The sequence below is a fragment of the Bradyrhizobium sp. Ses1 genome, from assembly GCF_059512365.1.
Window position 1 is genome coordinate 1 of record NZ_JCAMOQ010000022.1, and the last position, 112,751, is coordinate 112,751.

Below are 112,751 nucleotides of genomic sequence, written 5' to 3' on the forward strand. Positions count from 1 at the left end.
GCACGAAATTACTTCGCTGTCGTCGCTATCGCCGCAACTCTGCTCTGGCTAAGATAACTGTCCACGCGACCTAGAGCTCGGCCTCGGGACGTCCTGCTTGCGGTCTGCCGCGCGTGGTTGCGCCCGCCGATCTGGCGGCCGCCGGGCTCCTGGCCGCAAGCCTTGTGCTTCACAGTCAGCGGCGCGGTAAGCGAGTCACGTGCGCTTTGGGGTAACAGGGCAAGTCGAGCAGGGTTTGCGAAAAGGATTCGGCTGCTTGAACTCTATCCCGGAGCGGACACATTGCTGTGCCGCCTCAGATGGATCGTTGGGCTATTGCTCAACTGATGAGCATATGATCCTATTGTGGGATGGAACCGAGCCTCCTGCAGCCTGATCTGGTCATCTTCGACTGCGACGGCGTCCTCGTGGACAGCGAGATATTGAGCTGTCAGTGCCTGTCAGAGGTCCTTGGCGAATTCGGCATCGAGCTCAGCAGGGACGATGCCCTCGAACTGTTTCTTGGCCGCAGCACGACGGCGATCTTGCAGCACTACCAGGGGGACCAACGCCTCGTTCCCGAGAACTTTCTGGTCGCGTTGAAGGCGCGGGTGCTGCAACGGTTCAGGCATTCGCTGCGACCTGTCCTTGGAGTGGGGTCATTGATCTCCAGCCTGCAAATGCCGTTTTGTGTTGCATCGTCCAGCGATCTCGACCGGGTATCGCTTTCGCTGGCATTGACCGGTCTGGCGCCGCATTTCGGCGACAGGGTGTACACGGCGCAGATGGTGGCGCGCGGCAAGCCGGCCCCCGACCTTTTTCTCTATGCAGCTACGCAGATGCGCGCCGCGCCGCAGCACACGCTTGTCATCGAAGACAGTGTCAGCGGCGTGACCGCAGCAAAGGCCGCCGGCATGACCGTATGGGGCTTTATCGGTGGCAGTCACTACCAGTCTGGCGATCGGCATAGCAAGCTGCGCGATGCCGGCGCAGATCGTGTCTTTGACCGGATGGCGGACTTCTGGGACGAAAGATAGCGGGCTTTCATGGCAGCACTGGAGAACGAGAAATCCCGTCTTGACGACGCCGCGCGCGCCGGCTGGCTCTATTTCATCGCCGGCCATACGCAGGATGAGATCGCCAAGATGCTGCAGGTCTCGCGCGCGTCCGCGCAGCGTCTGGTATCGCTTTGCCTCGCAGAACGCCTGATCACCTTCCGCCTCGAACATCCTATTGCCGCATGCATGGAACTGGCGTCGAAGCTCAAGGATCGCTTCGATCTCGTTCACTGCGAGGTGGTGCCGTCGGACCCGGCATCGCCGCATTCCACTGCCGGCATCGCGGAACGTTGCGCCAACCTGCTGGACTCAACCCTGCGCCTGGAAACCCCGGTCATTGTCGCATTGGGCACCGGGCGCGCGGTGCGCGCTGCAGTGGAGCGAGTCACGCCGATCGAGCGGCCGAATCACCAGATTGTCTCGCTGGTCGGAAACATCTCGGCCGACGGCTCGGCGAGCTTCTTCGATACGGTGGGACGCCTTGCCGATCGCACCGGTGCCCGCCACTATCCGATGCCTCTGCCATTCCTGATGTCGACGGAAGACGAGCGCAACCGCATGAACCGGATCGAGCCAATCGCCAAGATCCAGGCGATTGCCGCGAGAGCCGACCTGCGTCTCATCGGCATCGGTCAGATGGACCAGAAGGCCCAGGTGCATGTTGACGGCTTCGTCAGCCGCGAAGAGCTGTTCGAGATGATGCGGCTTGGCGCCATCGGCGAAGTCACGGGTTGGGCCTATGACGCCAAGGGCCGGCTCATCAAGGGGGGCACGAACAAGCGGTTGACCAGTATCCCCCCGCAAGTGCCGGCGCGGACCACTACGATCGCCGCGGCGATCGGGCAGGCCAAGGTTCCGGCGATTAGCGCCGCGCTGATTGGGCGCCTCGTCAACGGTCTCATCACCGACGAAGCAACGGCCCGGGCTATCCTCGATCGATAGCGCAGGCACGATCGTCGTGCCTTCCTGAACAAGGCGGATTTTCTCTCCGGCGCTGCGGGCAGCCGGATCGCGTGCGTCAGCTTGACAAGCTGAAACGTTGATGTGAACATACGCCCAACGCGTGGGCATATGCTCAAACGCGATGATGGGAGGTTACCGTGAAAAACGTCCATGTCGCCCTTCTGGGCGCGGCTGCGCTCTTGCTCTCAACTCCCTCACTCGCCCAGACCGCCCTGACGATTGCCACCGTCAACAACGGCGACATGATCCGCATGCAGGGATTGACGAGCGACTTCACCAGCAAAAATCCGGACATCACGGTCAAATGGGTGACGCTCGAGGAGAACGTGCTGCGCCAGCGCGTCACCACCGATATCGCGACCAAGGGCGGCCAGTTCGACGTCCTGACCATCGGCACCTATGAGGTGCCGATCTGGGCCAAGAAGAACTGGCTGGTGCCGCTCGACAAGCTCGGCGCCGACTACGACGTCGCCGATCTCTTGCCGAGGATCAAGGACGCGGTGTCCGTCTCCGGCAAGCTTTATGCGGCGCCGTTCTATGGCGAAAGCTCGATGACCATGTATCGCACCGACCTGTTCCAGAAGGCCGGGCTTACCATGCCCGAAAATCCGAGCTGGGATTTTGTGATCAGTGCGGCCAAGAAGCTGACCGATAAGGAGGCCGGCGTTTACGGCATCTGCCTGCGTGGCAAGGCCGGCTGGGGTGAGAACATGGCGTTTCTCACCGCCATGGCCAATTCCTACGGTGCACGCTGGTTCGACGAGAAGTGGGTGCCGCAGTTCGACAAGCCCGAATGGAAGAAGACACTGGCAACCTATGTCGATCTGATGAAGGAGGCGGGGCCTCCCGGCGCCAGTTCGAACGGCTTCAACGAAAACCTGGCGCTGTTCAATGCCGGCAAATGCGCGATGTGGATCGATGCAACGGTTGCGGCGTCGTTTGTGACCGATCCAAAGGACTCCACGGTCGCCGACAAGGTCGGTTTTGCGCTCGCGCCGAACGCCGGGCTTGGCAAGAACGCGAACTGGCTGTGGGCCTGGAACCTCGCGATTCCCGCCGGCTCCAAGAAGGTCGAGGCCGCAGAAAAGTTCATCGCCTGGGCGACCGGCAAGGACTACGCAAAACTGGTTGCGTCGAAGGAGGGCTGGGCCAACGTGCCGCCGGGTACGCGAACGTCGCTGTACCAGAACCCTGACTACCTGAAAGTCGCGCCGTTCGCCAAATTGACGCTGGCGTCGATCGATGCCGCCGATCCGAACAAGCCGACGGTGCAACCGGCGCCTTACGTTGGCGTGCAGTATGCGGCGATCCCGGAATTCCAGGGTATCGGCACCTCGGTCGGCCAGCAGTTCTCCGCGGCGCTGTCGGGCTCGACCAGCGTGGACGCGGCGTTGTCGGCGGCGCAGGCGTCGACGGAGCGGGAAATGAAGCGCGCCGGCTACATCAAATAGGTGGCTCCCTTGGCTCAGACTCCCGAGCTAAGCCCCTCGCAGCCATCCGGCAGCTTGCACCGGATGGCTGCGCCGGCTTTGCAGTCGACGGAAATGGGAACCGGGACCCGACAAACGCAACTGCTCGCACGGATGCTGCTGACGCCAGCGGTCGCGCTGCTGTTCATCTGGATGATCGTCCCCTTGGCGCTGACGATCTATTTCTCGCTGCTGCATTACAATCTGCTCGACTCCGAATCCGCTCAGTTCGTCGGCTTTGAGAATTTTCGCTATTTCCTGACCGATCCGGCTTTCCTCGCTTCGCTGCAGAACACACTGGTTCTGGTCGGGTCCGTGCTTGGACTGACCATCCTGCTTGGAATTCCGCTCGCGCTGTTGCTCGACCAGCCGGTCATCGGCCGCAACATCGTGCGGCTGATGGTGATCGCGCCATTCTTCGTGATGCCGACGGTCAGCGCCCTGATCTGGAAGAACCTTCTGATGCATCCGGTTTCTGGCCTGTTCGCCTGGATCGCAAAGTTGTTCGGCGCGCCACCGATCGACTGGTTCAACGACGTGCCGCTATTCGCAATCATCCTGATCGTCTCCTGGCAATGGCTGCCGTTTGCAACGCTGATCCTTCTGACAGCGCTGCAATCTCTCGATGAGGAGCAGAAGGAGGCGGCTGAGATGGACGGCGCCGGCGCGCTGTCGACCTTCATCTACATCACGCTGCCGCATCTGGCCCGACCGATCACTGTCGTGATCCTGATCGAGACGATTTTCCTTCTGACCGTGTTCGCCGAGATCTTCGTCACCACCGGCGGAGGGCCGGGATTGCAGACCACCAACATCGCCTTCCTGATCTATTCGCAGGCGCTGATCCAGTATGATGTCGGCGGTGCCTCCGCGGGCGGGTTGGTGGCAGTGGTAATCGCCAACATCGTGGCTTTCTTCCTGGTCAGGATCGTCGGCCGGAATTTGGAGGCCTAACGCATGGCGCGGATGGCAACAAGCAGGCATGTGGCGGTCTCGACCCTTGCGGCGTGGCTGGTCGGCTTCCTGATCTTCTTCCCGATCCTGTGGATGGTGTTGGCGAGCTTCAAGACCGAACTCGACGCCTTCGCCATACCGCCAAAATTCCTGTTCTTTCACTGGACCACGGAAAATTATGCCGCCGTGCAGGAGCGCAGCGACTATGTCCATCATGCGCTCAACTCCATCATTGTGGCAGGCGGCTCGACGCTGATCGCGCTGCTGATTGCGATTCCCGCCGCGTGGTCGATGGCGTTCTCGCCGACCAAGCGCACCAAGGATGTGCTGCTCTGGATGCTGTCGACAAAGATGATGCCGCCCGTCGGCGTGCTGGTGCCGATCTACCTGATCTACCGCGATTTCGGCTTGCTCGATACTTTGACTGGTCTCGTCTTCATCCTCTGCCTCGGCAATCTGCCGATCGTGATCTGGATGCTGTTTACCTATTTCAAGGAAATCCCGAAGGACATCCTCGAAGCCGCACGCATGGACGGAGCAACGATCAGCCGCGAACTCGTCTATGTGCTGACGCCGATGGCCGTACCGGGGCTCGCATCAACATTGCTCTTGAATTTAATCCTCGCCTGGAACGAGGCGTTCTGGACGTTGAACCTCTCGACGCTGCAGGCCGCGCCGCTGACCGTGTTCATCGCGTCCTATTCGAGTCCCGAGGGGCTGTTCTGGGCCAAGCTCTCGGCCGCTTCCACGCTTGCGATCGCGCCGATCCTGGTGCTCGGCTGGTTCAGCCAGCGCCAGCTCGTCCGCGGCCTGACTTTTGGCGCGGTCAAATAGAACGGAAAGGCTGAGCCATGGGTCAGATCACGCTTCAGAATGTCCAGAAATCGTTCGGGCCCGTTCACATCATCAAGGGCGCCGATCTGGATATCTCGGATGGTTCCTTTGTCGTTTTCGTCGGCCCCTCCGGCTGCGGCAAGACCACTCTTCTCCGCCTGATCGCCGGGCTCGAGGACGTCAGCGGCGGCAATATCCTGATCGACGGCAAAAACGTCGTTGACGTTCCGCCTGCCAAGCGCGGCTTGTCGATGGTTTTCCAATCCTATGCGCTCTATCCGCATATGAGCGTGCGCGGCAACATCGCCTTCGGCCTGAAGATGGCGGGTCTGCCGAAAGCCGAGATCAACCGGAAGGTGGAGGCCGCGGCAGCGACCCTTAATCTGACGCCGTATCTCGATAGAAAGCCGCGCGAATTGTCGGGCGGCCAGCGCCAGCGCGTCGCGATCGGGCGCGCCATCGTCCGTGAGCCGAAGGCGTTTCTGTTCGACGAACCGCTGTCCAACCTCGACGCCGCGCTGCGCGTGCAGATGCGCCTGGAGGTCACGCGGCTGCAGAAGCAGCTTGGCACGACGGCCATCTATGTCACGCACGACCAGGTGGAGGCGATGACAATGGCGGACAAGATTGTGGTGCTCAATGGCGGCAAGATCGAGCAATACGGGACGCCGCTCGAACTCTACGAAAAGCCGGCCAATCTGTTCGTCGCCGGCTTCATCGGCTCGCCGAAAATGAACTTCATCTCCGGCGAGGTCGCAGGCCGCCATGACGCGGCCACCATTGGCGTTCGCCCCGAGCACCTGAAAATCGCGCGCGACGGCGAGGGATGGCCGGGAAGCATCATGGTCGCCGAGCATCTCGGCAGCGACACCTTTCTCTATGTCGACGCTGGCGCAATCGGAACACTCACCGCGCGCCACGTCGGCGAGCTCGATTTGAGCGCCGGCGACCGTGTCCTGCTGTCGCCGGATCCCGGCCGCCTGCATCGGTTCGATGAACGCGGCAAATCGCTGCGGGCTTAACAGGAAGACCAAGATGTATCTGGAAAAATTCAAACTACCCGGCAAGACCGCAGTCGTAACCGGGGGCGGGCAGGGGATCGGCCTCGCCTGTGCCGAGGCGCTGGCCGAGGCCGGCGCGAGGGTTGTGATTGCCGATCGCGATGCGGCGGTAGCCGGCGAAGCGGGTGCCTATCTGAGCGGGAAAGGCTATCAGGCCGAGGTCGCGGTCGTGGACGTGACGGATTCACGGCGCGTTACCGAGATTGCCGACGAACTCGTCGCTCGCTACGGCCGGGTCGATGTCCTCGTCAACAATGCCGGCATCGCGCGCAGCGAGACTCCGGCCGAAACCGTGACCGACGAGCACTGGCTGAATGTCATCGACGTCAATCTCAACGGCACCTTCTGGTGCTGCCGCGCCTTCGGCAAGCACATGCTTCAGGCGCGGACGGGCAATATCGTCAATATCGGCTCGATGTCCGGTTTCATCGTCAATAAGCCGCAGGAGCAGTGCTACTACAACGCCTCCAAGGCTGCGGTGCACCATCTGACCAAATCGCTCGCAGCCGAATGGGGCGCGCGCGGCGTGCGCGTCAACGCGGTGGCGCCGACCTACATCGAGACGCCCCTGAACGCATTCGTGAAGGACAACCCCCGCATGTACGACGCCTGGATCGGCGGCACCCCGATGGCGCGGATGGGGCAGGTCGAGGAGATCGCCTCGGTGGTCCTGTTCCTGTCATCGGAAGCGGCCAGCCTCATGACGGGAAGCATCGTTCTTGTCGATGGTGGCTATACTTGCTGGTAAGCTTGCGTCAAAACTGACGGGAGCGAACATGCGGCAAGCCTTCATCGGCATCGACGTCGGAACCTCCAGCACGCGCGCGGGCATCTTCGACGAAAACGGAGTCCTGCTCGCAACTGCAAAACACCCGATCGCGGTCTGGCACGAGGCAGGCGACATTGTCGAGCAGTCGTCGTCAGATATCTGGGCGGCCAGCGTCTCGGCCGTCCGCAGCGCGATGGCGGAAGCTGCGATATCGCCGGAGCTCGTGAAGGGCATTGGCTTCGACGCGACCTGCTCGCTGGTCGTGCTCGATCGGCATGGCGGACCGCTGACGGTGAGTACATCCGGCGACAAGCAGCGCAATGTCATCGTCTGGATGGATCATCGCGCGATCGAGGAAGCGCGGCTGATCAACGATACGCAGGATGAGGTGCTGCGCTATGTTGGCGGCTCCATCTCGCCCGAGATGGAGATGCCGAAGCTGCTCTGGCTGAAGCGGCACCTGCGCGACAGTTTTGATCGCGCCGGGCATTTCTTCGACCTGGCCGACTTCCTCTCGTGGCGCGCGACGGGGTCGCTCGCGCGCTCGACCTGCACGGTGACCTGCAAGTGGAACTACCTCGCGCATGAGGGGCGCTGGAGCGCGCCATATTTTCAGCGGGTGGGCTTGAAGGAATTCGTCGAGGACGAATATCGCAGGATCGGCACCGAGATCGTCGCTCCGGGAACGCCGCTGGGGCTGGGCCTGACGGAACAGGCGGCACGAGATTTCGGGCTGAGACCGGGGACGCCGGTCGGCGCCTCGCTGATCGATGCGCACGCCGGCGGGCTCGGCGCGATCGGCGGCCGGGACGCATCGCGTGCTGAAGTCGATGTCTGCGATCGCCTCGCCTACATCATGGGGACCTCCGCCTGTATCATGGCGACAACGGTCGATCCCTGTTTTGTCCCCGGCGTGTGGGGACCGTATTACTCGGGCATGGTGCCCGGCTTCTGGCTCAACGAAGGCGGACAATCGGCGGCGGGTGCTGCGATCGATTATTTGATCCGCTCCCATCCCGCCTACGCCGAGGCAAGCGACGCGGCAAGGCGGAACGGCGTGGAGATCATCCAGATCCTCGAGGAGCGGATCATGGCCCGTGCTGGGCAGGCGAGCAGGGCGGCGCTGCTGGCGCGCGACCTTCATGTGCTGCCGGAATTCCTCGGCAACCGCTCGCCTTATGCCGATCCCGATACGCGCGCCGTCATTGCCGGCCTCGATCTCGATACGGATATCTGCGCGATGGAACGTCTGTTCGTGGCGGGATTGTGCGGGCTTGCCTATGGCCTCGCCGACGTCATCGATGCCTTCAGGGCGCAGGGGGTCAACAGCAAGCTGATCGTCATGGGCGGCGGCGCAGGAAGGAGCCCGCTGGTGCGGCAGATCATGGCCGATACGACCGGCCTCACGGTGGCGCTGCCGCAAACGGCGGAGCCGGTCCTGCTCGGCGCGGCCATGCTCGGCGCCGTCGCTGCCGGCGCCTATGCCTCGCTCGGCGAGACCATGGCCGCGATGTCGGCGCTCGGTCGCCTGACTGAGCCGGCCGCGCCGGGCATGGAAGAATTCCACCGCCGAAAGCGCGAGGTCTACAGGTTGTTGCGCGAGCTTGATCGCGGAAGCCGTGAGGCGATGCGCGGTTTTGAGATCATCTCGAAAGGTCGCGAACGATGCTGCTGAGCTGTGGCGATGCGCTGATCGATTTTGTGCCGGTTACGACCGCAGACGGTCACGAAGCGGTACGACCGGCGGTCGGCGGGTCTTGCCTCAACGTCGCGGTCGGACTGGCGCGGCTTGGTGCGCCGACCGGCTTTGTCGGTGGCGTCTCGACCGACCTGTTCGGCCGCATGATCGCCGACCACGCCGCCGCATCCGGCGTCGACCTTCGCTATGCCACCCGCAGCGATCGCCAGACCACGCTTGCTTTCGTCCGAATGGTCGCAGGCGAGTCGCAATATGCGTTTTATGACGCGGAGACGGCCACCCGGGAATGGACCTATTCGCACGGCAAAATTCCGTTCGAGACGATCGAGGCCGTCCACATCGGCTCAACGACGCTGGTCAACGAGAGGGGAGCCGCGGAAACCGCCGCGATGGTCGCCGATGCCAAATCATCGGCGACGATTTCGTTCGACCCGAACTGCAGGCCCAATCTGGTCAAGGACAAGACAGCCTATCTCGCGCGCATGGACGAGTTTGTCGACAGCGCGGACATCGTTCGCATGTCGGACGTTGACTTCGACTATCTCTACGGGAAAGAGGCTTACGCGGCGAAGGCGGAAGAGTTCCTGGCTGGAGGCGGCAGCCTGTTTGTCGTCACGCGCGGAACGAAGGGAGCCCAGGCCTGGCATTCGGCGGCCGGTGCCATCGAAGTCGGGTCACCCGCGATCACCGTCGTGGACACGATCGGCGCAGGCGACAGCTTTCAGGCCGCGCTGCTGTTTGCGCTGCATAAGCAGGGCAGACTCGGCAGGAGCGGACTGAGGGACACCAACGCGAACGAGCTTCGCTCCGCGCTATCATTTGCCTGCAGTTGCGCTGCGCTGACCTGCACGCGGGTTGGGGCAGATCCGCCCCGCAGCAACGAAGTTGCTTGGACGTATTAGAGGCGTTGGGCGCCTTTAGGTGCAAGGCGGCTTAGGCGACTGCAACAAACATCGCGACGCTCGAAAGATACGCGCGGCCAATAATCGACGTTACGCCACCGGTGAGCCAACCCTCATGGTTTTGTTAAATCGTTTCATTGACAGGGCGTCCATAACGGCACATAGTCTCTAACCAAGTGCTGAAAGAACAATCAGAGGGAAAGGGACGCCGACGCTCGGGCTGAGTGCAGACTTCGCTCAAGCGGCTAGGCTGGAATAATTACAAAGCAAAATCAATATATTGCTTGAATGTTGCGTCCGTCCTCTGGTGGGGTGACGCGACAGCGCGAAGCTAAGTGTCGCGCGCCTCGCAACGCGCGCTGGCAGAAAAACAAGCAAAATAAATGAAACGATCCATAACGGGAGGGAGGAAATGAAGATAACGCGTCGTGACTTGCTGTTGGCCGGCGCCGCAATCAGCGCTTCGAGTGTCGTGTCCGGGCCGTCCGCGCTCGCCGCCGGACCCGAGCTCAAACTCGGCGTCATCGGCGTGCTTTCCGGGCCGGCTGCGCAGTGGGGGCTCGCCCTCAAGGGCGCGGCGGAGTTCGCCGCTGCAGAGGCCAATCGCGACGGCCTGGTCAAGATCGACGGCGCGCCCTGTCAAGTCAGTGTCGTTGCGATCGATAGCAAATACACCGCAGAGGGCGCTGCCGCGGCAGGAAATACGCTCGCGGGGCAGGGCGTGAAATTCATCATCGGTCCCATCGGTTCACCCGAACTCACCGGGCTGAAGCCCATCGCCAAACGCAATTCGATGCTGGTGATGGGCAATGGCTACGCCAAGGATGCGCTGGGTCCGCAATGGCCGTTGGTGTTCCATGTCGGCCCTGGTCCGTCGGGATGGGCCGATCCGATCATCAAGATCGCCAAGCAGAAATTCGGCATCAAGAGCGTTGTCCTCGTTGCTCCGAACGACCAGGGGGGCACGGATATCGCAAGCGTCGATGCGGACGCCTACAAGAAGAACGGTATCGCTGCGACTGAGGAGTACTACCAGCGCGGCACCACCAATTTTGCGCCGATCGTGACGCGCATCATGAACGCAAAACCGGAGGCCGTGGATCTCGCGTCCTCGCCGCCCGGCGACGCCGGCATCATGGTCAAGCAATTGCGCCAAGCCGGGTTCGAAGGACCGATCGGGCGCCTCGGTGGCCCAGGCTATGGCGAGATCTCGCGGGTTGCCGGCGGCGACGCCGTGCTGAAGGACTTCTATTGGTACGAGCCGGTTCTGGTCGACGAGAAGGTCCAACTGATCGCCGACGAATACAAGAAGCTGTTCGGCACCGAGCGGCCTGAGAACAATTTGTTTTTCCAGTGGGTGTCCGGCACTCGCATGGTCTTAAAGGCGATCGCGAAAGCGGGCACGATCACCGACACCGAAAAGGTGGCTCAGGCTCTCCGTGCATTGCCCGTGGACGATCCAAATGTCGGTTCAGGACATTGGATCGGCAAGGAATTCTTCGGCATCAACCAGGAGCTATCGTTCCCCTTCGGCGTGGGATTGGTCACTGACGGAAAATTGCAGCCGATCGTTCCGGTCGAAGCGGCCACGGGCAAGTAGCGGAGTTCCTGTGGAAGGCATCGTCGCCACCGGCCTCATCGGCATCAGCCTGGGCGCGCAGTATGCGCTGCTCGCCCTCGGCTTCACCCTGATCTTCGGCATTCTCGGCGTGGTCAATTTCGCCCATGGCGGATTCTACGTGCTCGGAGGCTATCTCGCTTATTCGGCGGTGACCTATCTTGGTCTGCCCTATGCGCTGGCAGTGATCGCCGCCGCGCTCGGCACGACGGCGCTGGGTTATCTCTTCGAGCGTTTCGTCCTCGATCACGTGATCGACGATCACTTGGCGACACTGATGCTGACGCTCGGTCTCTATTTGATGATGTCGAGCGGCCTTCTGGTGATCTTTGGACCGCAGTCGCCTGCATTCAGCTTTCCCCTGACGGGCGTCCTGCGCGGGCACGGCTTTTACGTCCCGAGCGAGAATCTCGTGGTCCTTGTCGTCTGCCTGGTGGGTATCCTGTCGATCTATGCCCTGATTTACTACACCGACTTCGGCCGCGCCCTGCGCGCGCTCGCTGACGACCGTGCGGTCGCCACGGCGCAGGGATTACGTCCAAAGCTTCTGTTTCCGACAGCGTTTGCGCTGGCCACCGGGCTTGCGGGTCTCACTGGCGCGCTGGTCACGCCGATCCTGTCGCTTGCACCGCATGTCGGCGATCCCGTGCTGGCGACATCCTTCCTCATTGTCATTCTTGGTGGTCTCGGAAGCATTGGCGGCGCAACCGTTGCGGCCTTTCTCGTCGGCATGGTGGAAGCGTTCTCGGCGGTCTATCTGGGCGGATCGAAAGGCGCTCTCGCATTGTTCGTGCTCGTCCTGATCATGTTGGTGGTCAGGCCGTCCGGCCTGTTCGGCCATCGCGTGCGTGGAGCCTGAGCCATGGCAAGCATTGATCTTGGCGCCGTGCGCAGGGGCTCCATTGCCGAGACGGCAAGCGTTGTCATCATCGCCGCTGCCTTCGTCATCCCCTGGATCAGCCAGAACCCCGCAGTCTACTCGCTGGCCAATCAGATCCTGATTGGGGTCACCGCTGCGCTCAGCGTCTACATCATGCTGCGCATGAACCTGATGACCTTTGCAGTGCCCACGTTCATGGCGATCGGAGGCTATACCGCGGCGATCCTCGGTCTCCGCCATGGCGTCACGGATGTTCTGCTGCTCGGCATCGCCAGTTTCGTGGTGCCGGCGGTGTTTGCTTTGCCGCTGGGTGCGCTGGTGCTCCGTCTCACCGGCGTCTACTTCGTGCTGGTCACCTTCGTCCTCACCGAGATCACACAGCTCGTGCTGTTCGAGATGCCGGGCTGGACTGGAGGCGCCAACGGTCTGGTCGGCATGCCCGCCGTGACCTTCTTCGGGATCGAACTCGGCGATAATCGTGCGGTGCTCCTGGTCACGACCGGCCTGGCGCTCGCCGGCGCGCTGATCACGGCCGCGGTCACTCGCCGCTTGCGTCAGCATTTTGCGGCGATCGAAGAGAACGAGTTGCTGGCGCAATCTCTCGGGCTCGTGGTCTGGCACTACAAGGCATTCGGCTTTGCGATCGCGGGCGGTGTCTCCGGGCTCGCCGGCTTTGCGTTGGTCAACATGCTGCTCACCGCGCATCCGACCTCGTTCAGTCCACTCTCATCGGTGAACTACATCGCCTACACGATCATCGGTGGCAAGAGTACCATGCTCGGGCCGCTCGTCGGCGGAGCCTTGCTGATCTGGGCGGGAGAAATCTTTGCATTGCGGGGTGAATTTTCCCAGCTCCTGTTCGGATTCCTCATCGTGGTCGTGGTGCTGGCAGCGCGAGAGGGCATCGTTGGCACCGTGTCTCGGTTTCTCCTGTTCTTAAGTTCGCGCGTTCTCCGCCGATCCACCATCAACCCTGGCTCCGGCGCCCTGGGGGCCCCGGCCGCCACGGAGTCGCAGCCATGACGAGGAGCAGAGAGCCGCTTCCCAGAGAAGCGGCACGAACCGAGAGCAGTTTCGGCGAAGGGTTCGTAATGCCCCCGGGCGATGTCCTTGGTGTCATGGGACCGCGGCTCGACCGACGCGAATCTGTCGTCGGCATCGCGAACTCATCGATGCGTCTCGAGGTCACCAGCATCTGCAAGCGTTTCGGCGGACTGCACGTCTTCAACGACGTGAGCTTCTCGATCTCGCCCGGAGAGGTGCTCGGCGTGATCGGCCCCAACGGTGCCGGCAAGACCACCTTGATCAACGTGATCTGCGGCATGCTTCCGCCAACCAGCGGCCGCGTCCTGCTCGGCGGCCGCGACATGACGGGAAAGCCGCTCCATGCCGTGAGCCGCGCGGGGATCGTGCGCAGCTTTCAGCAGACCAATACGTTCCGCACGGCCACGGTGCGCGAGAATATCTCGCGCGCGGTGCGCTTCAGCGATGGCGGAGAGGACGCGTGGCAGGCCATCACGCCGCTGATCGATGAATTCGAGCTTGTCGCGCACCTCGACGAACAAAGCGACAAGCTGCCTTACGGTTTGCAGAAGATGCTCGGCCTCGTGCTCGCCTGCGCGGTGCGACCGAAAGTGCTGCTGCTGGATGAACCGGCCGCCGGCCTTGAACGGCGCGAGCGCCTGCGTATCGACGCCTTCGTTCGCCACGCCGTGACGGAATTGGGATGCGGCGTTCTGATCGTCGAGCACGACATGGAGCTCGTGCGCAGGCTCTGCCCGAAGATCCTGGTGCTGGATTCCGGCCGCGTGCTGGCCGAAGGCTCGCCAACCGACGTGCTGTCGCGCAAGGACGTCATCGACGCTTATCTCGGGACGACGGACGAGGCAGAAGCATGATGCTCGCGGTGCAAAATCTCGAAGTGCGCTATGGCGGCATCACGGCCCTGCGGGGGGTCTCGATCGAAGTTGCGGAGGGCGAAACAGTCCTGCTGGTGGGTGCCAACGGAGCAGGCAAATCAAGCCTGATCAATGCCGTCATCGGTCTTGCCGGCGCTGCGCGCGGCACGGTGCGTTTTGCAGGCCGGGATATCAACGCGCTCGCATGCGATGGCAGGGCGCGGGCCGGCATGGGTTATTCGCCGGAAGGCCGCCGCGTATTTCCGACCATGTCGGTCGCCGACAACGTTCTGAGCGGTGCCTGCGGGCGAGGCCGTGCCGCACAACGCGAAGCCTGGGACTGGCTCTGCGGTCTCTTTCCGATGCTGCGGGAACGCGCGGCCCAGCCGGCGGGACAGTTGTCCGGCGGTCAGCAGCAGATCGTGGCTCTGGCCCGGGCGATGAGTTCGTTTCCCAAGCTGCTGCTGCTGGATGAGCCTTTCCTCGGGCTTGCGCCGGTGTGGATCGCGCGGATCAGCGAGGCGATCCGCCACATGCAGGCGCGTGGCACCACGATCCTCATGACCGAGCAAATGGCCCGGCCGGCGCTCAAGCTTGCCACCCGCGGCTATGTGATGCGCGGCGGCGAGATCAGGCGAAGTGGCTCGGTGGCCGAAATACGCGATGTCGCGTTGGCCGAGGAGTATCTGTGATGGATTCGATCAACGCAACCGCGCGTCTCGGCGCCTTTGTTGCCGCAGCGGCTGAGACCGAACTCCCGCGCGAAGTTGCCGTGAAGGCCGCGATCTGCCTGCTCGATTCGCTTGGGCTTGCATTGGCGTCACGGGACGAACCGACGGCCATGGCGGCGCGCGCGATGACGACGGATGTCGCACCTAGCTCGCGAAGTGCGAGGATCTGGGCCAGCGGCAAACACGTACCACTGTCCGAAGCGGTGCTTGCCAATGGCATTGCCGTCCATGCGCATTTCCAGGACGATACCGACCACGATTCATGGACCCATCCCGGATCGTTGATCTCGCCGGTCGTAGTGTGCTTGGGCGAGGCGCGCGACGCGCCGTTGCGGGTCGTCCTCAATGCGCTCACGGCCGGATATGCCACGCTGAAATGGCTCGGCGCCGGCGAGAGCGTTGCGCGCGGTCTGATCGGGCGAGGCGTGCGCACAAGTCCAACATTCGGCACTATAGCCGCGGCCGCGGCCGGTGCCGCGGCGCTTGCTCTCGATCCGCTGAAGGCTACGAGCGCGGTCGCGATTGCGGCTTCCACGACAGGAGGTACGCTTGAGCCAGTGCGCTGCGGATCCGACGAATGGCGTGTGCAGAATGGGCGCGCCGCTCACGGCGGGTTCATCGCCGCTGAGCTCGCCGCGCGCGGCGTGCAGGGTGCACCCGATGCGCTGGAAGGGCCGAAGGGTTTTCTGCGCTCACTTGGTGGCCTCGACCGCACGCCCGAGACCTGGCTGAAAAATCCCGATCCCGCGACGATGATCGGCGTCATGGCCAAACCGTTCGCCACGCTCGGCGATAACATGTCCGCTGTGATTGCAGCCAGCCTGCTCAACCGCGACGGCGTCGACCTTGCGCGCACCAGGCGGATCACGGTGACGATCTGGCGTCCCTACACCGAGTATCCCGGAACATCGTTCAAGGGACCATTTACGAGCATCGTTCAGACGCAGGCCAGCACCGCCTTCGCGGTCGCCGCCATGCTCCGCTATGGCCGGCTCGACTACGAGATGGGCGCCGAACACCAGCGGGATCCGGAGATCCTGGCACTGGTCGAGAAGACGACAGTGCTGCCTGACGATGTCGGGACACATCTTGATGCAACCGTCGAGGTCGAGACGGATGACGGCGGCCGCTATCGCCGCATCGCGCGCGAAGCGCCCAGGACATTGATCTTCCAGGACGAGGCGCGCGCCACCGGAGTATTCGAAGCCCGGATGGCGCGATTGGGATTCCCATCCGGCGCCGCAAGCCGGCTGGCCGCGGAGGTCTTCGCCTCTGCGCGCAATGGCGGAGCGATGCCGATCCGCGCGCTGCTCGATCGTGTCACCTCGTTTCAGGGAGAAAACAGATGAAACTCGGATTGGAAGGCAAGACAGCCATCGTCACCGGCGGCAGCAAGGGTATCGGACTAGAGACGTGCCGGCTGCTGGCCGAAGAGGGCGTCAAGGTGCTCATCTGCGCACGGCGCGGGGATGCGCTCGCCGAGGCGCGCGCCGACATTGAGAAGACCACGGGCGCGAAGGTCGAGACCTTGTCGCTCGACGTGACTGATTTGAAGCAGATCGAGCAACTGCCGATGGTCGCCCGCGACCGTCTCGGTCGCATCGATATCCTCGTCAACAATGCCGGCACCGGCACCTACAAGCCCTTCCTCGAAGTGACCGACGAGGAATTGCAGTACGGCATGGCGATCAACTTCTTCGCCCAGTTTCGCATCTGCCAGCGCATCATTCCCGTCATGATCCAGCAGAAAGGCGGCAGCATCGTCAACGTCTCGGGCGAGACCGGCATCATGGTGACGATGCCGCCTTTCCTGTCGTCCTGTACCGGGCCGGCCAAATCGGCTGAGATCAGGTTCTCCAAGATTCTGGCCAATGAATTCGGGCCGCACAATATCCGCATCAACTGCGTGGTTCCGGGCTTCGTCAACACGCCGGAACGGTTCGCGAAATGGGAACGCGAGCTCGCCAAGCGCAATCTCAGCGCCGAGGAAGGGGAGGCCGAACGGCGGCGCTGGTCGGAGAACAATTCGATGCGCAACACGCGCTGGGGCACGCCACAAGAGCTCGCCAATCTGATCGTGTTCGCGCTGTCGGACCGGGCGAGCTTCGTCAACGGCGCGGTGCTCGTGGCGGACAACGCGATGGACAAGTCCTGACGCGTGGGGCGGAAAGCTTGGACGGAATGATGATGGCGAAACGGGGATGCTGCATCCCATCGAGGAGAACGTAATGGCCGAGATCGACAAGCCGCTGAAAGGCATCACCGTCGTGGAGCTCGGTCACAGCGTGGCCGCGCCTTACGCCGGGCTGATCCTGGCCGATCTCGGCGCGCGCGTGATCAAAGTCGAGAACCCGAAGAGCGGCGACTATGCGCGCGGCTGGGGGCCTCCGTTCTGGAACGAGACCGCCAGCGCCTTCCATTGCCTCAACCGCGGCAAGGAGGACGTCACGATCGACTTCAGCGATGCGCGTGAATGCCGCGAGTTGAAGTCACTCATTCTGTCGCAGGCCGACGCCGTGATCCAGAATCTGCGGCCCGGCATTCTCAGCAAGTTCGGGCTCACGGCCGAGGCGTTGCGTGCCGAGAAGCCTGCGCTGATCTGGTGTGACATTGGGGCGTTCGGCAGCAAGGGGCCGCTCGCGAGCAAGCCGGGTTACGATCCGCTCGCGCAGGCCAGCACGGGGATCATGAGTGTCACGGGCGAGGGCGGTCGGCCACCGGTGCGGGTCGGCGTTTCCCTGATCGACATGGGCTCGGGCATGTGGGCCGTGATCGGCTTGCTCGCCTCGCTGGTTGCGCGCAAGAGCGGCGCCGAAGGACGGATCGTCTCGACGTCGCTGTACGAGACCGGCCTTGCCTGGATGACCGTGCCGCTCGCCGGTTACGCGGCATCCGGCGAAGTGCGCAAGCCCTACGGCTCGGGCACGGCGGAGATCGTGCCCTATCAGGCTTTCGAGGCATCCGATGGCTGGCTGATGATTGCCGCCGGCAATGACAATCTGTTCCGCAAACTGTGCGGCGCATTGCGGCTCGATGCGCTTGCGTCCGATCCGGCCTTCGCCACCAATGCAGCGCGCGTCGTCAACCGCGAGCGGCTGTTGCCGCAGATTGGAGCCGCGGTTCAGCGATATTCGGGTGAGGCGCTCGGCAAGCTGCTTGATGAGGCCGGGGTGCCCAATGCGCCGCTGCTTGGCATTGATGAAGTCGCCAAGCATCCGCAGACCCGCGCGCTCGACATGACGGTGCGTTGCGATGACGACGATATCGACCTGGTCGGCATTCCCCTCGCGTTCAACGGGGCCCGCCCTCGGGCGCGCACGCCGGCTCCGACACTCGGTCAGCACAACGCTATCCTTCGGACATCCGCCAGCAGGGAGACCCCCAATGCGAAGTGATTTCGAAACCATCACGTTGGAACGGCGGGACAATCACATCCTGCTGGTTACCTTGAACCGGCCCGACGCCGCCAATGCCATGGACACCCAGATGGGCCTCGACCTGATGGAGCTGTTCGAAGGGCTGACCGTCGATCTCGAAGGACTCCGCGTTGCGGTTCTGACCGGCAGCGGCGCGAAGGCGTTTTGCGCCGGCGGTGATCTCAAGCAGCGTAACGGCATGACGGATGATGCATGGCAGGCCCAGCATCTCGTGTTCGAGCGCATGCTGCGCGCGATCCTGGCTTGCCCGATTCCGGTCATTGCAGCGGTGAACGGCGCCGCATATGGCGGGGGTTGCGAGATCGCGGCGGCGGCCGATTTCGTCTACGCCGCCACCAACGCACGCTTTGCGCTGACGGAGGTGACGCTCGGCATCATGCCCGGGGCGGGCGGGACGCAGAACCTGCCGCGCGCTGTCGGCGAACGTCGCGCCAAGGAAGTCATCCTCTCCGGCCTGCCGTTCTCGGCCGAGGAGGCGGAGCGCTGGGGACTGGTCAATCGCGTGCTGCCGCCCGACGAATTGCTGACGGCAACGCTGACCATCGCCGAGCGGATCGCCGGCAATGGTCCGATATCGGTGCGCCAGGCCAAGCAGGCGATCCACCGCGGCCTGCAGATGTCGCTTGCGGACGGTCTTGCTTTCGAAATCGAGGCCTACAACCGGCTGGTTCCGACGTCGGACCGTCGCGAAGGCGTTCTCGCATTCAACGAGCGTCGCAAGCCGAACTTTCAGGGCAAGTAATGGAGGCGCGGGATGCGTGAGAGAGCTCATGTTCGCGAGGTTGGGCCGAGGGATGGATTGCAGCTCGTGAAGGCGATCCTGCCAAGTGCGCGCAAGCTTGCCTGGTGTCGAGGTATGGTCGAGGCGGGCATCAACGACATCGAGGTGACGTCCTTCGTGCCGCCAAAGGTGATCCCTCAGTTTGCCGATGCGGAGGAGGTGGCGCGCGGCGCGACCGCGATCACCGGCTGCCGGCCTTCGGTGCTGGTGCCGAACCTGCGCGGTGCGGAGCGCGCATTGGCGCTGGATCTGGCGCAGGTCAACTATGTGCTGTCGGCGAGCGAGGAGCACAACCTCGCCAATGTCCGTCGCAGCACCGAAGAGTCGCTGCAAGATTTCGCGCGCATCGTCGCAGCGCGTGATCAACACGCCGGCGCGCGGATTGCGCTCGGCGCCGGGATTGCCACGGCCTTCGGTTGCACCATTTCCGGATCGGTGTCGGAGGCGCGGGTCGTCGAGATCGCGGTGCGGCTTGCCGAAACGGGAGCCGATGAGATCATCGTCGCCGACACCGTCGGCTACGGTGATCCGGGCCAGGTCCGCCGGTTGATGAAGGCGGTGATCGCCGCTATCGGCCGCGTTCCGGTTGCCTGTCATTTCCACGATACCCGGGGCCTCGGCCTCGCCAACGTCACCGCCGCGCTCGAAGCCGGCGTTCGTGCCTTCGATGCGTCGCTCGCGGGACTTGGCGGCTGTCCCTTCGCACCCGGAGCGACCGGCAACATCGATACCGAAGACACCGTGTTCCTACTGGAGCAACTCGGCTTCGATACCGGCGCCGATGTCGAAGCGCTGATTGCATTGCGCGGGGAAGTCGAAAGCTGGCTGCCGGGCGAGCGGTTCTCTGGCGCCATCGCTCGCGCTGGATTGCCGAAGACCTATCGCACGCCTGCCAGGGTTGCCGGCTGAAAGGATACTGCATGAACTATCACGACACTTCCCATCAGCCTGAGGCCGAAGTCACCGTTGTCGTGGGCGAGGATTTTCCGGAGCTGCGCAGCACGGTTCGAAAAATCTGCGAAAGATTCCCCGGCGAATACTGGCGCGCGCTCGATGAGCGCAGCGGCTATCCGGCCGAATTCGTCGCCGCTCTGACCGAGGCCGGCTTTCTCGGCGCCCTCATTCCGGAGGAATACGGCGGCTCGGGCCTGCCGCTGCGCGCGGCTGCTGTGATCCTCGAAGAGATCAATGCCAATGGCTGCACGGCGAGCCCAGCGCATGCGCAGATGTACATCATGGGCACGCTGTTGCGTCACGGCAGCGAGAAGCAAAAGCGCAGCTATCTTCCGGATATTGCCGCCGGAAAGTTGCGGCTGCAGGCCTTTGGCGTGACCGAGCCCAACACCGGCTCCGACACCACCCAGCTCAAGACACGGGCGGAGCGCCAGGGCGACGTCTACGTCATCAATGGCCAGAAGATCTGGACCTCGCGCGCGCTCTATTCCGACCTCATGCTGCTGCTTGCACGCACCACGCCGCTCGATCAGGCGAAGCGTCGTACCGAGGGACTTTCGGTGTTCCTCGTTGATTTGCGTGAGGCCAAGGGCAATGGCGTCGAGATCCGCCCGATCAAGGCGATGATCAACCACAACACCACCGAAGTCTTTATCGAGAACCTACGGGTTCCGGCCGAGAATTTGATCGGCGAGGAGGGGCAGGGCTTTCGCTACATCCTCGACGGCATGAATGCCGAGCGCATCCTGGTTGCTTCCGAATGCGTCGGCGATGGACGCTGGCTGCTCAACAAGGGTGTCGCCTACGCCAATCAGCGCAGCGTGTTCGGCCGTCCGATCGGACAGAACCAGGGTGTTCAGTTTCCGCTGGCGCGGGCCTACGCCGAGCTTGAGGCGGCCGACATGATGTGCCGCCGCGCCGCGGCGCTCTTCCAGGCCGGGCGCCCCTGCGGTGCCGATGCCAATATCGCCAAGCTGCTTGCCTCCGAAGCGACGTGGAAGGCGGCCGATACGACGTTCCAGACCCATGGCGGCTTCGCCTTTGCGCAGGAATACGACGTCGAGCGCAAGTGGCGCGAGGTCAGACTTTACCAGACGGCCCCGATCTCGACCAACATGGTGCTCGCCTATGTGGCGCAGCACGTGCTCGGTCTTCCCCGATCCTATTGAGGAGGCGACCATGCTTGATATCACACGCGAGACAGCAAATTTCGTCGCGGGCCTGAGGCCGGCAGACTTGCCCGATCGGTGCAAGGAGGCCGCTCGTACCGGCATCATCGATTGTGTCGGCGTTATGATTGCAGGCGCAGCCGAGCAACCGGTGCGCATCGTCTCGGCCATGCTCTCACCGTCCACACAGAACGACGGTGCGCCTGAACTTCCCTCGGGCCGCAACCTCGCGGCGTCAGATGCCGCGCTCGTCAACGGTGTCGCGGCGCACGTGCTCGACTATGACGACGTGGCGCTTGCTGGTCATCCGAGCGCGGTGCTCGTTCCAGCCATACTTGGCGAAGGCTGGTCGCTTGATTCGAGTGGTGCCGATGCGGTCGCCGCCTATGTCGCGGGCTATGAGCTATGGGCGCAGCTCGCAGATCTCGAACCAGGACACCTGCACGAGCGTGGTTTCCATCCGACAGCGGTGATGGGGGCGCTCGCAACCGCAGCAGCATGCGCCCGCTTGCGTGGGCTCGGTCCCGAGAAAACGGCGCACGCCGTCGCCATCGCCGCCTCGCTGGCCTCAGGTCTTGTCGCCAATTTCGGCACGATGACGAAATCGCTGCACGCTGGCCGCACCGCGCAATCGGGCGTGCTCGCTGCACGGCTGGCGGACCAGGGATTCACCGCTTCGCTGGATGTGCTGGAACACCGAACCGGGTTCCTGCGCGCCCATTCTCCGTCCGGTACCCCAAGGATCGAGGACGGCACGCTCGACATCGGCAGGAACTGGCGCCTGGCCGAGCTTGGAATCAATGTGAAGCGCTATCCGACCTGCTATGCCACGCATCGCTCGATCGACGCGATGCTCGGCCTCGTCGACCTGCACAAGCTGAACCCATCCGAAGTCAGCGAGGTTCGGGTTCATACCGGCGTCACGCAAAAGCTGATGTTGCGCAACAGCAACCCGCAGACGGGGCTCGAAGCAAAGTTCAGCATGGAATTCGCGATGGCCGCCGCACTCATCGCGCGCCGGGTCGGTCTTGCCGAGTTGACCGATGAATTCGTTACACGGCCGGATGTCGGTGCCACCTTCGCAAAGGTGCGCTGCACGACGACCGATGAGATTATGCCCGGCGACCAGCCTTTTGCGCCGTCGGACCAGGTGAGCGTTGTGCTCACTTCAGGCGAGGTGTTGGAACACACGCCGGTCGTGCATGCCAAGGGCAGTTGGCAGATGCCGCTCACGCGCGAGGAGCTGAGGGAAAAGTTCCTGGATTGTACGACGCGCGTGTTCAGCCGCGCCCACGCGAGCGACTTGTTCGAGCAGCTCTGGCGCCTGGAAGAGATCGGCTCGTTGCGCTCGCTGCGCCTGACAAGCGACCGGACCGACGCATGACAAGAGCAGGATACGGCGGAGGCTCGAAGCCTCGCATCTGGCACCAGTCGGTCAACGAACTCGACCATTTGGCGGTTTACAAGCGCGCGCTGGAGGCGCACGCGGCCGACATCCTCGGTGACGATGCCGAGCTTGTCGTGCATGGCCTTCCCTCGGGGAGCTATCGTGGAGCGTCGGCCACGGCGGTGCTCGGCAATGCCTATGCCTATCACCGCATTCTCGGCCAAGTGATCGATAATGCGATCATGGCGGAGCGGGAGGGCTATGCGGCCTTCGTGATCGGTTCCTTCAGCGAGCCGTTCTTGCGTGAGATCCGTTCCGCCGTCGACATTCCTGTCGCCTCGCTCACGGAGAGCGGCCTTCTCGTCGGTTGCTCGCTCGGACGCTACGTGGCGCTGGTGTCAAATGCGCCGGCCGTGCAATGGATGACGAAGGTTGCGGTCGACAAGCATGGGCTTGCCGCACGTGTGCTCGATGTCGTCGCTCTTGATCCGCCGCTTGATGAGCCGGCGCTGGCCGCCGCTTATGCCGACCCTGCGCCTGTGATCGGCAATTTTGCTGCCGCAGCCGAACGCCTGGTCGCGCGCGGCGCCGATGTGATCATTCCGGCCGAAGGCGTGCTTGCCGAGCTTCTCGTTCGTCATGGCCTGCGCGAGATCGCTGGCGCACCGGTGATTGACGTGTTCGCGGTCACCTGGGCTTACGCGCTCATGGAAGTTCGACTTTGGTCGAAGGCCGGGCTTCGCGTCGGCCGAAGCTGGCATCACAGACGCGACGATCCTGCCGTGATCGCGCGACTTTGGGAGGAGAGTGTCCGATGAGCAGGTTTCCCGAGACGCAAGTCGCTGGCGTCTACCACCGCAGACTGGGAGACGTACTAGTCACGGGCTTAAGTGACGGTTACGTCGACATGGGGTACTCGATCTTCCGCAACATTCCGGAGCAGGAGACCAAGGCCATTCTCGCCCGCGATCACCGGATCTCGCCGCCGCGCATTTCAGTGAATGCTTTCGCGTTGCGGGTGAACGGCCGGACCTACCTGATCGATTGCGGCTCCGCCGATCTGATGGGACCGACCTGCGGTCGCCTGCCTGACAATCTCGCGGCTGCGGGCATCGAGCCGGCCTCCGTCGATGGCGTGCTGCTCACCCATGTTCATCCCGACCATTCCAACGGCCTGACCGATGCGGCGACTGGCACGAGACTGTTCCCCAATGCCGAGGTCATCGTGCATGAAAACGAGATCAATCACTGGTTCAACGACGAGGCGATGGCGAAAGCAGCGGAGCGTCCCCGCCGCCGCTATTTTGAGGCCGGCCGGACTCAGCTCAAGCCTTATATGGCTGCCGATCGCGTCCGCACTTTCCGCAATGGCGAGGTGCTGCCGGGCGTCACCGCAATTCCGATCCCCGGTCATACGCCCGGCCACACCGCTTACGTCGTCTCCTCCGGCGGCCGGTCGATGGTTGTGTGGGGCGACACCGTGCATGTGCCCGAAATCCAGGTGGCGCTTCCGCACGTCACCATGGAGTTCGACACCGACCCCGACTCCGCGGCCAGGGCGCGCCAGATGATTTTCGACATGGTGGTGACTGACGACATGCTGATCGGCGGAATGCATTTGCATTTTCCCGGCTTTGGCCATATGCGACGCGAGGGCGGACAATATACTTTGGCCGCGGAGCAGTGGGCCTTCGAGATCTGATCGGTGCGTCCGATGGTTGAGGCCGCGGAATTCACTTCAGCGCCGCATGCGCTAAAATGGGTTCCGACCTCAGGTGGACACGATGACAAATCGGCAGATGGTGGGCCGCGGAAGTAAGCTGACGATCCGCGATGTCGCGACCGCGGCCGGCGTTTCGACGGGCACTGTTTCGCGTGTCCTGAATGCCAATGCCACGGTTCGTCCCGATGTCCGCCGAAAGGTCCAGCGCGCGATCGACGAACTCGGCTATGCGCCGAATGCGGTGGCGCGCAGCATGCGGATACGCTCGACGCACACGATCGGCTGCATCCTGCGTGAGATCAATATCCCGCAGCTCGCCGGCTTCGTGAAGGCCGCGCACGACGTGCTCGACGACGAGGGGTTCTCCTTGGTGATCTCCAACTCGGAAGGCCGGGAGGAGCGCGAGCGCGAACTGCTCAGCCGCCTGTCAAGCCGACAGGCCGACGGCGTCATGATGGGCCCTTACACGCCGATCGAAGGCGAGTTTGAAGCATTCCTGCGCGGGCTCGATATCCCCATCGTGCTGATCGATCGTGCCCAACAGCCGTGGGCCGACGCGGTCATGGCGGATCACGCAGGCGGCATGCGTGCCGCTGTCGGTCATTTACTCGATCTGGGCCATCGCCGCGTGGCACTGATTACAGGTGAGCGCGGGCTGTATCCGGCAAGTGAACGCATCCGCGGTTATCAGGAGGCTTATGCGGCGCGCGGCCTGCAACCAGATCTGTCTCTGATCCAGGCAGGCAGTTTCTTGCCCGGTGCAGGATTCCGTATCACCTCGGCGCTGCTCGGCCAACGCAATCCGCCGACCGCGGTGATCTCCGGCGGCATCGACATGCTCTCGGGCGTGCTGCGCGCGGTGCGGGGAAGGGGCTTAAGGATTCCCGAGGATGTCTCCGTCATCGCGTCCGGCCATTCCGAACTCGCGGAGCTCGTCACGCCGCCGATTGCCGTCATCGGATGGGATCAAGGAGAAATCGGCCGGATTGCCGCCGGCATGCTTCTCGATCGAATCCGGAACCGCGACGTGCAGGAGGCCCATCAAGTGCTGGTGCCAAGCGAATTCATCCCCCGCGCATCGGTCGGTCCGCCGAGACGGGCGCCGTAGTGTCCTGAACCAGAAGTTCAAGGCATTTTGGCCTTGGCTGGCACATTGTAAGCGCAGAAGCGTTCGTCCTCCTCAAACAATAAGGACAGTCCGCCGTCTTCGAGTTGATTTGGAGGCCGTTGAACTTCAGATTCGGGACACGATAGCCCAGCCGTACGGCCGACCGAGCTTCATCGGCGGCGATCAAGTCACTGGGCTGGTGGCCTAACTCTTGCTTCTGACAGGTGACAACAAAGGCTATAGAGAGAGTTGGATTTGAAGAAAGTCCTGCTTCAGAATGTCAGCAATTGGTGCGCGAAGATCTGGCGCGGGATCAAGGATTCCGTCAAGCACGCCCCAATGCACTAGCCGAAAGCGAACCAAAGCTGGCAGCTCGAGGCTACGAGCGCCGTCAATTGGTCGTCTCGTGCTGCGCCGCGGCAGTATTGGTGTTTGGTGACGGCTTCGCCGTCAGCTGGTCGCTGCAAAGAAGATCAATCCTGGTGCCATACTGAAATCCGTCGAAGCGCATAGTTTCTTTTGATTTCTGCTGCGAGTAAAGGCTCTCTAAGCTTTTGCTCGCGCGCGGGGGCCGGCGTCATGTTTGTCCTGAGCGATACCGATTTCCCTGCGACAGATGAGAAAGCGCGGTTATGACCTCTGCCACCGTTTATTTCCTGAATGGTCCCAATGCGAATCTTTACGGGCTTGATAAGAATGGAACCTATGGCCGGGAGAGTTTCGTCTCCATCAAGAAGCGCTGTGAAGATCACGCGGCATCACTTGGCTTGACCGTCGATTTCCGTCAGTCAAATCACGAGGGCGTTTTGGTGGACTGGATCCAGGAGGCGAGGGAGAAGGCCGAGGGCATCGTCATCAATGCCGCCGGGCTGACTTATTCCTCCGTCCCGATCCTCGATGCCTTGCTCGCTTTCGAGGGCCCGATCATCGAGGCGCATATGAGCAATATCTGGAAGCGCGAGCCGTTTCGTCACCACTCCTACGTTTCGCGAGCGGCGACGGGCGTGATCGCGGGGCTCGGCGCGCTTGGCTATGAACTGGCATTGACGGCGGTGTCGCGCCTGATCGCCGAAAAGGCCGCCCAATGACATCCGAAGTCATGGCGTTCTACAGCGCCTTCGATGACTTCGAGACGTGGCGTGATGCGCTTGCCGCAGAGGGTATCGATCTGCGCCAGGCGGACGACATCGCAGATCCCCTCAAGGTCAGGCAGGCGCTGGTGTGGAAGCCGCCGCATGGCTTTTTCGCCCGCTACCCAAATCTCGGGCTCGTGGTCAATCTCGGCGCCGGCGTGGATGCGCTGGTCGGGCGCGATGATCTGCCGGATGTGCCGATCACCCGCCTGTCCGATCCGAAAATGGCGCGGATGATGGCCGGCTATGTGCTATTTGCCGTGACGCGTCATGCGCGCGATATCCCGGCCTTCGAGCGCGCTCAACGCGAGCATCGTTGGCGCTACATTCATCCACGCGATCCTGAGACCATCACGGTCGGCGTGCTTGGCCTCGGTGAGCTCGGGCTGACGGCGGCGTTGGAATGCGCGCGGCAGGGTTATCGGGTGCGCGGCTGGTCCAACACGCTGAAGTCGGTGGATGGCATCGAGACCTCTGCCGGCCTGGCCGCATTGCCGGACATTCTGGGCGATAGCGACATCCTGGTCTGCATGCTGCCCCAGACGCCGCAGACCCGCGGCCTTCTCGATGCCGAACGGCTGGCGCAGATGAAGCCGGGCGCCGTCTTCATCAATGTGTCGCGCGGCAGCATCGTCGATGAGCCGGCTTTGATCGACGCGCTTCGTTCGGCTCATATCGCGGAAGCGACGCTGGACGTCTTTGCTTCCGAACCATTGTCACCGGAGAGTCCTTTGTGGGCAATGGACAATGTTCTGGTGACGCCGCATCTTGCATCGGTGGCGCTGCCGCGGTCGGCTGCACGGCAGATCGGCGAGAATGTGCGCCGGCTTCGGGCCGGGCAGGAACTGCTAAGCCGTGTCGATCCCCGACGGGGCTATTGAGCCCGGCGCGAACTGGCCGCCAACGGCAAAGGCCTCGCGCGCGTACTCGGCAAATGTCTGCACCGCCGGCCGCAGCGCGTGACGCTTCAGGCGGAGCGCCATGACATGCGTCGGCGGCAGTTTCTCGGTGATTGGCACCACCGCGACGCGGCTGCCATCATAGCCGATAGTGGTGCGCGGAACGGCGTTATGGATCGAATATCCTTGGCCATGCCCGATCAGTCCGCGGATCAATTCGAATGACCGGGTCCGGAACGAGATGCGCGGTTCGATCCCCGATGCCGTGAACAGGCTGGAGAAGTAATCGCGGGAATGGGGCAGATCCAGCAGGATGAACGGTTCGTCGCACATCTCGGTCAGGCTGATCGAAGACCGGGTCGCCAAAGGATGACTGGCCGACAGGACGATATAAGGCGGCAATTCGCAGAACTTTTCGCCGATGATTTCATCGGGGACGGCAAAGGAATAGGACAGCGCCAATTCCGTCCGCCCAGAGATCAAACCGTCGATGATCTCCTGCTGGTCGCCTTCCTCTAGTTTCACCGAGATGCCTGGCTGGCGCGTGCGAAAGCCGGCCAGCAGCCCAGGCATGAAGCGCGTCGCAAGCGTCAGGAAGCTGCCGACCACGATCTCGCCATGCAGGGTACTGCCAAGCGATTGGGCACTTTTGGCAAAATCGCGAGCATGGTTGAGCAGCAGCCTCGCGTCATTCACCAGCCGCTGGCCGGCCGGTGAGAGCGTCACACCCTTCGCGAGGTGACGGATGAATATCTGGATACCGAGTTCCGCCTCCATCTGGCTCAGTGCAGCGGAGATCGAGGGCTGAGAGACGTTCAGGCGCTTGGCCGCCTCCGTCACGCTGCCCGCGTCGGCTGTCTCAACAACGTAACTCAGCGCCCGGAGCGAGAACCTCATCGCATTTTCCTATGTATCTCCAAACATAAAAATATTTTTCTTATGATAGGGCCTCCGGCACCTTGTCGTCCAGTCGAACAGGAGCCGATTAATGATCCGCACGGGTGAAGAGTACAAACAGGGCATTCGCGATGGTCGCGAGGTCTGGGTCGATGGCGAGCGCGTCGACGATGTGACCACTCATCCCGCGCTGAAGCCGATCATCGATATCAAAGCCCGCATGTACGACATGGCGCGGGAAGAGCGCTACAGCGGCGATCTGACCTATGTCGAAGGCAATGAGAAGTATTCGATCTTCTACCGGCCGCCGACGGAACAGAAGGACTGGCACGACAAGATCAAGGCTGTCGACCATGTGATGAAGGATATCGGTGGCGTCGTCACCCGCGTGGGCGACGAGACGATCGGCGAGATGTGGTCGCTCACCGACGGGCGCGACGTGCTGGCCGAGATTGATTCGCGCTTCGCCCCCAATATCGACCGGCATATCCGCGCCGTGATCGAGAAGGACATCTTCCACGTCTCGGCCAATACCGACCCGAAGGGCGATCGCTCGCTGCCGCCGCAGCAGCAGGATCCCGACCTGATGGTTCACGTGACCCGCGAGACCGATGCAGGCATCATCATTCGCGGCGCGAAATATGAAACCGCGGCCCCCTATGCCGATCAGGCCTATCTGAAGCCGACCGTCGGCGCCTGGGCGAATGAAAAGTTGTCCGACTACGCGGTGGGCTGCATCGTCAAGATGGGCGCGCCGGGCGTCAAGCATATTTGCCGCTCTGGCTTCGCCAATCGCAGCAGCGCCAAGGATTATCCGCTCTCCAACCGCTTCGACGAAGTCGAGGCGCTGGTTGTGTTCGACGACGTTCTGATCCCGTGGGAGGACGTATTCTTCTATCGTCATACCCGTGCGGCGCAGTTCGTGCGCTCGACACTGCACCGTTATTCGGCATTCCCCTATGTGCTGCGGCTGCTCTACACGGCTGACATGATGATCGGCGCGGCGATGTGGAATGCCAAGCAGACCGGTCTGGACAAACTGCAATCGGTGCGTGAGAAGCTCGCCGATCTCGTTTGCTATCGCGAAGGCATCAACGCGCATCTCACCGCCTCGATCGCTATGGCGGAGAAGAGCCCCGGCGGTCTTCTGATGCCGCAGCAATCGATGCTCTATGCCGGCCGCGTGTTTGCCTGTTCGCAGCTTCCGGCGATGATGCACATCGCCCGCGAGCTGTGCGGCGGGCAGATCTGCATCACGCCGAATGCCGATGCGTTTGAGGCCGAGGGTAGCGGTAAGTGGCTGAACAAGTTCTATTCACTCAATGAGCAGTGGCAGGCCGACGATCGCCGCAAGCTGCTCGCTTTCGCGCGCGATCTGCTGAACTCCGACTATGCCGGCCATCGCCTGACCTTCGTGCAGTTCGCGCAGGCGCCGCACTTCAATCATCTGGCGGCCGTCTACAACAGCTTCGACTTCGCCGGACCGCTCGACTTCGTGAAGAAGTCGGCGGGTTTGTCGGACCGTATCGACGGGGGACAATCGTGAGCCGCGCGTCGCACGACATCGTCGCCGTCGATGAATTTCGCGCCGCGATGCGGACGACCGCGTCGGGCGTCGCGGTGGTGACGACGGATGGTGAGGCCGGCCGGGCCGGCGTCACGGTCTCGTCGTTGTGCTCGCTATCGATGGAGCCGCCGTCGGTGGTGTTCAGCGTTCACCGCGACAATCGCGGCCTCGCTCTGCTGCTCGCCAACGGCGTGTTCGTCGCCAATGTTTTGTCCGATGCGCAGGAGCGTGTCGCCAACAGCTTCGCCGGGCTGATCCCCGAATTGCGTGACAACCGCTTTCTCGCCGGCGAATGGTCAGAACTGCTCACCGGAGCGCCAGCGCTCGATGGTGCGTTGTGCAATTTCGATTGCCGCGTGGCCAGCCTGTTCGATTTCGGCTCGCATCGCATCGTCACCGGCGAGGTGCTGAGTGTCCGCAAACAAGCTGCGCGTCCTTTGCTCTTCTGCGATCGCACATTCCGTCGTCTCGCTGCCGCCTGAGGATTTGGTTCATGACCCATCAGCGTTTCCGCAAGTTCAATACCAAAGATGCCTATCCCGAGCAGAGCCTCGACAACGATGTCTGCATGGTGGTGCGTGCCAACAACACCGTTTATGTGCGTGGCCAGACGGCGATGGATCTCGACGGCAAGATCGTTGGCATCGGCGATGCCGCTGCGCAGACTGAAAATGCCATGTTTTGCGCCAAGGTGCTGCTTGAAGAGGCAGGCTCGGGTCTGCAGGACGTGGTGAAGATCGTCATCTACATCACCGATCGCGCCTATCGCGAGCCGGTCTACCGGGTTGTCGGCAAGTGGTTGAAGGGCGTCTATCCGGTTTCGACCGGAATTATCGTTCAGGGGCTCGCCAAGCCCGAATACCTGATGGAAATCGACATCATTGCGGAAATTCCGACGTAGCACTGTGTCGATCTTCGACGCCGAAGTATAGCTACGATCATTCTGAAATCAGATCTTTCGAATGAAAGGTCAACGGAGTTTCTTGCGCTGGAAATACTTGAAAATATTGTCGAATTCGTTCGCTTGGCATGGTGTTTGCTTTTCTCTCGGGGTCATAATTCTTGTGAGGTTCCGAGATGAAGCGCGCCTTGAAGCTTACTGCATTGATGTTGCTGTCGACGCTCGCAATCGACGCGCAGGCATCCGCCCAGGAGAAGCTGGTCGTCAGCACCTGGGGTGGAAGTTTCCGCGATCTGATCGATGAGGCGATCGCGCAGAAGTTTACCGCCGAGACCGGGGTCAAGGTCGAATACATCACCGGCGGCACGATCGACCGGCTGAATCAGGCCAAGCTCGCCGCGGCCAAGCCCGAGAGCGACGTCACCTTCACGACGGCCCATGTCGGCTGGCTCTATGCCAACGACAATCTGTTCGAGAAGCTCGACATGGCGAAGATTCCGAATGCCGGCCATCTGGTCGAGCAGGCCAGGATCAGCCCGTACCACATCGGCGCCTGGGCCTATGTCTACACCATCGGCTATTTGCCTGACCGGCTACCCAAGGGCGTCAGCTTCGACAGCTGGGAAGGCCTGTGGAATCCCGCGCTCAAGGGCATGATCTCGTCGCCCGATTTCGACCCGAGCCATGTGATGGTCGTTGCGGCCAAGCTGTCGGGCGGTGATGCAGCGAATTGGGAAGTCGGCGAAGCCAAGATGAAGGCGCTGAAGCCGAACTACAAGGCATTCTACACCAATGACGCCAACAGCCAGCAGCTGTTCGCCACGGGTGAGACGCCAGTCCAGGTCGTGCTGTCGATGAATGCCTATTACATGCAGAACCAGGGCGTGCCGATCAAGCTCGTGATCCCGAAGGAGGGCGCGGTGCTCGGTGTCGACACCATGGCCATCACCAAAGGTTCGACCAAGGCGGAGCTGGCCTACAAGTTCATGAACATCGCCCTCGATCCAGAAATTCAGGCCAAGATCGCCGAACTGAAGAAGGGCAGCCCGGTGGTCGACAATGCCAAGCTCAAGCCCGAGATCGCCTCTCTGACCGGCGTTTTCTCCACGCCGGATCAGTGGGCGAAACAGACCCTGGTGATCGACGCCAAGCTGCGCGCCGAAAAGACCGGCACCTGGCGCAAGTGGTTCACCGAGAACATTATGGCTCCATAACATGGTCGTGGTCGCGATCCGGCTGATACCGCCGGATCGCGCTCCATCGCGTTGAGTTTGCCCACGTCGAGTTTGTCCATGAACACACGTCCGTTTCTGGGTTGGTTCGTTTCGCCGGCCGGCCTCGTCGCCGTGGGCCTGATCGCGGCGATGCTGGCCGTCTTTCAGTATAGCGTCCGGGCCTATATTCCCGGCTCGCTCGAGGTCGGTGGGTTCACGTTGCAGAATTTCGCGGCCATGCTGCGGCCGCTCTATGCTTTGGCATTCTGGAATACAGTGTTGTTGTGTTTCGAGACTGCGGTGTTCACGCTGATTCTGGCCTATCCGCTGGCTTATGCGCTGGTGCGCACCAATAGTTCGGCGCTGCGCTCCTTCATTCTGGTCGTATCGGTCACGCCGCTGTTTCTCGGCGAGGTGGTGCGGACCTATTCGTGGATGATCGTGCTTGGTAACAAGGGCTTTCTGAATACGCTGCTGCTCCAGCTTGGCCTGCTGGATCGTCCGATGCAGATGATGTTCACCGCTGGCGGCGTGGTCGCTGCGCTGGTCCATGTGACCATGCCGATCATGGTGATCATGCTGGCCGCAGCGCTCTCGCACATCGACCGCAACTACGAGAAGGCCGCCGAAAGTCTCGGCGCCGGTCCGGTCCGCGTTTTCCTCACCATTACCCTGCCGCTGTCGATGCCCGGAATCGTCGCTGGTTTCTCCACGGCCTTCGCGTGGACGTTCAGTGCTTTCGCGACTCCGCAACTGATCGGCGGCGGGCGTGTCAGTACGGTGTCGACGCTGATCTATCAGCTCGGCTTCTCGTCCTTCAATTTCCCCTTCGCTGCCAGTCTCTCCATCATTGGCCTCGCATTATCGCTGGCCGTGATCGCCTTGCTGAAGAAGGCCGCGAGCCCACTCGAACGTATGGCAGGCACGACATGAAGCGCTCTCCCGGCACCCTGCTGCTTCGATGGTCGGGACGCATGCTCATCGCCGCCATTCTCCTGTTCGTGCTGCTGCCAGGCATCGTAGTGGCGATTTCGGCCTTCAACGATCGTGCGATCTTGTTGTTTCCCCCGCAATCATGGTCGCTGCGTTGGTTCTGGCGCGCGTTCTCTTATCCCGATTTCGCTAAGGGCTTCTGGAATGGCTTGACGGTGACGGTGTGGGCGTCGAGCATCGCGCTGGTGGTCGGCTCGGCCTTCGCCTTCGCCATTCACCGCTACAAATTCAGACTCAGAAATCTTCTCGAAGGCATTTTGCTGTCGCCGCTGATCATCCCGCACTACACAATCGGCCTCGGCGTTCTCATCCTCGCCTCGCAGACCAATCTCGGGCGCGGCTTTCCACTCGTCATCTTCGCCCATGTGGTCATGGTGCTGCCGTTCGTGATGCGCAGCACTTACATCTCGCTGCAGAATCTCGACATCCGGCTCGAACTGGCGGCGTCCAGCCTTGGCGCCACGCCGCTGCGGATCCTGTTCACCGTGACGATCCCGCTTTTGATTCCGGGCTTGCTCAGCGGCTGGCTATTCGCAGCAATTCTATCGTTCAACGAATTCACGGCTACTCTGTTCGTCAGCAGCCAGGCCACGCAGACGCTGCCGGTCGCCATGTACAATTACGTCCGCGAATTCGCGGATCCCACACTGGCCGCCCTGTCGGTCATCTACATCGTCGTGACCGCGACCTTGCTCACGATCGCCAATTCCTTCCTGGGCCTCGGAAAAATCCTGAATGTTGATGCGCACTAATCAGATGGCTGCCAATACGTCAGTCGCCGGAAACGACAAAATCCGTCCGGCCGTGCAGCTCGACGGCGTCACCAAGCGCTTCGGCGATTCCATCGCGTTGCATGAGGCCTGGCTGAAGATCGGGTCGAGCGAGTTCATGACCTTGCTGGGACCGTCGGGTTGCGGAAAGACCACGCTGCTCAATCTTGTTGCGGGCTTCCTCGAAGCGGACAGCGGCGAGATCTTTATTGAAGACGCGCTGGTCACCGAAACGCCGGCGCACATGCGCGAGATCGGCATCGTGTTTCAAAATTATGCGCTGTTTCCGCATATGAGCGTCGCGATGAACGTCGCTTATGGACTGAAGACCCGCGGCGTCGACAAGAAGGAGATGGCGCGCCGTGTCGACGAAGCGCTGGCGCTGGTCAAGCTCTCGGGTTTCTCAGACCGCAAGCCCTGGCAATTGTCGGGCGGTCAGCAGCAGCGTGTTGCGCTCGCGCGTGCGCTCGTGATCAGGCCGAAGGTGTTGCTGCTGGATGAGCCGTTCTCGGCGCTCGACAAGAATCTGCGTGGTTCCATGCAGGTCGAGCTCAAGCAGATTCAGCGTGAGCTCGGCGTCACCACGATCTTTGTTACCCATGACCAGGGCGAGGCCCTGTCGATGTCGGATCGCATCGCGGTGATGTCGGCCGGACGCATCCGCCAGATCGCCGCGCCTGACGATATCTATCGTCGTCCCGCCGATCGCTTCGTCGCGTCCTTCGTGGGTGATGCCAACGTACTCAACGGTCGGCTCGTCGAGCGGAACGGCGATGCCGCGGTGGTCTCGATTGGTGCTGTGCGCGCGAGCGTTCCTGCAGCATCACTTGCTGAAGTATCGATTGGCGGTTCCGTAGATGTCTTCGTACGGCCGGAACACCTTTCCGTGACGTCGCGAGGGGCATCGGGATCGCTGCCTGGTACTGTGACGACGCAGGTGTTCCAGGGCGGCCATGTCGATCTCTATATCGACGCGCCAGGTAGCGCGCGCGCTCATATTTTGCTGCGGTCGCCGGGTATTGCGGCGCTGTCGTCCTGTCCGGTCGGAGCCGAGGTCGGATTGTCGATCGGCTCCGACGACATCGTGGCGTTTCCGCCGGGCGAGGCGCCGTGAGGCGTCTGCGTCTAGAACGACGGCGCCGCGCCCGGATTCTTCGCGCGTGCGACATAGTCTTTCTGCTGCGGTCGATAGCGCTCCCACAACGCGCGCAACTCGCCGATCGGCGCGTCGTGCCAGTCGATACGCAGGTCGACGACCGGCCAGTCGAAGAGGTGAGCGACATGCAGACCCGCCGCATGCTCGTCGTCAGTCTCACCGCCGGCGCCGAGGCCGGCTTCCAGCGCCGACATCAACCGCTCCGCCAGTGGCTGGCCAGCGGTCGCCTCGAACCGCGCAATCATCGTGCTGGGCACCTTGTCGTCGGCGAGCAGATTGCCGAGCGCGAGGCAGCCAGCGCCTTCGGCAACTGCCGCCGTGGCCAATGCTTGAGCGCCGGAATGCCAGGCCACCTGACCGTAACGATCGATCACGCCGACCTGTCGCCATGCTGGCTGCGGTGTGCCGAGCGTGAGGCTGTTGAGGACGGCAGCGGCACCGAGGCCCTGACGCAGCAGCGCAAGACCGGTCGGGCCGAGCGCCGGGTCGGTCACATTCTGCGACACCACGAGGCCCAGAGGCCCGACCCACGCGCAGCGCGCCGGCACCGCGATACTGGACGACGTGATGGCGATGCCGAATGCGCCGGTCTCCGGACAACGCGCCGAGATAGAATAGGTCATCGTGATGCTCCCGTATTCGTAAAAGTAATGGTAGTATAGATGATCGAAAAGATAGCTCAAATACTTTGCGAGCTAATCAGTATTGAAAGTATAAGCTCGAATTCCAATCTCGATATCATCAATTATATCGAGCGGATACTTACGTCATCGGACGTGCCGGCGTGTCGCGTGCCGTCGCCTGACGGACGCAAGGCGTCGCTGCTCGCGACCATTGGTCCGGCGGACCGAGCCGGTGTCGTTCTGTCGGCACATACGGACGTTGTGCCGGTGGAGGGGCAGGCCTGGACCGTGCCGCCATTTGCCGGAGTCATCCGTGATCAGCGCGTCTATGGTCGCGGCGCGACTGACATGAAGGGCTTTCTGGCTGTCGTTCTCTCCGCCGTGCCGCGTCTCAAGGCGGCGGCTCAGGCCGTTCCGGTGCATCTGGCGTTTTCCTATGACGAGGAAGTCGGATGCCGCGGCGCGCCGGATCTGGTACGGGCGCTGATGCAGTCCGTCGCGCCGCCGGTGCTCGCCATCGTCGGAGAGCCGACCGCGATGCGCGTCGTTCGCGCGCACAAGGGCAAGGTGGCGCGTCGCTTGACGGTGATCGGGCGCACCGGCCACTCGGCGATGCCGCATCGCGCGGCCAATGCCGTCGATTCCGCGGTGGCGATCGCTCATGCGTTGCGCGGTTTCGCCGATCAGGAGATCGCACGCGGCGGCGATGCGGCCTTCGACCCGCCATTCACCACCATTCATGTCGGATCGCTGCATGGCGGCAGCATGGTTAATCTCGTGCCGGAACGTGCCACGCTGGAATATGAGATCCGTACCATGCCGGGCCGTGACACCGGCGAAATCCTTGCACGGATCGATGAGTTGGTTGCGCGCGAGCGTGATCGACTTCGTGACAGCGCGCCAGAGGCCGACATCATCTCCGAAGAACTGTCGGCCTATCCCGGCCTGGATACCAGCGCCGATGCGCCTGCTGCACGTCTGGTTGCGCGACTTGCAAGCGATACGCGTCCCGCAACGACAGTGGCATTCGGCACCGAGGCTGGCCTCTACGCGGAAGCGGGCATCCCGACGCTGGTTTGCGGACCCGGCGATATGGCGCGCGGGCACAAGGCCGACGAATGGATCGGTTTTGATGAACTCGCAGCGGCGGGCGCGATGATCGACAGGCTGGCCGTTCTGCTAGGCCGGCCGCGTGCAGACTGGATGCGGGAATGAACAACGGAGTTTTGACAATGACGTCCACCATGCAGGCCATCATCGCAACGCAGGCGGGTGGTCCCGACGTGCTGATCCAGGTCGCGCGACCCGTGCCCGTGCCCGCTGCCGGCGAAATCCTGATCGAGGTTGCCGCAGCCGGCGTCAATCGCCCCGATCTGATGCAGCGAAGCGGCGCCGTCCCGTTGCCGGCAGGTGTCACCGATGTGCTCGGGCTCGAAGTTGCAGGGCGCGTTGTCGATGGCGATGCCGGCTTGCGCGGTCAGGCGGTTATGGCACTGGTCAAGGGCGGCGGTTATGCGCGCTATTGCCTTGCCAAGGCATCGCATTGTCTCGCTGTGCCCGAGGGCCTGACGATGGAAGAGGCGGCAGCCCTGCCCGAGGCGCTCTTCACCGTCTGGCACAATCTGTTCGAGCGCGGCCGGCTGTCGAAGGGGGAGGCCGTACTGGTGCACGGCGGCGCCAGCGGCGTCGGTACGATTGCGATACGCATGGCCATCGCGCGCGGCGCCACGGCCATCGCGACGGTCGGCAGCGACGCCAAGAAGAAGGCAGTCGAAGCGCTGGGCGCCACCGCGATCAATTATCGTACCGACGATTTCGTTTCCGCAGCGCGCGGTGTCACCGGCGAGCGCGGCGTCGATGTCGTGCTCGATATCGTGGGCGGTTCTTACGTTGCACGTAATCTCGACGTGCTGGCGCCGGGCGGACGCCATGTCAGCCTGTCCTTCATGCAGGGTGGCGTTGTTCCGATTGATCTTGGGCTGGTGATGCGGAAGGGGTTGTATCTGACATCGTCGACGCTGCGACCGAAGTCGGACGAGGAGAAGACGGCGATCGCCGCCGTGCTCCGCGCCGAGGTGCTGCCGATGGTCGCGTCTGGCTTGGTGAGGCCGCTGATCTGGCGGCAATTGCCGCTCAGTGAGGCCGCACAAGCCCATCGCATTCTCGAAGCCAACGAGAACATCGGCAAGGTGTTGCTTTTGCCGACGGGAGACGGTCATGAGTGATGCCATCGAACTGCTTTATGCGCCGACATCGCCCTATGTCCGCAAGGTCATGGCCTGCGCGATCGAACTCGGCATTGCTGATCGCATCGTGCGGTTGCCAAGCGCCGCGCATCCGTTGAAGCGCGATGAGCGGATCGCCATTTTCAATCCGCTCGCCAAGGTCCCGGCCGCAAAACTGGCGGACGGAACGCTGCTATTCGACAGCCGGGTGATCTGCGAGTATCTCGATGACCTCGGAAATGGCTCGTTGTTTCCGCGCGGGCCGCAACGTTGGCAGGTCCTCACCGAACAGGCCCTCGGTGACGGCCTCCTCGATGCCGCTCTGCTGACCCGCTACGAGAACACCTGCAGAAGTGATGAGCATCGATCGGCTGACTGGATAGACGGCCAGATGACCAAGATCGCCGCAGCACTCGACCAGATGGAAAACACGGTCGCTGAATTCGGCGCACGCATCAGCATCGGCAGCCTCACCATCGCCTGTGCGCTTGGCTATCTGGATTTCCGGTTCGCGTCATTCGACTGGCGCACAACGCGGCCGGCGCTGGCCGTTTGGTTCGAAACCATGTCGCTGCGTCCGTCTTTGCGAGACACGTTTCCAGCGGATGGATGATTGAGACCTTCGTCGGGAGCATGCCTCCGCATGCTTCATCGAGCCGTACAAGGCATGATACCGGAGCTATAGAAAATGGCGATGACCAAACCCTCTCTCAAATTGACACATGACGGCGCGCTCAAGGCGTTGGCTGGTGCCATAGCCAAAGCGGAAGAGCTTAACGCACCGCAGAACATTTCGATCGTCGATGACGGCGGCAACCTGCTGGCATTTGTCCGGATGGATGGCGCCAAACTGCTGTCCCGGGAGACCTCGATGTCCAAGGCCATCACCGCGGCTTCGCATCGTCAACCGACGTCGCGACTCGATCCGGCCAATGAGATCAAGCTTGCCATTGCAGGTAGGGGCCGACTCACCAACCTCGAAGGTGGACTGCCAATCATTATAGGAGGCCAATGTGTCGGTGCGGTCGGCGTGGGGTCTGGCACCGGTGCACAAGACGTCGAAGTAGCCCGCGCCGCATTGGCGGCGATCGGAGCGGAGGATCAGAAGCCATGAAACCGTGCGAGATGAACCAGGTTCTGCCTCGCTCAGGGTAATAACAAAACCTAGTCACCTGAATGTTTTCGATACGGTCAGGCCGGACGCCTTGATCCTGTTGCTGCGCTGGTCGGCAAAGGCAGCGACGGGATATCGACCATATTCGCTGATTATGGTCCGTTTTCATTCGCGCTCGTTGCGTTTTGGCGTCGTTGTTTCTTGTACGAAACTGGTGCGACCCGTGGACATTCGTCACAAAGGTCGTGGATGAGCGTTGAAGGGTTTCCGCCATTGCAGGAGAAGCGGAAGTGACCTGTTCAAGCTGTTTTTGCTCTATAGCGAATGACGAATCCTGCTAGAGCCCGAACGGAGGTCACGCCGGCAGGCCTGCCAGCCGCAGGCCGGTTTCGAACTGGACGAGATGCTCCGGCCGCCGGATCGGAAGCCAGTCTGTGAGGCGGGTGGCACGAAACGTGGGATCCAGCTTCCGCAAATGTTCGACCGCGATGTGCGCCTGCTCGGTCCGACCAGCGAGCGCGTGACTTGCAGCGATGATGGCCGCGGCCATCAAAAAGCTGGGCAATTGCCTGAAGGATTGTTCGGCCCAGGATGCGGCCATGTCAAACCGCCCTGCAAATAAATGAGATAGGGCCATGCCTGCCTGCATCCGGAACATCTCCGGATCCAGCGGGCTGAAACGCATCGCGCGCGTAAAGAACTCGATTGCAGCATCGGGGTCACCGCGCTCCGCTCTGAGAAAGCCTCCCAGGAACCAGGCCGACGCCAGATTCGGATTGAGCACCAGCGCCTTGTCGACCAGCGTGATCGCGCCCTCCACGTCGCCAGCGAGATGGGCAAGGGCATGTCCGCCCCTGGTGAGCGCGACAGCGTCGTCCTTGCCCAATTCCACCGCAAGGCGGGCCAGTCGAACGCCTTCCGCGATTTCCTGTGCCCGGTCGGTCATCCAGCCATTTATCTTTCGCCAGAAATGACACCAGGCCGCCATTGCGTGGGCAGAGGCAAACTCCGGATCGAGCTGCATGGCCTTGTAGAACAGCGGCAGGGCCTCCTTGATTGCCTCCCGCGTTCCCCGATGCAAATGAGGCATGGCACGCAAATAGTTGTCGTAGGCACTGAGGCTGCCGGTCGGCTTCCGCCTCGCGCGATCGATCTCCGCCCGCTCGAGCTGCGAGGCGATCGCTCCGACGATGCTGGTTGCGATCTGATCCTGAAGTTCAAAGATGTCGTCAAGCGTCCCTTCGAATCTCTCGGCCCAAAGATGGGTGCCTGTCGCCGCATCCACGAGCTGGCCCGTGATACGAATCCGGTTTTCGGACTGGCGCACGCTGCCTTCGACGACGTAACGCACGCCGAGCTCGCGTCCCACCTGCTTCTCGTCTACCGTCTTGTCTTTGTAGGTGAAGCTCGAGTTACGGGCGATCACGAACAGCCAGCGAATGCGCGATAAGGCGGTGATGATGTCCTCGACGATGCCATCGGCAAAATAGTCCTGCTCGACGTCGCCACTGAGGTTCCGAAATGGCAGGACCGCGATCGATGGGGAATCCGGCAGGGTCAGAATGGGTCCGAGCCTTTCGCCTGCGTTACTTGAGTCCATGACCAAAGCGTTCGCGGGCAATTTTTCTTCGGCAATCTTGCCGACGAAGCGGATGCCCCTGCGTGCAACCGTCCGGATCAGGCGCTGCTCCTTGCCGGTGTCGCCGATCGCCTTGCGCACCGCATTGATGTGGCTCGTCAGCGTCGACTCGGAGACGATCCGTCCTTCCCACACGGCCTGCAGCAGATCGTCTCTTGTTACGACCTGATCCCGGTTCTGGACCAGAAAGAGCAGCAGATCGAACACCTTCGGTCCAATGGCTATGAGCTCGGAGCCTCGCTTGAGTTCGCGGCGGTCGGGGTCCAGGCAATAGTCTTCAAACGAGAACAGCACTTCCGCGCTCCCCTTGGACAAGAAGCCAAGCAAAATTCAACCGCAATTCAAGACGCCTACAAGGCCTTTCCGGCCGTAGGGGCGCATTCTCATCAGGAGCAGGGCCATTGGTGGCCACCAAATCGAGGAGCGTCATGAAGATTGTTGTTGTTGGCGGCACCGGCCTCATCGGAACGAAGCTTGCGAGCAAGCTGCGTCGGAAGGGCCACGAAGTGATTCCAGCAGCTCTCGGCAGGGGCGTCAACACGATAACGAGCGAGGGCCTCGATAATGCACTTTCCGGCGCTGAAATTGTCGTCGACGTCGCGAACTCTCCCTCGTTCGAGGACGACGCGGTTCTGAGTTTCTTCGAAACTTCGGGTCGCAATTTGCTCGCGGCTGAGGCTGCCGCCGGCGTGCGTCTCCATGTCGGGCTGTCCATTGTCGGGGCAGACCGGCTTCCGGAATGCGGTTACTTCCGTGCCAAGCTAGCGCAAGAAAATCTGATCAGAGCTTCGAAAATTCCCTACACGATCCTGCGCGCGACGCAGTTCTTCGAGTTGGTGGGCGCGGTCGTCGATTCCTCCACGGATGGACAAATCGTCAGGCTGTCGCCCGCTTTGTTTCAGCCCGTGGCATCGGACGACGTTGCCGATGCGCTGGCCGACGTCACGCTCGCAGCTCCAATTAACGGCATAGTCGAACTGGCCGGTCCGGAGCGATTCAGCCTCGATGAATTCGGCCGGCGTTACCTGACGGCGACGAAGGACCGCCGCAAGGTCGTCGCCGACATCCACGCCCGCTATTTCGGCGCGGAACTAAACGATCGGTCTCTTATGCCGGGCAACAACCCCTGGCTCGGCTCGGTGCGTTTCGAGGACTGGTTGAGAAGGCTTAGCCAGTGAGAAGAACGAGCGACGAACGCTCTTCACGTGCCTACATCATGCGAGCATGAAATCATGAGCAAGCCTATCTTGCGCGATCCCTCGCAGGAGGATCCGCCGGTCGAATCTGAGGCGCGCCAGGGCACCCAGCCCACCGCCGACCGGCATTCTGCCGATGCGGAAATGGCGCGTGTTCTCAACACGGCTCCGCTCCGTATGGCGTTGGACCCCTCCGGTGGCGGGATCGCCCACTGGAAACACGAACCACTGCACGACGTCGTCCAGCCCATGACCGATCACGTCATCATGGCTTACAACGGCTCGATTCAACGCATGGAGCGGCGGTCAGGAAGATCGGCTACGATTGGAACGTTTCGTCCTGGGGTTGTGATAATCATTCCGGCCGGATCAAGCTCCCGGTGGGATATTCCGAAACCTGTCGATGTCGTTCAGCTCTATCTTCCGCACACAACGCTCGATCGCGTTGCACGCGAAGCCGATACTGCCACATCGGTCGATCTTCTGGAGCGAACGGCGCATCCCGACCCGATTACATCCCGATTGCTCTTGAGCGCGGCCGACGTCCTGGAGGGCAATGGGGCTCTGGATAGGTTGTTCAGGCATCAACTGACAGACCTCCTGGCCACGCGCATCCTGGTCGCGCACACCGGCTCGCCAAACACGTTCCGGCCAACCTTGGGTGGGCTTTCGCCGAAGGTCCTGCTCCGTGCCATCGAACGCTTGCGCTCGGACAGCGATGCCGACGTCTCACTGGCTGCACTGGCTGCAGATGCCGGCCTGTCGCGCTTTCACTTCTGCCGTGCCTTCAAGGAAAGCACCGGACTTTCACCTCACGCCTGGCTGCGCCAACACCGGCTCGAGCAGGCAATGAACATGCTTCGCGACACCGACGCGTCGATCGTCTCGGTCGCAGCGGCACTTGGCTACGCCTCTCAAACAGCCTTCGCGGTGGCGTTCAGGCGTTTGACCGGCGAAACTCCGAGCAATTGGAGACGGCGCGCGCGTTAGCAGCAATTCCTCTGCAATTACCTCAATCGCTCGGGGGCGGCTGCACACCTCCTTCGGTAAATCGGCATGTGCACGACCCCTGCCGACCTCGTCAACGCTGAGTTGCTCTCGTTCATCGCGTCCTAGCGTCTCCGGTTTCTTGCGTCGGAAAAACTCAAACCACAGGAGTAGGTCACATGCGACTTGTCATCATAGGCGCCGGCTTCGCCGGCATGTACGCAGCGCTTTCCGCTGCCCGGCTGCGCGACATCAGGGGCGCTTCACCTGAAGAACTCGAGATCGCGCTGATCGCGCCGGACCCGAGGCTGGTCATTCGCCCGCGACTTTACGAGCCGAAGCCAGAGACGCTGACCGCGCCTCTGCTGGAGGTCCTCGAAGCCATCGATGTCGTTTACGTGCAAGGCAGCGCAGAGACGGTCGACACCAAGTCTCGCACGGTGGAAATCGCCACCGCAAAAGGTGCGAAGAAGAACCTCTCTTATGATCGGCTGGTCGTCGCCACCGGCAGCCGGCTGTTCCGTCCGAATATTCCGGGCCTTGCCGAACACGGCTTCAGCGTCGACCAACTCGACGATGCGATGGCCCTCGACCGGCATCTGCACAGTCTGGCCGATCGGCCGGCAAAGAACGGGCGCGACACTGTCGTCGTCGCCGGCGGCGGGTTCACCGGCATTGAGGCGGCAACGGAGATGCCTGCGCGGCTTCGCGCGATTCTCGGCAAAGATGCCAGGCCGCGCGTCATCATCGTCGATAGGAACAGCGCAATCGCTCCCGACATGGGCGAAGGCCCTCGGCCGCTCATAGAGGAGGCATTGCGCAAACTCGGCGTGGAGGGTCGGTTCGGCGTCGGCGTCGCCGAGTTGGACAAATCCGGGGTCACGCTTTCGAACGGCGAACGCATCGAATGCGGGACCGTGATCTGGGCTGCCGGCATGCGTGCGGCTCCATTGACCACGCAGATCCCCGCCGAGCGCGACAATTTCGGCCGGCTGCTGGTCGACCGCGATCTGCGCGTGCTGTCGGTGCCCGGTGTCTTCGCCACCGGCGATGCCGCTCGCGCAGCGTGCGACGATGTCGGCAACTATGCGCTGATGTCGTGCCAGCACGCTACGCGGATGGGCGCCTTTGCGGGCAACAATGCCGCCGCTGAACTCTTGGGAGTTCCGGCTATGCCGTACCACCAGAAGGCATACGTCACCTGTCTCGACCTCGGAGAAGCCGGCGCGCTCTTCACGCGCGGCTGGGACCGCAAGGTCGAGATGGTTGGCGACGAGGCAAAGAAGACCAAGCGGGAGATCAACACCGTCTGGATCTATCCGCCGCGCGCCGAGCGCGCCGCTGCTCTGGCGTCGGCTGACCCCGAGCGTGTCACCGATCTCTGAACACCCAACCAGCATTGAAGCGCTTCCCGCGCGGGAAGCGTGGCCCGCCCAGGATCGAGCACCAAGATCGAACGCAGGAGATGAATCAGATGATCCACAACACTCAGCAGGAGACAAACATGAGCCTAGATATTACCGCACACCCCGTTAGATCGAAGCCCGACGAATTGGTTCCGTCGCGCTACGCGCTGAAGGTCGGCGAGATTGACGTGCTGGTGGTCAGCGATGGGGTACTACCGCTGCCCACCAAAATGTTAGGACACAACGCCGACCCGGCCATCCGGGCGGCCTGGCTGAACAACATGTTCCTGCCGCCGGACGCTTTCGACTGGGCGCTGAACGCGGTCGTGGTGCGTAGCGGCGGTCGGACCATCCTCATCGATGCTGGACTAGGGGGCGACCCGGACTTGCACTTGCCGCGGGCCGGGCAGTTGGTCAAGCGACTGGACGCCGCCGGCATCGATCTCGCGTCCGTGACCGACGTGGTGCTGACCCACATGCATATGGATCACGTTGGCGGGCTGCTCGTCGAGGGCGTGAAGGAGAGGCTGCGTCCGGACCTGCAGATTCACGTGGCTGCCGCCGAGGTCAAATTCTGGGAGTCACCCGATTTCTCCCACACCGCCATGCCGCCGGGGTTCCCGGACGCGCTTCGGTCGGCGGCCAAGCGGTTCGTCAACCAGTACCACAACCATCTGCGTCAGTTCGATGAGGAGCACGAGGTGGCTCCGGGCGTGGTCGTCCGCCGCACCGGCGGCCACACCCCCGGGCACAGCGTGGTCCGCCTGGCGTCCGGCGGCGACGCCCTGACGTTCGCCGGCGACGCCGTGTTCGCGGTCGGTTTCGACCAGCCCGACTGGCACAACGGCTTCGAACACGACCCCGAGGAGGCGGCGCGCGTTCGGGTCCGTCTTTTGCGGGAGCTGGCTGCGACCGGCGAGATGCTGGTGGCCACTCACCTGCCATTCCCGTCTGTCGGTCGGGTCGCGGTGGACGGCGACGCGTTTCGTTGGGTACCGGTTTTCTGGGACTACTGACCGCTTGTTGGCTTAAATCCGAACTAGGGCGCGTGCTCATAACGTAAAGAGTTCACGCCCTAGTTTGCGCGCTGCTGATTGCGGTCCCCGACCTAATTTACTTCCCGTTCCGATCACGGGCCGATAGTTCAGTCGGAGTGGGGCGGAACGCAGTGAACCGCGCCTTGTGGGTGAGCCTCAGCGATCGCTTCAAAGTTGTCACGCCGGACGTCCCAGCGGACCTCACGGTGCGCGCTGCCCTTACCCGTGCAACAGAAACAGACGAGATTGCAGCGGGCATTTCGGTCGCAACCTCGATAGGGGCAAGTTTTGTGGATACGGGCACCTGATGGCGTTGCGACCAATCCAGCAAGATCTCGACATAAATCTGCATCCGCCGAGACAATCCGACACGAATTGTTCTACGCGAGCAAAGCTCTCGTTCTAACGGAGTATCTGCCAGCCGTCGCCGAAGCGGGAGTCCGGCTTACAAAAGAGCGCAGGGTGCAGAATGATAGCTATTACCGAACGCAGGCGCATGAGGATCGCTACCATCGCGGCATTGCCGCCACGGGAAACGTCGTTGTCAGGCGCGAGATACTAATCAGCTCGGAAGTCGGCGGTTTGGCCGTCACCGAAGTGAGGATCGGCTCAGGGGCAGTCGACAACGTTGAAGTCGTACAGGGATTGGATGCCGGCGATCGCATCGTGACCCAGGGCGCCGGCTTTCTGAACGACGGCGACGTAGTGAACGTCAAAACCGCGACCGTTAGAAATGGTGCCGTGCGATGAAAAAGCGCCTACGATGCCGCCATCGATGCTGCCGACGAAATTGGTCTGGCTGTCGTCGCGACGACATTCGCGATCATCGTGGTTTTCGCGCCCGTTGGACTGATGCCGGGCATTCCGGGCCAATTCTTCAAGGCCTTCTCGGTAGCAGCAAGCGTTCGAGGCCTCGATTGGCCGACACCTGTTGACGGTTCCCGGCGTTCCGATACGTCTCGGGGAGGATGGATCATCCGGCGCGAGGATCCAGCTATCGTTGTTGAGCGACGATCCCGTAGCGCTGGCAGACGCGGCGAGGCAATTGGCCCAGGACATGCGTGCTACGCCCGGATTTCATCGCGCGAGGGTGACAAGCAGCGTCCCGAGACCCGAGCTGCAGATCGTGCCCAAAGGGGATAAGGCGGCGGTTCTTGGGGTCTCCACGGCGACACTCGGCCAGACAAATACCCGTCCGTGTGTTGTTGAACGAAAATGCGCGCACCGATCGTTCTCGCCTGTCGCTTCTTCAGGTGCCGGCCTTCGAGAAGTCGGTGCCGTTATCGTCGGTTGCCGACATCATCTTCGGTTCGGGCCTGGTCCAGATCGAGCGGACGGATCGCACGCGAAGCGAGACGGTAGAGGCGGAATTGAGCGGGCTCACCGTTGGGGAAGCCGAACGTTTGGTAGCGAACTTGCCGTCGATCAGGGGACTGCCAACAGGGGTCGTTTACAGGCCGGCAGGGGACTCCGAGCGCATGCAGGAGTTGTTTAATGGCTTCAAGCTTGCGGTGAGTTCGGCAATCGTCCTGCTCTTCGTCGTTCTTGCCCTCCTTTTCAACGGCTTCGTTCAGCCTGTCACCATCCTGACAGCTCTCCCTCTGTCCATTGGTGGCGCGCTCGGCCTACTGCTTCTGACACGAACGTCGATATCGATGCCGGTGCTGATCGGCATCCTGATGCTGATGGGAATCGCGGCGAAGAATTCGATCCTCCTGGTCGAGTACGCGATCGTCGCCCGGCGCGACAGCGGTCTGGATCGTGTGCAGGCCCTCTTGGATGCAGCTCGCAAACGAGCCCGGCCGATCGTGATGACAACGATCGCGATGAGCGCTGGCATGGGGCCGATGCAGAACGGCGCGCACCTATGGCAATTGCTGTGATCGGAGGGCTATTCAGCTCAACAGTTCTCAGTCGGGTGTACGTCCCTGCCTTTTTTACGATCATGGACGATCTGCAACACTGGATCACGAAACGCGTCGGAGCAAGCAAAATGAAAATGGCTTGATGGTCGGATGATCTGATCTCGACGCAACGACGAAGGATAAAGATCATGTTTAGGCGTGGGATACTCATCTTGTGGATTATGGGATGGCCACTCTTGACCGCAGTCGTAGCCATGACGCCGGCTTCCGCGCAGCAGGGATTCGATAATCTGGCCGGCTCATGGATCACGGCATTGCTGGCCGTTCGCACAAAAACGCCAATCGTTTGCGATGGAATCGCCGGGGGCGTGGGTTTCACAAGTCTCGATTGATCTTCTTCGAGATACCCGATGAATCGCCTGAGGTCCGACAGGCACGCCCTGCTGCGTCGTGAGCGTCGGCACATCGCGCTCCGCAATCTGGTGTGTTTCGCCGCCCCGGCCGCGCCGGATACTGGCATCTGCCACGCGGGCGCTGGTGAGTTTGTTGGGTTCGGTGGGGCTAGCCATGACGCCTCGCAGTTCTGTCCAGGGGAAAGCGCGGAAACAGGGTTGTCTGCCGGTTCAAACGCCGCGCGCCGAAGAACGATCAGTTCGCGGCGGAAAAAAAGTTCCGCGAGGTCGGTGCGGCTATAACCCAGGTTAAGTGAGTGCGACCGCATCAGCGCGGATCGACCTGACATGAGCCATAAGAACTTCGCATCGCACGCTGCGTTGTCCAGTCCAATCATGGCACCGCGCAGCGGGGACGTTCCGTGGGCAAGATCGTGCTTGCGGTTGACTGAGTTTCTATTCCCTCGGTCGCAGCGAGCGCGATCGGCGCGGAAGAACCAATTGGCAACCGGAGGTTTTCGCCAATAGCCTGACGCGAAAGTCTGGGATGTTCGTCAGGTCGAACGAGGAAAGGAGGCACCAATGATCGCCAGCCATACCAGGAACAAGGAAAGCGAAGCGCACACCACCATCGATCACGAACTGATCCGCGATTGGGTGGAAGAACGCGGCGGCCATCCGGCAACGGTCAAGGTCACCGAACAGCACGGCGCTGCCGGAATCCTGCGCATCGACTTCGCGCCGAAGGATGAGGCACTTGACGAGATTGGTTGGGACGAGTTCTTCCGCAAGTTCGATGCGTCTGAACTGGCGTTCCTTTACCAGGATGTGACCAGGGAAGGTAGGCCGAGTCGGTTCCACAAGTTCGTGCGCCGATCGCCTGGCAGTAGCTAAGAACGGATCCGGTAGGCCTGGATGGGGACAAGGCGCAACTTCCCTGTTTGGCTTTGCGCCTGCGGAACTGGCGCCGAAGCGGCTAATGCTAATGACTGGCGGATTTCAGCAGCCGGCAATCCGGGATTATGGCATTATTGGAGATTGCCGGACGGCGGCGTTGATCTCGCGCGAGGGATCGCTCGACTGGCTATGTCTCCCTGATTTTTCCAGCGCCAGTGTGTTTGCTCGGCTGCTCGATCGACGCGGCGGGCATTTTTCGATCAAGCCGCGCTCAAGGTTCGCGACCAGCCGCCGCTATCTTCCCGCCACCGCAGTCCTGGAAACAACCTTTGAGACGGATAGTGGTGCGGCGCGGCTCACCGATCTCTGCCCCATTGCCGACAGCCTGAGTGCGCTTGAGCCTATGCGGGAAATCTTGCGCGTGATTGAAGGTATCGAGGGCCGAGTGGATCTGGAGATCGAATTTGTACCGCGCCCGAATTACAGCCGCGCGAAACCTGCGGTTGGTCGGATTGCCGACGGCGTCTGGACATTCGGCTGGTCGCACCAGTTGCTTCTTCTCAATGGCAGTCTCGGCTTTATCCACGATGAAGAAGCGTTGCGGGGAACGGTTAGTACGACCCCCGGCAAACGCGAATACTTGAGCCTTTCTTACACCGAAGGCGACATCGGCACGATTGCGCCGCTGGATTCAGAAGCTGACGCCCGTTGCGAGCGCACCATTGCGTGGTGGCGCGACTGGAGCAAGGCTTGCCAATTCGAGGGGCCGGAGCGGGATGCTGTCCTGCGAAGCGCGATAACGCTCAAGCTCTTGACGTTTTGCCTCTCCGGTGCGGTTGTGGCGGCGCCAACGACCTCGCTTCCGGAGGAGATAGGTGGTGAACGCAACTGGGACTATCGTTATTGTTGGTTGCGCGATGCCGGCCTGACCATGGGTGCCTTTGTCGAGCTGGGATTTCACCAGGAGGCGGCAGCGTATCTCGGCTGGCTCTTGCATGCCACTCGCCTTAGTAGGCCCAATCTCAGCATCCTCTATGACGTCTACGGACGAACAAACCTGCGCGAAAGGAAGCTCGATCAGTTCGCCGGCTTCCGCGATTCTTCTCCAGTTCGAGTTGGGAATAGCGCCGTCCGCCAATTTCAGCTCGATGTCCACGGCCAGGTTATCGCTGCCGCGCAGGCGTTTGCCGCGTCAGGTTGCAAACTCGACCGGACCGAAGCTCGGATGCTCGCAAGCCTCGGTCAAACGGTCTGCAAGCGATGGCGGGAGCCGGACAACGGCATCTGGGAAATCCCGGGACGGCGCAGACGGTACACCTTCTCGAAGGTCATGTGCTGGGTCGCGTTGGACAAGCTGCTTTGGCTTCATGAAAAGGGAATAGTTGACGTCAGGTCACAGGAAGCGCTCTTCCGACAAACGCGCCAGGACATCGCCGAATGCATCGAGACCGAGGGATTCAATTCGGATTTCAATAGTTACACGGGGGAGCTTGACGGGAACGACGTCGATGCAGCCCTGCTATTGATGCCCTGCTTTGGCTATCGCAGTCCATGCCATCCGCGGATGATCTCGACCTACCAGCGCATCCAGAAGGAGCTCGGCTGCGATGGGCTGCTGTATCGGTATAAGCCAGGATACGATGGCTTGCAGGGCAGGGAAGGAGCGGTCGGGATTTGCAGCTTCTTCGCGATCAGCCATTTGGCGAGGCGCGGCCTCTGCCAGGAGGCGATGCGGAGCTTCGATCATCTGTGTTCATTCGGAAATGACCTTGGTCTGTTTGCCGAGGAGATGGAGCCGCGCTCGCGCGCCGCGCTGGGCAGCTATCCTCAAGCTTTCTCGCATGTGGGCTTGATCCATTCTGCGCTATCGATCCGGCAGGCACGTCGGGAGGCAGCACGATGAATCCGTTCGGTGCCTCCTTTTTGTTCCCCGCGCTATGGGGGCTCATTGCCACACTAACCATGACCTCCATTCTGGAGGCGAGCCGGGGAGGTGGTTTTTCCCGGCTCAGCCTGCCATTCTTGCTTGGCACGTTTTTCACAGGCCACCGGCGGCGAGCGATGCTTCTCGGCTTTGTGGTCTACGCCATCGGCGGTTGGCTGTTTGCATTCGTCTATTTCTTGCTGTTTGCGAGCGTTCGCATCTACACATGGTGGTTTGGGGCACTGGCTGGCCTCGTCCATGGCCTGTTTCTGCTCACCTGCGCGCTGCCGCTTTTGCCCTTTGTGCATCCTCGAATGGCCTCGGAATATCATTCGGCAACTTCGATCCGGCAGCTTGAGCCGCCTGGATTCCTGGCGATGAATTATGGCTATCACACGCCGTTGAGCACGCTGATCGCCCAGATTGTCTACGGGGCAACGCTCGGTGGGTTCGTGCAGCTTGCACACGGCGCAGGCCTGTGAGTCCAGGTCCGAGAAAACCGCGACCGGAACGATCGGGGGTGTCCACTATTCGGGCAGGCTTACCGCCGCTGCCACTCGATGCGCCGGCGGGCATTTCCTCTTCCGCGGCTCAACGAGCTCAGCGCCAGCAGCGCCGCCGCGCATGCGGCAACCGCAGCCAGCCGGGCAAAGGGACCGGGAAGCACGAGCGCACTGTCCCGTGCCTCGCTTCCGAAACGGCCGCGCGTCCGATGCAGGTCATGGACCGGCTCGATCAGATTATCCTTGCGATCGAGCGCCACAGGCACTGGCGTCTCCTGCCCAGCGAATGTTGTTTTGGCAAGATAATGATCCAGCAAGCCCGGCAGCAACATATTTCCCAGGATAACTTTCAACGTGCTCAACCCGATCCAATACTCCCGCGCTGGATACGACGCTGCGCGGAAGATCGCATCCGCAATCACCTCGGGCTGAACGAGCGGCGCTACCGGCCGGGGCTGGTGGGCCATGTGGGTGCGCGCCCAATCGAATTGCGGCGTGTTGACGGCCGGCAACTCCACGGCGGTCACCCTGATCGGGCTCTTGGCATGCATGAGCTCGGCGCGCAGCGAGTTCGTGAAGCCGCGGATCGCATGCTTGGCCCCGCAATACGCGGCTTGGAGCGGAATGCCGCGAAAAGCCAGCGCCGAGCCAACCTGAATAATCGTGCCGCGATTCCGCCGACGCATATGACGCAAAGCCGCCATCGTACCGTGCACCACGCCGAGATAGGTCACCTCAGTGACACGCCGGAATTCGGCCGGCGTCATGTCCCACACGGGCGAAAAGACGGTGACCATCGCATCGTTGATCCACACGTCGATCGGCCCAAATTGCCGCACAATGGAGTCTGCCGCTGCGAACACCTCATCCGGATTTGAGACGTCAGCCGGCGCGACGAAACCGGCGCCCCCAAGCCCCTCGAGTTCGCCCTTCACGTCATTCAGTGCGTCGGCATCGCGCGCAATCAATCCGACGCGAGCGCCGGCTCGCGCAAAACGATGCGCGGCGGCCCGGCCCACACCAGCGGAGGCGCCCGTGATCACGACGTTGCAGTTTCGAAGCTCACCAGACATGTGCGAACCGTGTCTCACATATGGATCAGTCTCTCCGGGTGGCCGGGCTTATGCCGCATGCCGATCTCACATCAGACCAACCGCGCGTCCGGCGAAGAAGTTCCTGAAAATCGCGGGCTTATAGGAACGGTCCCGGAGTCAGCTTGTTCTTCGCAAAGGGACGACGTTACAACCTTATCGGACGCACCCATGGCATCCTCCACCGCATCAGATGTCCTGGTCGAGACGCTGCTCGACTGGGGTGTCGATACCGTCTTCGGGCTTCCGGGTGATGGCATCAATGGCATTATCGAGGCCCTGCGCACGCGCCAGGACCGGATCAAATTCGTCCAGGTCCGTCATGAAGAAGCCGCGGCCTTCAACGCCTGTGCCTACGCGAAGTGGACGGGCCGGCTCGGCGTATGCCTTGCAACATCAGGTCCCGGTGGCATCCATCTTCTTAACGGTCTCTACGACGCCAAGCTCGATGGGCAATCCGTGCTGGCCATCACCGGCCTGCAATTTCACGACTTGCTCCACACATTCACGCAGCAGGACGTGGAACTTGACAAGCTCTTTATGGACGTGTGCGTCTACAACAGCCGCGTGATGGGTCCACACCACGTCCAGAATATCGTGGAACTGGCCTGCCGGACCGCGCTTGCCTACCACGGTGTCGCCCATGTGACCATTCCGGTTGACATGCAATCGCAGCCTGTAAGCGCCGGCAAGAGATCGGCACGCAACGTGCCAAACCATGTTTCGGATCTGATGGCCCGCTCGGCGCAGACCGCAAGCGACGAGCAGCTCGCCAAAGCATCCGAGATCCTTAAGGTCGGCAAGAAGACAGCCATTCTTGCAGGCCGCGGAGCGCTCGATGCGCGCAACGAGGTTCTCGCTGTAGCGGAGCGCCTCGGCGCGCCGGTCATCAAGCCACTTCTTGGCAAGGGGGCGATCCCCGACGACAGTCCGTATTCGGCCGGCGGCATTGGCCTTCTCGGAACCAAACCCGCGCAGGAAGCACTGGAAAGCTGTGACACGCTTCTGATTGCCGGCAGCACGTTCCCCTACATCGAGTTTTATCCAAAGCCGGGTCAGGCGCGCGCCGTCCAGATCGATGTCGATCCGCAGCGGATCGGGCTGCGGTATCCAGTCGAGGCAGGCCTGGTGGGTGATACCGGCAAGGTACTTCAGGCTCTGCTGCGGCAGCTTGATTATCGTGACGATCGTTCGTTCCTGCAACAGACCCAGGAGGGGATGAAGGAATGGAACGCGTTGATGAGCCAGCGCGGCACCAATAGCCAAAAGCCGATGAAACCTGAGCGCGTAGCGTACGAGCTCAACAAGCTTCTTTCCGATGATGCGATCGTGGCAACCGATTCCGGAACAATCACCACCTGGATAGCCCGACACCTGGTCATGCGCGGCAATATGATGTTCTCGTGCTCCGGCAATCTCGCGACCATGGCGTGCGGCTTGCCCTATGCGATTGCGGCTGCGGTGGCTTTCCCGGGCAGGCAGGTTGTGGCGTTTGTTGGCGACGGCGGTCTCACCATGCTGATGGGCGAGCTTGCCACCTGCGTGAAATACGGCCTCGACGTAAAAATCGTGGTTATCAAGAACAACTCCCTCGGGCAGATCAAATGGGAGCAGATGGTGTTCCTGGGCAATCCGGAATACGTCTGCGATCTGCAGCCGATCGACTTTGCAGCGGTGGCGCGCGGCTTTGGTGTGAGCGCGTTCAGTGTCGACGATCCGGCGCAGTGCGGCGAGGTGCTGCGCGAGGCGCTGAGCACGCGCGGCCCGGCATTGATCGAAGCGGTGGTCGATCCGCACGAACCGCCGATGCCGCCGAAGGCGACTTTGACGCAGATCACGCATTTGGCCGAATCGCTCGTTCGCGGCACGCCGGCGAAGGGCAAGATCGCACTGACCATCGGCTCGGATGTGGTCCGCGAAATCATTTGAGTCGGAGCGATGGGCGAAGAGACAAGGATCAGGCGTCTGGCAGCACGGTCGTATCGCATTCCGACGGATGCGCCGGAAGCAGACGGTACGATCGCCTGGTCGGCTACGACGCTCGTGCTGGTCGAGGTCGACGCCGGAGGTGCAACCGGCGTTGGCTACAGCTATGGCAGCGCAGCTACCGCCGAGATCGTGAATAACGAACTCGCGTCGACCTTGCGCGAGCAGAATGCGCTGGCGATTCCGGCGCTCTGGCTTGCCATGGTGACGGCGGTGCGCAACATTGGTTGGCGCGGCGTGTGTGCGTGCGCAATTTCGGCCGTCGACGTGGCGCTGTGGGATTTGAAAGCGCGCCTGTTGAAAATGCCGCTGGCAGATCTCCTCGGACGTGAACGGGCCGAAGTGCCGATCTATGGCAGCGGTGGCTTCACCTCCTATTCCGAGGGGCGCCTGTGCGAGCAGTTGAGCGACTGGGTAGAAAGAGACGGTTGCCGATTCGTCAAGATGAAGGTCGGAACGGCGCCCGAGCATGATCTGGCTCGCGTCCGGGCGGCGAAAGCGGCGGTCGGCTCCGCGGAGCTTTACGTCGATGCCAACGGGGCCTACCGGCGTAAGCAGGCGCTCGAATTCGCCAGGCAGTTCGCCTCGCTCGGTGTGACCTGGTTCGAGGAGCCGGTGTCGAGCGACGATCTTGAGGGATTGCGACTGCTGCGTGACCGCGCTCCGAACGGAATGGAGATTGCAGCCGGTGAATACGGCTACGAGCCGGTCTACTTTCGGCGCATGCTTGAAGCCGGCAGCGTCGACGTGCTGCAGGCCGATGCCACCCGATGCGGCGGCTATACAGGCTTTCTGAAGGTCGCGGCGCTCGCGGATGCATGGAACCTGCCGCTGTCAGCGCACACCGCGCCAAGCTTGCATCTGCCGGTCTGCTCTGCCGCGCCACGGCTTCGTCATATCGAATGGTTTTACGACCATGTGCGTCTCGAGCAGATGGTGTTCGATGGCGTGCAGCAGCCAAGGAACGGCGTGATTTCGCCCGATTCATCACGCCGCGGCCATGGGCTGACCTTCAAGGAAAAGGATGCCCAACGTTTGGCCGCCTGAGGAGGGGGCAATTGCGGTCGCAGGAGATCCGCATGAGCCACGTCATTGAAATCGATCATCGCAAACGGCGGGACTTGCGGCGCCGCATCGAGTACGCTCCGGGCGGAAGGATCACAAGCGAGAGTGCTGCCGGCCCGCCAAGGCAATATGAAGAGCTTGGCCGCGAGCTCGCCAAAGCCGTGGACGGAGAGGTGCGCTTCGATTCCGGCGACCGAGCGCTGTATGCGACCGATGCTTCGAATTACCGCCAGGTGCCGATCGGGGTCATTATCCCGCGTACCGCGGCAGCGATCGCAAAGACGGCTGAGCTGTGCCGCAAATTCGATGCTCCCATTGTCATGCGCGGAGGCGGCACGAGCCTGGCCGGCCAGGGATGCAACGTCGCTGTTCTGATCGATTGCTCCAAATATTTGAACCGGGTGATCTCGATCGATGCCGTTTCGCGGCTTGCCGAGGTCGAGCCCGGCTGCATTCTCGACAATTTGCGCACTACCGCTCAGCGGCATCAGCTCACCTTTGGTCCTGATCCCGCGACCCACGATCACAATACGCTCGGTGGTATGATCGGCAACAATTCGTGCGGCGTGCATTCCGTGGTGGCCAGGCGCACCTCCGATAACGTCGAGGCGCTCGACATTCTCACCTATGATGGTCTGCGCTTCGAGGTCGGGCCCACCGGAGAAGAGGCGCATCGGCAGCATCTGGCGGCCGGAGGGCGCCGCGCGGAAATCTTCCGGCAACTCGACGAGTTTCGTCACCGCTATCGCGATCTTATCCTGGCGAAATACCCCAAAATCCCCCGTCGCGTATCCGGCTACGAGAATCTTGACGAATTGCTGCCAGAGCGTGGCTTCAACGTGGCGCGCGCCCTGGTCGGAACGGAAGGCACATGCGCCATCGTTCTTCGTGCCACGCTCAACCTGATGCCGTATCTCAGTCATCGCGTGCTTGTTATCATCGGCTTTGAGGACGTCTATGCGGCCGCCGATGCTGTGCCGGACGTGCTCGGCTTCGAGCCTATCGGGCTTGAAGGCATCGACGATCTGCTGGTCGAGTTCATCCGGAAAAAGCATCTTCACCCTGAGGAACTGAAGATGATGCCGGGGGGCGGAGGCTGGCTTGTGGCGGAATTTGGTGGCGACAGTGCCGATGCCGCGACTGCCAAGGCCAATCCGCTGGCCGAGGAATTCAAGCGGCGTGGACACGACGCCAAGCTGCTGGACAAGCCGGAGCAGCAGAAGCAGATCTGGGAAGTTCGCGAGGCGGCGCTGGCGGCCACCGCCCACGTGCCCGACTGGCCCGAAACATATCCCGGATGGGAAGACAGTGCTGTCCGCCGACAGGACTTGGGGCGTTATCTGCGCGAGCTGAAGGCGCTCTATCGCCAGCATGGTTATGATGCATCCGTCTATGGCCATTTTGGCGACGGCCTTGTGCACTGCCGCGTGCCCTTCGATCTTCGTACAGAAGCCGGCCTGTCGAACTGGCAGCAGTTTTTGGACGAAGCCGCTGATCTGGTGGTGCGTTACGGGGGATCGCTATCGGGCGAGCACGGGGACGGCCAGGCTCGCGCCAGCCTGTTGGAGAAGATGTACGGCCCCGAATTGATGCAGGCATTCCGTGAGTTCAAGGCGATATGGGATCCCGATGGGAGGATGAATCCGGGCAAGGTGATTGACCCGTTTCCGCCGACTTCGAACTTGCGGCTTGGCCCGAGCTACCAGCCGCCGGATGTACCGACCTACTTCGCCTACAACGAGGACCACCAGAGCTTCGCCAGGGCGACCCGCCGCTGCGTCGGCGTCGGAGCTTGCCGCCGCCGCGACAGCACCAAGAGCGTGATGTGCCCAAGCTACATGGCCACCAACGAGGAGAAGCATTCGACGCGAGGTCGTGCGCGGCTCCTGTTCGAAATGTTGCACGGCGGGCCCATCGACGATCTCTGGCGAAGTACGGAAGTCGAGGAGGCGCTCGATCTCTGTCTGGGGTGCAAGGGCTGCAAGCACGACTGCCCCGTCCAGGTGGACATGGCGACCTACAAAGCCGAGTTCCGTGCACACCATTATGAGGGCCGCTTGCGGCCGCGCGCCGCCTATTCGATGGGCTTGATTCATGAATGGTCGCGTCTCGCCAGCTCGGCGCCGTGGCTTGCCAATGCGCTGTTCCAATGGCCGGGCTTGTCAGCGGCGACCAAATGGGTCGGCGGAATCGCCCCGCAGCGGACAATGCCGAGCTATGCGCGCCAATCCTTTGTGCAATGGTTCCGGTGGCGCGGCGAGCGGGCAGCCGGCTCGCGGGTCATGTTGTGGCCTGACACATTCAACAACTATTTTCGTCCGCAAACCGCTATTGCCGCGACACATGTGCTGGAGACGCTTGGCTACACCGTGCTGATTCCCGACCGTCCGCTTTGCTGCGGACGACCGCTCTATGACTGGGGCATGCTTGATCGTGCCAAAGCGCTTTGGCTGCGTGCCTTCGCTGCACTTGAGCCGGCGCTTAGGCTCGGCATACCCATTGTCGGGCTGGAGCCGGCCTGTGTCAGCGCATTCCGCGACGAACTGCCAAACCTGTTTCCGGGAAACGAGCACGCCCAGCGCCTGGCGCACCAGACGCTCTTCCTGACTGAGTTTCTCGACCGCGACGCTGCGAACGAGGCGCTTGGTCGGGTTTCGGGCGCGGCACTGGTTCAGCTGCATTGCCATCATCACGCAGTGCTCAAGCCGCAAAGCGAACAGAACGTCCTCGATCGCCTCGGCCTGGAGTATCAGGTCATGAAATCCGGCTGTTGCGGAATGGCCGGAGCTTTTGGATTTGAGAAGGAGAAATACGACATATCCATCTCGGCAGCCGAACGCGTCCTGTTGCCGACGATACGCGAGGCGGGCGCCGACACGATCATTCTCGCCAACGGTTTTAGTTGCCGCGAACAGATCGAGCAATGCACGGGCCGCCGAACGAAGCACGTCGCGGAAGTGATCGCTGACGCCATGCACTGAGCTCTGACGGGCACCGGCATTGCCGCCTTTTCAAGTGAAAGGCGCTATCGGAATGCCCCTATGGGCAATCCTGCAGAGCGAAACGGTTGCTCCTCATGCGCTGACCACCATTGGGCCACGGCTTGCGCGACGCGATCCCAAATTGATGTAGGCAAGTCGGGGATCGCGATTCTGACGAGGTAGCGATTGCGTGTCTTGTCTTGGAACCACTCCGCTGCACCGAAATCGAAACCAAAGCTTCCTGCGTGACGTAACGGCAACCCGGCCTTCCTCAGGTCGCCGCACAAGTCCGCTGCCATTTGCCTCGTTTGCCTCTCATCAAGCATCCGCTTTGGCGTGAGCGTCACATACAGCCCGTGGCCAAAATGAAGCTCTCCCGACGAGCCGGCGAGCGTGGATGCAAAATAGCGCGCAGTCCTTCTGCCGTTCCGCAAGATTGCTGAGACGCGCTTATTGGTGAGATCCCGATAGGCTCTCGTTCCGACATAGGGCGGGAAATGCGCCGGCAACGCTGCGCTGCCGAACAGTCGAACGGCCTTTCGCATCTCCCTCGCAAGCGCCTCCAGTTGTGCCTGATGCACACGGTGCGCTTCGCAAGCGACAAAGACAGCGGAGCCGAGCCGGCCGTATTCCAACCCAAGGGAGTCGAGCTTGGTGTGGCTGCGTACAAGCACGATCGGAATTTCCCAACGATGCGCCCAATTCAGGACGCGGCGGATGCGCCCCGAGCCGCTGGAGAAGCAGGTTGTGTCGAAAACGATGAGATCAAGGCGCGGGTTTGCGCCGCGAAGCGTCGTCTCGAATGCGGCCGCGGGTGCACATGAGTCCAAGAGAAGCACCCGCAATCGTCGCGCCCGAGACGCGACCTCGCCGGGTGAGCTTTTCAGCAGCATCGGCCGCAAATGGCGGGCATGACTTTCGATCAGCTCCAGCGTTTCACTATAAGAGCCAGGTAGTACCAAGATGTCCGCCTCTGGCATCATTTGTGCCGATGCCAGCAGCAGCGCCGATATCGCGGCCATCCCCGAGGAGGTATAGATCGTCTCATTGGCTGCCGCGTCGTCGAATTGATAAAACGACGGGCCCCGTACGTCCAGGTCGGCGCGCTGGTAGCCATAGCTGAATTCGAATGGTCCCGCGCGCAGTCGATCCGGATACGCCCATGCAGTCTCCGTGAGCGCCCAATCGTGCAGCGCATGCTCAGCCTTCAGGGCCGCGGCCAGTTGAAATTTCCGTTCAATGACCTCAGCGACCGAGGCGGGATGGCGCAACGACAGAGGAGTGCTGAGGAAGCGGTTCAGCAAGTTGAGCTCTTCGTGCTTTCTGTGGAGATATGCCTCGAGGGTTTCCATGCCCGGCCTTCATTTTTGTCCGCGCATTATGATTAACGTATCTACGAGGAATTGGGTCCTTGGCCGGTCCGGTCGGCTCACGAGCTATGGAATGCATTACGGCTGGGGCAGGCGACTTCCGCATTGCCGCCATGAAACCGGGCTGCAGCGAGCCTTAGGTCCGGGTCAGGAAGTCCATTAGTCCGAGCCACAGCAGGATTGCCAGCCAGAACAGTCCGGCAGCCGCAAAGATCAGGGCCCGTGGCCCGCGGTGCCAGAGTTCCATGAATACGGCAGCAACGACCGAAGCCTTCAGAGCGGCGATGCTGAGCGCGACCATCGCGTTGCCGTTCCCAAGCGGGATGTAAGACAGGCTGACCGTGAGTGCGAGCAAAGCAAGCAGCACAAGCCAGGCGGCGAGCAGCGGAATTGAAGGGCGCGAAGGCATCACGAGACCGATCTCCCGGGAAGATAGATGAGAGCAAACAAGAAGATCCAGACTACATCGACGAAGTGCCAATAGAGTGCCGCGCTATGCAAGGCCGCTCGATGGCGCAGGTCCGCTGATCTGCGGATCAGCACGACAAGCGTCGCGAGGATGGCGATGCCAACGATCATGTGCAGCGCATGGATCGCGGTTGCGATGAAATAGAACGCGAAGAACAGCTGGACGCCGTTGGCGAGCGGACCGTCGAATGTAAAGTCGATGCCGGGAACGAGATGTTCGTCATATTCGCTTCTATATTCGACGCCCTTGAGCACGATGAACACGAGACCGAGAATGATTGCGCCGGCAAGCAGAGCGGGGCAAGCTCTTCGAGCCTCCGCGCTATAAGACTCCACCGCCCAAGCGACCAGAAAGCTCGACGTGAGCAGGATCGCCGTATTGGCCGTGCCGATCAGAAGATCGGTGTGTCGGCCTGCCGCCAGGAAGCTTGCGGGATAGGCGTGCCGGTAGACGAAATAGGAAAGCACCAGGCCGCCGAACAGAAGCACCTCGGTCGCAATGAAGACCCACATGCCGAGTTCAGCGGTGTGATCACGATGCTCAACGGAAATGAACTGCGGCGCAAACGAGCGGGTCTCAGGCATTTTGTGGTTCTGCCTTGAAGTCGGAGGAATACTGGTACGGCGCACGCGTGACGACCGGCTGCACCTCAAAGTTAAATTCCGGTGGCGGCGAGGGTGTCTGCCATTCCAGTCCCGGCGCGTTCCACGGATTGGCCGGCGAGCGTCGCCCGAAGAAGGCGGAATAGGCGAGATAGAGTAATGGGAGGAGGTAGGCGACCGCGAGAATCACGGCGCCTCCGGAAGACAGCACATTCCATAATTGGAATTCGGGCGGATAGACATGGTAGCGCCGCGGCATCCCCTCCGCGCCGAGGATGAATTGCGGGAAGAAGGTCAGGTTGAAACCAACGAAAATCAGCACCGCCGCGGTCCGCGCCCAATATTCCGAGTAGAGCCGGCCACTGATCTTCGGCCACCAATAGTGCAGGCCGCCGAAATAGGCGGTTACCATGCCGCCGACCATGATGTAGTGGAAATGCGCGACGACGAAGTAGGTATCGGTCGCATGCACGTCAAAGGCCAGGCAGGCGAGGAACAATCCCGTGAGGCCGCCGATGGTGAACAGTCCGATGAAAGCTAGCGCATAGAGCATCGGCGCATCAAAGCGGATCGAACCCTTGTGCAGCGTCGCGGTCCAATTGAAGACCTTGATGGCCGAGGGCACCGCGACCATGAAGCTCATGAAGGAGAAGACGAGACTCGCCAGCACGGATTGGCCGCTGACGAACATGTGGTGTCCCCACACCAAGAAGCCGATCGCCGCGATGGCAAGGCTTGCCCAAGCCACGAAATGGTAACCGAAGACTTGTTTGCGCGCGAAGCAGGAAATCAGTTCGTTGACCACCCCCATGCCGGGCAGGATCATGATGTACACTGCGGGGTGTGAATAGAACCAGAACAGGTGCTGAAAGAGCAGGGGATCGCCACCGATCCGTGGATCGAAGATGCCGACACCGAAAACGCGCTCGACTGCGATCAACAGCAGCGCCATCGCCAGCACCGGCGTGGCCAGTACCAAGATCAGAGAGGTCGCATAGAGCGACCACAGAAACAGCGGCAGCCGGTTCCAGGTCATTCCCGGCGCGCGCAACTGGTGGATGGTGACGATGAAGTTCAGCCCGGTCAGGATCGAGGAGAAGCCGGAGATGAAGATGCCGGTCACCGCCGCAATGACGTAGCTGTTGGAGTAAAGTGTTGAAAATGGCGCGTAGAAGGTCCAGCCAGTGTCGACGCCGCCGGCAACAATCGCAAACAGCGTCACGGTGCCGCCGAGCATGAAGAGATACCAGCTCATCAGGTTGAGCCGAGGAAAAGCGAGATCGCGCGCGCCGATCATCAGCGGCGCGATAAAGTTGCCAAGGGTGTTGGGAATGGATGGGATGAGGAAGAACCACACCATGATGATGCCATGCATGGTGAACAGGCGATTGTAGATGTCGTCGGCGACGAGATCCGCCTGCGGTGTCGCGAGCTCGATCCGCATCGCGGTCGCCGCTGCGCCGCCGACGAAGAAGAAGAACGTAATGCTGGCGAAATACAGGATCGCGATGCGCTTGTGGTCAGTGGTCAGGAACCATGAGCGCAGCGTGTAGTCGGCGGTGAGATAGTCCTTGGTGCTCATGGCTGGCTTCCGATCGATTTGATGTAGCTGGCCAGGCGCAGGAGCTGATCCTCGTTCACCTTGCCGGCGAAGGAAGGCATATCGGCCTGGTAACCCGCGACGATCTGGCTGTCCGGCAACAGGATCGAGTCCCGAATGTATTTTTCGTCGGCAATCACGATGCTGCCGTCAGCCAGCGGCACTGGGCTGCCATAGACGCCCTCGAGCGGTGGCGCGCGGATCTTGCTGCCGGCGCCGTGACAACCGCTGCAACCGAGCTGCCCGAAGAGGCTGGCGCCTTCCTGGGCGAGCGGGCTGGACGGGCCTTGCTGCGTGAGCCAGTTGGCGAAGTCGGCGGCTTGCATCGCGACGATCTCGCCGGTCATGCCGGAATGAGCGGTCCCGCAATATTCGGCGCAGAATAGATGATAGTGACCGGGCGTTGTGGCCTTGATCTCGAGATCCTGGTAACGGCCCGGAACGACATCGTGCTTCAGCCGCAGCGCCGGAATGAAGAAACTGTGAATGACGTCCTGCGACGCCATGACCAGACGGACCGGGCGCCCCACCGGGATGTGCAGTGCATTGATCTCGGACTGGCCGCCGGCGTGTTGGACTTTCCACATCCATTGCTTCGCTACGACGAAGATCGACACGTCGTCCCGATGAGCGTTGTAGCTGTCGAGAAAGAGCGTGGCGCCCCAGATGAAGAGAGCGAGAAAACCGATCAGCGTTGCAGCGGTCCAGGCGATCTCCAGACGCCAGGTCTTTCCGATGCGATCGCCGCGCTCGGCCGGATTGCCGGCGCGATAGCGCACGCAAAACAATAACAGAAGAAAGAACAATAGCCCGAGCACCAGCAGGCTGACGAAAATGAGACCCGCAAACAGAAGATCGACGTCGTCGCCGTGAGGCGATACGCCAGACCGCCAGAATGGAATCCACTGATGCCACATCGCCGGCGCTCGTTACCGGGGCTTTCGTGGGCTCGACTGCAAGCGAATAATCATGGCTTTGGCCAACCGGGAAGCCCACGTTTCGAGAGAACTTCCATGGCGCGGGAAACGGGAAGCCGAACGATCCCCCGATTGCGATCGACCCAGCCATACGTCTCGGCGATTTGATCATTGGCGCGCCGGACGATCTGAAGTTCCTCGCCGGGTGCGATTTCGAGCGGGGGCGCGTCCGAGCTGAGCGCGGGGCGGGCGTTCGAGGTGACGTGTCGCATCGACGCCGGAAAAGCGAGAGGCATCATCAGCGGTACCGCAACAACAAAGGCCGCGAGGCCAGCCGCAATGCATGCGATCGCTCTGCTGCTCATGTCGGATCGCTCGTAATCGAAGCTGGCTTGCGCATCCATTTTCCGGCCCTCGAGCGTGGCATGACAATTCCGGCGAGCGACCGCAGTTCCAATTTAGGAACGATTCCGACGCACATGGATTGATCGCGCGTGGAGCGTTCGTAAGCGGGTCAGGGCCGGATGACCCAGATCTTTTCTCCCGTTGCCGATACTTGGCTACGGCTGTTTTTGCTCGGATCTGTAGCGGTTCTTGCCGGCGGGACGGTGGGCATCATCGGCTTTGCGCGTTCCGCTTACATTACCTCGACTGAAGTCCGCCCCGCCCAGCCGGTACCGTTCAGCCATCGCCATCATGCGGGCGAGCTCGGTATCGATTGCCGCTACTGCCACAGCGGGGTTGAGACCGGTCCGCAAGCTGGATTGCCGCCCACTGAAACCTGCATGACCTGTCATTCGGAGATATGGACCAACTCGACCATGCTTGCGCCCGTGCGGCAGAGTCTTGCGAGCAACACGCCGATCCAATGGACGCGTGTTGCCAAGCTGCCGGACTACGTCTTCTTCCGTCATGACGTCCACATCGCCAAAGGTGTGGGCTGCGTGAGCTGCCATGGCCGCATCGACAAGATGGCGCTCACCTATCGCGAGAACTCCTTCACCATGGATTTTTGTCTCGATTGCCACCGTGATCCGGTGCCGCAGCTGCGCCCGCAGGATCGCATCGCGGATATGACCTGGAAACCGTCCGCGGACGCGCGCGCAGCCGGCGCGGCGATCGCCGCGCACGAAGGCGTTCGCCTCGGCGAGCTCACCCATTGCTATGTGTGCCACCGATGACCCGCAACCGACCACAACAGCCACCTGGCGCGGGCGCGAGCGGCGGGCGCCTTTGGTCCGGAATCGAAGAGCTGGCCGACGACCCCGCCTTTCAGGCGTTCCTTGACGCTGAATATCCGGCGGCAGCGGATTTCTCCCCGACGGCGCGGCGCGAGTTCCTCAAATTGATGGGGGCGTCCTTTGCGCTGGCGGGGCTCGCTGGCTGCGAGAAGAGCCCGTTCGTGGCGGCGCTGCCTTACGTCAATCAGCCGGACAATGAGACAATCGGCCTGCCACGCTACTATGCAACGGCGGTCATGCTTGATGGCTTCGCGCAGCCGGTCGTTGCGACGACCTTCGCGGGCCGTCCAACCAAGCTTGACGGCAATGCAGACCATCCGATGACGCAAGGCCGCAGTGATGTCTTCATGCAGGCGGCCGTGCTCGGTCTTTACGATCCGGACCGCGCTCAAGGGCCTTCGCGTCGGGGAGAGCCCGCGTCCTGGAAGGAGGTCGAGGCTGCGGTCGTCGCGCTCAGAAGCAGATGGGCGGCAGCGCAGGGCGACGGGTTGCGACTGCTGACGTCGCCGATCACGTCGCCGACCTTGCTCCGCCAGATCGACGCGCTGATAGGGCAGTTTCCGAAGGCGCGCGTGCATCTCCATGATGCGACGGGAATTGCATCGCGGCGCGATCTCACCATGGCCGCCTATGGACAACCACTCGATCTGCATTACCGGCTCGACGCGTGCGACATCGTCATCAGCTTCGACGATGACTTTCTCGGACCGGGACCAAACCAGGTGCGCAATGCCCATGGCTGGTCGACGGCGCGGCGACGCTTCGCCGATCGGCCGGGGCTAAAGCTGCACATGGCGGAAAGCGTGCCTTCGGCAACGGGAGCGATGGCCGGGGCGCGGCTGATTGCCGATTCGTCGCGCATGCCGCTACTTGCCCAGGCGCTCGCCAGGGAGCTCGGCATCGCCACTGCAGCCCTGCCCGACCTGACGTCGGAGGAGCAGAGTTGGATCAAACGCGCGGCCGCTGCCTGTCTGGGCGCAAAGGACCGCGCGCTCGTGGTTTCCAGTCCTTTCGGCGAAGCGGTGACGGCTGGCTGGACGGCGCGCATCAACGACCATCTGAAGAGCGCGGGCCGGGCGCTGCTGTTGACCGCCCCTGTTTCGGGGCCGGCGAATGCGGGCACGCTCAAGGAATTGGTCGCCGATATCAGTGCCGGTCGCGTGGATTCGCTTGTCATTGTCGATGCCAATCCAGTCTACAGCGCTCCCGCCGCGCTCGGCTTTGCGGATGGGTTGCGGCAGGTGCGGACATCGCTGCATCTCGGTCTGCAACGCGACGAGAGCGGCGCACTCTGCGAATGGCAATTGCCGCTGACGCATGCGCTGGAGAGCTGGAGCGATGGCCGCGCGGTCGACGGCACGGCAACCATCATCCAGCCGACGGTCACGCCATTCTACGACGTTCGCAGCGCGCACCAGATTTTTGGCATGATGCTCGGAGAGATCAATCCTGCCGCAGATAGTGCGGTGCGCGAGACGTGGCGGTCGATCTTGTCGGATAATTTCGATGTGCGCTGGCGACGCGCGTTGCGCGACGGCTTCGTCGAAGGGGCGGCTAACCCGGTGGAGGCGAAGCCGATCGCCGCCGCCGATCTGCCCACAACAGCCACCGCGAAAGGGCTGGACGTGGTGTTCCGGCCAGATCCGACCGTGTGGGACGGCACGTTCGCCAATATCGGCTGGTTGCAGGAACTGCCAAAGCCGCTGACCACGCTGACGTGGGGCAATGTCGTTGCGATCAGCGCAGCGCTCGCCAAACGGCTCGTCGCCTCGAACGGCGACCGGGTCGAGGTGACGATCGGAAATCGCCATGTCACAGGCCCGGTCTGGATCATGCCAGGCCAGGCGGAGAATACGATCGCTCTCTACCTCGGCCATGGCCGGACGGGAGCAGGGCGCGTCGGCAACGGAGTTGGGTATGACGCCTATCGCGCGAGGCCGCCCGACCAGCTTTGGTTGGCGAAAGCCAGCCTACGCAAAGTTGGGAGCGCCGAGACGCTGGCAGTGACTCAGATGCATCATCGCATGGAGGGCTTTGATTTTGTGCGCGAGGTCAGCGCGAGCCATCCCGAGCTGGAACGCGCGGAAGCCGAGCCAAGTCTTTATCCGTCCTGGCCGTCTGCGAGAAATGCCTGGGGCATGGTGATCGACCTCGATGTCTGCATCGGCTGCAATGCCTGCGTCGCGGCCTGTACGGCGGAGAACAACGTTCCGGTGGTCGGCAAGGAGCAAGTCGAGGCCGGGCGTGAAATGCATTGGATCAGGGTGGCACGCTACTACGAAGGCGAGATCGAGCGACCGAGAAGTTTTTTTCAGCCGGTGCCATGCATGCATTGCGAGCAGGCCCCCTGCGAAATGGGATGTCCCGTGCACGCCACGACGCACAGTCCCGAAGGCGTCAATCAGATGATCTACAATCGCTGCATCGGCACGCGCACTTGTTCGAGCTTTTGCCCCTACAAGGTCCGCCGATTTAACTTCTATGATTATCGCGCGCCGCCGGATTCGCCTGCTCACGCGGCCCACAATCCGGAGGTCACGGTCCGGTCCCGTGGGGTGATGGAGAAGTGCACCTATTGCACGCAGCGGATCGAGGCAGCCCATGCTGCGGCCGACAAGGAGAACCGCCCGTTGCGGGATGGTGACGTCGTCACCGCCTGCCAGCAAGCGTGCCCCACCAGGGCGATTGTCTTTGGCGACATCAACGATCCAGAATCCGAGGTGTCGCGGGCGCGGCGCGAGGGGCGCAACTACACGCTGCTTGAGGAATTGGGTACGCGGCCGCGCACCAGCTATCTGGCGCGCTTCCGCGACGGCGGAGACGACCAGGGATGAGCGATAAATCGGCCGATATCTTGCCCATCCGCCAGAGCATGGGCGGCATCACCGAGCAGCTCGCCGGGATTCCCCTGCATTTTCCGGTCGAGCGGCGCTGGCTGATTGCGATGATTTTCGCGAGCTTGCTGCTGCTTCTGCTGGTGGTCTCGGCAACAGAGCTGTTCACGGTTGGCGTCGGCATCTGGGGCATCAACATCCCCGTCAACTGGGCGTTTGCGATCCACAATTACGTCTGGTGGCTCGGCATCGGTCACGCCGGTACGCTGATCTCGGCCCTGCTGCTGCTCACCGGCAGCGAGTGGCGTAACTCGCTCAATCGATTCGCTGAAACCATGACGCTGTTCGCGGTGGTCTGCGCCGGCATCTATCCCGTCCTGCATCTCGGGCGCCCCTGGTACGTCTATTGGATGTTCCCCTATCCGGCGACCATGCACATCTGGCCGCAATTCCGCAGTCCGCTGGAATGGGACATCTGGGCGGTGCTGACCTATCTCACGGTGTCGCTTGCGTTCTGGTACGCCGGCCTCATTCCCGACCTCGCCGCCGCGCGCGACCGCGCCACAAGACGCGGCTGGCAGATCTTCTTCGGCATCACCTCGCTCGGCTGGCGCGGCTCGGCATCACACTGGGTGCGCTGGCAGCAGGCCTATCGCATCACCGCGGCGCTCGCCGTTCCGCTCGTCGTCTCCGTGCATAGCGAGGTTTCGCTGCTGTTTGCCTCGGGTCAGATTCCCGGCTGGCATTCGACGCTGTTTCCACCGTACTTCGTGCTCGGCGCGGCATTCTCGGGCTTTGCCGTCGTCTCGATCATTGCGGTGTCACTGCGCACCTGGTTCGGTTTGGGTAACCTCGTGACCGAGGACCATCTCGACGTGCTCGGGAAGGTCCTGCTCGCAACCGGTCTCATGACCGGCTACGGTTACGTGTTCGAGGTGTTCGATGTGCTGTATTCCGGCAACGCCCACGACATGCAGACGTTGCTGGATCGGATAGGCGGCGCCTATGCCTGGACCTATTGGGGCGCGATCGTCTTCAACTTTATTCCTCTGCAATTGTTGTGGTGGAGAGGCGTGCGCCGGCGCGGCTGGTCGCTGCTCCTGATCTCTGTTTCAGTCGCGGTGGGAATGTGGTTGGAGCGCTACATGATTCTCGTGACCAGTCTCTATCGTGATTTTCTCGTCTCATCCTGGAGCCACTTCACGCCGACATTTTGGGATTGGTCGACCTATGTCGGCACCATCGGGTTGTTTCTGGTGCCGTTCCTCATCGCCATCCGGTTGATACCGGCGATCTCGATCTTCGAAACCAAGGAACTCCTGCACGAAGAGAAAGAGGAGCAAGCCCATGGCTGATCGCGCCTACGGACTGCTCGCGGAGTTCGAAAACCCGGAAGCGCTGGTCGCGGCAGCGAAAGAGGCGCGGGAGCGGGGCTACCGAAGCCTCGACGCATTCACCCCGTTTCCTGTCGAAGGGCTTGCACAGACCTTGCGCCTTCCTGCGCCAAACATCGGCCTTGTCGGGTTGATTGGCGCATTTTCCGGCGCGGCGGTAGCGCTGCTCATGCAGTGTTACGTCAACTATGATTTTCCCCTCAATGTCGGCGGCCGTCCGGTCTACGCGCTATCGGCGTTTGCGGTGGTGACCTTCGAGCTCACGATCCTGTTTTCCGCGCTCGCGACCATCATCGGCATGCTTGTGCAGAACCGATTGCCGCGGCTCAGCCATCCGGTGTTCGCTGCAAGTCGCATCCATCTCGCCAGCAAGGATCGCTTCTTTCTCTGCGTCGGCGGCGACGATCCGAAATTTGACGAGAGCGGCACAAGATCCTTCCTGCGGACGACGGGGGCATTATCGGTGGAACTGGTCCCGTCATGAGGAGCATCGTTCTTGCTATGCTGGGGCTATGCCTCGCCGGCTGCGACCAGAATATGGAAGTGCAGCCGAGTTATCGGGAATATGCGCCGGCGCCGCTGTTTCGTGCGGGCACGCTGCGAAATCCGCCCGCTAACGTCGTAGCGCGCGACGATCTTGAGCGAGACAAGGAGGTCAGGGACAAGCCGGCGCTTACGGATGGGGTGCTCAAGCGTGGCCAGCAACGGTTCGGAATCTTCTGCTCTCCCTGCCACGGCGCTGCCGGTGATGGCGATGGCATCATTGTCCGGCGCGGCATGCCGCATCCGACCAGCTATCACGACGAGCGCCTGCGCGCCGCCGACGATCAGTATCTGTTCGACGTGATCACGAATGGCCACGGCGCGATGTATTCCTACGCCGCGCGGGTTCCGCCGCGCGATCGGTGGGCGATCGTCGCCTATATCCGAGTCCTGCAGCTGGCTCGGCACGCCTCGGTCGACGAGGTGCCGCCGGACAGGCGCGGCGGCCTGCAGGCGGCACAATGAGAGGCGGGCGCATCGCGTGGGCGGCTGCGATCGTCCTCAGCGCCATCATCCTGATCGCCGGCCTTGTGCTCGATCGCCGCGCCGCGCTCGCCGCCTATCTCGTGGCATGGATCGCGCTCGGCGCGATCGCGATCGGCGCCCTCGGCGTCCTGATGACAAGCTATCTGGTGCGCCGCGCCTGGACCGAGGCGCTGCATCCGGTGCTGGTAGCGGCGACTGCGACGCTTCCGGTCGTCGGAATCTGCCTTGTTCCAGTGCTGATCGGGATGAAGGAGATCTATCCCGCGGCCGCCGATACCAGCACTCTGCCGCCGTTCAAGGCCGCCTATCTTGCGCCGCTGTTCTTTACTTTGCGCAGCGCCATCTACTTCGTGATCTGGTCAGCCTTAGCCGTGTGGCTGCGCAACGCCTGGTCTCATAGCGAGCGCATGACCCGCGCGGCGTCCGCGGGCTTGATCGTGTACGCGCTGACCGTATCGCTCGCCGGCATCGATTGGATGGAATCGCTTGAACCGCACTTCCATTCGTCGATCTACGGGCTTCTCTACCTCACTCTTGCATTGCTGAACGGCCTTGCCTTCGCGATCGGCTGGAGCATCCTGACAGGACGGCAGATCGGCGGGTGCGCGGGCTACAGCGCGCTGCTGCTCTCGACGATCCTCCTGTGGGGGTATCTGCATGCCATGCAGTACATCGTGATCTGGGCCGGCGACATTCCGGATGAGGTGATCTGGTATCTGAAGCGTTCGGAGAACGGCTGGCAGTTTGCACTGGCTATCTTGGTCGCCGGTCAGTTTGTGCTTCCGTTTTTCGCCCTTCTGAGTGGGGGTGTACGCGCCGATCGGCGCTGGCTTTTGGGATTGTGCGCGCTGACGCTGCTGATGCGCGTGCTGGAGGCCGCCATTCTGATCCTGCCCGCGATCGACCACGTCGCGCCGCTAACCGCGGCGGTGATGCTGGCGGCCGCGCTGGTCTTTGTCGGGGCGCTTCTGCTTTGGATGTTTGATGCCATGCTGTGTGAGCGCGCGCGTTGGATCAACGCGACGGTGCAACATGTTCGCGCCGAAGGAGAACCAGGATCAGGGCGGCCAGCCCGATGATCGTCATGAGGGCCGTGCCGGCGAGCAGCCGCCCGACAGCGAGCGTATAGGTGCCACTCACAGGATCGAAGCCGTAACAGATCAGGCCAATGTGATCGGCAACCGACCCAACCTGTCCCCGACCGGCATCGACCAGAGCAAGGCGCAGGCTCGCGGCATCCAGCGCAAGTGCCGAAAGGCCGCGGACGACGCGGCCATCCGGGGTGACCACGAAAGCGGCGAGGGGATGCGCAAACTGATCGTGTTCACTGTCGTAGCGGAAATGCAACCCGAAGGCGTTGGTCAACTCGCGTACAGCAGCGGCGTTCGTGCGCAAGAAGTGACTGTTGCGGACCAACTCCCCGTCGCTACCGATTTGATCGTGCTTCATTGTTAGCGCATCGGCCACCGAATCCTTCGGATCCAGGCCGACCACCAGGAATCGAAAGTCCGCGCCGGGTTTTAGACCGCTATCTTTCAGCGCCTGCGCCACGATGGAGATCGTCGATCCGCAGAGGCTCTTGCAGGTGTAGTCGGCAAGCACCCAGACGGATGCCGTCGCGCCCAGCCACTCCCGCAACGGCTCGATGTCTTTTTCGCCTTGCAGGAGCAGCGATAGCGGAAGAGACCCATTCGGCGGTGGCACGGCTTCCACCCCCGCCATTTCACTCACGTTAACGCGCGCCTGCGCCGGGACTCCGGCGAGCAATATCGCAACAGTTGCGATTGCGGCAGCTCGCATCATGAGCACGTCGACCTTTCAGCCAGTGCCTAACGCTGGGTCTTGAACGCGGTTCCATTTGCGGCATTCAACCCGAGGCGGTCATCTCAAATAAAAAGATGCCGGCGGATCTACCGGCATCATTGAGTTTGTGCGTCTACTTGCTGGACTGACCGACGCTCGGTGCCTTGTCGAGCTCTTGGGCCATCTCGAGGTGGTGCTGCAGCGTGGGCAACGTTTTGCCGGCCCAGTCTTTCAGGTCGGCATTGTCGCCGCCCTTGGCGTAGCGCTCGAAAAGCGACACCGCGTCCTTGTGAGCGCTGACCTGGTAGGAATCGTAATCCGAGCTGAAATCCTTGCCGGATGCATCCCTCAGCTTGTCGAGCTTGCTCTGGTGCGAACTGTCCAGCGCCGCGGGCACCTCCGCCTTGACCTTGCCGCTGGTGACCAGTTGCTTCAGCTCGGCTGAGGTCTTTGAGTGGTCGGTTACCATCCGTTGGGCAAAGGATTGCTCCCGCGCATTGCCCTTTTGTTCCGCGAGCTTGCTCGATTCGATTTCGAACATGTCGCTGATCGCGACCTCCTTGACGAAGTCGGCCGTGGTCGGCGCAACACCCAGCATTGAATTGACGCCGGTCTTCTCGCCGGCGGATTGAGCAAGAGCTGAGCCTGCCAGCAGAACGCAGCCCAGCACGATGATTGCACGCGTCATGATTTTGTCCTTCCGGATTTCAGTGGCGCCATGGTCGCAGACTGAAGGTGCCCATCAACCCGCGGAAGAGGCTGTTGTTCCTCAGGGCTGGCTGCGGCAGGGGCGTTTTGATGGTACGGGCTGGGCTGGTCGAGGAGCAGCCGCGCCTATCGCGCGGTGATTCTTGGCTCGAACCTGTCGGCAAAGGCCATCCATTCCGGAAGCGGCGCGCCGTCACGGTGTCGACCGCCAGCAACAGCTGCCGCCCAGGCGCTGACGGCTCCGAGCAGGGCGGCGACCGCCAGTGAAAAGGCCAAGATGATTGTGCTGCGACGCGCGTGAGCAATCGCCGTCTTCGAACTCGCAATCGCCTGATCGGCTCGCCGCTCGGCGTCGCCGGCGGAAAGACCCGTAAGTGTCTGGACCTGCTGAATCAGATAAGTCCGGTCATCAGCATTTATCCCGCTGTGGCTCGACGAAGTCATGAGTATCCGGCCGGCTTCGGCGCGTTCGACGCTCATATCGACGTTCGGAGGCCGACGCGGTTGGCGGAGAAGCCGATCGAGTTCGTAGCTCAGAAGTGGTTCGGCTGAGGTCCTGTTTTCCATTGCAAACGATGGAGATGGGCGATTGGCTGCTGCTGCGCTCACGATCGCCGTCAATCCGGCCCCGATTAGAACCGCGAGTGCCCAAGCCGTCAGGCCATGAAGACCATCGCGCGTTTCCTCCGAATTGGGGGCACCGCCAATGTCATCGCGGACAGCGCCAACGTCGCCGCGCGTCCGACCAGCAATGTAGCCGCCGAGGCCGAAGCTGACGATCGCCTGCAGAATCAGAAAAAGGCCTGATAGCAGCGACAGGGCGGCAGATGCATCTCGCCAAGTTGGTGAAGTCGAGCTGATCCCGAGACCGATGGTGACGCCAAAGGTCACCAGGGTGAAGGCAAACGCCGCGGCGACTAGCGCGCCTGCGATAATGGGCGTCCAGCGCAGATATCTGGAGTCATCAGGAAACGTCGGCACTCCGTCTTCGACGAGCGTGGCAGCCTCGATCGTCATGGTCGAATCCTTCAGCGCAGACCGAAAAACGAAAGGATGGCCAGGATGACGACGATCAGGCCAACCAGATAGATCAGCTGGTTCATTTCAATCCTCCTCGATCGCTTGATAAGCGCAGGCGGGTTCGGAAAGTTCCTTTCAGACCTGATGATGCGGCGCAAAACGTTCTGTGATGGTTTTTCGTTCGCGGTGATCGCGCTGGAACGTTGCGGGCCGGAAAAGCCGAAAGGCTGCACACCGCTACTGATGCAGCCTGCACCCAGCGGAGCATCAAAGACCATTGTCGATCACAATCAGCCCCGCTGATTTTCAGGCGTCTGGGGATCCTTCTCGTTCGGATGCAACCCGATCGTCATTTGGACTTGGGGAACAGGATGCTACGGCTTCTTCCACTTCCTTGACCAGCGCTCGGTGGTGTTCAGCGAGCTTGGCAAATAATGCTTTCTTCGTCGCATTGGTCGCCAGCTTGCTGATTAACTCGCACTCCTCGGCTTCATTCCGAAGCCTCTCCAGGTGCGCCTGCATGTCTTTCATTTTGGTGCGCCCAAACTTAGAGCTACGTCCAGCTCAGCAGCTTGTTCGATTTGCCGCGCTTGGCGGAGAAGCTTCTCCCGCTCGGCGCCCGGAGACAGATTTCTGGCGCGCGTCCGAGCCCGTTGCGCTGAGCTGATCAGTCGCTCATGCAATGAGCCGATCGGCTTGGACCGATTGCGCTTTCGTTTATTGCTCATATTGAGAGCTTAGCATCGGGCTGCCAGGGAAAATTCAACTATGTAAAGACCCTGCGCAAGGCTGCGATAAAATTGGATTGATTCTCCGACAATGGCGGCCATCCATCGCTGTCCGCTATGCCGCTGACAGCCGATCTGTTCGGGCCCGCAGCCGATCAGGGCTAGTGCCGCTGCAAAGGCTGACCTCACTTAACATGTGTGATTGTACCGCCAGGTCGCGCTGGCACAGGCTATTGCGAGGCGGTCGCTAATGCCGAAGGTAATGGGAAGAAATGATGCTCAGCGAGGAATTTAGTCAGAAGACGATCGCCGCAATGGACCTTGCGCTGGAGAGGGCATGCAGATTCCTGCCTATCGGGCTACCAGAGCATGAAACAAGGAAGTTCGTCGCAGAGAAGATCATTGAATGCGCCAAGAACGGCAACCAAACTCTTGCCGGCCTTACGGAGGTGGGACGCCGCGCGATACATGAGCTGATCGCAAGAAGGAACGAGACCGCTGATGAGATGACTTTGACCCACCCTGATGGCAAATAAGCCATGCATCTTGCTCATCGGGCTGAGGAGGTGTCGCTCAGAAGCCTCAAGCGCACCTGTTCTCGACAGGGGGGAGCGGGTTAGCGTGCCCCGCCCAAAGGGCGAGGCCGACTTTTTGCGCTGCAGCGCAGGTAATTGCCACCAGTTCAATGATGGTGCTGCCCTTGGCTTCGCCACCTCTCGCTGATCAAGCAACTCTTGCCGAGAGGAAGCGGGCTCTGGTGTCGACGCCACGATCGAGCGGGGTGCGGCGCGCCCAGAGCCCGGTTAACATAGGTTGCGACCGTAGTCGGGGACTCGCATAGTCTCTGCTCAGTCTCGGCCCGGTCAATCGGCGCGCACGCCGCCCCCTTTATGGGCCGATGTTCCTCCCGCTGAACTCCCGTGCGCCTAAATTCCGGCGTTGACCCTCGGTCGCGACAGGACAGGGCGCGCCTCGACGCTCGCTTTGCCCTTATGTGGACAGCCGCTTGATGGTCTTGACGGCCTGGTTGGGGCCGCGCCAGCCTAGGAACTCAAGCTCCTTTTCCTCAAGCGCATTCGTTGCGAGAAAGAACTGCTGGAGCTCCTGGTGCGCTCGAGAGGGAAGATCGCGGATGTCCTTCAGATCGGTCTCGAGCGGAGTGCGGTCGGGCACCGCGAACAGGCGATCGTTTCTCTCCGTCTTGCTCTTGCCTTTCTGTTCGACTTCGAGAATCCCTATCGGTCTGCACCGCAAGACCACGCCGGGATAGGATTGCGCATCGTGAATCACTAGGACGTCGAGCGGATCACCGTCCTGCGCCTTGGTCGATGGGACAAAGCCCCAATCGTACGGATAGCTGAGACCGGCCATCAGAGGCTTGGCGAGCGTAAAGACGCGCAGCTTCGGATCGAAGTCAAGCTTGCAGGTGCTTCCGCGAGGAGTCTCGATCACTGCAAAGATTTGGTCATCGCCGGCCCAGGTCGGAAGCTTAAAAAGGTTCGTCATCTTATCTTCCTGTTATCTCGCGCGGTCTGGTGCGTCAGGCCCCTGGCCGGGGGGCTCACAAAGCTTGTCGCGCCGACAAACTTATCTGTCTGCTCTTTGAGGACGCCATCAAACCATTCCTTAGCTATCGACCGCCCTCCGTTGGTTTCTCGGCCCTAGCACGGCTGCGCGCCATGCCAGCTCTCAAGAAGCGTCTCCATCGTGATCGTTTCGACCTGCTCTCCGAATCGGTTCATGTAGATATTCATCATCGCGTCGTGGGTCTCGTCAGCCGAACTGCAAAGCGCGTCCTGGACGAGAATGACGCGGAAGCCCCAGTCGACTGCGCCGAGCATGGTGCTCAGAACGCAGACGTCAGTCTCGCCGCCGGTTATGATGACCGTATCTATGTCGGCGCCGCGCAACTGCTCGTGCAGGTCGCTGCCGGTCCATGGCGAATAGACATGCTTATCGAAGACTTTGGCGGGAGGAACAAATGTCGCAAGGTCTGGGACGAGGCCAACCATGTCGGGGCCGATCTGATCGATGGTCATCGACGCCCAGCGCTCATAGTATTGCCGCCACATGCCGACGCCGTGCCCGGGCTTCCGGGCGGGAATGAAGCGGGTGAAGATGGTTCTCTCGGGGTGAGCGGACGTGATCGCGACGATGTTTGGCAAGACGCGTTCAAGCCAGGGCATCTTCCACTCGGTGCCCTCCGCAAACATTCTCTGCATGTCAACGCAGAGGTGAACCGCGCTATCGCCCGGCGCGCCATACCGAAGTGTGTCGCTCTTTGACATGGCAAATCCTGAAAACGGTCCAATCGGCGGGCTGGCTAGTTAGTTCCAATCGCCCGTGATCGCGTGCCAATGCCCCATCGCGCTTTAGGCCGCTTCCGAAACCTCCTCTTCCTCGGCTTCGAGATTGATCACCGAAGTGGCCAGTTCTGTCAGCGCTTGATCGGTCGCCTCCTCCTCGGCAAGGGTGGCCTGCAGCAGCTTCGCCGCATCCGCCATGCCAAGTTCTTCCGCCCAAGTCCGCAGGGTCCCGTAGCGGGAAATTTCGTAGTGCTCTACCGCCTGCGCTGCGGCCAAAAGCCCGGCATCGAGTGCTGGCATTCCCTTGAAGTCGCGCATGATCTCAGCGCCTTCATCGGTGATGCCATTGATGGCCTCGCATGTTTTGCCGCGGGCCGGCTTGCCAAGCATCCGGAAGATCTGATCCAGCCGCTTTACCTGTCCCTGGGTCTCGCGCAGATGTTTGTTGAAGGCGTTCGCAAGCTGCCTTGAGTGCGCTGCTTTCGCCATTTTCGGCAAGGTCTTGATGATCTTGTTTTCGGTAAAATAGATGTCCTTGAGGGTCTCGTGGAAAAGGTCGCTCAGCTTCTTCGGTTGTCGCGTCCGCCGGGATGTCGCTCGCTTGGCCATAACTCCTCCGGTGTAAGTATCTAGAATTTGACACGTCACTCGTCCTACTCGGCCGATCAACCTGCCGTGTGCTTAAAGGTTCCTAGTACATGGGCTGTTCATCGCGAGCCAAGACAACCAGCGCAGCCCGGTTGAGCCGCGCAAGCCCTCGCGACGACCCGCCGGCGCCAACGCCGCCGACACAGATCCAGATCGAAAGATCCTGGTTCGTTCAGAACGCGATGCAGATTCAGCTCGATATCGAGATAGTTGAAGAGCCAGCTCGGCATGCCGTCGAGCCAAGTCGCGCCAATCTGCAGCGCCATTTCCAGCGGCGTGATTCCAGGCGGCCCACCACAGCAGCATCACACGATCCGAACCACGATCCTGGCCCGCCAGCTTGGCCTGCTCGGTGGCCGTGTCTCCCGATGGTCTAATCTGCCGCATCTAGGTGGCTAACGATGCAGCGGCCGCAGTTAGGTATACCCAAGGTTTATTTTTGTTCGTGATGCGTCATTCAAGTTGATCTTAATTCCGCCGTTCGGAGGCTCGATTCCTCCCGCCACAGCCGGTCGTTGCTCAACGCAAGACGGTTTAACAATCCTTGTGTCGGCGATCTTCGGGGGGTATGCCCTGGAACGGGCCGACCGCGATCAATCTCGTATTCGGCCCGCCGCCGCTATAGGGAATTTGGTCGTATCCCCGCGCACCGGTGCACCCCGCTATTTGTCGATCAAAACGAGCCGTTTGCTTGGAAGGAATCTCGCCGTGACAGAATCGAAAGCCGTCATCATCGACCGGCATCCAGGCCGCTCCACCCAAACCATCGGGATTGCGCGAGAGCTTGGCACCGATCCGGATTTGATCCACGAGCCGTCGGTTGGCGTGGTCGGCACCAAAGGCGACAGCCAGTGCTACATGGGCGTGACGGCGAAGGTCGATGCCATCCACGACAGTCTCAAGAGCCGCATTGGCAAGGGCGCGGGCCAGTTGAAGCTGCGCCTGGTCCAGCCGGAATACACGATCGCGACGTCGGACGGCATCCGCAATGGCACCCGCGAAATGCGCTATTCGCTGATCGGGCGTGAAGTCACTCACGATGCGCTCTGTGAGCATCTGAGCGCGACCGGTCTCGCCGGCACCATAGCCGTCGTAGCCTGTGACAAGCCGCCGGTCGGCACGCTGGCCGCTCTCCTCGAGCACAATCAGCCCGCGATCATCATGTCGGATGGGCCGATCCATCCCGGTACCGACCCGAACACCGGCGAGAAACTCGACATCGTCAGCGCCTATCAGGTCGCCGGCAACCCCGACGCCGAGTACCGCGATCACATCGCCTGTCATGCCTGCCCCGGATACGGTAGCTGCGGCGGCATGTTCACCTACAACACCATGCAGACATTCATCGGTGTCGTCGGCATGCAGCCGCTGCACATGGTGGCGCCACCGTCCGACGATCCCCGCCGTCTCAAGGAATTCCCGGACCAGCTGGTCGAGTACCTCGCGCAAATGATCGCGAAGGACCTGAAGCCACGCGACATCGTGGTTCGCGATTCCATCCGAAACGCCGTCATCGTCGCAATGGCGGTCGGCGGTTCGACCAACGTCACCCTGCATGCGCCGGAGATCGCGCGCGCCGCAGGCTTTGCGGACTTCTGGAATGAGGTGATGACGCCGGCCGAGTTCAATCATCTGTCGCAGTATGTCGTTCCGGTCCTCACCGATGCCCGCCCGTACGGCAAGTATTCGATGGTCGACATCGACCAGGTTGGCGGCGTGCAGGTGATCGTGCGCGAATTGCTGGAGGCCGGGCTTCTCAACGGCGACGTGATGACCTGCACGGGCGAAACGCTGGCGCAGCAGGTCAAGCGCCTCGGCACCAAGGCCGTCGATGGCAGCGTGATCTATCCCGTCGCCAAGCCTTATAAGCCGACTGGAGGCCTGCGGGTTCTCGGTGGCAATTTGTCGCCGGAATTCTCGGCGATCCTGAAGCTTGCCGGCGTCGAAGGCGGACTGGAAAACAATCTGTTCCGCGGCAAGGCACGTGTGTTCGAAGGCGAGCAGGACCTGCTTGACGCGCTCGACAAGACGCCCGAGCGATTCCAGAACAACGACATGATCATCGTGCGCTACGAGGGGCCGAGCGGCGCTCCGGGCATGCCGGAGATGCTTGACCCGACCTCGCGCATCACCACGCTGTGTCGCGAGCGGGGAATCGTGGTGGCGCTGATGACCGATGCGCGGTTCTCCGGCGGATCGGTCGGCCTTGTCATCGGCCATGTCGGCCCCGAAGCGGCCCTTGGCGGACCGATCGCCCTCGTTCAGGACGGCGACGAGATCGTCGCGGATTTGAACAAGAACGAGCTCAACTGCACGGAGCTGTCGGATCCTGCCGTTCTCAGGCAGCGCAAAGCCGCATGGGACAAGGTGGTGGCTGATAACGACGGCATCCACCCGAATTGCGGCGACGCGGACACCCGCCTGCTGCACCGCGCACGGCTCACCGCCGTTCCTGCCACCCGCGGCGGCGGCCTGCATCCGAATCGCGAGGTCTGGGTGCGCCAACCGCGCGAAGCAAAGCCGTCGGGTTTTGTGCCGACGAACAAGCACCGGCCGGAGACGAAAAAGGCGTTCTAGGAACGGCGACACGGCGCCCCAGGGCGTCGTGCCCGTGCGGATGCGCGCGGTCGCCAGTATGATGCGCTCGCCCGAAGCGCGTTTGCTGGCGCCGGCGTTCCAAATTCGCCATCAACTGCTCGACGGACGTCCTCGAGTACACCATCATTGATTTCACTGGTGGGCCCGGCGGGACTCGAACCTGCAACCAGACCGTTATAAGCGGCCTATTGGTCAGCTTTGTTGATTTTGCTGCATTTCGTCCGAGTTCGATCGCTATCGTTGCGTTATGTTCTCGCCATTACTGTGCGTAGACGACCCACTCGGTCTTGCGCAGCGGCGCGAGATAAGCCGCGAAAGATTGCGCATCGGCGAGATGGGCGTCATCGCCGAAGAAGCTCAGGGCGAGCGGCGTGGTGCGTGGCGACGAGCTTCTCCAGGAACAGTCGACGGAGCAGGCGGGAGAGCACGCCTACGGGGAGGAAGAACCTCGGCCGACACGACACCCAGCGCAGGCCATCGGGCGAGATGCCGCCACCTGGCACGATCAAGTGCACATGGGGGTGATGTGGGTGAGCGCCGAGCTCCAGGTTTGCAGCACGGAGGTGATGCCGATGCGGGCACCCGGATGCTTGGGATCGGCGGCGATCGTCGGCATGGTCTCGGCCGAGACCTTGAACAGCAGATCGTACGACAGTCTTGTTCTGGTAGACGATGTCGGCGATGGCCGGCAGCGTGAACACCACATGATAGTACGGCACCGGCAAGAAGTCGGCCTCGCGGTCAGCGAGCCAGTCCTTGGCGGCGGCGCCCTGGCGTTTCGGGCAATGCCGGTTGCGGCAGGAGTTGTAGGCGATGGTCGTATAGGCGCAATCCGCGCAGTGCGCGACACGCCTTAGGCTCAGCCGAGCGGCCGGACCTCCCTGAGCTTGGGTGCGACATACTCCAGCAGGCTCATGCCCTCGCTGATCGTCTTGGTGGCAATGCGGGTATAGGGGCTCTCGTACACCGACCAAGACAAGCGTGAAGGTCGCCCTGTCGCTGGCCGCTCCACAAAGCAAGGATCAACGCCACTTTGATCTCGTCGGATGCGACCGCGAGTATGGCGGCTATGTCTTGCTCGGTCCAAATCTTGTCTTTGCGCCTGCCACGTAAGCCGGCCGGCTCGTTCGCATGGGTTCCTTTGCGAACGACATGAGCCGCGCCAACGTCGTCTAGGCGTAGTCCGCCTTGCGTGGCGTTGCGGCGAAGGAATCGCGCCGGGTTTTGAATTCACTGCGGACCCGACGATCCGCCAATGCTGCCAACGGTAGGTCTCCGAACTCGTCTTCGATCAGCTTCATATAAGCGAGGAGAGCTGGTCCCGGTTGTCTGAACAGAATCTCCGTATCGATAAGTGGAGCCTCTGCCGGGGTTAGGCTGCCGCGCGGAGCGGCAGCGAGGTCAAAGTAGGCTTGATCGGGAGTGCTGCCATCAAGGCTCGAATGTGGACCGCCTCCAGATCAACGTAGCTGAACAGCTTGCCCGTTCGATTGTCGCCGCCGCCGGCGGCGAGTGTCATTTTTTCAACGGCCTGCTAAGTGTCTCTTAAGAGAAGCGAGTTTAGCTGCACCTCAGCCAGCCTGCGAGATAGGACTATCGACCATGACCAGAGATAGAGATAATTCGGTTTCTTTGACCGATGATGAACTGGAAAACGTTGCGGGCGCCGGCGTAGCAAGCACGTTGGCCAAGAGCACTGCCTATAAGATCGGTGGAATCTTCGCGATGATCGGTGGAATCGTCGTGAAAGGGGTTGGGATGGCCGTTAGAAGCGAGAGTCTTACTCAAGATGGTCGCGAATTGATGGCCGAATCATCGCGAATGATGTCGGTGACGGACAAAAACGCGTAACTGAGATCACCTCGGCTGGCGAAGCGGCTATCGCGTCTGGGAAGCGGGAAAAAATGAATAACGGAAAAGATGAATTTGGCAAAAATTGTAAAGAGATGAAACTTTCTGATGAAGAACTAGAAAATGTCAATGGAGCAGAGAGATTAAATCTATCAATTCTCCACCCAATTGATAGTTGGGGCAAAGTGTTCGGAAAATTATTCGAGCCGTATGCGAAAACATTGGATACGCTCGCGGAAAAATCAAAGAGGAATAAGTAGTACTCTGTGAAGAACGCGGGCGCGCGCTGATTTAAGCGATCTTTTGAGCCGGGACAGTTTCGGCGAGGGATCGGATGTTGGCGCCGGGCGCGTTTGAACTGGCGGGCGTGGGTATAGCGGCCGACCATGATGGTGGCGCGCTTCGGCAGGCGCAAGTAACTCTGGCGCAGCGGCGCGCGGTTGCGCTTAGCGAGTTCGACGAGCTTGGTGATGGCCCCGATGCATCAGCCGCGCATCGGTCGGATGCGCAACGGCCTTGGGCTGCACTGTGGTATCGACCACCACCCATTCCAGGTCCTTGGGACCGATCGCCAGTTTTGTGCGCCACCAACAGACTTTCCTGGATCGGCGCTACGAGTTGCTCCTCGCCGAGCCGCTGGCGCCAGCATCGATGATCGATCGAACGGCAGCCGGTGGCAAAAGCTCAACTCACCGCAGAAGTATTGGTAATAGGGGGGCCTCGATCCCGCGGGCGCACAGCACCTCATCCGAGAGATTGTGCATGTGCTTCAGAATGAACAGGCCGGCGACAAGCCGCGTCGGCAGGCCGGGCTGCCTTTACAGCAACACGCTGGTTTTTGATGTATTCGCCTTATGTGAACGGCGCCGCTATTTCCGCCCCTCCCGAGGGAGGCCACCCAAAACGACAACGCCCGCGGGCCTTTCGGTTGGGGGCCGCGGGAAAGGTCAGCGACAGTTCACGCTTATTTAGGGCCTGCAATTCTACCTTCTGTCTATACCCGCGGCGCTTATCGGGGCTCATGCGTGCAGAGCGATACATGACAAGGAGGCTTCTTTGACCGATCACAGTTGCGGCTTCTCGGACGCAGCACGATTCAAAGCGTTCCGGGAAATGGCTCTCGCCGTCCAGAACGATCCGGACGATTCCGCCCGGTTCAATGCCAAGGTCGCCACGCCGCGAGAGCTGGTCGCCTATTCAGCTTCTCGGGGCGTGACGATCAGCGAAGCCGAGGCTCAGAACGTATTCGAGGCGGCACAGCGGCTCGTCGCGGCTCAGTCCGATGCCTCCCGCGGCGAGACGAAGCTCGACGACGCCATGCTGAACGAGGTTAACGGAGGGGTGAACTGGGCGGCAGTCGGCGGAACCATCACCAAAATTGCCAGTGTTGTCGCCGGAGGCTGGTTCGAGCGACTGATCCAAGCCGCGAGGCCGCCGGAGAAAGCTGTTCCGACGGACTTAGTGGCGGGGCCTAGCAGTTCATCCACGACAAGATAACCAGCTGTGGAGGGCCGTGTCCAGTTCAACCAGAGCGGGCACGGTTCTCAAGCGCGATCTCTTTAGTGGACGCCGCTGCGACGAACCAAGGCATGCGTTAGCAGAGCGTAGGGGCGGCCGGAACTCGGTGTCGTGGCGTTCCGAGATGATTTGTTTTCAAGCCTTAGAGCTTTTCCCATGACGACCACTCTCTTTCGCAAGGAAGCGCTCGACGGGCTGGTGGGGCCGGAGCAGCTCGATGAGATGGTGCGGGTCACCTCACCGCTCGGCTGGGTGGCACTGAGTACGGCACTCGTCATCGTCGGCGGCTGCTTGGGCTGGTCGATCTTCGGCAGCTATCGCACGACAGTTAGCGGCCAGGGCTTGCTCGTGCCGGCTGGAGGGGCCTTCGTCAGCGTTTACGCGCCCAAGGCAGGCTGGCTCGACAGTTACCGCCAACGCGGCGACACCGTAAAGAAGGGCGAGTTGCTCGCCCGGCTCAGTGCACCTGAGGACGCCGCCCGCATCGCCGACGTGGATGACCGCGTCAATCAACTCACGACACAGCGCGCGGCGCTCGCCGCTCTGCTTAACGACCACATCGAGAAAGAGACAGTCGCCGCCCGGCGCAAGCGGGAGGCCCTGCAGGAGACGATTGATCTCGGCGAGGCACGAGTACGCGAACTCAACGTATTGCTGGAGCAGCGTGAATTCCTGCAGTCAAAAGGACTGACACCATCCGAGAGAGTGATCGAAGCCCGCGAGCGACTCTTCGCTGCCCGCGAATCGATTTCGCGGGCTCGCACTGAGTTGCTCTCTCTTGACGCCTCACTGCTGTCTCTGCGCCGCCAGTCCGACCAGGAACTTGCCGCCATGGACCGACAGCTCCGCGACGCGGAAGGGCAACGTGCTCAGACGCACCTAAGCGAGAATCTGGCGACCACCATCGTGGCGCGGGGCGACGGCATCATCACGACCAACGAAGCCGGCGACCATGCTCTGGTCAGCGCGGGCCAGAAACTGATGGTGATCGAACAGGGCGGCCCGCGGCTTGATGCGCTGCTCTATGTGCCGGCCGATAGCGGCAAGGAAGTCAAGCTGGGCATGCAGGTGCGCCTGTCGCCCTCGGTTGCCAAGAAAGAGGAGTATGGGACGCTGGTCGGCACTGTCGTGCAGGTCGACGAGAGCCCGGAAAACGAGGCGGCGCTGGCCCAACGCCTCGGCAATCCCGACCTCGCCCGTCTCTTCACCAAAGCCGGACCTCCGCTCCAGCTCGTCGTACGGATCAACCCCGGTGCTCATGGACCCGATAGTTATGCCTGGACCTCAAAGCGCGGCGAGCAGATAGCGCTCACCTCGACGACCCTCCTGGAAGGGCAGGTCACGGTGAAGTCTGGCAATCCGATCGAATTGTTCATCCCTGCACTACGGCGGTTCGTCGGCCTATGAGCAGGAATTTCCTGACGCGCTTTCCGCGCACCTCCCGCAGGCCGGTTCCGACCGTTCTGCAGATGGAGGCCGTCGAGTGCGGCGCTGCCTGCCTCGCGATGGTGCTCGCATATCACGGGAAGTGGGTGCCGCTCGAGGAGCTGCGCGTCGCCTGTGGCGTCTCGCGCGACGGCAGCAAGGCGAAGAATGTGGTGCGCGCCGCGCGCCGCTACGGTCTGGAGGCCGAGGGCTGGCGCACCGAGCCGGCCAACCTTGCCGGCAAGCCGCTGCCCGCAATCCTGTTCTGGGAATTCAATCATTTCGTCGTGCTGGAAGGGATCGGCCGCAAGGTCGTCTACCTCAACGACCCGGCGACCGGCCCGCGCACGGTCACCCATGAAGAGTTCAATCGCGCCTTCACCGGCGTGATGCTGCAGATGACGCCGGGTGCCGATTTCCAGCCGTCCGGCGCGCGGCCGAATGTCTGGCAGGCGGTGCGCGATCAGCTCGCCCCCTCGCGTGGCGCGGTCGCCTTCCTGGTGCTGGCCGGCGCAGCCGCGCTGATGCCCGGCGTGTTCGTGCCGGCCGCGACCAAGATCTTCGTCGACGACATACTGGTTCGTCACCTCACCGATTGGATCCGCCCTCTCCTGTTCGGCCTCGCTTGCGCGGCGCTCTTGGGGGGCCTGTTAAGTTGGCTACAGGGATACTTCCTGGCGCGCCTGCAATGGAAGCTCGGGGTTTCGCTGGGTCTGCGTCTGACTTGGCACCTGATGCGGCTGTCGCCGAGCTTCTTCGCCCAGCGCTACGCAGGCGACGTCGCGAGCAGGCTCGCGACGACGGAGCGGGCCTGCGACCTCATCGGCAGCCAGGTTTCGGCGCTGCTGGTGACTGGGCTCGCTGCCCTGTTCTATGGTGCCCTGATGGCGGTCTACGATCCGGTACTGGCCGGGATCGGACTGGCGCTCGCGCTCGTCAATGTCGTCTTCACGCGGCTGATCGCGCGGCGGCAGGAGAACGCCGCACGCACCGTGATGCGTGAGCAGGCCGTGCTCGGCAGCCTCTCGATCAGCGGCGTGCAGTCGATCGAGACGCTCAAGGCGACAGCATCCGAGGACGACTTCCTGAACCGCTGGGCCAACGCTCAGGCCCGGACCATGAATGCGGTCCATCGCGCACAAGTGCCGCTGCAACTGCTGGGACTGATCCCACGTGCGCTCGGCGCACTCACCATGGCGGCGATCCTCGGCGTCGGTGGTCTGCGCGCCGTGGACGGGCTGATCACCGTCGGCACCCTCGCCGCGTTCCAGACGGTGCTGTCGAGCTTCCTCTCTCAGGTGAACGGCCTCGTCGGGGTTGCTTCCGGAATGCGCGAGCTGCGCGTCGCCATGGAGCGCGTCGACGACGTGCTGCGCTACCCGCTCGAGCGTTCCGATGCGGCTGAGGTGACGCTGGTGGACGACAACGCGTCGCTCCGCCTGTCCGGCGCAATCGAGATCCGTGATCTGGCCTACGGCTACAATCCACTCGAACCGCCTCTGGTCGAGAGCTTTTCCCTCGCGGTCGCCCCGGGCGCGCGCATCGCCCTGGTCGGTGCCTCCGGTAGCGGCAAATCCACCATCGCGCGATTGCTGGTCGGCCTCGCCGATCCCTGGTCGGGCGGCATCGCCTTCGATGGGCGGGAATCCGGCCAGGTCCCACGGAGCGTGCGCACCGCTTCGATTGCTTATGTCGACCAGAACGTGGTCCTGATGGAGGGCAGCGTGCGCGAAAACCTGACCCTGTGGCAGCCGCAGGTGAGTGAGCGCAGCATGGTCGAGGCCGCCCGCGATGCCGAACTGCACGAGACCATTGCCGCGCGCCCCGGCGGCTACGAGGCCGAGGTCAGCGAGGGCGGCAGCAACTGGTCGGGCGGCCAGGCCCAACGGCTAGAGATCGCACGCGCGCTCGCGCTGGAGCCAAGCATCCTCGTGCTCGACGAAGCAACCTCTGCGCTCGACGCGCTGACCGAAGCCGCCATCCTCGACAATCTGCGTCGCCGCGGCTGCACCATCATCCTCGTCACGCACCGCCTCAGCGCGATCCGCGACTGCGACGAGATCCTGGTGCTCGACCGCGGCCGGATCGTTGAGCGCGGATCCCACGAAGCTCTTTACGGGCAGGCCGGCATCTACACGGAGCTGCTCCGTGCTGCATGAACCTCCCCACCGGATCGCCGTCTCGGACGCGGCGGCGATCGATCGCAGCGGAGCCGTGATCATCGAGGCATGCGGCCTCCGAGTTGAGGCCGGAACGGCTGATCTCTACCTCGACTGGCCTGGCCGGGCGGGACGCCGGCGGCGCCTCGTTACACTTGGGCGCGGCGAGATCGCCTTGCCGATCACGGTGCCATCAGGCGCCGCCGAGATGCGGCTCATCGCCTTCCCGGCGCCGGCCGCCCACCTGTCGACCTTCGCAATCGACGCCTTCCTCGCGAGCCTCGATGACGGCGAAGCCAGCGCCGGCGGGGCTGCCGAGGCCTGGATCGAGCGGACGATCCGCACCGTTAGCGTGCCTCTCTCGGGCTCGCCTGCTGTTCTCGACCAGGGGGACACCTGGCTCGAACCTGGCCATGTCGTCAGGCCGGCGCAGGGACTGCTCTGGGTTACGATCGCCGAGGGCACGATCCTGACCGACCTCCGCGGGGCCGGGCCGGACGGCCCCGGCACTCCGCCGATCCCGGTCAGCGCGGCCAGCGGTGGCATCGCCACCGATCAAGGCGCCACGATCGACTGCCGGACCAGCGCCGCACTCGCCGCCGAGAGAAGCCTTGCGCGTGCGATCCTCGGCCACCAGGAGCGCTTCGCTCGCGCTTTGGCGGCGGCAGACGCGGATCGGAAATCGGAAGAAGCGGCGCTGATCATCGGCAAGGCCACCCGCGACCGCACCGTGGTGGCTGCGGTCATCGAGCCGCTTGTGACCCGGTCCATTGTCGGGGCGCCGCGCAACAACTCGCTCGCCGCGGCCTTCCGCGCTGTCGCTGAGGCGGCTGCCATCACCTTGCCCTCGACTCCGCCACCGGAAGCTGCGGAAATCAACACTCCGCCGAGCGGGCGCCAACTGGCGGCGCTCGCGGCCTGGGCGGGGATACGTCTGCGACGAATCCGGCTCAAGCCGGGCTGGTGGCGCCAGGGCGGCCACCCGGTGCTCGGCTTTCGCCGCGAGGACGGCGCACCCGTTGCGCTGATCGCCGGCACGGGCTGGCGCGGCGGCTACCACATCTGGGAGGACGGCCGACGCCGGCGCGTCGGTGCGCAGCCCGCAGCTGACCTCGCCGAATACGGCTATGTCCTGCAGCGCCGCCTGCCGGACGCGCCGATCAACGGCCGCGGCCTGCTAAGCTTTGCGTTTCCCCTTGCCCGGCCGATGCTCGCCGCCGTGCTCATGCTTGGACTCGCGGGCTGCCTGCTCGGCCTGGTGACGCCGGTGGCAACCGAGATCTTGCTCGAAAACGTGATCCCCGCGGCGTCGCGCTCCGAACTTCTCCAACTCGCGATCGGCATCGCGGCACTCGGCCTCGGTGGCGTCGTGTTCGAGCTCGTGCGCAGCTTCCTGCTGCTGCGGCTCGCGACACTCTTGAACACCGATCTCGAAGGCGCGGTGTGGGACCGCCTCCTGCGCCTCCCTGCCGGCTTCTTCCGCAACTACGCCTCGGGCGATCTCGCCCTGCGCGCCGCCGCGATCAACCAGATGCGCGACGCGGTCAGCGGAACGGTGATCGGCTCGCTGCTGTCCTCGGTTTTCTCGGTCTCCAGTCTCGCGTTGATCCTGTATTATAATTGGCGCCTGGCTCTGGTTGCGATCGCCCTCGTCATCGTCCAGCTCGGCGTCATGATCGCGATCAACCTGCGGGCGCTGACCCTGAAGCGGCAGGCCCTCGATACGGAGGGACGGCTCCAGGCCCTGGCGCTGCAGCTGATCCAGGGCATCAGCAAGTTGAAGGTCGCCGGCGCGGAGGCACGCGGTTTTGCCCGCTGGGCGCCGATCTTCATCAAGCGGCGCGAATTTGAATTCCGCCAGAGCAGCCTGTCGGCCGGCTTCTCCGCCTTCGGGACTGCGTTCGGCACCGCCGCCGTTGCGCTGCTGATCGGCATCGTCGGCCTCGGCGGCATCGAAATCGGGATTGGCCGGTTCGTTGCGTTCAACGCTGCCTACGGGCAATTCATGTCCGCCACCCTGGCGCTTGCAGGCGCCCTGCCTGCCCTGCTCTCGCTGCGCCTGCTCTACGGACGCGCCGCACCGCTGCTCGCCGCCACGCCTGAGAATCTCGGCTCCCGCGGCGCGACGCATGACCTGCGCGGCGGCATCGAAGTCAGCAATGTGGTCTTCCGCTATCGGGCGGACGGCCCCGCCGTCCTCGGCGGCGTCTCGATCTCGGCGCGTCCGGGCGAGTTCATAGGCATCGTCGGCGCTTCGGGTTCGGGCAAATCGACCTTGATGCGGGTCCTGCTCGGCTTCGAGACACCGGAGCGCGGATCGGTGTTCTTCGACGACCAGGAGCTGGCAAATCTCGACCTGCATGCCGTGCGCCGGCAGATGGGCGTGGTGCTGCAATCGAGCCGCACGACGAGCGGCAGCCTGTTGGACAACATCCTCAATGGCGCCGTCCTGACCGAGGCGGATGCCTGGGAGGCGGCACGTCTGGCCGGCCTGGACGACGACATCCGGGCGATGCCGATGCGCATGCACACCTTCGTTGGCGAGGACGCGTTGCTGCTGTCAGGCGGGCAGCGGCAGCGGCTGCTGATCGCGCGCGCGGTGGTGCGCCGCCCGCGAATCCTGTTGTTCGACGAAGCGACGAGCGCGCTCGACAACCGTACGCAGCAGATCGTCTCCGAGGGATTGAAGCGACTCGACGCCACGCGCATCGTCGTCGCGCATCGCCTCTCGACCGTGCAGAACGCCGACCGGATCTATGTGCTCGAGGCCGGCAAGGTCGTCGAGGAAGGCAGCTATCAGGAACTCCTCGATCGAGGCGGCCTATTCGCCGAGCTGGCGTTCCGTCAGACCGCGTGACCCGAAAATCGCATGACCAAGTTAAAATCTTCATCGCAAGCGATCTGCAAGACGGAAGACATTAAGCTGAACGACGCCGATCTTCCAAGCTGAAATGGGGCATGGCTCATATCGAACGGATGCGAGAGCTATGCCGCGAAGAAGCAAGGGGGCAAGACTTCAGCTCAAGGCCACCGCTGAAGCAAGAGCGGAAAGATCACTCACCAAGCAACCTGGATCATCAGAGACAACGGCCGGGATGTCGGCACAGGCTGCCTTGCAGATGAGATTGCGGCCGCGGAGGAAAAACTGAGGGATTACATAACCTCCAAGCACACCCCGGAGCGACGAATCCGCCACATCGACGATCGCAATCGCGGACGTCCTTTCGATTTACTTGGATGCGCAGCTTGACAAGCTTCGGGGCCGTTTCACGTGGAGACCGAGAGCGAAGATACCATCTCCGACATTCGCAAATTCAAGAAGCGGATACGAGGTCCGAGTTTTCGTCCTGCGGTTGAGCTCCAGTCCTCGAAGCCAAGTTCTACGTTCCTACCGTGGGGGCGGGAATGTTGAACGTGTGCCGGTGCGAGGTATCCCTGAAGCCGTCCGCAAGGGGTGGGCAACGCAGCCGCCGAAAACATCGCTTCACTCAAGAAGTCCGAGATGGCGAAAGCGGCGGAGAAACCGTTGCAAGGGAAGGGCTGGTTGTCGCCCGTCCTTCGCATGCCGCAGACCGCGCCGAGGCCATAGCCGCCGAGTAAAATGGCCGGGCCGCGCTCCAACCGGCGACCTCGGTCTCTTTGAGCATGAGAGCTCATGGCATGTTGATCTGCTAAGCTTAGTAAAGGCGCTCGAATTATCCCTGAAAATAGGAGATGTTTAGAATGAACTTCCTTTTTGCGGGCGGGAAGCGCCTCCTATCGCCAGGGGCAGATGGATTTGTTAGCTGTGGCGCTTCCCTTAGGTGGAAGTGAATTAGTGTCTTCCCGTCATATGAGTCTCGCCGGCTTTCTCATCGCCGGGCCCGTCGCGCACAGCCATGCGCTCTGGCGCAATCCCGCACACGCCGTTCCGTTTCTCTCCCTCGACTACTACACGGAGGTGGCGCGAACCCTGGAGCGCGGTAAGTTCGACTTGATCTTCTTCGCCGATCGCCTCGCGATTGCGGACCGCTTCGGCGGCGACAAGGAGATCGGTATCCGGTATGGCGATCAGGATTCGACGCGGATGGATCCTGTGCCCATCCTTGGCGCGCTGGCGGCGACAACCCGTCATATCGGCCTCGGTGCGACCCGCTCCACTACCTACGACCAACCCTATCATCTCGCACGTGAGTTCAGCACGCTTGATCACCTTTCAAATGGTCGCGTGGCCTGGAACGTCGTGACTTCGATGAACGACGGCGAGGCGCTCAATTTCGGTTTGGAAAGCCACCTCAGCCACGATCAGCGCTATGACCGGGCCGACGAATTCATGGAGCTGATCTCGAAACTCTGGGACAGCTGGGACGAAGGCGCCTTGCAGCTGGACCAGGCAAAAGGCCTCTACGCCGATCCGGCCAAGGTGCATTACGTGAACCATGTCGGCACCTACTTCAAATCGCGGGGGCCGCTCAATATCCCGCGCGGACCGCAGGGGCGGCCCGTCATCATCCAGGCGGGCGCATCCGACCGGGGGCGTGCCTTCGCGGTCAAATGGGCCGAGGTCATCTTCAACATTGCGCCGACGCGTGAGCACATGAGACGATCGACGCAGGCGATCCACGAGGAAGCGGCCCGGTCGGGCCGTGTCGAGGGCGGTTGCAAGTCGCTCATTGCCATTATGCCCTTCGTCGGCCGCAGCCGCGAAGAGGCCTTCGAAAAGCGGGATCAAGCTAATGCCCTTGTAAATCCGCTGGTCGGACTTTCGACGTTATCGGCCCATGCGAACATCGATCTGAAAGAACTTGACCTCGACGCGCCCGTCGAACAGTTGCACAGCACCGGCACCCAGAGCCTGATCGCCATGGCGTCCCGGATCGCGAAGGACAATGCGCTCAGCCTGCGCGAAATTGGCCGGAAATACGGGCAAAGCGTCCTCGTGCCGCAGATTTGCGGAACGCCGCGGCAAGTTGCCGATGAGCTTGCGGACATCTTCACCTCCGGCGATGCGGACGGTTTTGTGATCTCACCAGCCTTCCTGCCCGACTCCTTTGCTGCCTTTGTGGATGGCGTGGTCCCGGAACTGCAGCGTCTCGGCGTGTTCCGGCGGGATTATGCCGCCGCAACGCTTCGCGGCCATCTGCAGACTTAAGCGGCGAAGTCGTCGAGATGGCGTGAAACAAGCCCATCCCGCTCGGCAGCAATCGCGACAGGATTGACCTGCGGTGAGCAGGATAGGGAGGACAATCTTTTTATTTTTGCGGTCATGCGCTACGCGCTCCAAAGCCTCCTAATCTTCCGGCATGAGTGCTTCGGTCGAGACTTCGTCCGGTCGGTTTGCGTTTCGGACGATTCCTGAACCGGCCCCCACACCTTTCCGCGCATCCTCCGACCGCGTGGAGGGGGCGCATCCGCTGCTCGTGATCCGTGGCTTGACCAAATCCTATGGCGGGCTCGATGCCGTCGCGGGCGTCGATATGGATTTGCCGCATGGCCGTATTACCGGCCTGATCGGTCCCAACGGCGCAGGAAAGACGACGCTTCTCAACGTGATTTCGGGAGTCGAGCGCGCGACCAGCGGAGGTGTATGGTTGAATGGAGAGGCGGTTGCTACGCTTCCCCAGCATCGGCTTGCATCCCGTGGGCTTGTGCGGACGTTTCAGATTTCCCGGGAGCTTGGGCAACTGAGCGTGCTTGAGAATCTGTTGCTTGCCCGTCCCCGTCAGACGGGCGAGACCCTTACGGGTATTTTTACGCGAGCTCGCCGGGTTCGCCGCGAGGAGGAAGCGGCCATCGAGGCGGCGCGTGGGGCGCTCCTGAAAGTGAATCTCTGGCGCCTCGCTGACGAGCCTGCATCGGCACTTTCCGGAGGCCAGAAAAAGCTCCTCGAGATTAGTCGCGCCTTGATGCTTTCGCCGCGGCTCGTGCTACTTGATGAGCCCGCCGCCGGCGTCGCACCCTCCATGGAAGCGATCCTGATCGACACCATTCGCGGCCTCGCGGACGAAGGCGTGGACTTCCTAATTATTGAGCACGATCTCGATGTGGTCGCGGCCCTTTGCCGCCATGTCTATGTCATGGCTGCAGGGAAAATCCTGACGCAGGGCTCATTCGCCGAGGTATCTAGCGATAGCCGCGTCGTCGAGGCCTATCTCGGGGTAAAGGCATGACCAGCGTATCGGGATCTTTGCGCTTGGAGTCTGTTTCCGCGGGCTACGGCGCAACCGACATCGTCCGCACGGTAAGCTTGCAGGCAAAGCCGGGGCGCATCACCACCATCGCCGGACCGAACGGTGCGGGCAAGTCGACCCTCATGAAAACGATGGCAGGGTTGCTGCGGCCGCGCCAGGGGACAATTCGTATAGGAACGCGCGACATTACAGCATTGTCGCCGCCCGCGCGCGCCGCAGCCGGGCTTGGTTATGTTCCACAGGAGCGGAATGTCTTCAAGAACCTTACCGTTGAGGAAAACCTCAGTATCGGTTTCGAGTTCATTCACCGGAAAGCCGCGCGCGGCGCGTTTGCTGCAGCTCGGCAGCGTGTGCTCGACCTCTTTCCGGACCTGGTCCCGCGCACCAAAGCGCAGGCCGGCACGCTCAGTGGCGGGCAGCGGCAGATGCTGGCGATGGGGTGCGCGCTGATTGCCGGACCCTCGACCCTGCTGCTGGATGAGCCCTCCGCCGGTCTCTCGCCGCGCTATGTCACCACGATGCTCGACGCTGTCGCCGCGGTGAACCGCACCGGCGTCACGGTGATCATGATCGAACAGAACCTGATTGAGGCGATGCGTATTTCGCATGACGCCTTGCTGCTGGCGGGTGGTGAAATCAAGGGCACGTGGTCCGCCGCGGCCTTCCTGTCGGATCCAAAGGTGAAATCACTGTTCCTCGGAGGAACAAAGGCAGGAGGCGAGCTCCTTCAGCAGGGTACCAGCGATGATGCAAGCGCTGCTTAACGGTCTGATCTCGGGTTTGCTGATTGCGCTTCCCGCGATCGCGCTCTCACTCACCTATGGCATTCTCAATTTTGCGAATTTTTCCATCGGCGCGATGATCACGATGGGCGCTTACCTCGCTTATGCCGTAAACGCCTCGCTCGGCGCGCCTATCCTGCTGGCTGCGCCGATTGCGGCGGCAGCCCTGGCCCTCATCGCGGTTGGTATCGACCGAGGAATCTACCGTCACATCCGGCATGCTGATCACATCACGCTCTTGGTCGCCTCGATGGGCGTTGCCTTCGTGCTCGAGAACATTATTCGATTTGCTTTCGGCGCCGATGTACGCACTCTCGATGTGCCTGTGGCCCGGCCACTCTTGTGGAACGGGTTACGGCTTAATCATGAGCAACTCGTGATCCTGATCGTGACGCTCACGTCAATGGCCCTGGTTGCTGTGCTCCTGAGACGCACCCGCCTCGGACGTGCCATGCGCGCGATCGCGGACGATCCGGACTTGGCGGAAGTTCGCGGCGTCGAGCGAGGACGCACGGTCGATTGGACCTGGGCTATCTCCGGGGGTTTGACCGCCTTTGCGGGCATGCTGATCGCCCTCGATGGCATTGTCGATCCGCTCATCGGAACAAATTACCTCGTTTCCGTATTCGCGGCGGCCGTGGTCGGCGGGATCGGTAATCCGTTTGGGGCAGTCGTCGGTGCCCTTATCATCGGCGTTGTCGAGGAGACCTCCGCTCTTGCGGTCTCCACGACCTACCGGCAGGGGATCAGCTTCGTCGTTCTTGCACTTGTCTTGCTGCTTCGTCCGCAGGGACTGTTCGGCGTTGCGAGGATTCGGCGATGATCGGATACCTTGTCGCAATCCTCACCTTCGTGTCCTTGGCCGTGCTGCTTGGCTTCGCGCTGAATATTCAGTGGGGGCAGGCAGGCATGATCAATTTCGGATTGGCGGGCTTTTATGGGGTAGGCGCCTACACGGCGGCCATACTCTCGAAACAAGGGGTCGATGGAGTGACAGCTACGGCGGCGGCTATTGCCGCGACAGCGGCCATTTCGGCCCTGGTGTCGCTCGCCACGATCAAGCTGCGCGAAGACTATCTCGCGATTACGACACTTGCTTTCTCGGAGTCGGTGCGGTTGGTGTTGACCAACGAGACATGGCTGACAGGGGGCGCCAATGGCATCCGCGACATCCCAAGGCCGTTCGTCGAACTGGTCGGCGGCGAGCGTTACGAAACCTTCTTCCTCGTGGTATGTCTCGCACTCATCGCCCTTGTCTACCTTTTGCTCGATCGCATCATTCGCTCACCCTTTGGGCGCGCCCTCCGCGCCGTGCGCGAAGACGATGTCGTGGCCGCCACATTGGGTAAGGCCGTTTTATCGTTGCGCGTGAAGGCTTTCGCGATCGGCGGCGCAGTTATCGGCCTCGCGGGCGCCTTGCATGCGTTTTATTTCACCTACATCGATCCCGGCGAGTTCGCGGGATTTGTCACGGTCTACGCCTTCATGAGTGTCATTGTCGGTGGCAAAGGCTCCAATCGCGGTCTTCTGCTCGGGGCCTGCACCGTGATGGTGCTGCTCGAAGGGACGCGGTTTCTCAAGGACTTCGTGCCGTATTTCTCTGCGCAGCAAGCGGCCTCGCTCCGGCTGGTCCTGATCGGGGCCGGGCTCATCGTCATGCTGATGTTCAGGCCAAATGGCCTGTCATCGGAATATCGCTTGTCTTCCCGCAAGCCCTCCAATCCAAACGTCACGCACTGATAGGACACGCCATCATGTCGCGCATTTCGATAAAGACCAAAGAGGATATTCCCGCCGGCCTCAAGCCGCTCTGGGACAAGATGACCGGCTACGGTGCGTTTGAGAATCAGGCCGGGGTCATGGCGCACCGGCCGCCGATCTTTCAGCATATCTGGTCCATGCTGGTCGACTTGTCTGAGGAGGCCGTGCTGCCGAAACGATATCTTGAATTGGCGCTCGTGACGGTCTCTCTCCTTAATCGCTGCACATACTGCGTATCCCACCATACACCCAAACTTGCTATTCAGGGCGTATCGGAAGAGGGGGCAGAGCGGCTGCTCGACTATCATAACCACGCTGAACTTGATGATTTGGACAAGCTGGTGGTGGAATACGCCATCGCCGTCACCAATAACTGGAACAAGACTCGTGACGAGATCTTCGTCCGGCTGCGCCAACATTTCAGCGAAGCCCAGATCGTCGAGCTGACATGGCGCACGGCGCTCTGCGGCGCGTTCAACCGCTTCAACGACATCTTGCAATTTGACATCGAGGACGGCGTCGTCGTGCGCGAGGCGGCCGAGTAGCGACTTTTCAGTTTATAAAAGAGGAAAATGACATGCATCACCTGATTTCGCGCCGGGCGCTGATGGGCGGTATTGCGCTGGCCCCGTTTATATCGTCGCTTGCACGCGCCCAATCCGGCGAGACAATCCGGATCGGCGTTCTGGCACCGCTGACAGGTGGCGGAGGGCCTTACGGCGCCGATATCGTCAAGGCCTCCAAGCTTGCCGCGGATGAAATCAACAACGCGGGCGGTGTTCTCGGCGGACGCAAGATCGAGTTGTTCATCGAAGATGATGAAACCAGTGCGACCGCGGCGGTAAAAGCGGCGCGTAAGCTTTTGGATATCGACAAGGTCGTTGCCGTTACGGCCGTCTGGGGATCGGCGCCCATTTTGGCAGTCCGGCCGTTGACGCTCGAGAAAAACGTGGTCCTCACGGTACTGGGTTCAGCCGATGAAGTGACGGAGGGCGATACGAAGGGGCTGGTCTGGCGCTTCCAGGCCCGAGCTTCCAGCTGGGGAGCACCGGCCGCACGTGCGATCCTGAATGGAGGTTATAAGAAGATCGGCCTGCTTCACCTGCAAAATCCATTCGTCGCCACGATGATCCCGTCCTTCCTGAAGACGATCCAGGATGGCGGCGGCGCCGTGATATCGAATGTGGAATTCAAGCCCGACCAGCCCTCCTATCGGGCCGAAATTGAAAAGGTGTTTGCCGCGAACCCGGATGCGGTGTTTGTCCCGGGTTACGTCAATCAGTTTACGTCGATCGCGAAGGAGATCTACCGAGGCGGTTACAAGGGCAAGGTCTTTTCGCTCACCATTGCAGCCGCAGCTGGCGTCGACGGCAGCAGCGCCTTCGTCAAGAACGTCGGCAAGGAAGTTGCGGAAGGCATCGAGCATGTGCAGCCGATCAGCCCACTCGATAGGCCCGAATACAAGGCCTTTGTAAAGGCATTGGGTGCACCCGATGGCACCGTATTTCCGTTCGCCGCGCTTCAGTACGATGCCATCAATGTTCTCGCGGTCGCCATAGAGAAGGCGAAATCCGCTAATCCTGTTGAGTTCGCCAAGCAGATCATCCCGGTTACGAACGGGCCTGGCACCAAGGTGGCGACGGGTGCCGAAGCTCTGGCGCTCATCCGAAGAAACGAGCCCATCGATTTCACTGGTGCCGGTCAGGACCTCAAGTTCGACGAACGCGGCGAGTTACTGGGCAGGCCGTTCCTTCACCAAGCCATCCGCGACGGCAAGGATGCCATTGTCGGCACGGTGGGAGGCGGAGCCTAGTTTAGGGCGGCCTGACCGGCGGCTGGCCGGCTAAATCTTGCGTCGTCAATTCTGATCCGCGGCGCCGCCGCGATCGTCGAGGCCTATCTGATCTATTGGGCGGTGGTCTATTTTGTCGCTCGGAAATGGTTTGGCTTCAGCCGCGAGTGGTCGGTGCCGCTCGCCTCCGGCATCTCGATCTGTGGCGTCGCCGCTGCGATCGCAACCGGCGGCGCGATCCGGGCGCGGCCGGCGGTGCCGGTCCTGGTGTCGTCGCTGGTCGTGGTGTTCGCGGTGGTCGAGGTCTTGATCCTGCCGTTCCTGGCGCAGACCTTCCTGTGGCAGGAGCCGCTGGTCGCAGGAGCCTGGATAGGCCTTGCGGTCAAGACTGACGGCGCGGCGGTGGCCGGTGGTGGCATCACGGACGCATTGATCACGGCGAGGGCTGCCGCCGAGGGCATCAAGTATCAGCCTGGTTGGATCCTGGCGACGACGGCGACCGTTAAGGTCTTCATCGACATCTTCATCGGCGTCTGGGCCTTCATCCTCGGCTACATCTGGACGAACTACATCGACAAGGGGGCCGATAAGGCCAAACCGGGCGAGATCTGGCAGCGCTTCCCGAAATTCATCCTCGGCTTCGTCGTGGTGTTCGCGATCTCGGTCTATCTCGCGCTCGGCACGACACCCGAGATCGCGAAGGCGTTGCCGAACGCGGCCGGCGAAGCGAACGTGTTCCGGGTTATCTTCTTCATCCTGACGTTCTTCTCGATCGGCGTGCTGTCGGATTTCCGAAAGCTCTGGCAGCAGGGCTTTGGCAAGCTGGCCGCCGTCTATTTCGTCAGTCTGTTCGGCTTCGTGATCTGGGTTGGCCTGCTGATTTCGTGGCTTTTCTTCAGCGGCGTTAAGCCGCCGCTCGCAAGCTGAAAGCCGTGAAAGGAGAGAGACGTGTCACAGACAGAATTCGAGCGTGAATCGAACAAAGCCGGCGAACCGCTGCACCCCGTCGAGAAGCAACTGATCGGGTGGAGCCTTGGCGTCGGTGTAGTCGCGCTGGTGATCCTGGTGCTCATCAACCACTTCGTGCCGATCGCGGTCTAAGCTCATAGACCTTCAGGACAGCCGCAATCCCTCACTGCCACGGCAGATGATGCCGAGTGTACTGTTAGTCCGTTCGCTCTGCGGCGTTTGGCAGATCTCGAGGGGGCATCTGACGGGAACTCAGCGCATCAAGGCGTCCACCGTCTCAATGATCCGCCGAGCTATTATCGAGTTCACCGGCCGTCATTGAGAGCGTAAAATGCTCCCGAGCCCGCAGAGCGGACTGAAGGTGCCGCTGCCTGCCACCAGACACACGAGATCATGATGACCGACTTCGCAAGCGCGGACGACCGAGTGTATTGGGACCCCAAGCTCGAGACCCAAAGCCGGGCAGCGTGGGACGAGCTCAAGCTGTCGCTGCTGCAAGACCATCTCGCGCATGCCTATGCCGGCTCGCCGGCCTACCGTGCCGCATTCGACGCGGCGAAGGTCGGTCCCGACCAACTCCGCAGCCTCGATGATATCAGGCGCTTTCCATTCATCGACAAGCGTGTGCTGCGCGACCGACAGCTTGCCGTGCCCCCTTTCGGCGATCTCGTCGCAGTGCCCGAGCGCGATATCGTCTATATCTCCGCCTCGTCCGGTTCGACGGGCGTGCCGACGGCATCGCCCTTCACCGCACAAGATTTTGACGAGCGGATCGACTATGAAGCGCGGCAGTTCTGGTCATCTGGCATGCGTCCAACCGACCGCTACGTTCATTCGCTCAACTTCTCGCTATTCATCGGTGGGCCCTGCGTGCTTGGCGCCCAGAAACTTGGCGCGCTCACGATCCATGCTGGCACGATCCCCTCCGAGCGCCTGCTGCAGATTCTGAAGCAGTTCCAGGCCACCGTGATCTGGACTACGCCGTCCTATGGTTGGTATCTCGGGGAAACCGCCGTAAAGGAAGGCTACGACCTGCGCAAGGATCTGGCCGTCAGGCGCATCTTCGTCGCCGGTGAACCGGGCGGATCGATCCCGGAGACGCGAGATCGCATCGAGCGATTGTGGGGGGCGTCAGTCTACGACTATTACGGACTCTCCGACATCTTCGGATCGTGCGCCGGTATGTGCGAGCACAAAAACGGTCTGCATTGGGCGGAGGATCACATCCTTGTCGAAGTGCTAGATCCCAAGAGTGACGAGCCGGTGAAGCCTGGTGATCGCGGCGAAATGGTGCTCACCACGCTGAAGAAGCGGGCACGACCGATGGTGCGCTTTCGCACCGGCGACATCGTCAGCTTCAATCCGGACCCGTGCGCCTGCGGACGCACGGCAATCCGCCTCAACGGAGTGCACGGCCGCCTTGACGACATGCTGATCATCAAGGGCGTCAACCTGTTTCCGAGCGACGTTGAGGCCGTGGCGCGTCAAGACCATGAACTCACGGGGGAATACCGTCTCATCGTCGAGCGCGTCGATCATCTCGATCGACTCACGGTCGAGATCGAGTATCGTCACGGCTACAACGGCCGTATCGAGGAGCTGTCCGATCAGTTCGCGCGTAAGTTTCGCGCAGTGACCGGCGTTTCCGCCGTTGTCAGGGTGCTGCCGCCGGACTCGTTGCCGCGCGCCACCCACAAGGCCAAGCGGGTTGAAGATCGCCGCTCCGGCGTCTGGACCTGAGCGACGATGTGGGGCGTCCGGGCCGCGAGCGACGTTCGTCGTGGCGGGACTTATTCAGGCCACGCCACCGACGAAGGTGTCGCCTGGAGGTGTCGCAGCCCGCGATCGCCGAATCGTCGATCGCTGCTCAACTCCAGGGAAGCAGAGGATTCTTGGGCTCGGCAGTGCGTGCGTGAGCCCGCACAAATTTTCTCTCGCCAGCGGCCACTGGGAAAGCTTTACCCAAGTCTTCGTCAATATCTGAAATTGCCAGCAGCGTTCGATCGCGTAACCTTCCTGTCCGCATGCTGCGCGCCGCCGCGGGCAATTGCGTACGGAGAAATGATCCATGACCTATCGACAGTATCGCACCGAACGCGCGTCAACGCCGGTCGGATCGGTTGAGTTCGACGCGGATGTCCTGGTGATCGGCGGCGGACCGGCAGGGACTTGGGCGGCAGTCAGCGCGGCCGAGTGCGGGGCGCGCGTCGTGCTCGCCGACAAGGGATTCTGTGGCACCTCGGGTGCGACGGCGGCAGCCGGCACCGGCGTTTGGTACATCGATCCGGATCCTGCGCTGCGCGAAGCCGCGATGGCCGGTCGCGAGAAGATGGGCGGTTATCTGCAGGACCGGCGCTGGATGACGCGAGTGCTCGATTGCACCTATGAGCAGAGCAACCGGTTGGCCGATTGGGGCTATCCTTACCCGGTCGATGACAACGGCAGGCCGCAGCGCAATTCCCTTCAGGGTCCCGAATATATGCGGCTGATGCGCAAGCGTACCAAACAGGCTCGCGTCACTATTCTCGACCATTGCCCAGCGCTCGAACTGCTCGTGGACGATGATGGTGCGGTCGCGGGTGCGAGCGGACTTCGCCGCCAGAAGGGCGACCGCTGGACCGTACGTGCCAAAGCGGTAGTGATCGCTACCGGTGGCTGCGCGTTCCTCAGTAAGACGCTTGGCTCCAACGTGCTGACCGGGGACGGCTATCTGATGGCCGCGGAAGCGGGCGCCGATCTAACCAGCATGGAGTTTTCCAATCCATACGCGATATCACCCGCCTTTGGCTCGGTGACCAAGACGCTGTTCTATGGCTGGGCGACGTTTACATATGAGGATGGCGGCGTAGTCCCTGGTGCAGCCTCGAAGGGCGGGCGCTCGGCCATCGCTCGCGCGTTGTTGCAGGGGCCAGTCTACGCCCGGCTCGACAAGGCAGACGAGACTGTGAGGCGGGACATGCGGGCCTCGCAGCCGAACTTCTTCCTGCCGTTCGACCGCACCGGAATCGATCCCTTCACCGATCGGTTTCCCGTCACCTTGCGACTCGAGGGCACGGTGCGCGGCACCGGCGGGCTTCGGATCGTCGACGACACCTGCGCCACAAGCGTGCCGGGGCTCTACGCCGCAGGTGATGCAGCAACCCGCGAATTGATCTGCGGTGGATTTACCGGCGGCGGAAGCCACAATGCCGCCTGGGCAATATCCTCAGGCACGTTCGCCGGGCAGGGCGCCGCCGACTATGCGCGACAAGTGGGGGTTGCCACCAGGCGCACTGTCTCTTCGGCCGGGACTGTTGCGCTACGCCCGCGCTCCGAACGGGCGTATAAGCCGGCAGCGCTCGCAAAGTCGGTTCAGGACGAAGTCTTTCCCTATGAGCTGAATTACTTCCGCGAGGCGGGGCGTTTGACTGCGTCGCTGGAGCGCCTTGATGCGCTTTGGGTCGAAGCGTCGCAGGCGGACGCGGCGGCCGAAGATGACCTGCTTCGGGCGCGCGAAGGCGCGGCCATGCTGGCGACGGCACGCTGGATGTATCGATCCGGGTTGGCACGACAGGAAAGCCGTGGCATGCACCGGCGGGACGATTTTCCGGATCAGGACGATCGTCAACGCCAATACATCACGGCCGGTGGGCTCGACGAGATTTGGACCTCGGTGCGCGCACATGCTGACACGGCCTATGCGGAGGCTGCGGAATGATCGAGGTTATCGACGCCGAGCGCTGCACGGCCTGCGATATTTGCGTCAATGTGTGCCCGACCAACGTCTTCGACAAGACCGACGGGATTCCGGTGATCGCCCGCCAGGGCGATTGCCAGACCTGCTTCCTCTGCGAGCTCTATTGTCCCGAGGATGCGCTGTTCGTCTCGCCCTTTGCGGACGTGCCGCAGCAGGTCGATCTCGCCCTTCTGAAAAAGAATGCGACGCTTGGCAGCTACCGAAGGGCGGTCGGCTGGACTGATGAGACGAGGGATCAGCGCGGCATTGATCGCAGCTATCTGCTGTTTGGCCACTGAAACGATGCGGCGTCGACCGCCCGAAGTGGCGACAAGCCCTGGATCAAGCAGCCTGGCGACCCCTATCACTCTGCCCCAGTGAAGGCGTCCTTCGAGAAACGATTCAAAGGCATCTATATCGGCACTGGTAAGAGCCAGCGCGCATCGTGGTCGAGATGGCTACGGCCTAACCGCCGTGGCCCGGATTGCAGCCGTAAGGGTTTTTAGCGCGTTTCTTGTCTCATGGTCTCTGCGGCTCGCATGGAGCACCACGTCGCGAGACGGCAATGGCGGGAGGCCGAGCTGTGCTCCGATGTCGATGGTTCCGGTCGGCGCAACCCTGCGGCCGAGCGCCGCGACCGCAAGACCGGCCGCGACGGCCGCGCCGATGGTCGCGACCCCGCCGCCGACGAATACCTCGGTCCAAGCTATGCCTGCCTTGTTGAGCGCGTCCACCGCCATGCAGCGCACGCTGCAAGGGTCGGCCTGGGCAGCAAGACGGAGCGGTTCGCCGCGATGATGCTCGAAATCGGTCGAGGCCATCCAGCCGAAGCTCTCTTCTAGGATGACCTCGCCGCCGCGACGTCGGCTGTCGTGACGCAAGACCACGGCCGCATCGATGTCGCCGCGATCAAACTGGTCGAGAACATCGGCCGAGGTCGAGACGCGGATTTCGAGCACAAGTCCCGGCTCGGCGTTGCGCATCCGTCGCAACAGGAGCGGCAGTTCCGCGCCGACGATGTGATGACTGATGCCGACCACGAGCCGACGCGGCTCGATGCCGAAGCAGCCCATCGCACCATGATGCGCATGGATCAGCACCCGCGCGGCTTGCAGGAACGCGGTTCCATCCGCCGAAAGCCGAACCAGGCGCGGCGTACGCTCAAGGAGCCTGCGTCCGAGCACATCCTCCAGCCGCTTGATCTTCAGGCTTACAGCAGACTGGGTGCTATCCATCGCTTCTGCCGCGCGGGTAAAGCTTTTCAGATCAGCAGTGAGAACGAACGCCTGCACCGCTTCGATGTCTAGCGTCTTCATGGTCTATCATTCGATTTCATAATCATTGAAACATTATTTCATGACATTTTCCAATGATCAACGATTGGCTAAGCTTCATTGTGTTCGGATCCACGCGATGGGAAATGCGCCGATGATCACTGCCTATTATTCTCACCGATTGCCGGCCGATTACGACGTCGCGCTCATCCGCGACCGCGCGAGGCAGCGCGGTCCTCTGTGGGACGCCGTGCCCGAGCTTTCCTTCAAGGCGTTCCTGCTGCGCGAGAGTGGGCATTTCGGTGCCGCCGCCAGCAGCTATTCGTCGCTTTATCTCTGGCGACAGGACGAAGCCTTCCGCGATTTCCTGGTGAGCGGCCGCTACGAGATCGTTACGGACAGCTTCGGGCGCGCAGAGATCGAGCCCGGTTTTGCTCTTGACGCTCGCCGAGGCAACGGACGGTTTGCGCGTTTCGCCTACAGGAAGGAGCACAGCATTGCGATCGACGCCGATCTCACAGCGGCCTTCGCCGCCGAGATCGAGCACAATCGCGCGACTGCCGAACGGCCCGGTTCGGTCGCTGCCGTCGTCAGCGTCGATGCGCAGAACTGGACCGTCACGCGGATCTTGCTATCAGAAAATGAGCTGGACAGAGAGAGCGCCGGTGCCGCTTACCAGATCCTGCATCTGGCCCGACCCTTGCTCGATACCCTGCCGCGGGCGAGCGCTCGATGAGCTATCGCTTTGAAGCCGGGCGCATCTATCGAATGCCGTCTCATTTCGGGCCGGCGCCCGGACCACGGCAATTGCCGTTTGACGTGGCCGCTGATCCCAAGCGCAGCCCACGTCGTCTTTCGGTTGCGGCGAGTTTCTTGACCGATGGCGCGCGGCTCGAACGACATCTGCCGGAGGGCTTCTCGCTCTGGGGCGAGCCTGTCGTCACTGTCGAATTCCACTACATGACGGAAATCGATTGGCTGGCCGGACGCGGCTACACCATGATTCAGGTCGGTTGGCCGGTGCATTTCTCGGGTATCAGCGACGAAGCCGCAGGCCGGTTCCTCGCCGTCGTCTGGGAAAACCTTGCCGATCCCATCATCACCGGGCGAGACGAGGTCGGTCATCCGACGCTCTATGCCGAGATCGCCGAGCCGCGGCGTTGGGATGGCGTGCAGCTTTGTGCAGCCGGCTGGATGGGCTTTCGCTTCCTGGATCTTGCGGTCTCGGACCTGCACGATGCGCCCTATGGCACTGCGAAAGATTCTTCCGATGGGACGCTGATGCTCAAATACGTGCTACGAACTGGCGCTTGGGGTGAAGGGGAGCTGCGGCAGGTGACGCTTACGCCGGCTGCCGACCCTGACCGAACGGTCGAACGGCACCTGAGCGGCGAGGGCGCGGTTCGTTGTCACCGTGCGGCATGGTCGGACCTTCCAACCATGTACCATGTTGTGAATGCACTCGCGGAGCTACCCGTCGTCGAACCGCGCGGCGGCTCCGTGCTGCATTCACGGGGCGGCAAAACCTATCGCGATCAGCGAATTTTGGAATGAGTCCGCGCGACGCCAGCGCCTCGTGCTATTCGCTCGACGTCCTCACCACGAATGCGAACGACCGTTTTGGCTGGTCAGTCATGCACTGCGCGGCTCGGCGGAGCGAGTGGCGAAGGTCTACGCAAAACAAACAAGCTGCGATTGCCGCGCTGGCCGAACGAATGACGCACCGGAGCAAGGCGGCAGCACGCACATCGAGACGAGACCGATAGGGCCGCGTATTAGGTTTGAATCTGTCCCCAGCGCTGCACCGTGATTCGTGTCAGGCTCCGAAAGATCGCGCCCTCCACGAGGAGGCCGATCAGAATCACTGTGAGCAATCCGGCGAAGACGCTGGCGGTCTCCAATTGCGCGCGGCTGGTGTAGATGAACCAGCCAATTCCGCCGGAGCGAGCGCTGACGCCGAACACCAGTTCGGCCGCGATCAGCGTGCGCCAGGCGAAAGCCCACCCGATCCGCAAGCCCGACAATATCTGGGGAAAGGCCGCAGGTACCAGGATCTCCACGACGAAACGGCCGCCTGATAAGCCGAGGTTGCGACCAGCCATTCTCAGAGTTGGCGGGACGGCAAGAAAACCCCCGTGGCAGGCAAGGGCGACCGGCCACAGAACCGAGTGAACGATGACGAAGATGAGACTCGGCGTTCCCACACCGAACCACAGCAACGCGATGGGAAGCAGCGCGATGGCGGGAAGCGGGTTGAACATCGACGTCAAGAGACCAAGGGCCTCGTTGCCCCAGCGCGTCAAGGCAGCAAGGGTTGTAAACACAGCGGCGACGGCAACGCCCAGTGCGTAGCCGGTGATCAGAACCCGTAATGAGGTCAATGCGCGATTGGGCAGTTCGCCCGACAGTATAGCCGACCACAGTGCCGACAGCGTCGCGCCCAGGGTTGGCAGCAGAAGCGCGTTGTCGAGCCAGCGGGCATAGAGCTCCCAGGCGAGAGCAAAGCCGGCGAGGATGACGAAGCGCCGCCAGGGCGTTCCCGCGAGTGCACGCCGCAGCGCTGGTGCGCGAACCAGATTTGGCGCCGCGATGTCAGACATGATCGATCTCCGGGCCGGCAAAGACGGTCTCCTGGATCCGGCGTTCTAACTCGGCGAAACCTGCTGCGCCGCGGGTACGGGTTTCCGGTGGAACATCGAACGCTGCGGCCAGCCGCCCTGGATGCGGCGTCAGGGCGAGGATACGGGTTCCGACGCGGATCGCCTCGTCGATGCCATGCGTCACGAACAGGGCGGTGTTTCCGGTTTCCTCGCACAGCTTGAGCAGCTCGTCCTGCATCTGTCGTCGTGTCAGCGCGTCCAGTGCAGCGAAGGGTTCATCCATCAGCAGCAGCGCCGGCTCAAGCGCGAAAGCCCGCGCGATCGCGACGCGCTGCTTCATTCCGCCGGACAAGGTGTGGGGAAAGGCGTCGACGAAATTCTTCAGCCCGACGCGCTCGAGCCATCGACGTGCAACACCCTCTGCGTCCCTGCGCGACAGCGATTTTCCCCGCTCCAGGGCATAGCGAACGTTGCCTAGCACGGTGCGCCACGGCAGCAACTGGTCGAACTCCTGAAACACGGTCATGCGGTCGGGACCCGGAGCCCCGATCCGCCGGCCGCTCATGCGAATCTCGCCGGCACTTGGCTTGAGGAAGCCGCCGACGGCACGCAGCAATGTGGACTTGCCGCAGCCCGACGGGCCCAGCAGAACCAGTCGTTCGCCGGCCGACATCCTGAAGCTGACGTCTTCGACCGCTGTTAGGATGCCGTCAGGTGTCGGATAGCTGATGCTGACGTGATCTAGCTCGAGCAGGGTAGGCGATGCGGTCTCGCCGACGAGACCGGTCAGCCGCGGAGCCACGTTCATGTCAGCTTCCAGGCTTCTCTCCGAGGCCTGACCAGAACAAGTCCCGCCACGATGCTGGGGCCTGTTTGATCAAACCGACCTTGGCCTCGAAATCCGCGAACTTCTGGGCTCCCTCCGGAGCCGTCGTGAAATTGACGTCCTTGTCGCGAATGATGCTCTCGACGAAGTCTGGCGCGAGTTTCGAACCCTCCGCTTTGATGTAGAGCGCGGCGGCCTCTTTCGGATTAGCCTTGATCCATTCGTTGGCGCGGTCGAGACCACGGACGAACGCCTGGACCGTTTTCGGATTGTCGTTGACGAACTTCGTGGTGGAATAAACCACGTTAAAAGCGTGGGGACCGCCGAGCACGTCGTAGCTGTTGAGGACCTGATGCACCTTGCCGCTCGCCAATTGCTGTTGCGAGAACGGCGGCGAGGTGAAATGCGCCGTGATCTCGGAGTGTCCCGAGAGGATTTGGGCCGTCGCGTCCGGGTGGGGCATGCTGACGGTTAGCTCGTCAAGCTTGTCGTATTTGCCGAATGCCTTGTCCGCCGCCATCTGAAGGACGATTGGCTGGAAGCCGACCTTGACCGAGGGGAGTGCGATTCGGTCTTTTTCGGTGAAATCCGCCAGCGTCTTGATGTTCGGATTGTTGGTGGTGAGGATATTGGCCATCGAGCCCAAAGAAGCCACACCGATGATCTTGGCGGTGGTCCGCGTTTTGTCCCAGGTCAGGATCATCGGCGTGATGCCTGCCGTCGCGAAGTCGAGGCCACCCGAAATCAGCGCTTCGTTCATGGCCGCTGCGCCGGAAAGCCGAAGCCATTCGATCTTAGGCGGTGCGATGCCGAGGGTCTTGGCTTCCTGCTCGATCAGTCCCTTTTCGCTGGCGACGATGAGCGGGAGATAGGCGATGCCGAATTGCTGGGCGATGCGAAGCTGGTCCGTCTCGGCGCGGACGGCATCTGCGCCAATTGCCGCCATGATCACGGCGAGCGCGGCTGCGTAGAAAGGCTTCGATGCAATCATTCTGTGTCTCTCAGTTTTTCGTTCGATCGGCCGGTACATGCCGTTTTCCGGCCCGCTTAAAGCCACACTTTCAGGAAATCAGGCGGCCGGTCCAGTGAACTGATGTCACGGCGCGATCTTCGAAAGAATCGCGCTGACCGGACCGCGTTCGGCAGACATTTTCTTCTCCAATCGTCTTTCGGTGAAGAAGTGTGTTCTCAGTGCTGCGAGGTGTACATCCATTATCTACAGCGCGTGTCGAACCTGTGCAGGCAAAGCCGCGACCGTTGAACTCCGGAAAACGCTGTATCGTTCACGGTGACGTCCAGGGAAGTCTGTTCTACGTCGAAACAGTCGTCTCCCTGATCGGCAATGGCAGCACGAGTCGTTCGCGACGAGCGTCGAAAAGAGTTCTGCCTTTCATTGAGCGCGTGTGCCGCCCGGCCGACTGGATCAGCGTGAGGTCGAAGGCAGCACGTCCGCCGGATGCTTGTCGTTGTGTTCGACATATTCGACGAGTGTCTGGTCCGGGTGGCGCACGAGCATGTTTCGACCTGTGGGGACCGGCTTCGGTGCTTCCAGGACCGTCGCACCGACTGTCGGCAGATGGGCTGCGAAAGCCTCGATGTCCTCCACCATGAACGTCATGTGTGTTGCGGTGAACCGTTTCAGGCTCTGTTCGGTTCCGGCGACGAACAGGATCGATGCGACCTGCGCCAGTCTCAGATCATATTCAGGATAATCAAAGCGAAGACGCGCCTTCTGACCGATCAGAGTCTCGTAGAAGTCGACGGCCGCATCTAGTTCCTCCAGCGGCAGGTAACGCCGCGTCAGGATGTTGAGAACTTTCATGAGCGATCTCCTTGATTACGGCTCAACATCTCTTCGCTCGCGCGAATGTCAAGCCGCATGCGCTGTCGCACTTGCGGCCTGCGAGCCACGTGCAGAGACGAATTGTTATGCTTCGCCGAGGCGGCTCGTCCTGTTGTTGCAGGATGCCGGTCATCTTTGAAAAGACTATCTTGCGCCGAGCACCTACCATGTATGCTTCATTGCCATCATGAACGCGTGACATGAACACTCCCCGAATTGAAACCAGGCCCGCATCCACCAGCGTGCGGTCGCCAATCATCGTCAATCAGCTCGGTGCGGAAGTAGGTGCCGCCCTCGTTGATCATTGGTCGCGTCCGCTGATCATCGACCACCCCGCTGATCGCGCGCCCTGGGAGATTGCTCCGGAGGCCGACGTGCTGCTGACGCGGCCCCTGGCGGGCTGGCACAAGGCACCTGCGAGCAAGCCGGCGGGCTGGCCGTTCGGCCTGCGCTGGATTCAAACTGCATCGACGGGAGTCGATTTCTTTCCGGGGTGGCTGCTCGACGGTCCCGTGGTCACCGTTGGCCGCGGCATCTCGGCCGATCCGATCGCAGAATATGTCCTTGCCGCGATCCTCGCCTTCGAAAAACGCATCCACGACATTCGGCCTCGCAGCCGCGAGCAATGGAAGATCACCCCGCTGGGCTCGCTCAGCGGCAAGACGATCGGAATCGCAGGGTTCGGCGCGATCGGCCGCGCGGTGGTCGCGCGGGTCAAGCCGTTCGGCGTCAGCATCAAGGTTCTCCGACGGTCGGCCTGGCAATATCTACTCCCGGGCATCCAGCCCGTGGACAGCATCGAGCAACTGGTCGAGGTCTCCGATCATCTCGTCCTCGCGCTGCCGGCGACAACGAAGACGACACGTCTGATCAATGCCGACGTATTGGCACGGGCCAGGAAATCGTTGCATCTGATTAACGTCGCGCGCGGCCGCATCGTCGATCAGACCGCCCTGTTGCGGGCGCTCGACGAGGGGCGGATTGCCGGCGCGACGCTCGATGTTACCGACCCCGAGCCGCCGCCCGAGGGCCATCCGATCTATAGCCATCCCAAGGTCGTCCTGACCCCGCACGTTTCATGGACGGGTGGCGAGGATGCCAAGCGGCTGGCCGACAAGACGCTGGTCAACCTCGACGCCTATGCGCATGGCGTGGCGCTGGCCGACGTCTTCGACAAGAACCTCGAATACTAGAAAAGGACCCCAACAATGAACAAGGTTGTCGAGAAGCCGAAGAAATACTCCCTGGTCGAGCGCACGCCGTCAGCGTCGTTCGAGGAGGAGCGGCTGCACCGCAAGCAACGGCTCGCCGCGACGTTCCGCCTATTCTCGCGCTACGGCTTCGATCAGGGTCTCGCGGGCCACGTCACTGTGCGCGACCCGGAATATCCCCAGCGCTTCTGGATCAACCCACTCTCGAAGCATTTCAGCCAGATCAAGGTGTCCGATCTTCAGCTCGTCGATCACGACGGCAACATCGTCATTGGCGACAAGCCTATCAACCAGGCCGGCTTCGTTATCCATTCGGCGATCCATGCCGCGCATCCGGAGGTGATCGCAGCGGCCCACACCCATTCGACTTATGGCAAGGCCTGGTCGGCACTCGGCCGCCTGCTCGATCCGCTGACGCAGGATTCCTGTGCATTCTACGAGGATCACGTGCTGTTCGATCCGTTCTCCGGCGTCGTGCTGGAGGCTGAAGAGGGCCGCAAGATTGCGCAGGCGCTGGGATCGAAGAAGGCCGCCATCTTGCAGAACCATGGCCTGCTCACGGTGGGGCCGACCATCGAGGCGGCCGCGTGGTGGTACATCGCGATGGATAATGCCGCGCGCGCGCAGTTGCTAGCCGAGGCCGCCGGCACGCCAAAACCGATCCCCCATGAGATCGCCAGCCTGACCTCGCGGCAGGTCGGTACGCACAAGGGCGGCTATTTCAGCTTCCAGCCGCTGTGGGACTGGATCACCGAGGCGGAGCCGGATCTGTTCAACTAGAGCATCATCCGGACCCGAAGGGCCGCGCCACCGAAAAGTGTGGAGCGGTTTTCCGACAAGGTCATGCTCAAACAAGAGGAATCTCGGACGCACGGAGCCGGCCAGCCAGCTCCGCGCATTGCTGCCGGATGTCGGGAACGGCGATGATCTCCCAGAAAGCGGCCCGCGTCAGCGGGCCGACGGCGTAGAGACGGCGAGAGGGAGACCCGTCGCGATTGACGATCGCGCAGTCGGGCGTGACGTCGATGCCGATCCGTAGCGGATCGATGCGAGCAAGGCCTTCGTCGAGCAGGCTGCGCACGGCCGGGTTGGTGCTGGCTCCGGGATCCCGAACGATGCCGGTGCAGTCAACGATGACTCCGACTTGCAGCTCGGATGTCTCGCTTTGGCCTCGCCTGCGATAGAGAACGAGCGCACCGCCGGGGTTCGGCGCGATGTTGGCGAGCTTGCCGGCGATGATCGTCAGACGCTTCGTCCCGAGGGCCTCCGCAATGCGCGCCTCGACCTCCGGCGCAGTGCGGTGGCGATGGACATCCCACCAGGCGCGGGCGTGTTCCAGGAAACGGCGCCTGGAGCTCAAGGACAGCTCTTGCCAAAGCCGCTGGGTGAAAGGCCTGATCGCGTCGATGGCACCGCGCCAGTCGCCGCCCTCGGCGACGTGCAGTTCGACCCGTCGACGCAACCAGCGCAACAGCGGCCCGATCTCGGCGCCGAACGGAATCTCGTTTTCGGCAAAGCGCATCGGATCGACGCGTCGGTGAGCTCTTGGCAACAGGCCGCGCCGCGACATGGCGACGATCGGCCCCTGGTGGCCGTGGCGCAGCAACGACAGGACATAGTCCACCATTGAGAGACCGGTCCCCAGGATCAGCACGGTGGCGTCCGTGTCGATGCCGGCGTCGGCGGGAGGGGCCCAAGGGTCGGCATGGCCCGCCAGCAGCGGGGCTGCGGCATCATGGCCGGTCGCGAGAATGGCCGTGCTCCCGGTGATGCATGTTCCGTCTGCAAGGGTGACAGCGACGTCGGACGGATTTTCTCGGATCGCCGCACACTCGCCGCGCACGATGGTCAGGCCTCGCGTCCCGTCGCGCGATCTCAGCGGCGCGATCAGATCGGCGAGGTAGTCCCCGTAGGTTTGCCTTGGAACGAAGCAATAGGGATCGGGACAAAGCGGTCCGCCCGGCCGTGCACACAGCCAGTTCCAGAAATGTTCGGGATCGTCGGGCAGCGCGCTCATATTCGTCACGCGCACATTGAGGAGATGTTCGGGATTGCCTGCATGATAGGCAAGCCCGCGTCCGATCTCCGCCCCCTTCTCGACCAAGGTCACGCGGAGACGAGATGGATTGGTCTTCAGGAGCTGAAAGGCGAGGAGGACGCCGCTGGCGCCTCCGCCGATGACGATCGCGTGCCGCCCCTCCGGACCCATCGTGCCGCCCCCGTGTCTGGTCGTTCGGTCAATGTCGCAGAACCGCGTTTGGTTCTACGGCTCAAATGCGTTGATTGTCAGACAGGTGCGATATTCTCTTACTCGGCGAATAAGGGAGGCGACGCTCTGTCGAAGCGCAATTTTCTGGGACGATCTTGTCAGAATTCCCTGCAAACACGACTGACCAATTCGATGAACCAGCGCAGCGCCGGGTCGGCCAGGGCGCGGCGGGAGTGGAGCAGGTCGATAGTGAATGGCTCCACATCATAGGGAACAGCAACGACGGATACGCAGGCGGCGGCCGCGAAGCGGCGCGCGATGCGCTCGGCCATGGTCGCCACGAGATCGGTTCCGGCGACTGCAAATGGCACCGCGACGACGTGGGCGAGGGTGATCGCAGTCCGGCGCTTGCGTCCATGCCGGCTCAGCATCGTGTCGATCGCGCTAGGAAGTCCGTCGCCGCCGGCGGATGAGAACAGCACATGCGGAAGACGCGCATACTCATCCCTGGTGAGCGGCGCCTTGCGCCTCGCGCGCTTGGCGTCGCGAATGCAGACGAATGTCTCCTTGAAGAGCGTGCATCTTGTGATACGCGGGGAAGCGGGAAGGTGGCCGCCAATCAGCACGTCGACGTCGCCGCGCTCGAGGCTCGCGACACTCGCGGCCGGATCGATGATGGGACGCACCACGAGATCGATCCCCGGAGCTTCCCGTCGCAGCGCCTCGACCAGTGCCGGCACCACGATGAGGTCGCCATAATCGGTCGCGGCAATCGACAGGCGGCGGCTGACTGTTGCCGGATCAAACGCTGATGTGGGCGCGAGCACACCTCTGATCTGTGCCAGTGCGTCGCTGATCGGCTGGGTCAGCGCCAGTGCCTTGGCCGTCGGTTGCATGCCGGAGGCCGAGCGCACGAAAAGCTCGTCAGCGAACAGCGCGCGCAGCCGCGTCAACACGCTGCTCATCGATGGTTGCGCGAGGCCAATGCGTCGGCCGGCGCGGGTCACGTGGCGCTCCTCCATCAGCGCCTCGAAGGCGACCAGGAGGTTGAGGTCGACGGAAGCTAAATTCATCTGAGCGATGATAGATATAGCAATAATCGATTTCAAGAATGTCGTGAGATGTGGTCCTTTGGCGGAGACGACATGACTGGACGAGGCGTATGCGACCCTCACTCCTGCGCCTCATCCCGCGCGGACCGACATTGTTGGCGCTCGGCGTGCTGCTTGGGCTCGCCTTTCCGGCGCTTGCGGATTTGGCGCGCCCACTGATGCCGATCACGATCTTCCTGATCGTGCTCGGAACGCTATTGCGCATCGACAGCAAGGCTGTCATCGCCGCGCTGCGGCGGCCGTCACTCTCCGTGCTGCTTCCCGCGATCGTCATGGTTGCCTGCCCGCTGTTGGTCGGTATTGCCGGCCGCGTCTTGAACCTCGGTCCGGAACTCGCGCTTGCAATCGTGCTCGCCGTGTCGGCGCCGCCATCGAGCGGAACGGCGGCGGTGGCACGTATGCTCGGGCTCGATGGCGCGGTGCCGCTCGTGG

Annotated in this window: 106 protein-coding genes and 2 pseudogenes (1 of these 108 running past the window's edge); 81 read left to right on the plus strand and 27 right to left on the minus strand. The window is 62.0% G+C overall.

The genetic code is table 11. The features are described from left to right. Window positions 1–350: 350 nt before the first annotated feature. The 26 genes from AC5ZG5_RS23785 to AC5ZG5_RS23910 all read left to right on the plus strand — a co-directional run bounded on the left by AC5ZG5_RS23785 (window position 351) and on the right by AC5ZG5_RS23910 (window position 27,388). On the plus strand, window positions 351–1,016 hold the full coding sequence (locus AC5ZG5_RS23785; RefSeq protein ID WP_456642189.1) for an HAD family hydrolase: 666 nt from the start codon (window positions 351–353) through the stop codon (window positions 1,014–1,016). A 9-nt stretch (window positions 1,017–1,025) separates the two neighbouring features. Beyond that, window positions 1,026–1,979: a sugar-binding transcriptional regulator gene (locus tag AC5ZG5_RS23790; RefSeq protein ID WP_028162254.1), complete on the plus strand. Its 954-nt coding sequence runs from the start codon at window positions 1,026–1,028 to the stop codon at window positions 1,977–1,979. Window positions 1,980–2,179: 200 nt separating this feature from the next. Next, on the plus strand, window positions 2,180–3,451 hold the full coding sequence (locus AC5ZG5_RS23795; RefSeq protein WP_456642200.1) for an ABC transporter substrate-binding protein: 1,272 nt from the start codon (window positions 2,180–2,182) through the stop codon (window positions 3,449–3,451). A 93-nt stretch (window positions 3,452–3,544) separates the two neighbouring features. After that, on the plus strand, window positions 3,545–4,423 hold the full coding sequence (locus AC5ZG5_RS23800; protein WP_456642188.1) for a carbohydrate ABC transporter permease: 879 nt from the start codon (window positions 3,545–3,547) through the stop codon (window positions 4,421–4,423). Between the two features lie 3 nt (window positions 4,424–4,426). After that, a complete protein-coding gene (locus tag AC5ZG5_RS23805; RefSeq protein WP_456642187.1) occupies window positions 4,427–5,257 on the plus strand; it encodes a carbohydrate ABC transporter permease in 831 nt (276 codons plus the stop codon). 17 nt (window positions 5,258–5,274) lie between these two features. Then, window positions 5,275–6,279: an ABC transporter ATP-binding protein gene (locus AC5ZG5_RS23810; protein ID WP_456642186.1), complete on the plus strand. Its 1,005-nt coding sequence runs from the start codon at window positions 5,275–5,277 to the stop codon at window positions 6,277–6,279. 13 nt (window positions 6,280–6,292) lie between these two features. Beyond that, complete coding sequence (locus tag AC5ZG5_RS23815) at window positions 6,293–7,066, plus strand: SDR family NAD(P)-dependent oxidoreductase (RefSeq protein WP_456642185.1); 774 nt, start codon at window positions 6,293–6,295, stop codon at window positions 7,064–7,066. 28 nt (window positions 7,067–7,094) lie between these two features. Continuing rightward, complete coding sequence (locus tag AC5ZG5_RS23820; RefSeq protein ID WP_456642184.1) at window positions 7,095–8,762, plus strand: FGGY-family carbohydrate kinase; 1,668 nt, start codon at window positions 7,095–7,097, stop codon at window positions 8,760–8,762. Beyond that, window positions 8,753–9,688 carry a carbohydrate kinase family protein gene (locus AC5ZG5_RS23825; RefSeq protein ID WP_456642183.1) on the plus strand — a complete coding sequence of 312 codons (936 nt, stop codon included), beginning with the start codon at window positions 8,753–8,755 and terminating at the stop codon, window positions 9,686–9,688. The genes AC5ZG5_RS23820 and AC5ZG5_RS23825 overlap by 10 nt, the downstream gene beginning before the upstream one ends. A 412-nt stretch (window positions 9,689–10,100) precedes the next feature. Next, window positions 10,101–11,288: an ABC transporter substrate-binding protein gene (locus tag AC5ZG5_RS23830; RefSeq protein ID WP_456642182.1), complete on the plus strand. Its 1,188-nt coding sequence runs from the start codon at window positions 10,101–10,103 to the stop codon at window positions 11,286–11,288. 10 nt (window positions 11,289–11,298) lie between these two features. Continuing rightward, entirely contained in the window at window positions 11,299–12,165 is an 867-nt protein-coding gene (locus AC5ZG5_RS23835; RefSeq protein ID WP_456642181.1) for a branched-chain amino acid ABC transporter permease, read from the plus strand. 3 nt (window positions 12,166–12,168) lie between these two features. Beyond that, complete coding sequence (locus tag AC5ZG5_RS23840) at window positions 12,169–13,209, plus strand: branched-chain amino acid ABC transporter permease (RefSeq protein ID WP_456642180.1); 1,041 nt, start codon at window positions 12,169–12,171, stop codon at window positions 13,207–13,209. Continuing rightward, complete coding sequence (locus AC5ZG5_RS23845) at window positions 13,206–14,084, plus strand: ABC transporter ATP-binding protein (RefSeq protein WP_456642179.1); 879 nt, start codon at window positions 13,206–13,208, stop codon at window positions 14,082–14,084. Before AC5ZG5_RS23840 ends, AC5ZG5_RS23845 begins: the two co-directional genes overlap by 4 nt. After that, window positions 14,081–14,776 carry an ABC transporter ATP-binding protein gene (locus tag AC5ZG5_RS23850; protein ID WP_456642178.1) on the plus strand — a complete coding sequence of 232 codons (696 nt, stop codon included), beginning with the start codon at window positions 14,081–14,083 and terminating at the stop codon, window positions 14,774–14,776. Before AC5ZG5_RS23845 ends, AC5ZG5_RS23850 begins: the two co-directional genes overlap by 4 nt. Beyond that, entirely contained in the window at window positions 14,776–16,164 is a 1,389-nt protein-coding gene (locus tag AC5ZG5_RS23855) for an MmgE/PrpD family protein (RefSeq protein ID WP_456642177.1), read from the plus strand. Before AC5ZG5_RS23850 ends, AC5ZG5_RS23855 begins: the two co-directional genes overlap by 1 nt. Next, window positions 16,161–16,970, plus strand: coding sequence for an SDR family NAD(P)-dependent oxidoreductase (locus AC5ZG5_RS23860; RefSeq protein WP_456642176.1), 810 nt, complete (start codon window positions 16,161–16,163; stop codon window positions 16,968–16,970). The genes AC5ZG5_RS23855 and AC5ZG5_RS23860 overlap by 4 nt, the downstream gene beginning before the upstream one ends. Window positions 16,971–17,043: 73 nt before the next feature. Beyond that, a complete protein-coding gene (locus AC5ZG5_RS23865) occupies window positions 17,044–18,210 on the plus strand; it encodes a CaiB/BaiF CoA transferase family protein (RefSeq protein WP_456642175.1) in 1,167 nt (388 codons plus the stop codon). Further along, window positions 18,200–18,994, plus strand: coding sequence for an enoyl-CoA hydratase/isomerase family protein (locus AC5ZG5_RS23870; protein ID WP_456642174.1), 795 nt, complete (start codon window positions 18,200–18,202; stop codon window positions 18,992–18,994). Before AC5ZG5_RS23865 ends, AC5ZG5_RS23870 begins: the two co-directional genes overlap by 11 nt. A 12-nt stretch (window positions 18,995–19,006) precedes the next feature. Continuing rightward, window positions 19,007–19,942: a hydroxymethylglutaryl-CoA lyase gene (locus AC5ZG5_RS23875; RefSeq protein ID WP_130224062.1), complete on the plus strand. Its 936-nt coding sequence runs from the start codon at window positions 19,007–19,009 to the stop codon at window positions 19,940–19,942. 11 nt (window positions 19,943–19,953) lie between these two features. Further along, a complete protein-coding gene (locus tag AC5ZG5_RS23880) occupies window positions 19,954–21,156 on the plus strand; it encodes an acyl-CoA dehydrogenase family protein (RefSeq protein ID WP_456642173.1) in 1,203 nt (400 codons plus the stop codon). A 10-nt stretch (window positions 21,157–21,166) separates the two neighbouring features. Further along, window positions 21,167–22,540 (plus strand): MmgE/PrpD family protein, encoded by a 1,374-nt coding sequence (locus tag AC5ZG5_RS23885; RefSeq protein ID WP_456642172.1) that lies wholly within the window; start codon window positions 21,167–21,169, stop codon window positions 22,538–22,540. Beyond that, window positions 22,537–23,361: an aspartate/glutamate racemase family protein gene (locus AC5ZG5_RS23890; RefSeq protein ID WP_456642171.1), complete on the plus strand. Its 825-nt coding sequence runs from the start codon at window positions 22,537–22,539 to the stop codon at window positions 23,359–23,361. Before AC5ZG5_RS23885 ends, AC5ZG5_RS23890 begins: the two co-directional genes overlap by 4 nt. After that, window positions 23,358–24,245: an MBL fold metallo-hydrolase gene (locus AC5ZG5_RS23895; protein ID WP_130224070.1), complete on the plus strand. Its 888-nt coding sequence runs from the start codon at window positions 23,358–23,360 to the stop codon at window positions 24,243–24,245. Before AC5ZG5_RS23890 ends, AC5ZG5_RS23895 begins: the two co-directional genes overlap by 4 nt. Window positions 24,246–24,327: 82 nt before the next feature. Further along, the gene (locus AC5ZG5_RS23900; protein ID WP_456642170.1) at window positions 24,328–25,374 is read left to right on the plus strand and encodes a LacI family DNA-binding transcriptional regulator; all 1,047 of its coding nucleotides are present in this window, start codon (window positions 24,328–24,330) and stop codon (window positions 25,372–25,374) included. A gap of 632 nt (window positions 25,375–26,006) precedes the next feature. Next, entirely contained in the window at window positions 26,007–26,462 is a 456-nt protein-coding gene (locus AC5ZG5_RS23905) for a type II 3-dehydroquinate dehydratase (RefSeq protein WP_130224074.1), read from the plus strand. Next, on the plus strand, window positions 26,459–27,388 hold the full coding sequence (locus AC5ZG5_RS23910; protein ID WP_456642169.1) for a 2-hydroxyacid dehydrogenase: 930 nt from the start codon (window positions 26,459–26,461) through the stop codon (window positions 27,386–27,388). The genes AC5ZG5_RS23905 and AC5ZG5_RS23910 overlap by 4 nt, the downstream gene beginning before the upstream one ends. On the opposite strand, the gene AC5ZG5_RS23915 is transcribed toward AC5ZG5_RS23910, so the two are convergent. Continuing rightward, on the minus strand, window positions 27,356–28,303 hold the full coding sequence (locus tag AC5ZG5_RS23915) for a LysR family transcriptional regulator (protein WP_456642168.1): 948 nt from the start codon (window positions 28,301–28,303) through the stop codon (window positions 27,356–27,358). The two genes, AC5ZG5_RS23910 and AC5ZG5_RS23915, sit on opposite strands and share 33 nt — an antisense overlap. A 91-nt stretch (window positions 28,304–28,394) precedes the next feature. Between AC5ZG5_RS23915 and AC5ZG5_RS23920 the strand changes: the two genes are divergently transcribed. The 7 genes from AC5ZG5_RS23920 to AC5ZG5_RS23950 all read left to right on the plus strand — a co-directional run bounded on the left by AC5ZG5_RS23920 (window position 28,395) and on the right by AC5ZG5_RS23950 (window position 34,862). Next, a complete protein-coding gene (locus tag AC5ZG5_RS23920) occupies window positions 28,395–29,849 on the plus strand; it encodes a 4-hydroxyphenylacetate 3-hydroxylase family protein (RefSeq protein WP_456642167.1) in 1,455 nt (484 codons plus the stop codon). Next, window positions 29,846–30,352, plus strand: coding sequence for a flavin reductase family protein (locus AC5ZG5_RS23925; RefSeq protein WP_456642166.1), 507 nt, complete (start codon window positions 29,846–29,848; stop codon window positions 30,350–30,352). Before AC5ZG5_RS23920 ends, AC5ZG5_RS23925 begins: the two co-directional genes overlap by 4 nt. Window positions 30,353–30,363: 11 nt before the next feature. Beyond that, the gene (locus AC5ZG5_RS23930) at window positions 30,364–30,771 is read left to right on the plus strand and encodes a RidA family protein (protein WP_130224081.1); all 408 of its coding nucleotides are present in this window, start codon (window positions 30,364–30,366) and stop codon (window positions 30,769–30,771) included. Between the two features lie 176 nt (window positions 30,772–30,947). Then, window positions 30,948–31,985, plus strand: a complete 1,038-nt coding sequence (locus AC5ZG5_RS23935) for an ABC transporter substrate-binding protein (RefSeq protein ID WP_456642165.1) — start codon at window positions 30,948–30,950, stop codon at window positions 31,983–31,985. A gap of 78 nt (window positions 31,986–32,063) precedes the next feature. Then, window positions 32,064–32,918 carry an ABC transporter permease gene (locus AC5ZG5_RS23940; protein ID WP_028162282.1) on the plus strand — a complete coding sequence of 285 codons (855 nt, stop codon included), beginning with the start codon at window positions 32,064–32,066 and terminating at the stop codon, window positions 32,916–32,918. Beyond that, the gene (locus AC5ZG5_RS23945) at window positions 32,915–33,730 is read left to right on the plus strand and encodes an ABC transporter permease (protein ID WP_456642164.1); all 816 of its coding nucleotides are present in this window, start codon (window positions 32,915–32,917) and stop codon (window positions 33,728–33,730) included. The genes AC5ZG5_RS23940 and AC5ZG5_RS23945 overlap by 4 nt, the downstream gene beginning before the upstream one ends. Next, the gene (locus AC5ZG5_RS23950) at window positions 33,714–34,862 is read left to right on the plus strand and encodes an ABC transporter ATP-binding protein (protein WP_456642163.1); all 1,149 of its coding nucleotides are present in this window, start codon (window positions 33,714–33,716) and stop codon (window positions 34,860–34,862) included. The genes AC5ZG5_RS23945 and AC5ZG5_RS23950 overlap by 17 nt, the downstream gene beginning before the upstream one ends. Before the next feature lie 11 nt (window positions 34,863–34,873). Here AC5ZG5_RS23950 and AC5ZG5_RS23955 read toward each other — a convergent pair whose 3' ends face one another. Then, a complete protein-coding gene (locus tag AC5ZG5_RS23955) occupies window positions 34,874–35,527 on the minus strand; it encodes a DUF1028 domain-containing protein (RefSeq protein ID WP_456642162.1) in 654 nt (217 codons plus the stop codon). A gap of 39 nt (window positions 35,528–35,566) precedes the next feature. On the opposite strand from AC5ZG5_RS23955, the gene argE reads away from it, so the two are divergent. The 4 genes from argE (at window position 35,567) to AC5ZG5_RS23975 (ending at window position 38,866) form a co-directional block, all read left to right on the plus strand. Further along, on the plus strand, window positions 35,567–36,742 hold the full coding sequence (argE, locus tag AC5ZG5_RS23960; protein WP_130224093.1) for an acetylornithine deacetylase: 1,176 nt from the start codon (window positions 35,567–35,569) through the stop codon (window positions 36,740–36,742). Window positions 36,743–36,759: 17 nt separating this feature from the next. Then, a complete protein-coding gene (locus tag AC5ZG5_RS23965) occupies window positions 36,760–37,752 on the plus strand; it encodes an NAD(P)H-quinone oxidoreductase (protein ID WP_456642161.1) in 993 nt (330 codons plus the stop codon). Window positions 37,753–37,756: 4 nt separating this feature from the next. Next, window positions 37,757–38,365: a glutathione S-transferase family protein gene (locus AC5ZG5_RS23970; protein WP_456642199.1), complete on the plus strand. Its 609-nt coding sequence runs from the start codon at window positions 37,757–37,759 to the stop codon at window positions 38,363–38,365. A gap of 75 nt (window positions 38,366–38,440) precedes the next feature. Continuing rightward, window positions 38,441–38,866 (plus strand): GlcG/HbpS family heme-binding protein, encoded by a 426-nt coding sequence (locus AC5ZG5_RS23975; protein WP_456642160.1) that lies wholly within the window; start codon window positions 38,441–38,443, stop codon window positions 38,864–38,866. A 355-nt stretch (window positions 38,867–39,221) separates the two neighbouring features. Here AC5ZG5_RS23975 and AC5ZG5_RS23980 read toward each other — a convergent pair whose 3' ends face one another. Then, entirely contained in the window at window positions 39,222–40,799 is a 1,578-nt protein-coding gene (locus tag AC5ZG5_RS23980; protein WP_456642159.1) for a winged helix-turn-helix domain-containing tetratricopeptide repeat protein, read from the minus strand. A gap of 134 nt (window positions 40,800–40,933) precedes the next feature. Between AC5ZG5_RS23980 and AC5ZG5_RS23985 the strand changes: the two genes are divergently transcribed. The 10 genes and pseudogenes from AC5ZG5_RS23985 to AC5ZG5_RS24030 all read left to right on the plus strand — a co-directional run bounded on the left by AC5ZG5_RS23985 (window position 40,934) and on the right by AC5ZG5_RS24030 (window position 50,691). Continuing rightward, window positions 40,934–41,683 (plus strand): SDR family oxidoreductase, encoded by a 750-nt coding sequence (locus AC5ZG5_RS23985; RefSeq protein WP_456642158.1) that lies wholly within the window; start codon window positions 40,934–40,936, stop codon window positions 41,681–41,683. Window positions 41,684–41,737: 54 nt separating this feature from the next. Next, complete coding sequence (locus tag AC5ZG5_RS23990; protein WP_456642157.1) at window positions 41,738–42,691, plus strand: helix-turn-helix transcriptional regulator; 954 nt, start codon at window positions 41,738–41,740, stop codon at window positions 42,689–42,691. Window positions 42,692–42,867: 176 nt separating this feature from the next. Continuing rightward, the gene (locus AC5ZG5_RS23995; protein WP_456642156.1) at window positions 42,868–44,073 is read left to right on the plus strand and encodes an NAD(P)/FAD-dependent oxidoreductase; all 1,206 of its coding nucleotides are present in this window, start codon (window positions 42,868–42,870) and stop codon (window positions 44,071–44,073) included. A gap of 80 nt (window positions 44,074–44,153) precedes the next feature. Then, complete coding sequence (locus AC5ZG5_RS24000; RefSeq protein WP_130225734.1) at window positions 44,154–45,110, plus strand: MBL fold metallo-hydrolase; 957 nt, start codon at window positions 44,154–44,156, stop codon at window positions 45,108–45,110. A gap of 152 nt (window positions 45,111–45,262) precedes the next feature. After that, window positions 45,263–45,439: a DUF3313 family protein gene (locus tag AC5ZG5_RS24005; protein WP_456671170.1), complete on the plus strand. Its 177-nt coding sequence runs from the start codon at window positions 45,263–45,265 to the stop codon at window positions 45,437–45,439. Window positions 45,440–45,881: 442 nt separating this feature from the next. Further along, a pseudogene (locus AC5ZG5_RS24010) lies at window positions 45,882–46,037 on the plus strand (efflux RND transporter permease subunit); the annotation flags it as partial. A 293-nt stretch (window positions 46,038–46,330) separates the two neighbouring features. After that, window positions 46,331–47,014 carry an efflux RND transporter permease subunit gene (locus tag AC5ZG5_RS24015; RefSeq protein WP_456642154.1) on the plus strand — a complete coding sequence of 228 codons (684 nt, stop codon included), beginning with the start codon at window positions 46,331–46,333 and terminating at the stop codon, window positions 47,012–47,014. Window positions 47,015–47,970: 956 nt separating this feature from the next. Continuing rightward, window positions 47,971–48,282 carry a hypothetical protein gene (locus AC5ZG5_RS24020; RefSeq protein ID WP_456642153.1) on the plus strand — a complete coding sequence of 104 codons (312 nt, stop codon included), beginning with the start codon at window positions 47,971–47,973 and terminating at the stop codon, window positions 48,280–48,282. Between the two features lie 91 nt (window positions 48,283–48,373). Next, window positions 48,374–50,188, plus strand: a complete 1,815-nt coding sequence (locus AC5ZG5_RS24025) for a glycoside hydrolase family 15 protein (protein ID WP_456642152.1) — start codon at window positions 48,374–48,376, stop codon at window positions 50,186–50,188. Beyond that, entirely contained in the window at window positions 50,185–50,691 is a 507-nt protein-coding gene (locus tag AC5ZG5_RS24030) for a hypothetical protein (RefSeq protein WP_456642151.1), read from the plus strand. The genes AC5ZG5_RS24025 and AC5ZG5_RS24030 overlap by 4 nt, the downstream gene beginning before the upstream one ends. Window positions 50,692–50,750: 59 nt before the next feature. On the opposite strand, the gene AC5ZG5_RS24035 is transcribed toward AC5ZG5_RS24030, so the two are convergent. After that, a complete protein-coding gene (locus AC5ZG5_RS24035; RefSeq protein ID WP_456642150.1) occupies window positions 50,751–51,785 on the minus strand; it encodes an SDR family oxidoreductase in 1,035 nt (344 codons plus the stop codon). Between the two features lie 189 nt (window positions 51,786–51,974). Here AC5ZG5_RS24035 and AC5ZG5_RS24040 point away from each other — a divergent pair, with 189 nt between their 5' ends. Genes AC5ZG5_RS24040 through AC5ZG5_RS24050 form a run of 3 tightly spaced genes read left to right on the plus strand, consistent with a single transcriptional unit; the run spans window position 51,975 to window position 57,835 of the window. Beyond that, entirely contained in the window at window positions 51,975–53,732 is a 1,758-nt protein-coding gene (locus tag AC5ZG5_RS24040; protein ID WP_456642149.1) for a thiamine pyrophosphate-dependent enzyme, read from the plus strand. Window positions 53,733–53,741: 9 nt separating this feature from the next. Continuing rightward, the gene (locus AC5ZG5_RS24045; protein WP_456642148.1) at window positions 53,742–54,836 is read left to right on the plus strand and encodes an enolase C-terminal domain-like protein; all 1,095 of its coding nucleotides are present in this window, start codon (window positions 53,742–53,744) and stop codon (window positions 54,834–54,836) included. A 32-nt stretch (window positions 54,837–54,868) separates the two neighbouring features. Next, window positions 54,869–57,835, plus strand: coding sequence for an FAD-binding and (Fe-S)-binding domain-containing protein (locus AC5ZG5_RS24050; RefSeq protein WP_456642147.1), 2,967 nt, complete (start codon window positions 54,869–54,871; stop codon window positions 57,833–57,835). A gap of 44 nt (window positions 57,836–57,879) precedes the next feature. Here the strand turns inward: AC5ZG5_RS24050 and AC5ZG5_RS24055 are convergent, their stop codons facing one another. The 5 genes from AC5ZG5_RS24055 to coxB all read right to left on the minus strand — a co-directional run bounded on the left by AC5ZG5_RS24055 (window position 57,880) and on the right by coxB (window position 62,793). Continuing rightward, the gene (locus AC5ZG5_RS24055) at window positions 57,880–59,187 is read right to left on the minus strand and encodes a hypothetical protein (protein WP_456642146.1); all 1,308 of its coding nucleotides are present in this window, start codon (window positions 59,185–59,187) and stop codon (window positions 57,880–57,882) included. A gap of 154 nt (window positions 59,188–59,341) precedes the next feature. Then, entirely contained in the window at window positions 59,342–59,614 is a 273-nt protein-coding gene (locus tag AC5ZG5_RS24060) for a cytochrome C oxidase subunit IV family protein (RefSeq protein WP_456642198.1), read from the minus strand. Beyond that, window positions 59,614–60,258 (minus strand): cytochrome c oxidase subunit 3, encoded by a 645-nt coding sequence (locus tag AC5ZG5_RS24065; RefSeq protein ID WP_456642145.1) that lies wholly within the window; start codon window positions 60,256–60,258, stop codon window positions 59,614–59,616. Before AC5ZG5_RS24065 ends, AC5ZG5_RS24060 begins: the two co-directional genes overlap by 1 nt. Continuing rightward, window positions 60,251–61,858 (minus strand): cytochrome c oxidase subunit I, encoded by a 1,608-nt coding sequence (ctaD, locus tag AC5ZG5_RS24070; RefSeq protein WP_456642144.1) that lies wholly within the window; start codon window positions 61,856–61,858, stop codon window positions 60,251–60,253. The genes AC5ZG5_RS24065 and ctaD overlap by 8 nt, the downstream gene beginning before the upstream one ends. Further along, entirely contained in the window at window positions 61,855–62,793 is a 939-nt protein-coding gene (gene coxB, locus AC5ZG5_RS24075) for a cytochrome c oxidase subunit II (protein ID WP_456642143.1), read from the minus strand. Before coxB ends, ctaD begins: the two co-directional genes overlap by 4 nt. A 524-nt stretch (window positions 62,794–63,317) precedes the next feature. On the opposite strand from coxB, the gene AC5ZG5_RS24080 reads away from it, so the two are divergent. From AC5ZG5_RS24080 to AC5ZG5_RS24105, 6 genes are read left to right on the plus strand one after another with little or no spacing between them, the layout of a single operon-like run. Next, window positions 63,318–63,974 carry a cytochrome c3 family protein gene (locus tag AC5ZG5_RS24080; protein WP_456642142.1) on the plus strand — a complete coding sequence of 219 codons (657 nt, stop codon included), beginning with the start codon at window positions 63,318–63,320 and terminating at the stop codon, window positions 63,972–63,974. After that, window positions 63,971–66,868: a TAT-variant-translocated molybdopterin oxidoreductase gene (locus AC5ZG5_RS24085; RefSeq protein WP_456642141.1), complete on the plus strand. Its 2,898-nt coding sequence runs from the start codon at window positions 63,971–63,973 to the stop codon at window positions 66,866–66,868. The genes AC5ZG5_RS24080 and AC5ZG5_RS24085 overlap by 4 nt, the downstream gene beginning before the upstream one ends. Continuing rightward, on the plus strand, window positions 66,865–68,223 hold the full coding sequence (gene nrfD, locus AC5ZG5_RS24090) for an NrfD/PsrC family molybdoenzyme membrane anchor subunit (RefSeq protein WP_456642140.1): 1,359 nt from the start codon (window positions 66,865–66,867) through the stop codon (window positions 68,221–68,223). Before AC5ZG5_RS24085 ends, nrfD begins: the two co-directional genes overlap by 4 nt. Then, a complete protein-coding gene (locus AC5ZG5_RS24095) occupies window positions 68,216–68,746 on the plus strand; it encodes a DUF3341 domain-containing protein (RefSeq protein ID WP_456642139.1) in 531 nt (176 codons plus the stop codon). Before nrfD ends, AC5ZG5_RS24095 begins: the two co-directional genes overlap by 8 nt. Then, window positions 68,743–69,270, plus strand: coding sequence for a c-type cytochrome (locus AC5ZG5_RS24100; protein ID WP_456642138.1), 528 nt, complete (start codon window positions 68,743–68,745; stop codon window positions 69,268–69,270). Before AC5ZG5_RS24095 ends, AC5ZG5_RS24100 begins: the two co-directional genes overlap by 4 nt. Continuing rightward, a complete protein-coding gene (locus tag AC5ZG5_RS24105) occupies window positions 69,267–70,370 on the plus strand; it encodes a hypothetical protein (protein ID WP_456642137.1) in 1,104 nt (367 codons plus the stop codon). The genes AC5ZG5_RS24100 and AC5ZG5_RS24105 overlap by 4 nt, the downstream gene beginning before the upstream one ends. On the opposite strand, the gene AC5ZG5_RS24110 is transcribed toward AC5ZG5_RS24105, so the two are convergent. From AC5ZG5_RS24110 to AC5ZG5_RS24130, 5 genes are all read right to left on the minus strand, one after another. Further along, window positions 70,306–71,094, minus strand: coding sequence for an SCO family protein (locus AC5ZG5_RS24110; protein ID WP_456642136.1), 789 nt, complete (start codon window positions 71,092–71,094; stop codon window positions 70,306–70,308). The two genes, AC5ZG5_RS24105 and AC5ZG5_RS24110, sit on opposite strands and share 65 nt — an antisense overlap. 133 nt (window positions 71,095–71,227) lie before the next feature. Continuing rightward, window positions 71,228–71,782: a DUF4142 domain-containing protein gene (locus AC5ZG5_RS24115; RefSeq protein ID WP_456642135.1), complete on the minus strand. Its 555-nt coding sequence runs from the start codon at window positions 71,780–71,782 to the stop codon at window positions 71,228–71,230. A gap of 146 nt (window positions 71,783–71,928) precedes the next feature. After that, window positions 71,929–72,819 (minus strand): hypothetical protein, encoded by an 891-nt coding sequence (locus tag AC5ZG5_RS24120; protein ID WP_456642134.1) that lies wholly within the window; start codon window positions 72,817–72,819, stop codon window positions 71,929–71,931. 11 nt (window positions 72,820–72,830) lie between these two features. Continuing rightward, window positions 72,831–73,100 carry a hypothetical protein gene (locus AC5ZG5_RS24125; RefSeq protein WP_456642133.1) on the minus strand — a complete coding sequence of 90 codons (270 nt, stop codon included), beginning with the start codon at window positions 73,098–73,100 and terminating at the stop codon, window positions 72,831–72,833. 28 nt (window positions 73,101–73,128) lie between these two features. Next, window positions 73,129–73,353, minus strand: a complete 225-nt coding sequence (locus AC5ZG5_RS24130; protein WP_456642132.1) for a hypothetical protein — start codon at window positions 73,351–73,353, stop codon at window positions 73,129–73,131. Window positions 73,354–73,825: 472 nt separating this feature from the next. Between AC5ZG5_RS24130 and AC5ZG5_RS24135 the strand changes: the two genes are divergently transcribed. Next, window positions 73,826–74,086 (plus strand): hypothetical protein, encoded by a 261-nt coding sequence (locus AC5ZG5_RS24135; RefSeq protein WP_080663590.1) that lies wholly within the window; start codon window positions 73,826–73,828, stop codon window positions 74,084–74,086. Window positions 74,087–74,540: 454 nt separating this feature from the next. On the opposite strand, the gene AC5ZG5_RS24140 is transcribed toward AC5ZG5_RS24135, so the two are convergent. From AC5ZG5_RS24140 to AC5ZG5_RS24150, 3 genes are all read right to left on the minus strand, one after another. Then, entirely contained in the window at window positions 74,541–75,056 is a 516-nt protein-coding gene (locus AC5ZG5_RS24140) for an inorganic diphosphatase (RefSeq protein WP_028162302.1), read from the minus strand. A gap of 155 nt (window positions 75,057–75,211) precedes the next feature. Next, window positions 75,212–75,838 (minus strand): cysteine hydrolase family protein, encoded by a 627-nt coding sequence (locus tag AC5ZG5_RS24145; RefSeq protein WP_456642131.1) that lies wholly within the window; start codon window positions 75,836–75,838, stop codon window positions 75,212–75,214. 84 nt (window positions 75,839–75,922) lie between these two features. Further along, window positions 75,923–76,465, minus strand: coding sequence for a YciE/YciF ferroxidase family protein (locus tag AC5ZG5_RS24150; RefSeq protein ID WP_028162304.1), 543 nt, complete (start codon window positions 76,463–76,465; stop codon window positions 75,923–75,925). Between the two features lie 747 nt (window positions 76,466–77,212). Here AC5ZG5_RS24150 and AC5ZG5_RS24155 point away from each other — a divergent pair. Continuing rightward, window positions 77,213–79,081 carry a dihydroxy-acid dehydratase domain-containing protein gene (locus tag AC5ZG5_RS24155; RefSeq protein WP_456642130.1) on the plus strand — a complete coding sequence of 623 codons (1,869 nt, stop codon included), beginning with the start codon at window positions 77,213–77,215 and terminating at the stop codon, window positions 79,079–79,081. A 362-nt stretch (window positions 79,082–79,443) separates the two neighbouring features. Here AC5ZG5_RS24155 and AC5ZG5_RS24160 read toward each other — a convergent pair whose 3' ends face one another. Both AC5ZG5_RS24160 and AC5ZG5_RS24165 read right to left on the minus strand, forming a co-directional pair. After that, window positions 79,444–79,965: an IS91 family transposase gene (locus AC5ZG5_RS24160; protein ID WP_456642197.1), complete on the minus strand. Its 522-nt coding sequence runs from the start codon at window positions 79,963–79,965 to the stop codon at window positions 79,444–79,446. 509 nt (window positions 79,966–80,474) lie between these two features. Then, window positions 80,475–80,621 (minus strand): hypothetical protein, encoded by a 147-nt coding sequence (locus AC5ZG5_RS24165; protein WP_456642129.1) that lies wholly within the window; start codon window positions 80,619–80,621, stop codon window positions 80,475–80,477. An 83-nt stretch (window positions 80,622–80,704) separates the two neighbouring features. On the opposite strand from AC5ZG5_RS24165, the gene AC5ZG5_RS24170 reads away from it, so the two are divergent. Both AC5ZG5_RS24170 and AC5ZG5_RS24175 read left to right on the plus strand, forming a co-directional pair. Beyond that, window positions 80,705–80,953: a hypothetical protein gene (locus AC5ZG5_RS24170; protein ID WP_456642202.1), complete on the plus strand. Its 249-nt coding sequence runs from the start codon at window positions 80,705–80,707 to the stop codon at window positions 80,951–80,953. Window positions 80,954–81,006: 53 nt separating this feature from the next. Beyond that, on the plus strand, window positions 81,007–81,213 hold the full coding sequence (locus AC5ZG5_RS24175) for a hypothetical protein (protein WP_456642201.1): 207 nt from the start codon (window positions 81,007–81,009) through the stop codon (window positions 81,211–81,213). Between the two features lie 80 nt (window positions 81,214–81,293). On the opposite strand, the pseudogene AC5ZG5_RS24180 reads toward AC5ZG5_RS24175, so the two are convergent. Continuing rightward, window positions 81,294–81,768: pseudogene (locus AC5ZG5_RS24180) on the minus strand (transposase); the annotation flags it as partial. A 241-nt stretch (window positions 81,769–82,009) separates the two neighbouring features. Here AC5ZG5_RS24180 and AC5ZG5_RS24185 point away from each other — a divergent pair. From AC5ZG5_RS24185 to AC5ZG5_RS24260, 16 genes are all read left to right on the plus strand, one after another. Then, window positions 82,010–82,450, plus strand: coding sequence for a hypothetical protein (locus tag AC5ZG5_RS24185; RefSeq protein ID WP_456642128.1), 441 nt, complete (start codon window positions 82,010–82,012; stop codon window positions 82,448–82,450). A gap of 219 nt (window positions 82,451–82,669) precedes the next feature. After that, on the plus strand, window positions 82,670–83,878 hold the full coding sequence (locus tag AC5ZG5_RS24190; protein WP_496165469.1) for an NHLP bacteriocin system secretion protein: 1,209 nt from the start codon (window positions 82,670–82,672) through the stop codon (window positions 83,876–83,878). Further along, window positions 83,875–86,055, plus strand: a complete 2,181-nt coding sequence (locus tag AC5ZG5_RS24195; protein WP_456642126.1) for an NHLP family bacteriocin export ABC transporter peptidase/permease/ATPase subunit — start codon at window positions 83,875–83,877, stop codon at window positions 86,053–86,055. Before AC5ZG5_RS24190 ends, AC5ZG5_RS24195 begins: the two co-directional genes overlap by 4 nt. Then, on the plus strand, window positions 86,045–88,912 hold the full coding sequence (locus tag AC5ZG5_RS24200) for an NHLP bacteriocin export ABC transporter permease/ATPase subunit (protein WP_456642125.1): 2,868 nt from the start codon (window positions 86,045–86,047) through the stop codon (window positions 88,910–88,912). Before AC5ZG5_RS24195 ends, AC5ZG5_RS24200 begins: the two co-directional genes overlap by 11 nt. Window positions 88,913–89,887: 975 nt before the next feature. Beyond that, complete coding sequence (locus AC5ZG5_RS24205) at window positions 89,888–91,186, plus strand: LLM class flavin-dependent oxidoreductase (RefSeq protein WP_456642124.1); 1,299 nt, start codon at window positions 89,888–89,890, stop codon at window positions 91,184–91,186. A 151-nt stretch (window positions 91,187–91,337) separates the two neighbouring features. Continuing rightward, window positions 91,338–92,204, plus strand: coding sequence for an ABC transporter ATP-binding protein (locus AC5ZG5_RS24210; protein ID WP_456642123.1), 867 nt, complete (start codon window positions 91,338–91,340; stop codon window positions 92,202–92,204). Next, window positions 92,201–92,989, plus strand: a complete 789-nt coding sequence (locus AC5ZG5_RS24215) for an ABC transporter ATP-binding protein (protein ID WP_456642122.1) — start codon at window positions 92,201–92,203, stop codon at window positions 92,987–92,989. The genes AC5ZG5_RS24210 and AC5ZG5_RS24215 overlap by 4 nt, the downstream gene beginning before the upstream one ends. Beyond that, window positions 92,970–93,830, plus strand: a complete 861-nt coding sequence (locus AC5ZG5_RS24220) for a branched-chain amino acid ABC transporter permease (protein ID WP_456642121.1) — start codon at window positions 92,970–92,972, stop codon at window positions 93,828–93,830. The genes AC5ZG5_RS24215 and AC5ZG5_RS24220 overlap by 20 nt, the downstream gene beginning before the upstream one ends. Further along, a complete protein-coding gene (locus tag AC5ZG5_RS24225; RefSeq protein WP_456642120.1) occupies window positions 93,827–94,747 on the plus strand; it encodes a branched-chain amino acid ABC transporter permease in 921 nt (306 codons plus the stop codon). The genes AC5ZG5_RS24220 and AC5ZG5_RS24225 overlap by 4 nt, the downstream gene beginning before the upstream one ends. Before the next feature lie 14 nt (window positions 94,748–94,761). Next, entirely contained in the window at window positions 94,762–95,313 is a 552-nt protein-coding gene (locus AC5ZG5_RS24230; RefSeq protein ID WP_456642119.1) for a carboxymuconolactone decarboxylase family protein, read from the plus strand. A 32-nt stretch (window positions 95,314–95,345) separates the two neighbouring features. Next, window positions 95,346–96,581 (plus strand): ABC transporter substrate-binding protein, encoded by a 1,236-nt coding sequence (locus tag AC5ZG5_RS24235; RefSeq protein WP_456642118.1) that lies wholly within the window; start codon window positions 95,346–95,348, stop codon window positions 96,579–96,581. Between the two features lie 90 nt (window positions 96,582–96,671). Beyond that, a complete protein-coding gene (locus AC5ZG5_RS24240; RefSeq protein WP_456671175.1) occupies window positions 96,672–97,487 on the plus strand; it encodes a putative sulfate exporter family transporter in 816 nt (271 codons plus the stop codon). Window positions 97,488–97,508: 21 nt separating this feature from the next. Continuing rightward, window positions 97,509–97,661: a hypothetical protein gene (locus AC5ZG5_RS24245; protein WP_456642117.1), complete on the plus strand. Its 153-nt coding sequence runs from the start codon at window positions 97,509–97,511 to the stop codon at window positions 97,659–97,661. A 264-nt stretch (window positions 97,662–97,925) separates the two neighbouring features. Further along, a complete protein-coding gene (locus tag AC5ZG5_RS24250) occupies window positions 97,926–99,269 on the plus strand; it encodes a phenylacetate--CoA ligase family protein (RefSeq protein WP_456642116.1) in 1,344 nt (447 codons plus the stop codon). Window positions 99,270–99,597: 328 nt separating this feature from the next. Further along, window positions 99,598–101,226 (plus strand): FAD-dependent oxidoreductase, encoded by a 1,629-nt coding sequence (locus AC5ZG5_RS24255; protein ID WP_456642115.1) that lies wholly within the window; start codon window positions 99,598–99,600, stop codon window positions 101,224–101,226. Beyond that, window positions 101,223–101,543 carry a 4Fe-4S binding protein gene (locus AC5ZG5_RS24260; RefSeq protein WP_456642114.1) on the plus strand — a complete coding sequence of 107 codons (321 nt, stop codon included), beginning with the start codon at window positions 101,223–101,225 and terminating at the stop codon, window positions 101,541–101,543. The genes AC5ZG5_RS24255 and AC5ZG5_RS24260 overlap by 4 nt, the downstream gene beginning before the upstream one ends. Window positions 101,544–101,702: 159 nt before the next feature. Here the strand turns inward: AC5ZG5_RS24260 and AC5ZG5_RS24265 are convergent, their stop codons facing one another. Next, the gene (locus AC5ZG5_RS24265) at window positions 101,703–102,560 is read right to left on the minus strand and encodes a LysR family transcriptional regulator (protein WP_456642113.1); all 858 of its coding nucleotides are present in this window, start codon (window positions 102,558–102,560) and stop codon (window positions 101,703–101,705) included. A 112-nt stretch (window positions 102,561–102,672) separates the two neighbouring features. Between AC5ZG5_RS24265 and AC5ZG5_RS24270 the strand changes: the two genes are divergently transcribed. Both AC5ZG5_RS24270 and AC5ZG5_RS24275 read left to right on the plus strand, forming a co-directional pair. Continuing rightward, a complete protein-coding gene (locus AC5ZG5_RS24270) occupies window positions 102,673–103,254 on the plus strand; it encodes a DUF4865 family protein (RefSeq protein ID WP_456642112.1) in 582 nt (193 codons plus the stop codon). Beyond that, on the plus strand, window positions 103,251–104,072 hold the full coding sequence (locus AC5ZG5_RS24275; protein ID WP_456642111.1) for an acetoacetate decarboxylase family protein: 822 nt from the start codon (window positions 103,251–103,253) through the stop codon (window positions 104,070–104,072). Before AC5ZG5_RS24270 ends, AC5ZG5_RS24275 begins: the two co-directional genes overlap by 4 nt. 221 nt (window positions 104,073–104,293) lie before the next feature. Here the strand turns inward: AC5ZG5_RS24275 and AC5ZG5_RS24280 are convergent, their stop codons facing one another. The 4 genes from AC5ZG5_RS24280 to AC5ZG5_RS24295 form a co-directional block, all read right to left on the minus strand. Then, window positions 104,294–105,118 (minus strand): ABC transporter permease, encoded by an 825-nt coding sequence (locus AC5ZG5_RS24280; RefSeq protein WP_456642110.1) that lies wholly within the window; start codon window positions 105,116–105,118, stop codon window positions 104,294–104,296. Beyond that, window positions 105,111–105,926, minus strand: a complete 816-nt coding sequence (locus AC5ZG5_RS24285) for an ABC transporter ATP-binding protein (RefSeq protein WP_456642109.1) — start codon at window positions 105,924–105,926, stop codon at window positions 105,111–105,113. The genes AC5ZG5_RS24280 and AC5ZG5_RS24285 overlap by 8 nt, the downstream gene beginning before the upstream one ends. A 1-nt stretch (window position 105,927) precedes the next feature. Next, window positions 105,928–106,935 carry an ABC transporter substrate-binding protein gene (locus AC5ZG5_RS24290; RefSeq protein ID WP_456642108.1) on the minus strand — a complete coding sequence of 336 codons (1,008 nt, stop codon included), beginning with the start codon at window positions 106,933–106,935 and terminating at the stop codon, window positions 105,928–105,930. Between the two features lie 432 nt (window positions 106,936–107,367). Beyond that, the gene (locus tag AC5ZG5_RS24295; protein WP_456642107.1) at window positions 107,368–107,766 is read right to left on the minus strand and encodes a VOC family protein; all 399 of its coding nucleotides are present in this window, start codon (window positions 107,764–107,766) and stop codon (window positions 107,368–107,370) included. A gap of 221 nt (window positions 107,767–107,987) precedes the next feature. Between AC5ZG5_RS24295 and AC5ZG5_RS24300 the strand changes: the two genes are divergently transcribed. Next, window positions 107,988–108,980, plus strand: a complete 993-nt coding sequence (locus tag AC5ZG5_RS24300; RefSeq protein WP_456642106.1) for an NAD(P)-dependent oxidoreductase — start codon at window positions 107,988–107,990, stop codon at window positions 108,978–108,980. Window positions 108,981–108,995: 15 nt separating this feature from the next. Continuing rightward, the gene (locus AC5ZG5_RS24305) at window positions 108,996–109,778 is read left to right on the plus strand and encodes a class II aldolase/adducin family protein (RefSeq protein WP_456642105.1); all 783 of its coding nucleotides are present in this window, start codon (window positions 108,996–108,998) and stop codon (window positions 109,776–109,778) included. 67 nt (window positions 109,779–109,845) lie between these two features. Here AC5ZG5_RS24305 and AC5ZG5_RS24310 read toward each other — a convergent pair whose 3' ends face one another. Next, window positions 109,846–111,207: an FAD/NAD(P)-binding protein gene (locus AC5ZG5_RS24310; protein WP_456642104.1), complete on the minus strand. Its 1,362-nt coding sequence runs from the start codon at window positions 111,205–111,207 to the stop codon at window positions 109,846–109,848. Between the two features lie 158 nt (window positions 111,208–111,365). Beyond that, on the minus strand, window positions 111,366–112,280 hold the full coding sequence (locus AC5ZG5_RS24315) for a LysR family transcriptional regulator (RefSeq protein WP_456642103.1): 915 nt from the start codon (window positions 112,278–112,280) through the stop codon (window positions 111,366–111,368). Window positions 112,281–112,369: 89 nt separating this feature from the next. Here AC5ZG5_RS24315 and AC5ZG5_RS24320 point away from each other — a divergent pair, with 89 nt between their 5' ends. Beyond that, window positions 112,370–112,751: the 5' end (the start) of a hypothetical protein gene (locus AC5ZG5_RS24320; protein WP_456642102.1), read on the plus strand. It continues 542 nt past the right edge of the window; the window shows 382 of its 924 coding nt (coding positions 1–382); the start codon lies at window positions 112,370–112,372; its stop codon lies off the right edge, out of view.

Excerpts from the sequence above, each read along its gene's own strand:
- AC5ZG5_RS23785 (WP_456642189.1), top strand. The coding sequence starts at position 351 with ATGGAACCGAGCCTCCTGCAGCCTGATCTGGTCATCTTCGACTGCGAC.
- AC5ZG5_RS23790 (WP_028162254.1), top strand. The coding sequence starts at position 1,026 with ATGGCAGCACTGGAGAACGAGAAATCCCGTCTTGACGACGCCGCGCGC.
- AC5ZG5_RS23800 (WP_456642188.1), top strand. The coding sequence starts at position 3,545 with ATGGGAACCGGGACCCGACAAACGCAACTGCTCGCACGGATGCTGCTG.
- AC5ZG5_RS23805 (WP_456642187.1), top strand. The coding sequence starts at position 4,427 with ATGGCGCGGATGGCAACAAGCAGGCATGTGGCGGTCTCGACCCTTGCG.
- AC5ZG5_RS23810 (WP_456642186.1), top strand. The coding sequence starts at position 5,275 with ATGGGTCAGATCACGCTTCAGAATGTCCAGAAATCGTTCGGGCCCGTT.
- AC5ZG5_RS23815 (WP_456642185.1), top strand. The coding sequence starts at position 6,293 with ATGTATCTGGAAAAATTCAAACTACCCGGCAAGACCGCAGTCGTAACC.
- AC5ZG5_RS23820 (WP_456642184.1), top strand. The coding sequence starts at position 7,095 with ATGCGGCAAGCCTTCATCGGCATCGACGTCGGAACCTCCAGCACGCGC.
- AC5ZG5_RS23825 (WP_456642183.1), top strand. The coding sequence starts at position 8,753 with ATGCTGCTGAGCTGTGGCGATGCGCTGATCGATTTTGTGCCGGTTACG.
- AC5ZG5_RS23830 (WP_456642182.1), top strand. The coding sequence starts at position 10,101 with ATGAAGATAACGCGTCGTGACTTGCTGTTGGCCGGCGCCGCAATCAGC.
- AC5ZG5_RS23840 (WP_456642180.1), top strand. The coding sequence starts at position 12,169 with ATGGCAAGCATTGATCTTGGCGCCGTGCGCAGGGGCTCCATTGCCGAG.
- AC5ZG5_RS23845 (WP_456642179.1), top strand. The coding sequence starts at position 13,206 with ATGACGAGGAGCAGAGAGCCGCTTCCCAGAGAAGCGGCACGAACCGAG.
- AC5ZG5_RS23850 (WP_456642178.1), top strand. The coding sequence starts at position 14,081 with ATGATGCTCGCGGTGCAAAATCTCGAAGTGCGCTATGGCGGCATCACG.
- AC5ZG5_RS23855 (WP_456642177.1), top strand. The coding sequence starts at position 14,776 with ATGGATTCGATCAACGCAACCGCGCGTCTCGGCGCCTTTGTTGCCGCA.
- AC5ZG5_RS23860 (WP_456642176.1), top strand. The coding sequence starts at position 16,161 with ATGAAACTCGGATTGGAAGGCAAGACAGCCATCGTCACCGGCGGCAGC.
- AC5ZG5_RS23865 (WP_456642175.1), top strand. The coding sequence starts at position 17,044 with ATGGCCGAGATCGACAAGCCGCTGAAAGGCATCACCGTCGTGGAGCTC.
- AC5ZG5_RS23870 (WP_456642174.1), top strand. The coding sequence starts at position 18,200 with ATGCGAAGTGATTTCGAAACCATCACGTTGGAACGGCGGGACAATCAC.
- AC5ZG5_RS23875 (WP_130224062.1), top strand. The coding sequence starts at position 19,007 with ATGCGTGAGAGAGCTCATGTTCGCGAGGTTGGGCCGAGGGATGGATTG.
- AC5ZG5_RS23880 (WP_456642173.1), top strand. The coding sequence starts at position 19,954 with ATGAACTATCACGACACTTCCCATCAGCCTGAGGCCGAAGTCACCGTT.
- AC5ZG5_RS23885 (WP_456642172.1), top strand. The coding sequence starts at position 21,167 with ATGCTTGATATCACACGCGAGACAGCAAATTTCGTCGCGGGCCTGAGG.
- AC5ZG5_RS23890 (WP_456642171.1), top strand. The coding sequence starts at position 22,537 with ATGACAAGAGCAGGATACGGCGGAGGCTCGAAGCCTCGCATCTGGCAC.
- AC5ZG5_RS23895 (WP_130224070.1), top strand. The coding sequence starts at position 23,358 with ATGAGCAGGTTTCCCGAGACGCAAGTCGCTGGCGTCTACCACCGCAGA.
- AC5ZG5_RS23900 (WP_456642170.1), top strand. The coding sequence starts at position 24,328 with ATGACAAATCGGCAGATGGTGGGCCGCGGAAGTAAGCTGACGATCCGC.
- AC5ZG5_RS23905 (WP_130224074.1), top strand. The coding sequence starts at position 26,007 with ATGACCTCTGCCACCGTTTATTTCCTGAATGGTCCCAATGCGAATCTT.
- AC5ZG5_RS23910 (WP_456642169.1), top strand. The coding sequence starts at position 26,459 with ATGACATCCGAAGTCATGGCGTTCTACAGCGCCTTCGATGACTTCGAG.
- AC5ZG5_RS23915 (WP_456642168.1), bottom strand. The coding sequence starts at position 28,303 with ATGAGGTTCTCGCTCCGGGCGCTGAGTTACGTTGTTGAGACAGCCGAC.
- AC5ZG5_RS23920 (WP_456642167.1), top strand. The coding sequence starts at position 28,395 with ATGATCCGCACGGGTGAAGAGTACAAACAGGGCATTCGCGATGGTCGC.
- AC5ZG5_RS23930 (WP_130224081.1), top strand. The coding sequence starts at position 30,364 with ATGACCCATCAGCGTTTCCGCAAGTTCAATACCAAAGATGCCTATCCC.
- AC5ZG5_RS23935 (WP_456642165.1), top strand. The coding sequence starts at position 30,948 with ATGAAGCGCGCCTTGAAGCTTACTGCATTGATGTTGCTGTCGACGCTC.
- AC5ZG5_RS23940 (WP_028162282.1), top strand. The coding sequence starts at position 32,064 with ATGAACACACGTCCGTTTCTGGGTTGGTTCGTTTCGCCGGCCGGCCTC.
- AC5ZG5_RS23945 (WP_456642164.1), top strand. The coding sequence starts at position 32,915 with ATGAAGCGCTCTCCCGGCACCCTGCTGCTTCGATGGTCGGGACGCATG.
- AC5ZG5_RS23950 (WP_456642163.1), top strand. The coding sequence starts at position 33,714 with ATGTTGATGCGCACTAATCAGATGGCTGCCAATACGTCAGTCGCCGGA.
- AC5ZG5_RS23955 (WP_456642162.1), bottom strand. The coding sequence starts at position 35,527 with ATGACCTATTCTATCTCGGCGCGTTGTCCGGAGACCGGCGCATTCGGC.
- argE (WP_130224093.1), top strand. The coding sequence starts at position 35,567 with ATGATCGAAAAGATAGCTCAAATACTTTGCGAGCTAATCAGTATTGAA.
- AC5ZG5_RS23965 (WP_456642161.1), top strand. The coding sequence starts at position 36,760 with ATGACGTCCACCATGCAGGCCATCATCGCAACGCAGGCGGGTGGTCCC.
- AC5ZG5_RS23975 (WP_456642160.1), top strand. The coding sequence starts at position 38,441 with ATGGCGATGACCAAACCCTCTCTCAAATTGACACATGACGGCGCGCTC.
- AC5ZG5_RS23985 (WP_456642158.1), top strand. The coding sequence starts at position 40,934 with ATGAAGATTGTTGTTGTTGGCGGCACCGGCCTCATCGGAACGAAGCTT.
- AC5ZG5_RS23990 (WP_456642157.1), top strand. The coding sequence starts at position 41,738 with ATGAGCAAGCCTATCTTGCGCGATCCCTCGCAGGAGGATCCGCCGGTC.
- AC5ZG5_RS23995 (WP_456642156.1), top strand. The coding sequence starts at position 42,868 with ATGCGACTTGTCATCATAGGCGCCGGCTTCGCCGGCATGTACGCAGCG.
- AC5ZG5_RS24000 (WP_130225734.1), top strand. The coding sequence starts at position 44,154 with ATGAATCAGATGATCCACAACACTCAGCAGGAGACAAACATGAGCCTA.
- AC5ZG5_RS24020 (WP_456642153.1), top strand. The coding sequence starts at position 47,971 with ATGATCGCCAGCCATACCAGGAACAAGGAAAGCGAAGCGCACACCACC.
- AC5ZG5_RS24025 (WP_456642152.1), top strand. The coding sequence starts at position 48,374 with ATGACTGGCGGATTTCAGCAGCCGGCAATCCGGGATTATGGCATTATT.
- AC5ZG5_RS24030 (WP_456642151.1), top strand. The coding sequence starts at position 50,185 with ATGAATCCGTTCGGTGCCTCCTTTTTGTTCCCCGCGCTATGGGGGCTC.
- AC5ZG5_RS24035 (WP_456642150.1), bottom strand. The coding sequence starts at position 51,785 with ATGTCTGGTGAGCTTCGAAACTGCAACGTCGTGATCACGGGCGCCTCC.
- AC5ZG5_RS24040 (WP_456642149.1), top strand. The coding sequence starts at position 51,975 with ATGGCATCCTCCACCGCATCAGATGTCCTGGTCGAGACGCTGCTCGAC.
- AC5ZG5_RS24045 (WP_456642148.1), top strand. The coding sequence starts at position 53,742 with ATGGGCGAAGAGACAAGGATCAGGCGTCTGGCAGCACGGTCGTATCGC.
- AC5ZG5_RS24050 (WP_456642147.1), top strand. The coding sequence starts at position 54,869 with ATGAGCCACGTCATTGAAATCGATCATCGCAAACGGCGGGACTTGCGG.
- AC5ZG5_RS24055 (WP_456642146.1), bottom strand. The coding sequence starts at position 59,187 with ATGGAAACCCTCGAGGCATATCTCCACAGAAAGCACGAAGAGCTCAAC.
- AC5ZG5_RS24060 (WP_456642198.1), bottom strand. The coding sequence starts at position 59,614 with ATGCCTTCGCGCCCTTCAATTCCGCTGCTCGCCGCCTGGCTTGTGCTG.
- AC5ZG5_RS24065 (WP_456642145.1), bottom strand. The coding sequence starts at position 60,258 with ATGCCTGAGACCCGCTCGTTTGCGCCGCAGTTCATTTCCGTTGAGCAT.
- ctaD (WP_456642144.1), bottom strand. The coding sequence starts at position 61,858 with ATGAGCACCAAGGACTATCTCACCGCCGACTACACGCTGCGCTCATGG.
- coxB (WP_456642143.1), bottom strand. The coding sequence starts at position 62,793 with ATGTGGCATCAGTGGATTCCATTCTGGCGGTCTGGCGTATCGCCTCAC.
- AC5ZG5_RS24080 (WP_456642142.1), top strand. The coding sequence starts at position 63,318 with ATGACCCAGATCTTTTCTCCCGTTGCCGATACTTGGCTACGGCTGTTT.
- AC5ZG5_RS24085 (WP_456642141.1), top strand. The coding sequence starts at position 63,971 with ATGACCCGCAACCGACCACAACAGCCACCTGGCGCGGGCGCGAGCGGC.
- nrfD (WP_456642140.1), top strand. The coding sequence starts at position 66,865 with ATGAGCGATAAATCGGCCGATATCTTGCCCATCCGCCAGAGCATGGGC.
- AC5ZG5_RS24095 (WP_456642139.1), top strand. The coding sequence starts at position 68,216 with ATGGCTGATCGCGCCTACGGACTGCTCGCGGAGTTCGAAAACCCGGAA.
- AC5ZG5_RS24100 (WP_456642138.1), top strand. The coding sequence starts at position 68,743 with ATGAGGAGCATCGTTCTTGCTATGCTGGGGCTATGCCTCGCCGGCTGC.
- AC5ZG5_RS24105 (WP_456642137.1), top strand. The coding sequence starts at position 69,267 with ATGAGAGGCGGGCGCATCGCGTGGGCGGCTGCGATCGTCCTCAGCGCC.
- AC5ZG5_RS24110 (WP_456642136.1), bottom strand. The coding sequence starts at position 71,094 with ATGATGCGAGCTGCCGCAATCGCAACTGTTGCGATATTGCTCGCCGGA.
- AC5ZG5_RS24115 (WP_456642135.1), bottom strand. The coding sequence starts at position 71,782 with ATGACGCGTGCAATCATCGTGCTGGGCTGCGTTCTGCTGGCAGGCTCA.
- AC5ZG5_RS24120 (WP_456642134.1), bottom strand. The coding sequence starts at position 72,819 with ATGACGATCGAGGCTGCCACGCTCGTCGAAGACGGAGTGCCGACGTTT.
- AC5ZG5_RS24125 (WP_456642133.1), bottom strand. The coding sequence starts at position 73,100 with ATGGTCTTTGATGCTCCGCTGGGTGCAGGCTGCATCAGTAGCGGTGTG.
- AC5ZG5_RS24130 (WP_456642132.1), bottom strand. The coding sequence starts at position 73,353 with ATGAAAGACATGCAGGCGCACCTGGAGAGGCTTCGGAATGAAGCCGAG.
- AC5ZG5_RS24135 (WP_080663590.1), top strand. The coding sequence starts at position 73,826 with ATGCTCAGCGAGGAATTTAGTCAGAAGACGATCGCCGCAATGGACCTT.
- AC5ZG5_RS24140 (WP_028162302.1), bottom strand. The coding sequence starts at position 75,056 with ATGACGAACCTTTTTAAGCTTCCGACCTGGGCCGGCGATGACCAAATC.
- AC5ZG5_RS24145 (WP_456642131.1), bottom strand. The coding sequence starts at position 75,838 with ATGTCAAAGAGCGACACACTTCGGTATGGCGCGCCGGGCGATAGCGCG.
- AC5ZG5_RS24150 (WP_028162304.1), bottom strand. The coding sequence starts at position 76,465 with ATGGCCAAGCGAGCGACATCCCGGCGGACGCGACAACCGAAGAAGCTG.
- AC5ZG5_RS24165 (WP_456642129.1), bottom strand. The coding sequence starts at position 80,621 with ATGACACTCGCCGCCGGCGGCGGCGACAATCGAACGGGCAAGCTGTTC.
- AC5ZG5_RS24170 (WP_456642202.1), top strand. The coding sequence starts at position 80,705 with ATGACCAGAGATAGAGATAATTCGGTTTCTTTGACCGATGATGAACTG.
- AC5ZG5_RS24175 (WP_456642201.1), top strand. The coding sequence starts at position 81,007 with ATGAATAACGGAAAAGATGAATTTGGCAAAAATTGTAAAGAGATGAAA.
- AC5ZG5_RS24195 (WP_456642126.1), top strand. The coding sequence starts at position 83,875 with ATGAGCAGGAATTTCCTGACGCGCTTTCCGCGCACCTCCCGCAGGCCG.
- AC5ZG5_RS24205 (WP_456642124.1), top strand. The coding sequence starts at position 89,888 with ATGAGTCTCGCCGGCTTTCTCATCGCCGGGCCCGTCGCGCACAGCCAT.
- AC5ZG5_RS24210 (WP_456642123.1), top strand. The coding sequence starts at position 91,338 with ATGAGTGCTTCGGTCGAGACTTCGTCCGGTCGGTTTGCGTTTCGGACG.
- AC5ZG5_RS24215 (WP_456642122.1), top strand. The coding sequence starts at position 92,201 with ATGACCAGCGTATCGGGATCTTTGCGCTTGGAGTCTGTTTCCGCGGGC.
- AC5ZG5_RS24220 (WP_456642121.1), top strand. The coding sequence starts at position 92,970 with ATGATGCAAGCGCTGCTTAACGGTCTGATCTCGGGTTTGCTGATTGCG.
- AC5ZG5_RS24225 (WP_456642120.1), top strand. The coding sequence starts at position 93,827 with ATGATCGGATACCTTGTCGCAATCCTCACCTTCGTGTCCTTGGCCGTG.
- AC5ZG5_RS24230 (WP_456642119.1), top strand. The coding sequence starts at position 94,762 with ATGTCGCGCATTTCGATAAAGACCAAAGAGGATATTCCCGCCGGCCTC.
- AC5ZG5_RS24235 (WP_456642118.1), top strand. The coding sequence starts at position 95,346 with ATGCATCACCTGATTTCGCGCCGGGCGCTGATGGGCGGTATTGCGCTG.
- AC5ZG5_RS24250 (WP_456642116.1), top strand. The coding sequence starts at position 97,926 with ATGACCGACTTCGCAAGCGCGGACGACCGAGTGTATTGGGACCCCAAG.
- AC5ZG5_RS24255 (WP_456642115.1), top strand. The coding sequence starts at position 99,598 with ATGACCTATCGACAGTATCGCACCGAACGCGCGTCAACGCCGGTCGGA.
- AC5ZG5_RS24260 (WP_456642114.1), top strand. The coding sequence starts at position 101,223 with ATGATCGAGGTTATCGACGCCGAGCGCTGCACGGCCTGCGATATTTGC.
- AC5ZG5_RS24265 (WP_456642113.1), bottom strand. The coding sequence starts at position 102,560 with ATGAAGACGCTAGACATCGAAGCGGTGCAGGCGTTCGTTCTCACTGCT.
- AC5ZG5_RS24270 (WP_456642112.1), top strand. The coding sequence starts at position 102,673 with ATGATCACTGCCTATTATTCTCACCGATTGCCGGCCGATTACGACGTC.
- AC5ZG5_RS24275 (WP_456642111.1), top strand. The coding sequence starts at position 103,251 with ATGAGCTATCGCTTTGAAGCCGGGCGCATCTATCGAATGCCGTCTCAT.
- AC5ZG5_RS24280 (WP_456642110.1), bottom strand. The coding sequence starts at position 105,118 with ATGTCTGACATCGCGGCGCCAAATCTGGTTCGCGCACCAGCGCTGCGG.
- AC5ZG5_RS24285 (WP_456642109.1), bottom strand. The coding sequence starts at position 105,926 with ATGAACGTGGCTCCGCGGCTGACCGGTCTCGTCGGCGAGACCGCATCG.
- AC5ZG5_RS24290 (WP_456642108.1), bottom strand. The coding sequence starts at position 106,935 with ATGATTGCATCGAAGCCTTTCTACGCAGCCGCGCTCGCCGTGATCATG.
- AC5ZG5_RS24295 (WP_456642107.1), bottom strand. The coding sequence starts at position 107,766 with ATGAAAGTTCTCAACATCCTGACGCGGCGTTACCTGCCGCTGGAGGAA.
- AC5ZG5_RS24300 (WP_456642106.1), top strand. The coding sequence starts at position 107,988 with ATGAACACTCCCCGAATTGAAACCAGGCCCGCATCCACCAGCGTGCGG.
- AC5ZG5_RS24305 (WP_456642105.1), top strand. The coding sequence starts at position 108,996 with ATGAACAAGGTTGTCGAGAAGCCGAAGAAATACTCCCTGGTCGAGCGC.
- AC5ZG5_RS24310 (WP_456642104.1), bottom strand. The coding sequence starts at position 111,207 with ATGGGTCCGGAGGGGCGGCACGCGATCGTCATCGGCGGAGGCGCCAGC.
- AC5ZG5_RS24315 (WP_456642103.1), bottom strand. The coding sequence starts at position 112,280 with ATGAATTTAGCTTCCGTCGACCTCAACCTCCTGGTCGCCTTCGAGGCG.